The following is a 112,168-nucleotide window of genomic DNA, read 5'->3' on the forward strand; positions in this document are numbered from 1 at the left end:
CGATGCCGAGCGACACCGTCAGGGCCAGGTAGCCCCGGGCGGCACGGGCGTACCGCAGGAGGCGGGGGTCGAGGGGCTTCACGCGGTGGTCAGGTCCCTCAGCGCTGCGTGCCGGCGTTCGACGGCAGGACGTCCGAGAAGGTCAGACCGGCGTGCTCCGGGATGTGCTCCGCGGAGATCCGCTTGCGGAACACCCAGTACGTCCAGCCCTGGTAGAGCAGGACGACCGGCACGAGGATCCCGGCGACCCAGGTCATGATCGTCAGCGTGTAGTCCGTGGACGACGCGTTGCGGATGTCGAGCGAGTTCGCCGGGTCGAACGCGGGCATGACGTCGGGGAACATCGAGCCGAAGATCAGCACGACGGCCGCGACGATGACGACGGCGGACCAGACGAACGCCCAGCCCTCGCGCCGCGCCCGGGTGGTCAGCACCACGAGCACGAGCGCCACCGCGGCGACCGCGACGACGGCCCAGGTCCACGCGACCGAGTAGGCGATCTGGGCCCAGATCGCCCAGGCCGCGGTGACGACCAGGACCACCGGGGCGAGCCGCTCCGCGAGGGCGCCGGACCGCTCGCGCATCTCGCCGCCGGTCTTGAGCGACAGGAAGATCGCGCCGTGCAGCAGGAACAGCCCGAATGTGACGGCGCCGCCGAGCAGCGCGAACGGGTTGAGCAGCGCGAAGAACCCGCCGACGTACTGGTGGTTCGCGTCGAGCTCGACGCCGCGCACCAGGTTGGCGAACGCCACGCCCCAGAGCACCGCCGGCAGGTAGGAGCCGGCCATGATGCCGCGGTCGGTCCAGCGCCGCCAGCGGTCGGTGTTGATCTTGCCGCGCCACTCGATGGAGACCACGCGGAAGATCAGGCCGACCAGGATCAGCAGCAGCGGCAGGTAGAAGCCGGAGAACAGGGTCGCGTACCACTCGGGGAACGCCGCGAAGATCGCCGCGCCGGCGGTGATGAGCCACACCTCGTTGCCGTCCCAGACGGGGCCGATGGTGTTGATCATGACCCGGCGGTCCTTGTCCTCGCGGCCGAGGATCGGCAGCAGCATCCCGACGCCGAAGTCGAAGCCCTCGAGCACGAGGTAGCCGGTCCACAGGACGGCGATCAGCAGGAACCAGATGACGGGGAGGTCCATGACCGGCCTCTCAGTAGGCGAACGACAGCGGGCGGTCGGCCGCGTCGGTGTCGTCCGGGTCGGGCCGGTTGTCGGGGTTGTCGGTGCTGTAGTCCTTCTCGTGGTCGGCGACGCCCTCCACGGCGTACCGCTTCATGAGCTTGAACCAGAACACCGCCAGCACGCCGTAGACGAGCGTGAACGCGACCATCGAGATGATGACCGTGGTCGGGCTGACCACCTCGGAGACGCCGCGCTCGGTCAGCAGCCGGACCCCGTCGACGCCGGTCGGGTTGGGGTAGACCACCCAGGGCTGGCGCCCCATCTCGGTGAAGATCCAGCCGAACGCGGACGCGAGGAACGGCGTCGGGATCGCCCAGATGCCCACCCGGGCGAGCCACTTGTTGCCCGAGACCCGGCCCTTGCGCGTGAACCACAGCGCCATCAGGGCGAGCAGCGCGGAGCCGGCGGCGAGGCCGATCATCAGGCGGAACGCCCAGTAGGTGACCGTGAGGTCGGGGATGTAGTTCGGGCCCTCGCCGTACTTCTGCGAGAACTCCTGCTGGAGGTCGTTCACGCCCTGCAGCGGCGCGTCGAAGTCGTTGAGCGCGAGGAACGACAGCAGGCCCGGGATCTCGAGGTAGTGCTTCACGCCCTCGCAGTTGTTCGTCAGGTCGCCGATCGCCAGCAGCGAGAAGGACGCGCCGTCGGTGCTCTCGCAGAGCGCCTCGGCCGCGGCCATCTTGGTGGGCTGCTGCTCGAACATGAGCTGGCCCTGCGCGTGGCCGGTGATGCCCAGGCCGATGCCGGAGACCAGCATGGTGAACACGCCGAGCAGCACCGCGGGGCGGTAGACCGTGCGGGCCTTGTGCTCGTCGCCCTGGCGGACCAGGCGGACCATCCACCACGCGGCGATGCCGGCGACGAACGTCCCGGCGGTGAGGAACGCGGCGGTCACGGTGTGCGGGAACGCGGCCCACAGGGTGTTGTTGGTGAGGACCGCGACGATGTCGGTCATCTCGGCGCGGCCGGTCTCCGTGTTGAAGACCGTGCCGACCGGGTGCTGCATCCAGGAGTTGGCGGCCAGGATGAAGAAGGCCGAGGCGTTCACCGCGAACGCGACCGCCCAGATGCACGCGAGGTGGATCTTCTTGGGCAGCCTGTCCCAGCCGAAGATCCACAGGCCGAGGAACGTCGACTCGACGAAGAAGGCGACGAGGCCCTCCATCGCGAGCGGGGCGCCGAACACGTCGCCCACGAACCGGGAGTACTCGGACCAGTTCATGCCGAACTGGAACTCCTGGACGATGCCGGTGGCCACGCCGATCGCGAAGTTGATCAGCATGAGCTTGCCGAAGAACTTGGTCAGGCGGAGCCAGTTCTCGTTGCCGGTGCGGACCCAGAAGGTCTGCATGAGCGCGACGAGCGGGGCCAGCCCGATCGTCAGCGGGACGAAGATGAAGTGGTAGACGGTGGTGACACCGAACTGCCACCGTGCCAGGTCGAGGGCTTCCACAGGGGGGTCCGTCCAGGTGCTGGGGCGTGGTGGGGGGCCGTACGGCCCAGGTGGGGGCCGTCGTCCGACGGTATTGCGCCCCGGTTCACAAGCGTAGGACAAAGGTCCCGCGATCTGACACGGTGTCGTCTCATTGTGATCCGGTTCACGAGCGTGACCTGGGGCACGTCGTGCGCGTCCCTGTGTGATACTTGCTCCGGCATCCCGGGACCCACACACCCCGGGCCGCCACCGTGTCGCCGCACCAGCGCATCGCGCTCGCCAGGCGCCGCCGGCCGCAAGGGTCCCTACCCGGGACGCCCCGCCGCCAGGCAGGCGATGGCGCCGAACGCCCGTGCTGCGAACGACACCGACGACTTCCGTCGCCGCGGGGACGCGAGCGACGACCGACCGCCCGAGGGGCGCCGAGCGTGTGGCCGGCGTACCCGGGCTTGCAGGAGCACCCGCGTGACGCTCGACAGCACCCCCGACAGCACCACCCCCGCGACGCAGGAGGGTGGCGAGCCGGCACCCCGCAAGCGCGCCCCCCGCACCCGCGCCCGGGTGACCAAGGCCGCCGGCGACCCGGCACCCACGGAGGCCCCCGCCGCCGAGGCCCCCGCCACGACGCCCGCCCCGGCCGCCGACGAGGCGCCGACCAAGCCGGTGCGGCGCCGCGCGACCCGCAAGGCCGCGACCGCCGCAGAGGTGCCCGCTGCGGACGACGTCGCCGCGGTCCTGGCCGCCGAGTCCGGTGCGGACCCGGCGCCCGCCGCCCCCGCGGACGAGGCTCCCGCCGCCCCGCGCCGTCGCCGCGCGACCCGCTCGACCGCCGCCGCCACGGCCGCCGCCGAGCAGGCCGCCGCCCCCGCCGAGCCCGCCGCGACCCCGGCCGCCACGACCCCGGCCGCCGAGGCGCCGGTCGCCGCGCCCGCCGCCGCGGAGCCCGAGGTCGCGCCCGCCCCGGCGAGCACCACCCCCGTCCGCCGGTCGCGTCGCGTGACGCGCCCCGCGGGTGCCGGCGTGGCCGCCCAGCCCGCCGCCGCCCAGCCCGCCGCCGCCCAGCCCGCCGCGGCGCAGCCCGAGCCGGCCCCCGCGGCCCCGACTGCCGAGCCCGTCATCGAGGAGCCGGAGGACGAGCAGGTCGCCGAGGCGGTCGAGCAGGCCGAGCAGACCTCCGCCGCCGCGCCGGACAGCCGCCTCGACGTGCTCGCCGAGCTCGGGCGCAGCACCACCGACGCCCCGGCGAAGGCGCCGCGCACCCGTGGCGGCCGTGGCCGGTCCAAGGCCGCGCAGACGGAGCAGACCGAGCAGCCGGCGTCGACCGACGCCGCGCGCGCCCCCGAGGCCGCCCCGGCGGCCGCGGCGGCCCGGCCCGAGCGCGCCCCGCAGCGGTCCGCCGCCCCGGCGGGCGAGCAGGAGCGTCCCGCCTCCACGCGGCTCGCGACCACCGCCCTGCTGTTCCAGGCCCCCGAGGCGCCCCGCCGCCGTCGGCGCGCGCAGGCGCCGACCGGAACACCGGAGGTCGTCTCCGCCAGCACCGTCGTCGAGGAGGCGCCCGCCGCCGTGTCCGAGGCCACGGCCCCGGTCCCCGAGGCGCAGGCCCCGGCCGCCGAGGAGCAGGTGCCCGCGCGCCGCCGCGGCCGTCGCGGGCGGTCCCGCACCGCCGAGGTCGTGGAGCCCGCCGAGGTCGTCGAGGACGAGCCGACGTCGGTCGACGAGGACCTGGTCGAGGCCGAGCAGGCCGACGTGGCCCGGGCCGCCGAGCAGGCCGACGCCGACGCCGACGCCGACGAGCGTGACGAGGCCGACCGTGACGAGGCCGAGGGCGACGACTCCGCCCCGCGCCGTCGTCGTCGTCGGGGTGGTCGTGGTCGCCGCTCGCGCGGTGGCGCGGACGCCGACGGGGACGACGCCGCCGACGAGGGCGACCGCCCCGCCGGCGACCGCGCGTCCGACGAGGACGCCGACGCGACCGAGGACGACCAGGACGAGGACGCCGACGAGCAGGGCGACGGCGAGGAGCAGGGCGGCAGCAGCCGTCGGCGCCGTCGTCGTCGCCGCTCGGGCCGTGGAGGCGACGACGCGGCGGCCGAGGCTCCTGCCTCGTCGCGCGGGAGCCGGTCCGGCTCGCGCGGCGGCGACGAGGTGACGGCCCTGCGCGGGTCGACCCGGCTGGAGGCCAAGCGCCAGCGCCGCCGCGAGGGCCGCGACGCGGGCCGCCGCCGCCAGATCATCACCGAGGCCGAGTTCCTGGCCCGCCGCGAGGCGGTCGAGCGCTCGATGGTCGTCCGCGAGTCGGGCGGCCGGACGCAGATCGCCGTGCTCGAGGACGGCGTGCTCGTCGAGCACTACGTGTCCCGGCAGGCGCAGGTCTCGATGGCCGGCAACGTCTACCTCGGTCGCGTGCAGAACGTGCTGCCGAGCATGGAGGCGGCGTTCGTCGACGTGGGCAAGGGCCGCAACGCGGTGCTCTACGCCGGTGAGGTCAACTGGGACGCCGCGGGCCTCGACGGCGGGCAGCCGCGCCGCATCGAGCAGGCGCTGAAGTCCGGCGACCCGGTGCTGGTGCAGGTCACGAAGGACCCGATCGGTCACAAGGGCGCCCGCCTGACGTCGCAGATCACCCTGGCCGGCCGCTACCTGGTGTACGTGCCCGGCGGCGGCATGACCGGCATCAGCCGCAAGCTGCCCGAGCCGGAGCGCGCGCGCCTGAAGAAGATCCTGCGCGAGGTGGTCCCGGACTCGGCGGGCGTCATCGTGCGCACCGCCGCGGAGGGTGCCAGCGAGGACGAGCTGCGCGCCGACATCGCCCGCCTGCAGGCGCAGTGGGAGGCCATCGAGAAGAAGTCGAAGACGGCCTCCGCGCCGGCGCTGCTCCAGGGCGAGCCGGACCTGGCGATCCGCGTCGTCCGCGACATCTTCAACGACGACTTCTCCTCGCTGGTCGTCCAGGGCGACGAGGCGTGGTCGACCATCTCCGGCTACATCGGGGAGCTGGCGCCCGACCTGGCCGAGAAGGTCTCGAGGTGGACCGGCACCGGCGACGTGTTCGCGGCGCACCGGGTCGACGAGCAGCTCGCCAAGGGCATGGACCGCAAGGTCTGGCTGCCGTCCGGCGGCTCGCTGGTCATCGACCGCACCGAGGCGATGACCGTCGTCGACGTCAACACCGGCAAGTTCACCGGCGCGGGCGGCACGCTCGAGGAGACCGTCACCCGGAACAACCTGGAGGCGGCGGAGGAGATCGTCCGCCAGCTCCGGCTCCGGGACATCGGCGGCATCATCGTCATCGACTTCATCGACATGGTGCTCGAGTCCAACCGCGACCTCGTGCTCCGCCGTCTGGTGGAGTGCCTGGGCCGCGACCGGACCAAGCACCAGGTGGCCGAGGTCACCTCGCTCGGCCTGGTGCAGATGACCCGCAAGCGGGTCGGCCAGGGCCTCGTCGAGGCGTTCTCCGAGACGTGCGAGCACTGCCACGGCCGCGGGTTCGTCGTGCACACCGAGCCGGTGGAGAAGGGCGGTCGGCAGGACCCCGCCCCGGCGCAGCCCGCGCCCGAGGTCGCCGACGCGAAGAAGGCGCGGCGCAAGCGCGGGGGAGCGGCGACCAAGGAGCAGGGCGCCCCGGCGGCCACCACCACGGTCCCGGTGCTGCCGGAGGCCCGCGAGGCGGTCAAGGCGACGCTGGCGACCATCGCGGCCGCGGCGGCGCACGCCCACGTGCACGACGACGAGGCGCACGAGCAGCCGCACGACGCGCCCGCCGAGGCGACCGCCCCGGCGACGGACGACGCGGTGCCGGTCTCCGGGAAGACCGCCACGGAGACCGTGGAGGTCTCCACGGTCGAGGTCGTCGCCGAGACGGGGATCGCCGCCGAGGCGGTCGCCGGCGCGGCGCGGACGCACGAGCAGCCCGTCCTGGACGTGCTGGCGGCGTTCGGCACCCGCACGGCGCGCGCACCGGAGCGCTCCGGCGCACCGGTGGACCCGCAGCTCGAGCTGACCCCGGTGGACCCGGGCCTGTTCGAGCTCCCCGAGGCCGGCGCCCGCGAGGGCGACGACGAGTCGTGAGGCGGGCCGCGGTCGGCGTCCCACCAGGGCGCCGACCGCGGTTTGACCCCCGACGCGGGTCTTGCGTATCCTTGAACGTCGGTGCGTTCTGACGATGACCGTGTGGCACGAAGCGTGGCACGCGATCGGACATCATCGGGAAGCACCGTTCGCGCGCAACGCACTGTCAGCGCCGACGTCCCGAAGCTGCTGCCACCGCGGTGGCGCGCCGGGGCCCGGCCGCAGTCGGGGCGCCCCCCTGAACCTGTAGTTCGACGAGCAGAGATGAGCATCAACGTGGTGTACGCGATCGTGAAGGCCGGCGGCCGTCAGGAGAAGGTCGCCGTCGGCGACGTCGTCGTCGTTGACCGCATCGCGGCGGAGGCGGGCGCGACGGTCGAGCTGCCCGCGCTCCTGCTCGTCGACGGCACCGCCGTGACGTCGGACGCGGCCGCCCTGGCCAAGGTCAAGGTCACCGCCGAGGTCGTCCAGGCCGAGAAGGGCCCGAAGATCGACATCCTGCGGTACAAGAACAAGACGGGCTACCGCCGTCGCCAGGGTCACCGCTCGCGCCTGACCCGCCTCAAGGTCACCGGCATCGCGTGACCGCGCGGGCCTCGGCCCGAGCACCCGTCCCCGTAGACAGCACCGCAGGAAAGCGAGCCTGAGATGGCACACAAGAAGGGCGCGAGCTCCTCGCGCAACGGTCGTGACTCGAACGCCCAGCGCCTCGGCGTGAAGCGCTTCGGTGGCCAGGTCGTCAACGCCGGCGAGATCATCGTCCGCCAGCGTGGCACCCACTTCCACCCCGGCGTCAACGTCGGCCGTGGCGGCGACGACACCCTGTTCGCCCTCACCGCCGGTGCGGTGCAGTTCGGCACCCGTCGCGGCCGCAAGGTCATCGACATCGTGGCGGCCGCGGTCTGACCGCACGCACACGTCGGCCGAAGGGGCGTACCGCACGCGCGGTGCGCCCCTTCGCCGTGTCATCGTGGGTCCATCCGTCCGGGTGGCCCACCGCGACGCCCCGGAGCGTCGCACGCGCCACCGTCCGGTGAGCGCAGGACCGTCCCCACGGACGGTGCGGAGGAGGAAAGACTGATGGCCGCGTTCGTCGACCGAGTCGTGCTGCACGCCAGCGGGGGAGACGGTGGGCACGGCTGTGCGTCCATCCACCGCGAGAAGTTCAAGCCGCTCGCCGGCCCCGACGGGGGCAACGGCGGCAACGGCGGCAGCGTGCGCCTGGTCGTCGACCCGCAGGTGACCACCCTGCTCGACTACCACCACGCGCCGCACCGGCACGCGCCGTCGGGCACGCAGGGCATGGGCGACCACCGCCAGGGCTCCACCGGCCAGGACCTCGTCCTGCCGGTCCCGGACGGCACCGTCGTGAAGTCCACCGACGGCGAGGTGCTCGCGGACCTCGTGGGCGCCGGCGCGGAGTACGTCGTCGCCCAGGGCGGCCACGGCGGCCTCGGCAACGCGGCGCTGTCGTCCCCGCGCCGCAAGGCCCCCGGCTTCGCGCTGCTCGGCGAGCCCGGCGACGCGGCCGACGTGGTCCTCGAGCTCAAGACCATCGCCGACGTCGCGCTGGTCGGGTTCCCGAGCGCCGGCAAGTCCAGCCTCGTCGCCGCGATCTCTGCCGCCCGGCCCAAGATCGCCGACTACCCCTTCACGACCCTGATCCCCAACCTCGGCGTCGTGCAGGCCGGTGACGCCCGCTACACCGTCGCCGACGTGCCCGGGCTGATCCCCGGCGCGAGCGAGGGCAAGGGCCTCGGGCTGGAGTTCCTGCGGCACGTCGAGCGCTGCGCCGTCCTGGTGCACGTGCTGGACTGCGCCACGCTGGAGCCCGGCCGCGACCCGCTGACCGACCTCGACGTGATCGAGGCCGAGCTCCAGGCCTACGCCGGCGACCTCGGCATCGAGGGGGGCCGCGTCCCGCTGACCGAGCGCCCCCAGCTCGTGGTGCTGAACAAGATCGACGTCCCCGAGGCCCGCGAGCTCGCCGAGCTGGTCCGTCCCGACCTGGAGGCCCGCGGCCTGCGGGTGTTCGAGGTGTCGACCGCCAGCCACGAGGGCCTGCGCCCGCTGACGTTCGCGCTCGCCGGCCTGGTCGACCAGGCCCGCCGCGAGGCGCCGCAGCCGGAGGCGACCCGCGTCGTGCTGCGGCCCAGGGCCGTCGACGACGCCGGGTTCACCGTCACCCGCCGCATCGACGCCGACCACGAGTACTTCCAGGTCCGCGGCACCAAGCCCGAGCGCTGGGTCCGGCAGACCGACTTCACCAACGACGAGGCCGTCGGCTACCTGGCCGACCGGCTCGCGCGGCTCGGCGTCGAGGAGAAGCTGCTCGCCGCCGGGGCGGTCGCGGGCGCCGAGGTCGTCATCGGCGACGGGCCGAGCGCGGTCGTGTTCGACTGGGAGCCCACGCTGCTGACCGGCTCGGAGCTGCTCGGCGGCCCGCGCGGCAGCGACCAGCGGATCGAGGAGCGCACCCGCCCCACCCGCGGGCAGAAGCGCGAGGAGTACAAGGACCGCATGGACGCGAAGGCCGAGGCCCGCGCGGAGCTGTGGACCGAGCGCGAGGCCGGTCTCTGGCGCGAGGACTGACCCCAGCCGGGTGGATCCACCCGGTCGAGTGGAGCGAAGGGCCCGACACGCACCCGGCGTGTCGGGCCTTCGCGTCCACGGCACCGCGAGGTGGATCCACAGGGGAGGATGGGGGGGTGAGTGCTGCCGCCCTGTCCGACCGTCGTCTGCTGCCCGAGGTCCGCCGCGTGGTGGTCAAGGTCGGCTCGTCCTCGCTGACCGACGAGTCCGGCAAGCTCGACCCCGCCCGGCTGCGGGCGCTCGTCGACGTGCTCGCCGCGCGCGTGAACGGCGGGCACCAGGTGGTGCTGGTGTCCTCGGGCGCCATCGCGACGGGCATGGACCCCCTCGGGCTCGCGCGTCGGCCCCGGGACCTCGCGACCCAGCAGGCCGCCGCGTCCGTGGGGCAGGGGCTGCTGGTCGCGCACTACACGCGCGCGTTCGCCGACCACGGCCTGCGGGTCGGGCAGGTGCTGCTCACCGCGGACGACACGATGCGGCGCACCCAGTACCGCAACGCGCAGCGCGCCCTCGACCGGCTGCTGGACCTCGGCATCGTGCCGATCGTCAACGAGAACGACACCGTCGCGACGGACGAGATCCGGTTCGGCGACAACGACCGGCTCGCGGCGCTCGTGTCGCACCTGGTGCACGCCGACGCGATGGCGCTGCTCACCGACGTGGACGGCCTGTACACCGGCCCGCCGAACCGGCCCGGCTCCCGGCGGATCCCGGAGGTCCGCGGCCCGAAGGACCTGGAGGGCATCGACGTCACGGCCCGGGGCAGCGGCGTGGGCACCGGCGGCATGGTCACCAAGCTCGAGTCCGTGGCGATCGCGACGGCCTCCGGCGTCCCGGTCGTGCTGACCTCGACCGCGCAGGTGGCACCCGCCCTCGACGGCGAGGACGTCGGCACCTGGTTCGCCGCGACGGGCCGGCGCGCGTCGACCCGGCTGCTGTGGCTCGCGTACGCCGCGCGCACCCGGGGTCGGCTGGTGCTCGACGAGGGCGCGGTGCGGGCCGTCGTCGAGCGCGGGAAGTCGCTGCTGCCCGCCGGGGTCACCGCCGTCGAGGGCGAGTTCGAGGCCGGCGACCCGGTCGAGATCGCCGGGCCCGACGGCACCGTGGTCGCGCGCGGCCTCGTCGCGTACTCCGCGCAGGAGGCGCCGACGCTGCTCGGCCGCGGGACCGCGGAGCTCCGCGAGGACCTCGGCGAGGGCTACGACCGGGAGCTCGTCCACCGCGACGACCTCGTGCTGGTGCGCCGCCGCCGCTGACCCGGGTCGGCTCACCCGGACGGGGGTGTCCGTCCCCCGGTCGGCCGCCCCACGTCCGGGGGACCCGGACTAGGCTGGTCCGATGACCACCTCCTTCGACGCCCCGGCCACGGGCGGGGCGTCCGCCGCCCGGCTTCCCGTGCCCTCCGCGCCGGTGGAGGCGCAGCCCCCGGTCGCCCCGGCCGCCGACGGCGCGACCTCAGAAGGCGTGCCGTCCGGCGACGTGACGGCAGCCGTGCTCGCCGTCGCCCGCCGCGCCAAGGACGCCTCGCGCGCCCTCGCCGTCGCGACCCGGGCGACCAAGGACGCCGCGCTGCACGCCCTCGCGGACGCGCTGGTCGCGCAGGCCGACGTGATCGTCGCGGCCAACGCCGACGACCTCGAGCGCGGGCGTGCGAACGGCACCTCGGCGGGCCTGCTCGACCGGCTCGCGCTGACCCCCGAGCGGATCGCCGCGATCGCCGGTGCCCTGCGCGAGGTCGCGGCGCTGCCCGACCCGGTCGGCGAGGTCGTGCGCGGCTCGACGCTGCCGAACGGCCTGCGGATGCGCCAGGTCCGGGTGCCGATGGGCGTCGTCGGGATGATCTACGAGGCGCGGCCGAACGTCACCGTCGACGCCGTGGGCCTCACGCTGAAGAGCGGCAACGCGGTGGTCCTGCGGGGCGGGTCCGCCGCGGCGAGCAGCAACGCGGTGATCGTCGCGGTGCTCCGGCGCGCGCTCGAGGAGCAGGGCCTGCCGGCCGACCTCGTGCAGTCCGTCGACGAGCACGGCCGCGCCGGCGGGGTGGCGCTCATGCACGCGCGCGGGCTGGTGGACGTCCTCGTGCCCCGCGGCGGCGCGGACCTGATCCGCACCGTCGTCCGCGAGGCCACCGTCCCCGTGATCGAGACCGGCGTCGGGAACGTGCACGTCTACGTGGACGCGACGGCGGACCCCGCGGTGGCGCTGCCGATCCTGCTCAACGCCAAGACCCAGCGGGTCGGGGTGTGCAACGCCGCGGAGACGCTGCTCGTGCACCGCGACGCGGCGGCGGGGTTCCTGCCGTCCGCGCTGGTCGCCCTGGACGAGGCCGGCGTGACGGTGCACGGCGACGCCGCGACCGCCGCGCTCGCCCCCGACGGGGTCGCCGTCGTGCCCGCGACCGACGAGGACTGGGCGACGGAGTACCTGTCCCTGGACCTCGCCGTCCGGGTGGTCGACGACCTCGACGCGGCGCTCACGCACATCCGCACCTGGAGCTCCGGCCACACCGAGGCGATCATCACCCGCGACCTGGCCGCCTCGGAGCGGTTCGTCGCCGAGGTCGACTCGGCCGCGGTGATGGTGAACGCCTCGACGCGGTTCACCGACGGCGGTCAGATGGGACTCGGCGCCGAGATCGGCATCTCCACCCAGAAGCTGCACGCCCGCGGGCCGATGGGCCTCGGGGAGCTCACCACGACCAAGTGGGTCGTGCACGGGGACGGGCACGTCCGCCCCTGACCGCGGTCGCCCATGACCCGATCGGCCCCGACCCGGCCGACCGTGCCGCGCCCGACGTGCGACACTGGACACTTACGTCGACCAGTCCCGGGAGGACCACGTGAACGTTGTGCTGCGCGCCGCCGAGGCCGCTGCCGAGCACACGACCGAGCTGCCGTTCAGCCCCGTCGTCTTCGGGCTGGTCGCGTTCGGCGTCCTGCTCGCCCTGCTGCTCGTGACCTTCGCCTTCCGGAGCGTCGGCACGCGCCACCGCTGACCCGGCAGCCAGGGACCCGCATCCGATGACGCAGCGACGAGCCCGGCTCGGTGTGATGGGCGGCACGTTCGACCCCGTGCACCACGGCCACCTCGTCGCCGCCAGCGAGGTCGCGGCGCGGTTCGAGCTCGACGAGGTCGTGTTCGTCCCCACGGGCTCCCCGTCGTTCAAGCAGGACGTGGTGGTCACACCCGCGGAGCACCGCTACCTGATGACCGTGATCGCGACGGCGTCGAACCCCCGGTTCACGGTCAGCCGCGTCGACATCGACCGGCCCGGCCTGACCTACACGGTCGACACCCTGCGGGACCTCGCGCGGGAACGGCCGGACGCCGACCTGTACTTCATCACCGGCGCCGACGCGATCGCCCAGATCCTCAGCTGGAAGGACTCGCCCGAGCTGTTCGAGCTCGCGCAGTTCGTCGCGGTCACGAGGCCGGGTCACCAGCTGGTCGTCGACGGCCTGCCCGCCGACCGGGTCAGCCAGTGGGAGATCCCCGCGCTCGCCATCTCGTCCACCGACGTGCGCGTCCGCGCGCAGGCCGGCAAGCCCGTCTGGTACCTCGTGCCGGACGGCGTCGTCCAGTACATCGCCAAGCACGGTCTGTACCGAGGAAGTCAGTCATGAGCACACCCGGGACCCCGCTGACCCGACGGGAGCTGCGGGAGCGCGAGGCCGCTCGGGTCGCCGCTCAGGAGGCGGCGGCCCAGCAGCCCGCCGCGCCCGCCTCCGGCGCGCCCACGGACCGGGCAGCGACGCCCGGACCGGCTCCGACGACCCCCGCGGCCCGCTCGACCTCCCCGGCCGGCTCGGCGTCGGCGACGTCCGCGACCCGGGCACCTGCGCCCGCGGTCCCCGCCGCTGCTCCCGCGCCCGACCCTGCTCCGACGGCCGGCGCGGCGTCGTCGCGGCGCGCGCTGCGCAACCGGCCGGTCTCCGCGGTCGGGGCGGACGGGTCGTCGTCGGCCCCGTACCAGGCGCCCGGCATGCAGCCCGACGCCCCGGTGCGGACGCGTCGCTCGATCCGGACGACCGCCCCCGAGCCGGCCACCGGCGGCGCGGCGTCGCCGTCGCCCGGCGGACCCGCGCCGGTCCCGGGCTCCGGACGGCCCGCGCCGTCGCCCGCCACGGCTCCCCGGCCGTCGCCGGCCCCGGCCCCTGCGCCGTCGTCCGCCACCGCTCCGGCGGCGCGCCCGGCGACGCCGGTGGGACGGCCCGCCGCGGTGCCCGGCATCGTCCCCGACGAGCGGGACACCCACTCGACGGGGCGGCGGTCCGGTCCCCCGTCTCCCGGCGGTGGCACCACCGAACGCCCCGCGACGCCCGCCGGCGGTCCCGCGCCAGGCGACCGGACGGGCTCCGCGGCACCGTCGCCCACCTCCTCGGCCCTCGCACCCGGGGCCGCCGCGCCCACCGCCGCCGGTCCCGCGCGGACGGCGCCACGCCGGCCGGCCGCGCCCGACGCCCGCCCGGCCTGGTCGCCGGCAGACGACACGGCGCGCACGTCGACCGGCGCCGCCGCGTCGTGGGCGTCGTCCGCTCCCGCGCAGGCCGGTCCCGGCCCCGGGCGGCCCGCCGGTGCCGAGACCGGTGCGTGGGGGTCCGCGGGGTCGTGGGCGCCGAGCGCGCCGGTCACCGCCGCGCAGCAGCCGGCGGCCGCAGCACCCCCGGCGACCACCCGCACCCCCGCCCCGGCACCCGCGGGCGCTCCCGCGACGACGCCCGGAGCGCCGGTCCCCGGTCCCGCTGCCGCGGACGACGAGGAGGTGCCGGTCCCGCAGTGGCAGTCGCTGCTCAAGGCGATGGCCCCCGCTCCGCTGCCCGAGACCCCGGCCGAGCAGACCGACCCGACCGGCACGCTCATGCACGGCGTGGAGGCGGACGAGGAGATCGACACCCTCGAGCAGCCCGAGCGGCTGCGGCGACCGCTGCCGTTCACCTGGCTGCAGTGGATCGTCCTGGCCGTCGTGGCGTTCGTGCTCGGGTTCCTCATCATCTTCGTCGCCAACACGGCGACCGGCGCCGCGGGGCCCGACGTGCCCGCCGTGGCGAGCGCGGCGTCCGACGCCGCTCCCGCACCCTGATCCTGCTCCACCCACCCCCCGAACCCCGAGGAGACCCGTGTCGGCATCCGACCGCGCCGTCGAGCTCACCGTGGCGGCCGCACGCGCCGCCGCCGACCTCAAGGCCCAGGAGATCATCGCCCTGGACGTCAGCGAGCAGCTCGTGCTCACCGACGCCTTCGTCATCGCGTCCGGCACCAACGAGCGGCAGGTCGGCGCGATCGTCGACGCCGTCGAGGAGTCGCTGCACAAGCTCGGCGCCAAGCCGCTGCGCCGGGAGGGCAAGTCCGAGGGCCGCTGGGTCCTCATCGACTTCGGCGAGATCGTCGTGCACGTGCAGCACGCCGAGGACCGCGTGTACTACGCCCTCGAGCGGCTGTGGAAGGACTGCCCGGTCATCGAGCTGCCGGCGGACGTCCACGGCACGCCCGACGAGGCGGGGGAGTGACGGCGGGTCGCGTCGTCCTCTGGCGGCACGGACGCACCGCGCACAACGCGAGCGCGCGCCTGCAGGGCCAGTCGGACATCCCCCTGGACGAGGTCGGCGTCTGGCAGGCCGAGACGGCCGCCGCGGCGCTGGCGAGCCGGTACCGGCCGACGCGCATCGTGGCCTCCGACCTCGGGCGGGCCCGGTCGACGGCCGAGGCCCTGGCCGAGCGCACCGGCCTGCCGCTGGAGACGGACGCGCGGGTGCGGGAGCGCTCGTTCGGCGACTGGGAGGGCATGACGTCGGCGGAGATCGCCGGGCGCTGGCCCGACCAGCACGCGGCCTGGGTCGCGGGGCGCGAGCCCGAGCGCGTCGGCGCCGAGACCCGCGCGGAGGTGCGCGAGCGGATGACGCGCGCGGTCACCGAGCTCGCGGGTGCCCTGGGTGCGGACGACACGCTCGTGGTGGTCTCGCACGGCGCCGCGATCAGCCTCGGGCTCACCGGCCTGCTGGGCCTGCCCGCGGACTGGAAGGGCATCTCCGGCATGTCCAACGCGCACTGGGCGGAGCTCCAGCCCGGTCGTCCCGGCTCGGGTCTGGCGTGGCGTCTGGAGGCGCTGAACGTCGGCCCGGTGCATGCGTCGTCCGACTGGAACGCGGGCCCGGACCGCCCGGCTGCGTCGATGGACGACGAGGTGCGGGACCCGGCCTGACCAGCCGATTCGCACTCTCGGCGAGGATCGACTAATGTTCAGGACGCCCGCTCAGCGGGTGGTGAGACGGCCTGCGGGCCTGATCGCGGGGCTGTGGCGCAGCTGGTAGCGCACCTGCATGGCATGCAGGGGGTCAGGGGTTCGAATCCCCTCAGCTCCACATCGGAAGCGGGCGAGAGCGAGAGCTCTCGCCCGCTTCGTCGTTCCCCGGGGTGGCACGACCAGCGGGCTCGCCGGCTCAGCCGGGCAGCGCGTCCCCGGCGGCGGGGAACGACGGCTGCGCCCCGCGGCCCCGCACCGCTGCGGCGCCCACCCGCACCGCCAGCCGGACCGCCGCGAGCAGGTCGTCCCCGGCGGCCAGCCGCGCGGCGAGCGCGCCGACGAACGCGTCGCCCGCCCCTGTCGTGTCGACCGCATCGACCCGGGGCGCCGGCTCCGGCACCATCCCGTCCGCGGACCCGACCAGCGCGCCGCGTGCGCCGAGCGTGACCACGACCGACGGGACGCCGTGCGCGAGCAGCCGGGCGACGACGGCGGCCTCGTCCGCCCCGGACGCCGGGGCCACGGTGCCCGGACCCCCGTCGAGCGCGGCGAGCACCACGGCGGCCTCGTGCTGGTTCACGACCAGCGGGTCGGCGCGGCGCAGCACCGCGGCGTCGACGTCCACCGCCGGCGCGAGGTTCACCACCAGGCGGCCACGGGTCGCGGCGGCGGCCCGCTCGGTGCCCGTGCGCGGGATCTCGCCCTGGACGACGACGACCGCCGCCGCCGCGACCACCTCCCGGTGCGCGTCGACGTGCGGACCGTCCACGTGCGCGTTGGCTCCCGGGACGACGACGATGCTGTTCTCGCCGGCCGCGTCGACGGTGACCAGCGCCAGGCCCGTCGGTCCGTCGACGACCGCCAGTGCCCCGAGGTCGACCCCGGCCGGCCGCAGCCCGGCGAGCGCGGCCTCCGCGAACGCGTCGGTGCCCACCGCGCCGACCAGGGCGGTGGGCGCGCCCAGCCGCGCCGCGGCGACCGCCTGGTTCGCGCCCTTGCCGCCCGGCAGGACGGCGAGGTCGTGCCCGAGGACGGTCTCGCCGGGGACGGGGTGCCGGTCGACGCGCGTCACGAGGTCGGCGTTGACGGACCCGACGACGACGACGCGGTGCCCGACCGCTGCTGTGCTGGTCACGCGCCCCATCCCACCACCTGCGGGCCCGACGCGGGCGCTGGTGGGCCTGCGCCGATCGGGTGGGCGATTCCCACCGGTCGGTCGGCATCGTGCATCGTTGTCCTGATGCATCAGGAGCACGAGCGCGACCTCAGGGCCGTCGGCGGGTCGCCCCGCGGCGTGTACTGGTGCGTGCTCGTGCTGAGCACGATCGTGTCCGGGTGGCTGCTCGCGCTGCCCACGGGCCTGGTGCCCCCGCCGGGCGCGGGGTCGACGCTCAGCGACGCGGGACGGGTCGGCGCCGGCGTCGCGGGCGTGCTGTGGGCCGTGGTGACGGTGACCTTCTACCGCAACTACCTGCGGGCGCCGTGGAGCGACGACGAGCGGGTGACCGTGGAGACGGTCGACGGCGAGCGGGCCGTCGTCCTGGCGTGGCGGACGACGTTCCACCGGCAGCCGCTGCTCGTGGCCGCCGTCGTCGCGTTCCTGGCGGTGCAGCTCACGGTGGTGTTCGCGGTCAACGGCGAGTCGTTCTGGTGGGTGCCGCTGGTGGTGGTCGCGCCGTTCGTGCTGGCGGTGCCGGACAAGGTGCTCGAGCTCCGACGGCCGCTGCGCCTGGTGCTGTCGCCCCGGGGGATCGGGGTCAGCGGGCTCGCGGGCGACGACTGGCTCGACTGGGCGGACGTCGACCAGCTGGAGATCGACCACGTCGAGCAGTGGGCGGTGGTCCGGGCGCGCGGCTCCGAGCGCGCCGCGTCGTGGCGGCACCGGGGTCGCCGGCGGCTGCTGACCCCGCGCCGCGGGCCCGACCTGTGCGTGGAGGTGCCGGGGCCGGCGTTCCCGGTCGACGCCCGGGCGGTAGTGCTCGCGCTCGAGCACTACCGGTCGGTGCCGCGCGCGCGGGCGGAGCTGGCGGGGGAGGCCGGGCGGCTCCGGCTGCTCGGGCGGCCCCCGCGGCGGACCGAGGGCCCGCCGGGCGCGTCCTGAGGTCGCGCCCGGGTCAGGCGTCGGCGAGGCCGAGCGTCGTCACCAGGTCGTCGTGCAGCTCGGACCACACCGCGTGGCAGGAGTCCACCCCCGCGCCCGTCACCCAGGTCGGGTCCCCGCCGAGCGCCCGGTCGAGGGCGTGGGCGAACCGGTCGGCGTAGCCGTCGAACCGGGGGAGCGTCGCCGTCAGCCACGCGGCCAGCGGGCGCAGCGACCGGCGGATCGACACGAGCTCGACGAGCAGCGTCGCGTCCCACGTCGTGTCGGTGTGGTCGTTCGCCGCGAACGGGTCGGCGCCGGTCGGGCGGAGCTGCCAGTCGGTGCAGGCGTGCCGCAGACGGGCGTCCAGCGGCCGGAGCTCGGCGTACGCGGCCCGCAGGGCGTCGGCGGCGCCCGGGGTCGCGGCGAGCTCGGCGGCCAGCAGGTGGTCGTCGTGCGCGCGGCCGGCGTCGGTGACCGCCCAGCCGTCCGGCGCCGCGCCGACTGTCCCCGCGCCGGCCGTCCCCGCGCCGACCGTCCCCGCGCCGGCCGGGCGGGTGACCCGGCCGAGCGCCTCGTGGTCCAGCAGCTGCTCGCGCACCCCCGCGGCGTCGAGGCCGGTCCGGGCCGCGACCTCCGCCGTCTCGGCGAACCCCAGCAGCCGCACGGTGTGCAGCGTCCGCAGCTCGGCGGCGGGGTCCGGGCTCATCCCGGCCCACGATGCAGCATCGTCCGGGACGCGTCAACGCGTGCGTGCGCCGCGCGCGGTGCAGCGCGCCGCCCCTGTGGACGCCGACCGCCGGGCGGGCGAGGATGGCCCGCATGACCGAGACCGTCGCCGTGACCGGCGCGCTGGGCAAGGTGGGCCGCGCGGTGGTGCAGGACCTCGTCGCGCACGGGTACGGGGTGCACGCGACCGACGCGCAGGGCCCGTTCGGGGAGCGGGCGGGGATCGGCGTCGACGTGATGCGCGCCGACCTGACCGACTACGGGCAGGCCGTCGAGGCGCTCGCGGGCTGCACCGCGGTGGTGCACCTCGCCAACATCCCGCAGCCCGGGATGGAGAACCCCGCGGACACGCTGAACCGCAACCTCGCGGCGAACGACAACGTGTTCCTCGCCGCGCAGCGCCTCGGGCTGCGCAAGGTCGCCTGGGCGTCGAGCGAGACCACCCTGGGGCTGCCGTTCGAGGTCCCGCCCCGGTACGCCCCGGTCGACGAGGCGCACTACCCGCACCCGACGACCACGTACGCGCTGTCCAAGGTGCTCAGCGAGGACGTCGCCGCGCAGGTGTCGGCGTGGTCGGGCATCCCGTTCGTCGGGCTGCGGCTGTCCAACGTGTTCCCGGTCGAGGCCTACGCGCGGGTGCGGTCGTTCCACGGCGACCCCGCGCTGCGCCGGTGGAACCTGTGGGGCTACATCGACGCGCGCGACGCGGCGACGGCGTTCCGGCTGGCCCTCGAGGCCGAGACCACCGGGTCGCAGAACGTCATCATCGCGGCGGCGGACACGATCATGGACACGCCGTCGGCCGAGCTGCTGGCGGCCGAGTTCCCGGGCGTCGAGGTCCGTCGCGAGCTCGGGACCTACGAGACGCTGCTGGCGATCGACGCGGCGCGCGAGCTCCTGGGCTTCGAGCCGCAGCACAGCTGGCGCGACGAGGTCTGACCCCGACGTCGGACCGGTCGGCCGGGCACCCGTACGATCGGGCGCGTGCCCACCCCTGACTTCGTCCTGGACCTGCGCGAGAAGATCGGCCACGAGCTGCTCTGGCTGTCGGGGGTGAGCGCGGTCGTCGTCCGCCCCGGGGCGCACGGCGACGAGGTGCTGCTGGTCCGCCGCGCGGACAACGGGGCGTGGACCCCGGTGACCGGGATCATCGACCCGGGCGAGGAGCCCGCCGTCGCCGGCGCCCGCGAGGTGCTGGAGGAGACCGAGGTCGTGGCCGTGGCGGAGCGCCTGGCGTGGGTGCACACGCTGCCGCCGATGACCTACGCGAACGGCGACCGGTCGCAGTACCTCGACCTGACGTTCCGGTTCCGCTGGGTCTCCGGCGAGCCCGGCCCGGGCGACGGCGAGAACACCGAGGCCCGCTGGTACCCCGTGGGCGCCCTCCCGGAGATGTCCGCCGAGATGCGCGCCCGCGTCGCCGCGGGCCTCGCGCTGGACGGCCCCACCCGGTTCGAGGCCTGACCGGGGTCCGCGGTGCGTAGGGTCGGGGCATGCGGCTGAGAGCGTTCGCCACCTGCGACCTGCCGGGGATGTACCGGGTGTGCCTGCTGACGGGCGACGCCGGGTCCGACGCCACGGGGGTCTACCGCGACCCGGACCTGCTCGGGCACGTGTACGCCGGGCCGTACCCGGTCGCCGACCCCGGGCTGACCTGGGTGGTCACCGACGACGCGGGTGCCGTCGCCGGGTACGTCGTCGGGACGGCCGACTCGCAGGCGTTCGCCCGCTGGCAGGAGGGGTCCTGGTGGCCGGCGCTGCGGGAGCGGCTGCCGCGACCGGACGTCGTCGACGACTCCCGCCGGGACCACGAGCTGCTGCGGATGGTGCACGACGGGGCGACCTACGACCCCGCGGTCACCGACGCGTACCCGGCGCACCTGCACATCGACCTGCTCCCGCACGCGCAGGGCAGGGGGCTGGGCCGGACGCTGATCGCGACGCTCGCGGCGGCCCTGCGCGAGCGCGGCGTCCCGGGGCTGCACCTCGGGGTGTCGGCGGCGAACACCGGGGCGATCGCGTTCTACGACCGGGTCGGGTTCCGGCCGGTGGCGACGCACGACTGGGGGCTCACCCTGGGGATGGACCTGCGGGCGCCCTGAGCCGGCGAGGTCGCGGGCCGGGGTCCCGCGGGGTGCGGGCCGCGTCGCGTACCGTGACGGTGTGCGGCGCGTCCCCGGCGCCGCCGTGACCAGCGCGAGGAAGGGCCCACGGTGAGCGACACCGGGTACGGCGACTTCGAGTTCGAGCGCCGGTTCTTCGTGCGCACGCCGCCGGCCGAGCTGCTGTCCGAGCCCGACCCGGTGCTGATCGTGCAGTCGTACTTCCTCGCCCAGGACGGGTACGCGATGCGGCTGCGCGTCCAGGCGTCGGGCCTGCGGGTCGCGCTCGGGCCGGACGCCGACCCGCTGGCGGTGCTCGACGAGGTCGGCGACGGGTTCGAGTTCTGCGCGGTGACGCTGAAGGGCCCGATGAACGTCGGCACCCGGTACGAGGCCGAGCGGGAGATCGACGTCACGGTGGGGATCGAGATGATCCGCCGCGGCGGTCTGCGGATCGTGAAGAACCGGTACTCGGTGTGGCTGGGCGCCGACGGCTGGGTGGTCGACGTGTTCGGCGGCGCGAACGCCCCGCTGGTGATCGCCGAGTGCGAGCGCTCCGGCCCGGTCACGGACCTGCAGATCCCGGCGTTCTGCGAGACCGAGGTCACCGACGACGCCCGGTTCGCGAACGACGGGCTGGCCCGCGCGCCGTACACCGGCTGGGCGGCGGAGTTCGCGCGCGAGCTCGACATTCGGGGCCCGCGGTTCCTCACCGACTTCGGCCGCAACGACGTGCAGCACCGGGGCTGACCGCACCCGTCCCCACCCGCAGGCCCGCGGTGGTCGACGCACGCCTGGTCAAAGATTGAAGGATCAACTATTGTAGCGATCATGAGCCTCGTGACCCCCGCCCACGCCCAGGACCGCCTCGCCGCCGACACCGCGATGGGTCCGGTGACCCTGCTGGTCGCGGACCTCGACCTCCAGGTCCGGTACTACCGCGACGTGATCGGCCTCGAGGTCGTCGAGCGGCCCGACGAGCGGATCGAGGGCGTCGGCCGCCCCGACGTCGTCGTGCTCGGCCGCGGCACCCTGCCCCTGATGGTGCTGCGCCACACGCCCGACCTGCCGCCCACCAGCCGCGGCCAGGCCGGGCTGTTCCACACCGCGATCCTGTTCGACACCCAGGAGGCGCTCGCGGCCACCCTCGCGTCCGTCGCCTCGCGCGCCCCGCAGACGTTCGTCGGCAGCGCCGACCACCTGGTGTCCGAGGCGTTCTACCTCACCGACCCCGAGGGCAACGGCGTCGAGCTGTACTGGGACCGCGCCCGCGAGCTGTGGGGCTACGACGCCGAGGGGCGCGTGCAGATGGACTCGCTGCGGCTCGACCCGAACGAGTTCATCCGCGGCCACGTCACCGACGCCGCGCTCGCCGCCCCCGCGGGCCGGCCCGTCGTCGGGCACGTGCACCTGCAGGTCGGCGACGTGGCCGGGGCGCGGGCGTTCTACGTCGACGCGCTCGGGTTCGACGTGATGGCCGAGTGGCACGGCGCGCTGTTCGTGTCCGCCGGCGGCTACCACCATCACATGGCGATGAACACCTGGAACTCGGCCGGCGCGGGCCCGCGCGCCTCCAGCCTGGGCCTCGGCGAGGTCACCCTGGTGGTCCCCGGGACCGACGACGTCGGCGCGCTGCGCGAGCGGCTCACGTCGCACGGCGTCGCGGTGCGCGACGACGGCGCGACGGTCACGTTCGACGACCCGTGGCGCAACGTCGTCCGCGTCCGCCCCGCGGCCTGACCCCCACCCCGGTCGCCCCGCCGGCCGAGGTCGAGGGTTTGCCTCGAGGTCGAGGGTTTCAGGGCACCCTCGTGCGCGAAACCCTCGACCTCGAGCTCGTCAGCCCTCCGGGGTGTGGGTCGGGTCGACGCGCTCGGGCTCGCGGGGCGGGGGCGGCGGGGTGCCGTCGCCGAACGGGCGGCCCCCCAGCGCCTCGCGGCCGTGCGGGGTCAGCCAGCCGCGCAGGTCGGGCCCGGCAGGGACGATCTGCGTCGGGTTGATGTCCTCGTGCACCACGTAGTAGTGCCGCTTGATGTGGTCGAAGTCGACCGTGTCGCCGAACCCCGGGGTCTGGAACAGGTCCCGCGCGTACGCCCACAGGACCGGCATCTCGGTCAGCTTGTTCCGGTTGCACTTGAAGTGGCCGTGGTAGACCGCGTCGAACCGCACCAGCGTCGTGAACAGCCGCACGTCGGCCTCGGTGATCGTGTCCCCGACCAGGTACCGCTGGCCGGACAGCCGCTCCTCGAGCCGGTCCAGGCGGGAGAACAGCCGCCGGTACGCCTTCTCGTACGCCTCCTGCGACCCGGCGAACCCGCACCGGTAGACGCCGTTGTTCACGTCGGTGAACACCGCCCGGGCGACCTGGTCGATCTCGTCCCGCAGGTGCTCGGGGTAGAGGTCCGGCGCGCCCGCGCGGTGGTGCGCGGTCCACTCGGTCGACAGGTCCAGCGTCAGCTGCGCGTAGTCGTTGGTGACGACCGCGCCGGTCGGCACGTCGACGATCGCGGGGACCGTGATGCCCTTCGGGTAGTCCGGGAACCGTCGGAGGTAGGCGTCCTGGATGCGCGGGATGCCGAGCACCGGGTCGACGCCGCCGGGGTCCAGGTCGAACGTCCACGAGCGGGCGTCGTGGGTCGGCCCGCACACGCCCAGCGAGATCGCGTCCTCGAGCCCGAGCAGGCGCCGCACGATGATCGCGCGGTTCGCCCACGGGCACGCGCGCGAGACCACGAGGCGGTAGCGGCCCGCCTCGACGGGGTAGCCGTCGCGGCCGTCCGCGGTGATCCGGGTGGTGATGTAGCTCTGGTCGCGGACGAACTCCTCGCCGGACGTCACGTACGCGCCGGCGGTGCTGTGCTCCGAGGTCATGGGGACGATCATCCCGCGTGCGCCGAGGTCGCGCTCCCGCGGGCCGGCCGTGGCCGGCCGAGCGGCGTGTCGGCGCCGGTGCCTAGAGTGGACGCCGACCCCCTGCTCCCGGCCCTGGAGACCCGTGCCCGACGCACCCGCCCCCTCGTCCACGTCCCGCCCCGCACCCGCACGCCGCCGCGCGCGGGGCCTGGCCGCCGTGGTCGCCGTGCTCGGCCTGCTGGTCGCGTGCACCGGCGGCGCGACCGACGACGCGAGCCCGTCGCCGAGCCCGACCCCCACGGTGCTGCGGGCCACGGTGACGCTCCCCGAGGCGCCCGTGACGGTCGTCCCGGACGCGAGCGCGGGCGAGACCGCCGTGGTGGTGAGCGGTGCGCTGTTCGACGAGGCCCCGGTGGCGGTGCTGGTCGCCGGGGAGGACGCGACGCTGCTGGGTCCGGCGGCGACGGCCGCGGTGGGGCTGGGCGCGCCGCTGCTCGTCGCCGGCGCACCGGGCACCGCGGAGGAGGTCGCGCGTCTGGGCAGCACCGAGGCCGTGGTGGTCGGCGACGCGGACCTCGACGGCCTGCCCGCGGACCTGCGGACCCACGCGGTCGACGACGCCGACGCGCTCGCGGACCTCGGCGTGGACGTCGGCGACCGGCAGGACGTGGCGCCGACGGCGCTCACCGCGGCGGTCGCGGCGCTCACCCGGCCCGCGACGCCGCTGCTGGTGTCCGACGACTCGGAGGCACCCGCCCCCGAGGCGTCCGCGCCCGTGACCGACGGCCCGTCCGCCGCCCCGAGCACCACCGGCGGGCTCGGCGCCGAGGGCACCACCGTCGAGCCGCCCGCCGAGGTCGAGCACGCGGCCCTGCTGGTCGACTCGGTCACCGGGTCCGCCGCGGCCACGGTCGCCGCCGCGACGGCGCGGGCCGCCGGGGTGCCGGTCGTGGACGTCCCGGGCGGCGACCCGCGCGCGACGCCCGCCACGGTGCAGGCGCTGACGGGCGTGTCGACCGTCCTCGCGGTCGGGAGCACGTTCGGGGCCGCCGAGCTGCTCGGCCCCCGGGTGGCGTCGGCCGCGACGGGCGTGGAGCTGCCGGGCGGCGGCCAGCTGGTCTTCCCGGTCGCCGGGTCCGCGCCGGGGCTGCACGCGAAGCGGTACATCGCCCTGTACGGCACGCCGGGCACGCCGGCGCTCGGGGTGCTGGGGGAGCAGGACGTCCCCGCGACGATCGCCCGGGCGCAGCAGACCGCGGCGCCCTACGACGCGATGACCGACGACACCGTGGTCCCGACCCTGGAGATCATCGCGACGGTCGCGTCCGCGGCGCCCGAGCCCGACGGCTCGTACTCGCGGGGGCGGTCGGTGGACGAGCTGCGTCCGCTGGTCGAGGCCGCGGCGGAGGCGGGCCAGGCGGTCGTCATCGACCTCCAGCCCGGGCGGACGGACTTCCTCACCCAGGCGCAGCGGTACGCGGACCTGCTCGCGTACCCGCACGTGGGCCTGGCCCTGGACCCGGAGTGGCGGTTGCAGCCCGACCAGGTGCACCTGCGCCAGATCGGCTCCGTGGGGGTCGACGAGGTCAACGCGACCGCGGCGTGGCTCGCCCAGTTCACCCGGGAGCGGCAGCTGCCCCAGAAGATGTTCCTGCTGCACCAGTTCTCGCTGCGGATGATCGCCGAGCGGGAGCGTCTCGACACGAGCCACGACGAGCTGGCGGTGATCATCCACGCCGACGGCCAGGGCTCGCAGCCCGCGAAGGCCGGCACCTGGGCGGCGCTGCGCCAGGGCGCGCCGCCGGTGCACTGGGGCTGGAAGAACTTCTACGACGAGGACACGCCGATGCTCGACCCGGCGCAGACGTGGCAGGTGCAGCCGGTCCCGGACCTGGTCACCTACCAGTAGCACGGGGGGAGTGCCGGGGGTCGTCGGCCTCCGGGCGGCGCAGCGCCGCCGCCACCCCCGCGCGCCAGCCCGGTGCCCGGCCACCCGCCGGCGGGCGGAGCTCGACGACGTCCAGCCCGGCCCGGAGCAGCAGGAACGACACCAGCGAGTTCGACGTCCACATGTCGCCGCAGCGCAGCTCGTCGCGGCCCCACACCAGGTCCGGGACGTCCGCGACGGCGGCCAGCAGCGTCGCCGTGCGCGCCCGCCCGGTCGCGACCCGCCGGACCGCGACGGCGCGCGGCAGGTCGGGGACGGTGCCGTCGTACCAGCGCCGCACCTCGTAGCGGAAGAACCGCGACCGGCCCAGCGGCCGCAGCCCGACGGGACCCTGGCGCACGACACCCCGGTCCGCGGGGTCGCCCGGGCCGTTGCCCCAGACGGGCGTCATCTCGACGGCGAACCGCTCGCCGTCGAGCGACCCGACCAGGGCCGCGTGCACCAGCGGCGCCGCCGGACGGTGCTCCCGCCGGGCATGCAGGTGCTCGTAGGCGCGGCCGCTCAGGCGGACCAGCGGTGACCCGTCGGCCCCGAGCGGGATCCAGGCGAGGTCGACGTGCGACGCGGGGACCATCCCGTCATGGCAGCACCGGGCGACGCCCCGGACGAGGGCACAAGGTCCCGCGGGTCAGGGTCCCGCGGGTCAGGCGACGGCGGCGTCCGCGACGGCGCTGCGCTCGTACAGCCGCTGGTGCCCGGTGATCGCCGCGAGCCGGAACGGGCCCCGGGTCACCTGGTCGACGTGGTGGTCGCCGCCGTCGACGGGGTTCACCGGCGCGACGATGTCCAGGTACTCGGCGTGCGAGACCTCGAGGCGGTCGTCGAGCAGACGGCGGTGCGCCGCGGTGCGCAGGTGGTCGCGGTAGCCGGGCTGGACGACGCCGGTGAAGAACTCGCCGACCGCGCCCGAGCCGTAGCTGAAGAACCCGATCCGCGAACCGGACAGGTCGTCCGCGGCGTGCTCGAGCAGGGAGACCAGGCCGATGTACATCGACGCGGTGTAGGAGTTCCCGATCTCGCGGTTGTAGCGCAGCGAGTCGGCGATCTGGGCGTCCATCACCTCGGCGTCGCGCGGTGCGCCGACCAGGCGGGTCAGGTGCGCGTGCGCCTTGACCGCCATCTTGGTGAACGGCTGGTGGTAGACGAACGCGTCGATGTCGCCGAAGGCGGGGCCGCCCTGCGCCTGGTGGTCGGCCCACGCGCCGCTGAGGGAGTCCGTGTACGCCCGCAGGGACAGCCGACCGTCGACGACGGCGGTGGTGCGGTAGTTGGGTCGCCAGAAGTCCATGACGTCGGTGGTGTGCAGCCCGGACGTCGGCTCGACGGCGACGAGGCGCGGGTTCGCGGTGACGAGCATCGCGACGGCGCCGCAGCCCTGGGTCGGCTCGCCGGAGGAGCCGACGTCGTAGCGGGCGACGTCGGAGCAGATCACGAGGACCTTCTGCTCGGGGTTGCGCGCCACGAGCGCGAGCGCCATCTGCAGCGCGGACGTCCCGGCGTAGCAGGCCTGCTTCAGCTCGACGACGCGGGCGGCGGACGACAGGCCGAGCAGGCGGTGGACGTAGACGGCCGCGGACTTCGACTGGTCGATGCCGGACTCGGTGGCGAGCAGCACCGTGCGGATCGCGGCACGGTCGTCGTCGGAGAGGTGCTCGACCAGCGGCAGCGCGGCGGCGGCGGCCAGCGTCACGACGTCCTCGTCGGGGGCGCACACGCTCATCCGGTCCTGACCCAGGCCGACGGTGTACTTGGCGGCCTCGACGCCGTGCACGGGGGCCAGGTTCGCCAGGTCGAGGTACCGGTCCGCGGTCGCGAAGGCCAGGTCGTCGATGCCGAGCTGCATGTCGGGGTGGATCCTCTCGGGCGGGGCGCCGTCCTGGGTGGTGACCCGGCCGACGGGCCCCGGGGAGGGGGACGCTGCGGCGCGAGCCGGCGCCCACGCGAGGCCCGGACGACTGTAGCCCCGCGCGCGGGCCGCGACCAGCGAGGGTCGGGGCTCTTCACGCGCCTCTCACGGAACGCGCGCCGCGCCCGGTTTCATCCCGTTCGTGAATGTGGTCACATCGGGTGCGTCAGCCCTGCGCGGGCCGGCCCCGCTCCAGGGTGAGGTGCGCGGCCATCAGCTCCCCGGGGTTGGTCTGCGCGGCCATCAGCGACAGCTCGCCGCAGAGCACCGTCGCCGCGCACAGCACCGCCAGGCGGCGGGAGCTCGCGCCGGGCTCGCGGTCCTCGCGGCAGCCCAGCCGCGTGAGGTTCTCCTCGACGAAGTCCAGGCCCTTGCCGTTGCCGACCGTCCCGACGATGAGGTTCGGCAGGGTGCAGGAGAAGTACAGGTCGCCGTCGCGGACCTCGGCGTGGGTGAGGCCCTGCGAGCCCTCGACGATGTTCGCCGCGTCCTGGCCGGTGGCCAGGTAGAACGCCAGGAGCATGTTCGCGTAGTGCGCGTTCGCCGACCGGAGCCCGCCCGCGAGCATCGTGCCGATCAGGTTCTTGCGGATGTTCAGCTGCACGACCGCCTCGGGGGTGGTGTGCAGGAACCGCTCCACGAGGCGGCGGGGGATCACGATCTCGGTGACGACGTTCTTGCCGCGGCCGAGGATGCCGTTGACGGCGGTGGCCTTCTTGTCCGAGCAGTAGTTGCCGGAGATCGAGCCGTACCGCAGCCCGGGCACGGCCGCGAGCACGTGGTCCATCAGCTTCTCGGACGCGTTGGTCACCATGTTGTGGCCCGAGGCGTCACCGGTGGTCAGCTCGAACCGCACGAACAGCAGGTTCCCCGCGATCTGGTGGTGCACGTCGATCAGCCGCGCGAACCGGCTGCTGCCCGCGACCACCGCCTCGAGGTCCGCCCGGTGCGCGGTCAGGTGCTGCACCGCCGCCAGCGCGACCCCCGCGTCGTCGGCCTCGAACAGCACCGACCGCGACATCCGCTCGTCGACCAGCGTCGCCCGGATGCCGCCCTCGACCATCGTCGAGATCCGCGCGCCGCGGCGCACCGACGGCCACAGCGGCGACTCGTACGTCGCGAGCGGCACCTCGGTCTCGCCCTCCATGACGTTGCCGCTCACCCGGACCGGGCCGACCCAGCGCAGGGGGACGGGCGCGGTGGTGTCTGCGGCGGGCATGGGGACCTCCGGGGTCGTGAGCAGGCGCGCGCCGGGCCGGCGCGACCGCCAGCGTAGACGGCACGCGGCGCCGGGCCGGTCGGAGTCGTACCGTGCTGCCATGACGCGACCCCTCCGCATCGGAGTCCAGATCCAGCCCCAGCACGCCGAGTACGCGCAGATCCGGGACGCGGTCCGCCGCGCCGAGGACCTCGGCGTGGACGTGGTCTTCAACTGGGACCACTTCTTCCCGCTGTCCGGCGACCCGGACGGCAAGCACTTCGAGTGCTGGACCATGCTCGGCGCGTGGGCGGAGCAGACCAGCCGGGTCGAGATCGGCGCGCTCGTGACGTGCAACTCGTACCGCAACCCCGAGCTGCTCGCCGACATGGCCCGCACGGTCGACCACATCAGCGGCGGCCGGCTGATCCTCGGCATCGGCGCGGGCTGGTTCGAGAAGGACTACGACCGGTTCGGCTACGAGTTCGGCACCGCCGGCTCGCGGATCGCGGACCTCGCTGCCGCCCTGCCCCGGATCAAGGCCCGGCTCGCGGCGGGCAACCCCGCGCCGACCCGGGAGATCCCCGTGCTGATCGGCGGTGGCGGCGAGAAGAAGACCCTGCGCGTCGTGGCGGAGCACGCGGACGCGTGGCACTCGTTCGGCGACCTGGACACGCTGACCCGCAAGAGCGCGATCCTCGACGAGCACGGCGCCGCGGTCGGCCGCGACACCGCGGCGCTGGTCGAGCGCAGCGTCGCCGTGAGCGCCCCGCCGGAGGAGGTCGCGGCCCCGCTGGTCCAGGCGGGCGTCACCCTCTTCACCGTCGGCGTCAGCGGCCCCGACTACGACCTCTCGCTGGTCGAGCGCTGGACCACCTGGCGCGACGCCCAGCACTGACCCGCTGACCCGCCCGCCCGCTCGGGCGCCGAGGTCGAGGGTTCGTGACGGACGAGGGCGCTGAAACCCTCGACCTCGCGTGAAACCCTCGACCTCGCGCGCGGCGGCGCCGCCCGTCAGCCGACCGAGGCGCCCGGGAGGGTGGGGAGCTCGAGGGTGTCGTCCAGGAGGTGCTGGAGGGACGTCAGCTCCACCGGGGTCCAGCCGGGGGGCTCGGTCACGTCGGACCACGCGCCGACGATCTGGCTCGCGTAGTTGTGGCCGTGGCCGTCGGGGACGCTCACCCCGAAGAACTGGTCGACGGTGACCTGCGCCCACGTCAGCACCGGGAACCAGCGCACGCGCCCCGAGACGTCCGGCCCGCGCGGCTCGGACAGCCAGTCGGGCTGCCGGGTCAGCAGGTCCCACGACCACCAGACCACGGGGTCGGACGCGTGCTGCAGGTAGACGACCCGCGGCACGTCCCAGTCGCCGCCGGCCTGTCCGCCCGGTGCCGCGAGGTCCTCCGCGTCGGAGCCGAACCGCACCGTCTCCCCGCCGTCGACGACCGGCTGCCACTCGGGGCTGCCGTCGTCCCGGCCGTCGGTCACCGTCCGCCACAGCGGCGTGAAGCTCGGAGTGCCGACGTACAGCGCCCCGTCGACGCGCGCGGTCAGGTCGCCGACCGAGCCGAACGGCGCCTGCGCCGCGAACGACCCGAGGCTCAGCCCGTACGAGATCAGCTGCGGCCGGTCGTCCTCGGGCAGCTCGGCCCAGCGGGCGTGCACGGCGTCGAACAGCTCCCGGCCGGCCTCGGTCGCGCGGTCGGCGTCGACCAGGAACGAGATCCAGCTCGGCAGGAACGAGTACTGCATCGTCGCGATCGCGGTGTCGCCGCCCCACAGGTACTCGACGGCGGCCATCTGCTGCGGCTCGGTCCAGCCCGTCCCGGTGGCGCCCGCGACCACGAGCACCGACCGGTCGAACGCCCCGGTCCGCTCCAGCTCCTCGACGACCAGCGCCGCGCGCGCCGAGGCGTCGTCCGCGGAGTCCAGGCCCGCGTAGATCCGGATCGGCTCGACCGCGTCGGACCCGGTGACGTCGGCGATCGCCGCCGCGGACGGCCCGCCGGCCACGAACGTGCGGCCCTGGCGACCCAGCGAGTCCCAGGTGACCACCGAGTCGGGCGACCCCGACCGCAGCGGCGACGTGACCTCCTCGACGCCCGCGTCCGTGCCGGCGTTCGTACCCGCGTACACGGAGTCGGCGACCGTCACGACGACGCGGAACAGCACACCCGCGGCCAGCCAGTAGACCAGCAGCGTCACCAGGACGACGCCGGCCAGCGACGCGGCCGGCGCGGGGATCCACCGGGCGAGCACCCGGGCCACCCGCTGGGACAGCCGCCGCAGCGCCCGCGCGAGCGCGAGCAGCCCGAGGCCGACGGCCAGGGCGATCACCCCGACCACGACCGCCGACGAGGTCCGCCGCGGCTCCCCGACGAGCACCCGCACGTCGTCCTGCCACCGCGCGCCGACCGCCACGACCACGACCGCCAGCACCGGACCCGCCCAGGACAGCACGCGCCAGGCGACCCGGCGCCACGCGGCCGGCGGCAGCGGCACGCCGGTCCGGCGCACGACCCAGGCGGCGAGCACCCCACCCCCGTACCCGAGCACGGTCCCGACGCCGGCGAGCACGCCGAGGTAGAGCGTCGGGCGGGGGAGCAGCGAGGGGGTCATCGCCGCGGCGAGGCCGACGAGCGCGCCGAGCATCCCGGACCAGGACAGCTCCCGGCGGGCGAACCAGCGCGCGACCGGGGCGCCGGCGCGGCGGACGGCGTCGAGGGCGGGGCGCGCGCCGGACGGGTGCGGGCGGGTCGGGTGCGGGTCGGCGGTGCGGGCGGCGGTCACGGGCGTCCTGTCGTCCGGTGGGTGCCGACCGCCGGACCTGCGCGGACGGCTCCCGCGATTCGTACCACACCCCCGCGCAGGCCGGGCGCGTCCGGGCCCGGCCGGTCACGGGCCCTACCCTGGACGCGTGAGCGAGACGAGCGACCTGACGGCCGTCGCCCAGGACTACCTGAAGGTGATCTGGACCGCCCGGGAGTGGTCGACCGCTCCGGTGACCACGAAGATGCTCGCCGAGCGGCTGGGCGTCGGCGCCTCCACGGTCTCCGAGACCGTCCGGCGCCTCGCCGACCAGGGCCTCGTCGAGCACGCGCCGTACGCGGCGATCACCCTCACCGCGGAGGGTGTCCGGCACGCCGTGCAGGTCGTGCGCCGGCACCGGCTCATCGAGACGTTCCTGGTCAGCGAGCTGGGCTACGCGTGGGACGAGGTGCACGACGAGGCCGAGGTGCTCGAGCACGCCGTCTCCGACCTCATGGTCGAGCGGATCGACACCCGCCTCGGGCACCCGACCCGCGACCCGCACGGCGACCCGATACCCGCGCCCGACGGCAGCGTGCCCGCTCCCGCCGCCGACATGCTGTGGGAGCTGGCGTCCGGCACGGGGCGGATCGCGCGGATCTCCGACGCCGACCCCGGGCTGCTGCGGTACCTCGCGTCCGTGGGCGTGGTGCTCGACGCCCGGGTGGAGGTCGTCGAGCGGCGGGACTTCGCCGGGATGACGGCCGTGCGGGTCGCACCGCCGCGCGCGGACGACGGGGCCGGCGCCCGGGCCGGCGACCGGGCCGACGCCGGGGCCGACGACGACGTCCCGGTCGACGACGCCCGCCCCGTGGAGCTCGGCGAGGTCGCGGCCCGGGCGATCTGGGTGCTGCTCGACGCGCGCTGACCGGCCGGTAGGGTTGGCCGGACCGGAGCCGCGCCGTCGCCGCCACCGGGACACCGGCGCCGCACCGGGGTCGTCGACGCGCGTCCGCGTCCCCGCCGCGCGCGCCCGACGAGCCGACGACGCGGGAGCGCACATGGACACCACCCCCCGGGGCAGCAGCCCCGCGGACGCCGACGTCCTGGACCCGCACCTGGTCCGACGCCGCGCGCGGCTGCCGCTGCTCGCGCTCGCGCTCGGCGGGTTCAGCATCGGCACCACCGAGTTCGCGACGATGGGGCTGCTGCCGCTGATCGCGGGCGACCTGGACGTGTCGATCCCGTCGGCGGGCCACGTGATCACCGCGTACGCGCTCGGCGTGGTCGTCGGCGCGCCCCTGCTGATCGCGGCGGCCGCCCGGATGGACCGCCGCCGGCTGCTGCTGGTGCTGATGCTGGCGTTCACCGTCGGCAACGTGCTGTCGGCGCTCGCGCCGTCCGCCGGCTGGCTGGTGGCGGCGCGGTTCGTCGCCGGGCTGCCGCACGGCGCGTTCTTCGGGGTCGGCGCGGTCATGGGCGCGCACGTCGCCGGCCCCGGCCGCCGCGGTCAGGCCGTCGCCACGATGATGGCGGGCCTGACGATCGCGAACATCGTCGGCGTGCCGCTGTCGACGGTGCTCGGTCAGGTGTTCGGCTGGCGCTGGGCGTTCGTCGCCGTGGGCGTGCTCGGCCTGCTGACGCTGGCCGCGCTGCTCCGCTGGATCCCGGGGCTGCCGGTGCGCGACGGCGCCAGCGTGCGGTCCGAGGTCGGAGCCCTGCGCAACGGCCGGCTGTGGGTGGCGTGCGCGGCGGGGTCGATCGGGTTCGGCGGCATGTTCGCGGTCTACTCCTACGTCGCGCCGCTGCTCACCGACGTCACGGGCATCGCGGAGGCGAGCGTGCCGATCGTGCTGGCGCTGTTCGGTGTCGGGATGACGGCGGGGACGCTGCTCGGCGGCCGGCTCGCGGACCGGTCCGTGCCGCGCACGCTGCTGCTGGGGTTCGCGTCGACGATCGTCGTGCTGGTGCTGATCGCGGTGCTCGGGCAGTGGCTCGTCCCGGGCGTGCTCGCGATCGTCGGGCTGGGCGTCGCCTCGCAGGTGCTCGGGCTCGCGCTGCAGGCCTGGCTGATGGACCTGTCGCCCGCCGCGCCCTCGCTCGGGGCGGCGCTGTGCCACTCCGCGCTGAACGCCGGCAACGCCGCGGGCGCGTGGGCCGGCGGCCTCGTCATCGCGGCTGGGCTGGGGTACCTCGCGCCGGCCTGGGTCGGTGCGGGACTGACCGCCGTCGGCCTCGTCATCGCCGCCGTCACCCTCGGCGTCGCGCGCTCGCGGCAGCGGGTCGCGGGCGTCGCCTGACCGCGACGCGCCGACGGCCCCGGTCGTCGTCCCCAGGCAGTCCGGACGGGGTGCCGCACCTCGATAGACTCGCGGGGTGACATCGCCCGCCGCCACCCAGCCCGAGTCCACCCCCGCAGCGCCCGGCACGTCCGCGGCGCCCGGCGGCCAGGACGTGCCGTTCCGCTACACCGCCGAGCTCGCGCAGCAGATCGAGCTCCGGTGGCAGGACGAGTGGGTCGAGCGCGGCACGTTCTTCGCCGCGAACCCGACGGGCGCGCTCACCGACGGCGACGGGGCGACCGCGCGCGAGGGCGCCCGGCCGTTCTTCGTGATGGACATGTTCCCGTACCCCTCGGGCGCGGGCCTGCACGTCGGGCACCCGCTGGGCTACATCGCCACGGACGTCGTGGCCCGGTACCGCCGGATGCAGGGCGACAACGTGCTGCACGCGCTCGGCTACGACGCGTTCGGCCTGCCGGCCGAGCAGTTCGCCGTCCAGACCGGCGCCCACCCGCGCGGCACCACCGAGGCGAACATCGAGATCATGGCGCGCCAGCTGCGCCGTCTGGGCGTCGCGCACGACCCGCGCCGGTCGTTCGCGACGATCGACCCGGACTACGTGCGCTGGACGCAGTGGATCTTCCTGCAGATCTTCGAGTCCTGGTACGACGAGGACGCCGTGCGGCCCGACGGCGGCACGGGCGCGGCCCGGCCGGTGTCGACGCTGGTCGCGGCGTACGAGTCGGGGGCGCGCGCGGTGCCGGACGGGATCGACGGGGTGCCCGAGGGCGTCGCGTGGGCCGACCTGGACGAGGTGCAGCGCCGCCGCGTGGTCGACGCCCAGCGCCTCGCCTACGTCTCCGAGACCCCGGTCAACTGGTGCCCGGGCCTGGGCACGGTCCTGGCCAACGAGGAGGTCACCTCCGAGGGGCGGTCCGAGCGCGGCAACTTCCCGGTGTTCCAGCGGACCCTGCGGCAGTGGAACATGCGGATCACCGCCTACGCCGACCGCCTCGCGGACGACCTCGCGCACATCGACTGGCCCGAGAAGGTCACCGCGATGCAGCGCAACTGGATCGGCCGGTCCGAGGGCGCGCACGTGCACTTCGAGGTCACCGACGCCGACGAGCCGCTGACCGTGTTCACCACCCGCCCCGACACGCTGTTCGGCGCCACCTACGTCGTGCTCGCGCCCGAGCACCCGCTGGTCGACCAGCTGGTCGGCGGCGGCGAGGAGGCCTGGGGCGAGGACGTGCCCGAGGCGTGGCGCGGCGGCGCGGCCACCCCGGCCGAGGCGGTCGCGGCCTACCGGCGCGAGGCGGCCGCGAAGACGGCCGTCGAGCGCCAGGCCGACGCCGGGCGCAAGACGGGCGTGTTCACCGGCGGCTACGCGCTGAACCCGGTGAACGGCGAGTCGCTGCCGGTGTTCATCGCCGACTACGTGCTGATGGGCTACGGCACCGGCGCGATCATGGCCGTTCCCGGCGGGGACAGCCGCGACTTCGCGTTCGCCGAGGCGTTCGGCCTGCCGGTCGTGCGCACCGTCGAGGCGCCCGAGGGCCACGAGGGCGCCTGGACCGGCGACGGCGCGATCATCAACTCCGCGAACGACGAGATCAGCCTCGACGGGCTGTCCGTCGCCGACGCCAAGACCCGGATCATCGAATGGCTGGCCGAGCGCGGCGCCGGCGAGCGCACCGTGACCTACCGGCTGCGCGACTGGCTGTTCAGCCGGCAGCGGTACTGGGGCGAGCCGTTCCCGATCGTCTACGACGAGCACGACCTGCCGATCGCGGTCCCCGAGTCGGCGCTGCCCGTCGACCTGCCCGACGTGCCCGACTACGCGCCGCGGACCTTCGACCCCGACGACGCCGAGTCCTCGCCCGAGGCACCGCTGGGCCGCGACACCGGCTGGGTGAACGTCACGCTCGACCTCGGTGACGGCCCGAAGGTCTACCGCCGCGACACCAACACCATGCCGAACTGGGCCGGGTCGTGCTGGTACTACCTGCACTACCTGGACCCGACCCACGCGTCGGGCCAGGTCGTCGACCCCGCGCTCGAGCAGTACTGGATGGGCCCGGGCCACAACGCGACCGACACCCACGGCGTCGGCGGCGTCGACCTGTACGTCGGTGGCGTCGAGCACGCCGTGCTGCACCTGCTGTACGCCCGGTTCTGGCACAAGGTGCTCTACGACCTGGGCCACGTGGCGAGCCGCGAGCCGTTCTACAAGCTGTTCAACCAGGGCTACATCCAGGCGTACGCGTACACCGACGAGCGCGGCGTGTACGTGCCGTCGGCCGAGGTCGTCGAGGACGACACCGCGTCGACCGGGTTCAGCTGGAACGGCGAGCCCGTGAACCGCGAGTACGGGAAGATCGGCAAGTCCCTGAAGAACGCCGTCTCCCCGGACGAGATGTACGCCGAGTACGGCGCGGACACCCTGCGCGTCTACGAGATGTCGATGGGCCCGCTGGACCTGTCCCGCCCGTGGGAGACCCGGGCCGTCGTCGGGGCGCAGCGGTTCCTGCAGCGCGTGTGGCGCAACGTCGTGTCGGAGGAGACCGGCGAGGTCACCGTCGTCGACACCGAGCCGACGGTCGAGACCCTGCGCGTGCTGCACCGCACCATCGCCGAGGTCGCCGAGGACATGCAGGGGATGCGGATCAACACCGCCATCGCCAAGCTCATCGTCCTGAACAACCACCTGACGTCGCTGCCCGAGGTGCCGCGCACGGTCGCCGAGCAGCTCGTGCTCATGACCGCGCCCGTCGCCCCGCACCTCGCGGAGGAGCTGTGGTCGCGCCTGGGCCACGAGCGCTCCCTCGGCCACGAGCCGTTCCCCGTCCTGGACCCGCAGTACCTGGTCGAGGACACCGTGACCTGCGTGTTCCAGGTGCAGGGCAAGGTCCGCGGGCGCGCCGACGTCCCCGCCGACGCCGACGACGCCACCCTGCGGGAGCTCGCGCTGGCCGACCCCGGCGTGCAGCGCGCGATGGCCGGACGCGACGTGCGGACCGTGATCGTGCGCGCCCCGAAGCTCGTCAACGTGGTGCCGGCCTGACGGTGCCCGCGCAGGGCGTGACCGGCGGCGCGGGTGCGGGAGCGTCTCCGGGCGCCCCGCACCCCGCCGCGCGCGGGTGGCGTGGCCGGGCGGCGGCGTGGCTGGGCGCGCTCGGCCGGGCGGCGGCGTGGCCGGGCGCGCTCGGTCGGGCGTGGCGCCGGGGCCCGGACGGAGTCGTGGGCCGGGTCGTCGGCCGGCTCCTGGGCGACGGGGCACGCCGCGGCGACCCGGGTGCCTCCCCGCAGGACCAGCCGACCGCCGACACCCCGCCCGCGGTCGCCGTCGTCACCGACTCGACGTCCTGCCTGACCCCGGCCGACGCCGCGGCGTGGGGCATCACCGTCGTCCCGCTCGACGTCGCGGTCGACGACACCCGGTACCAGGACGGCGTCGACCTGACCCCCGACGCCCTGGTGGCGCTCCTCGCGTCCGGCCGTCGGGTCACGACCTCGCAGCCCCCGCCCGGGGCGTTCGCCGCCGCCTACGAGGCCGCCGCCGCGCGGGGCGCCCGCGAGGTCGTCTCGGTGCACCTGTCCGGCGATCTGTCCGGCACCGTCCGCGCCGCCGCGCTCGCCGCCCAGATCGCTCCGCTCCCGGTGCACGTCGTCGACTCGCGCAGCGCCGGAGCGGGCCTCGGTTTCGCCGCCCTCGCCGCGGCCGAGGTCGCCGACGGCGCGGCCTGGGGCTCCGCGCCCACGGGCACCGACGTCGCCGCGACCGCCGAGCAGGTCGGACGGTCGACGGCCGCGTGGTTCGTCGTCGACTCCCTCGACCACCTGCGCCGCGGCGGGCGGCTCTCGGGGGCGGCCGCGGCGTTCGGCACCGTGCTCGGGCTGCGCCCGGTCCTCACCCTGCACGACGGCCGGATCGACGTCGCGGAGCGCGTCCGGACCCGACGCGCCGCCCGCGACCGGCTGCACCAGCTCGCCGTCGAGGAGGTGCGCCGGCGCGGTCCCGGGGTGCGGGTCGCCGTCCAGCACCTCGGACGCGCGGAGGCCGCCTCGGAGCTGGCCGACCGCATCCGGGCGACCTCCGGCGTGGACGACGTGCTGGTCCGCGAGGTGGGTGCGGTGCTCGGGGGCCACCTCGGGGTCGGCGTCCTCGCGGTGACGGTGACCGACCGCTGACGCGGGCTCGGTGACGGACCCCGGTCGGGGCGCGGGTGCCGAGCCTTCCCCAGGCACGGTGCCCGCGCGTCGTCCCCAGGGACCGGTGCGCGGGAGCCCGCGCGGGGCGCCGCGCTCCTAACGTCGGGCCATGACCTGGTACGACGGCGACCCGCCCCCCGACCCCGCGCGGCGACGGGACACCGCCGGTGCCCCCGCGCCGGCCGCGCGCACGACCCGCGCGGACCTCCGCGCCGCCGTCGCGCGCCAGGGCGCACCGTGGGACGGCACGGACGCCGAGGTGCAGGACCGTGCACGCCGCAGGGCGCGCGTCGGGTCCGGGCTGCGCTGGCAGGTCCCCGTCCGGACCGCGGCCGTCGCCGTGACCGCGCTCGCCCTCGTCGGCGGCGCGGTGGCGCTGCGGGCCGCGCCCGGTGCGACCGGACCGGCCGTCGACGTGCCCGAGCCGCTGGCCCCCGCGAGCACGGCCGGCGGGCCGGCCCCCTCGCCGTCGTCCCGGCCCGACGTCTGGGTGCACGTCGTCGGCGAGGTCGCGGCGCCCGGGGTCGTCGCGCTGCCCGCCGGGTCACGCGTCGCCGAGGCGGTCGCGGCGGCCGGCGGGGCGCTGCCGGGCGCGGACCTGTCCGCGGTGAACCTCGCCGCCGAGGTGGTCGACGGTGCGCAGGTCCGGGTCCCCGCACCAGGGGAGGTCGCAGACCCCGGTGCAGCGGGCACGGCGGGCGCGGGCGGCGCCCCTGCCGGTGCGGCGGACGGCGCGGTGGACGTGAACCGTGCCGATGCCGCCGGGCTCCAGACGCTGCCCGGCATCGGGCCGGTGCTCGCCGAGCGGATCCTGGCGTGGCGGTCCGAGCACGGCGCGTTCGCGACGCCCGAGGACCTCCTGGACGTCCCCGGCATCGGGCCGGCGCTGCTGGCACGGATCGCCGACCGGGTGCGCGTGTGAGCGCCCACCGGACCCCGCGGGCGCCGGGACCGCGCACCGGCCGGCCAGGGGAGGTCCCCGATGCCCGGTGACGAGCCGGTCGACCTGCGCCTGGTGCCCGCGGCGCTCGCCGTCTGGGCGGCCGCGGTCGTCGGCGTGTGTGCGGGGGAGCAGGCGACCCGGCTCGCGGGCGCGTGCGCCGGGGTCGCGGCCGCAGGGGTGGGTGCTCTGGCCCACGCCGCCCTCGGCGCGCGGCGGCGACCGCCGAGGCACCGGCCACCGCGGGCCACGGGCCCGGCGTGGTCGGCGGGCACTGCGTGGTCGGTAGGCACTGCGTGGTTGGTGGGCACTGCGTGGTCGGCGGGCCAGGCGTGGTCGGCGGGCACTGCGCGGCAGGCGGGCACTGCGGGGCCGGCGGTCCACGCCGGCCGCGTTCGGGCACGCCACGTCCGGTATCCCGCCCGGGGTGGCCAGGCCGCGCTGGTCATCGGCGCGGTCGCGGTGCTGCTGCTCGTGCTGTCGGTCCAGCTCGGCGCGCGCGACGCCGGCGGGCTGCGGGACCTGGCTGCCGACGGCGAGCGGGTGCGCCTGGTCGGAGTCGTGCGGTCGACCCCGCAGCCCCTCAGGACGGGGTCCCGGGCGAGCGCGGGTGCGGGCACGCGCGCGGGGCCGGACGAGGGTTCGAGCGCCGGCACCGTCCGGTTCGTGCTCGCGGCCCGCAGCGTCGGGCAGCTGAGCTCCGACCCCGCACGGACCTCGCCCACGGGAGCGGCCGTCGAGGTCCTGGCGACCGGCTCCGCTGCGTCGCTCGCCTACGGCACGCTGGTGGAGGTCGAGGCGAGGCTGTCACCCGCGCGCGACCCCGCGGGCAGGGTGGTCGTCCGGGCCCGTGCGGCTTCGGACGTCGTCGTGCGCGCGCCGCCGGGCGGGGCGCTGCGGTGGGCGGACCGGCTGCGCGCGGGACTCGTCGGTACCGCCCGGGGCGTCCCCGGGGACGCGGGCGCGTTGCTCCCGGCGATCGCGGTCGGGGACACCCGGGGCGTGGGCGACCTCGACGAGGCGATGCGGGCATCCGGGCTCGCGCACCTGACGGCGGTGTCCGGCGCGCACTTCGCGCTGGTCGGCGGGATGGTGCTGGCGCTCGCGGCGCGCTGCCGGGTTCCGCGCCGGGCGCGCTGGATACCCGCCGGGCTGGCGATGGCGGGCTTCGTCGCACTCGTGCAGCCGGGGGCGAGCGTGGTGCGGGCGGCCGTGATGGGCGCGGTCGGCGTCCTCGGCCTCGTCGCCGGGCGCCCGGCACGCTCGGTCCCGGCCCTCGCGACCGCGGTCCTGGTGCTGCTCGTGGTGGACCCGTGGCTCGCCCGGGAGATCGGGTTCGTGCTGTCCGTCGTCACGACAGCAGGCATCGCGCTGCTCGCGGGTCCGATGGCTCGGCGCTGGGACCGACCCCGCCGGCGCGGGCGGCGGTCCGACGGGTCCCCGGGCGGCGCTCGCGCGGGGCCGTCGCCGCTGGCGACCGCGCTCGCCGTCCCGGTCGCGGCGCAGGCGGTGTGCGCCCCGGTGGTGCTGCTGCTCTCCCCGGACGTCCCGACCTACGCGGTCGTCGCGAACGTCGCGGCGGCGCCGGCCGTGGCGCCCGCGACAGTCGGCGGGCTGGTCGCGGCGTTGGTGGGGCCGTGGTGGGCGGGCGGCGCGACCGCGTGCGCCCAGCTCGCCGGCGCGGCCTGCTGGTGGATCGCCGCGGTCGCGCGGACCGTCGCCGGGCTGCCGGGCGCGCGCGTCGCGTGGGCCGGGGGAGCGTTCGGGATGGTGCTGCTGGCGGCCGCGTGCGCCGCCGCGGTCGCGCTGGTCCTGCGCTGTGGGCGGGACGTGGCACCCTAGGGTCGTGCCGCCCTCCGCCCCCGCCTCCCGCCGTCCCGCGCGTGGCGGCGGCCGCTCGTCGGCCCCCGCGGGCGTGGCCTGGGACGAGGTCGCCCTGGCCCCGGTGGTCCTGGTCACGGGACCCGAGGAGCTGCTGGCGGAGCGCGCCGTCGACCGGCTGGTGGGCCTCGCGCGCGAGCGCGACCCGCAGATCGAGCTCACCCGCGTCGACGCCGCCGCGTACAGCACCGGCGAGCTCATGCTCGCCACCAGCCCGTCGCTGTTCGGCGAGGACAAGGTGGTGGTCGTCGAGTCCGTCGAGAAGGCCACGGACGACCTCGTCCTGGACGCCCTCGCCTATGTCGCCGCGCCGCTGGACGACGTGGTGCTCGTGCTGCGGCACGGCGGCGGGCAGCGCGGCAAGCGGCTGCTGGACGCGGTGCGCGCGGGCGGCCACCCGGTCGCGGTCTGCGAGACGATCAAGCGCGACGCCGACAAGGCTGCGTTCGTCACCCAGGAGGTGCGCCGGGCCGGTCGCCGGATGGAGGCCCGCGCGGTCCGGTCGCTCGTCGACGCGGTCGGCAGCGACCTGCGGGAGCTCGCGGCGGCGTGCAGCCAGCTCGTGGCCGACACGACCGGGGTGATCGGCGTCGAGGTGGTCGAGCGCTACTACGGCGGCCGGATCGAGGCGACCGGGTTCCGGGTCGCCGACGCCGCCGTCGAGGGGTCCGCGGGCGAGGCGGTCGCGCTGCTGCGGCACGCGTTCGCGACCGGGGTCGACCCGGTGCCGCTCGTCGCGGCGCTGGCGGCGCGGCTGCGGGTCCTGGCCAAGGTGTCCGCGGCACGGGGTCGCGGGCCGGGTGCCGAGCGCGACCTCGGCCTCGCGCCCTGGCAGGTCGACCGCTCGCGCAAGGAGCTCGCCCGGTGGACCCCGGAGGGCCTGGCGCACGCGATCACCGCGGTCGCGCAGGCCGACGCCGAGGTCAAGGGCGCGAGCCGCGACCCGAAGTTCGCCGTCGAACGGGCCGTGCTCCGCATCGCGGGCTCCGTCCGCCGCTGACCCCGGAGCACCACACACGCGCTGCCCCCACGCCGAGCGCCCTGCCCCCCCCCACGCCGAGCGCCCTGCCTCCCACGCCGAGATCGGACCTGCGCGTCGAGACAGGGCGGCCGGGCGACCTGACTCGACGCTGCGGTCCTGTCTCGGCGAGCGGTGGGTGGGCGCGGCGGCGTGCGTGCGGTGGGTGGGCGCGGCGGCGTGTGCCCGGGGTCAGAGGTTGCGCTGGCCGGAGCGGTCCTGGACCGGGGGTAGCAGCGGGGCGGACGTGCGGTCGAGCAGCAGGCTGCGCTCCAGGAGGTTGCCCTGGTAGAGGTCGAACCCGAGGCGGCGTCCGGCCTTGAGCTCCGTGCTGGTCTCCACGAACTCCGCGACCAGCAGCGCGCCGTGCGACCGGGCGAGGTCGACGACCGGCTCGCCCTCGAGGTCGAGGTCGCGGGCGTCGATCTTCACGAAGTCGGCCTGGGGGAGCAGCATCCGCTGGTCGGACCGGGACACGAACCCGGCCATCGCCACGCGGAAGCCCTGCTCGCGCAGCCGGCGGACGCCGCGCAGGACGTCGCCGTCGATGCGGGTCGTGCCGGCGATCTCGACGACGAGGCGGTCGGGCCGGGCGGGGAGCTGGAGCTCGCCGGTCAGGTAGGTGCGGGGGCAGCGGACGAACAGCCACCGGCCGTGGCCGACCTCGTCGACCTCGGCGCGCCCGAACGTGGCGCGCAGGACAGCGGCCGTGGCGCGCTCGTGCTGCAGGTCGCTCCACGTGGTGGCGTCGGCGCGGGTCGCCCCGGGTGTGCGGAACGCGAGCTCGTAACCGAACGGGTGCAGGCGCGGGGAGAAGATCCCCTGCCGCCCGACCACGACCTGCTCGCGGGCGAGATGGCGGTCCCACTCGCGGCGCAGCTCGTGCGGGATCGCGGAGTCGATCGCGGTCGCGAGCTGCTGCTCGACGTCGCCCTGTCCCCTGGTCATGCGTTCCATGACACCACAGCAATCCGGCGATGACACGACCGCGACGGGGTGACCGGTGACGACACCGCATGTTCGTGCGGCACGACGGCCAGTTTTTCACCCGTTCGGACGGACATCCAGCGGGAATGCGGATTCACTGGTGCGAAGCGCTCCGCGTGAGTCATGCTCTTCGTGACAGAGAGTCAACAGTTTGTGACAGGAGACGACCATGCGCACCTCGTTCAAGGCCCTCGCGACCGCCGCCCTCGCCCTCACCCTCACGCTCGGCGCCTCCGGTGCCGCTTCCGCCGCCGGCCTCGTCACGATCCAGAGCGGTGCGACCGGCTGCTGCCGGACCGCGGTCTGAACGCCTTCGGTGCCGCCGGGCTCGCTCTGATGGCTCTCGGTGATCAGAGCGAGCCCCGGTACTCCGGTCCGTGGATCGGCGGACGGGTGACGTACTCGCAGTCAGGGGACGTCATAGGTACAGTGACACCCATGACGACCATTGCTGACCGCGTCCGCGAGGCGCGGTTGGTCGCTGGGCTCTCCCAGACGGCCCTCGCCGGCGACGCGCTGTCGCCCAGCTACATCTCGCTGATCGAGTCCGGTCGGCGCGAGCCGACCGATGCCGCCCTGGCGGTGCTCGCCGAGCGCCTCGGGTCCACGGTCGAGTACCTCAAGCACGGCGACGAGGGCCCCGCGGAGGCGCGCGCCCGGCTCGCGCTGGACTACGCGCGGCTGGACCTCGTCTCCGGCGAGCCGGCGTCCGCCCGCGACCGCATCCTCGCGCTCGAGCTCGACTCCGTGACGCGGCAGGTCCGGGTCGACTCCCAGCTCGCGCTCGCGCAGGCGCACGAGATGCTCGGCGACCTGGAGTCCGCCGTCGGCGTCCTCGAGCCGCTGCTCGCGCACGCCCGCGCCGAGTCGCACCACCTCGACGCCGCCGCCGCGGCCACCGCCCTCGTCGCCTCGTACGTCGAGGCCGGCGACCTGGGTCGCGCGATCGAGCTCGGTGACCGCCAGCTCGCGGAGCTCGAGGAGTCCGGCCTGACCGGCACCGACGAGCACCTGCGGCTGGGGTCGACCACGCTCTGGGCCTACGTGGAGCGCGGCGACCTGCTGTACGCGACGCACCGGGCGGCGGAGCTGATCCGCCAGGCGGAGTCGCTCGGCACTCCGCGCGGTCGCGGCTCGGTGTACTGGAACGCGGCTCTCGTCGCGGAGCAGCGGCACGACTACGGCCTGGCCAAGCGGTACACGGAGCGCGCGCTCGCCCTGCTGGGCGAGGGCGAGGTCAGCCGTGACATCCCCCGCCTGCGCCTGAACTACGCGTGGCTGCTGCTGCGCAGCGACCCGGCCGAGCCGGTGACGGCGCTCGAGCAGCTCGACCGCGCGGCGCCCGAGCTCGCGGTGTCCGGCTCCGAGGTGGAGATGGCGCGGCTCGACGTCGAGCGCTCGCGCGCGCACCTCATGCTGGGCGACCCGGTCGCGGCCGAGGCGTACGCACGCGGTGCGCTGGACCGGCTCGGCGACGCCCCGCGGCTGGACGGCGCGGCCGCTCAGCTCGCGATCGGCGACGCGCTGCACGCCCGCGGCGAGGTCGAGCAGGCCTCCCGCGCGTACCGGTGGGCCGCGGACATGCTCGGCATGATGTCCGCCTCGCGGCAGTCCGCCGCGGTGTGGCGCGAGCTCGGCGACCGGTTCCTCGGTCACGGCGACGTCACCGGGGCGGCGCAGGCATTCGACCGCGCGCTGCGGGAGGCGGGCTTCCGGCCCGCGGTCCCCGCGGTGCTGTGGGAGGCGTGGAGCGCGGTGGCTCAGGACTGAGTCGCCGACGTTCCCCGGGACGGCCCACGGGTCGTCACCGCGTCGAGGGCGTCACCCCGCAGGGGGGGTGACGCCCTTCGTCGTACCCCGGGTGGGAGGGGCGGCCCGGCCGGTGCCCGACCCGCCCCCGGGCGCGTGCGGGAACGACGGAGGGCGCCACCCGCAGCGGGTGACGCCCTCCGTGAGGACCAGCGAACGCGTCAGAGCGCGTTGACCGCCTTGGCCAGGGCCGACTTCTTGTTGGCAGCCTGGTTGGCGTGGATGACGCCCTTCGAGACGGCCTTGTCGAGCTTCTTCGACGCGACGGTGAGCGCGGCGGCGGCCGCGTCCTTGTCGCCGCCGGCGACGGCCTCGCGCACGCGGCGCACGAACGTCTTCAGCTCCGACTTCACGGCCTTGTTGCGCAGGCGCGCGATCTCGTTGGTGCGGATCCGCTTGATCTGGGACTTGATGTTGGCCACGGTGTGGACTCTCTTCGTGTGCTCGCCCAGGGGCGATAGGAACAAGGTCGTAGAGGGCGCGTCCGGCGCCGGGACTGGGGCGTGGGGACACCCGCGGAGAGGAACCGGACTAGTGCCCGCCGACCCGGGCGGACACGCGACTGACAAGACTACCAGGCGCCGGTGCCCCCCGGAGACCGTCCGCGCGGGCACGTCGCCCGGCCCCCGACCCGCCCCCGACCAGCCCCCGACCGGCGGGAACACCCGCCCTCGGGCAGGATCGGCGGCAGCGGCGTGTGACCCCGCCGTTCCCGGCCGGACACACGGCCGTGACACGGGAGGGCGAGGATCACCGGATGGCGGACCTGTTCGACGCGTACCCCAGCGGCGCGGCCTGGGACGAGATGATCGACGCGGTCGACGGCCCGCGGCCGAGCTACCGGCACGTGCACGCCGCGCTCGCGCAGCAGACCACGGCCGACCTGCGCACCCGCGCGGACGCGCTCGCGCGCTCGTACCTGGCGCAGGGCGTGACGTTCGACTTCGCGGGCGAGGAGCGGCCGTTCCCCCTGGACGTGGTGCCGCGGGTGATCGCGGGGCACGAGTGGGACCACGTCGCGCCGGGCGTCGCGCAGCGGGTGCGGGCCCTGGAGGCGTTCCTCGCGGACGTGTACGGGCCGCAGAAGGCGGTCGCCGACGGCGTGGTTCCGCGGGGCCTGATCGTGTCGTCCACCCACTTCCACCGGGCGGCCCGCGGGATCCAGCCGCCGAACGGCGTCCGGGTGCACGTGTCCGGCATCGACCTGGTGCGGGACGCGGCCGGGGAGTTCCGGGTGCTGGAGGACAACGTGCGGGTGCCCAGCGGGGTGTCGTACGTGCTGTCCAACCGGCGGGCGATGGCGCAGACGTTCCCGGAGCTGTTCGCGACGCTGCGGATCCGGCCGGTGCAGGACTACCCGCGCCGGCTGCTGGCCGCGCTGACCGCGGCGGCCCCGGCGGGCGTCGACGACCCGACCGTGGTGGTGCTGACCCCGGGCGTCTACAACTCCGCCTACTTCGAGCACGCGCTGCTGGCCCGGACGATGGGCGTGGAGCTCGTCGAGGGCCGGGACCTGTTCTGCGCCGGGGGCCGGGTGTGGATGCGGACCACCCAGGGCCGGCGCCGGGTCGACGTGATCTACCGGCGGGTCGACGACGACTACCTGGACCCGGTGGCGTTCCGGTCGGACTCGGCGCTGGGCAGCCCCGGGATCATGACGTGCGCGCGGGCGGGGAACGTGACGATCGCGAACGCGGTGGGCAACGGCGTCGCGGACGACAAGCTCGTCTACACGTACGTGCCGGACCTGATCCGGTACTACCTCGGCGAGGAGCCGGTGATCCCGAACGTCGACACCTGGCGCCTGGAGGAGCCCGACGCGCTGGCGGAGGTGCTGGACCGGCTGGACGAGCTGGTGGTGAAGCCGGTCGACGGGTCGGGCGGCAAGGGCCTGGTGGTCGGCCCGGCGGCGTCCCGGGCGGAGCTCGCGGAGCTGCGCGACCGGCTGCGCGCCGACCCGCGCGGCTGGATCGCGCAGCCGGTGGTGCAGCTGTCGACGGTGCCGACGCTGGTCGAGGACGGGCTGCGGCCGCGGCACGTGGACCTGCGGCCGTTCGCGGTGAACGACGGCGACCAGGTGTGGGTGCTCCCCGGCGGGCTGACCCGGGTGGCGCTGCCGGAGGGCCAGCTGGTCGTGAACTCCTCGCAGGGCGGCGGCTCGAAGGACACCTGGGTGCTCGGCGCCAGCACGCCGCACCGGGCGACCCGGTCCGACGCGCCGGTGGGCCCGCGCGCCGTCCCGGTGGACCAGGCGGTGCCGATCGACGCGAACCCCAACGACGCCGCACCCCAGGCGGAGCAGCAGCAGCAGATGGCCGCCACGGACGACGGAGGTGCACGGTGCTGAGCCGGATCGCGGAGTCGCTGTTCTGGATCGGCCGCTACGTCGAGCGCGCGGACGACACCGCGCGGCTGCTCGACGTGCACGTGCAGGGCCTGCTCGAGGACCCGTGGGCGGCCGAGGACCTGGCGTGCCGGTCGCTGCTGTCGGTGATGGACCGTCCCGCGCCGCCGCCCGAGGCGCAGATCGGCCGGCAGCAGGTGCTGGAGCTGCTCGCGTACGACCGGGTGTCCCCGTCCTCGATCGCCGGCTCGCTGATCGCGGCGCGGGAGAACGCCCGCCGGGCGCGGGAGATCGTGTCGACCGAGCTGTGGGAGTGCCTGAACACGGCGTGGAACCAGCTGCCCGCGCAGATGCGCCCGACCCGGCCGCACGACTACTTCACGTGGGTGCGCGAGCGCGCGGCCATCGTCGCCGGGCTCACGGACTCGGCGACGTCGCGGGACGACACCTGGCGGTTCATGGTGCTGGGCCGGTCCATCGAGCGGGCCGACATGACCGCCCGCCTCATCACCACCCGGGCGCTCGCGGGCGCCGGCGGGCCGGGGTGGGCGACGCTGCTGCGGTCCTGCGGCGCCCACGAGGCGTACCTGCGGACCTACCGGGGCATGGCCTCGGACGAGCGCGCGGCGGGGTTCCTGCTGCTGGACCGGTCGTTCCCGCGGTCGATCGTGTACGCCCTCGGGCAGGCGGAGGAGTGCCTGACGGCGCTGGAGCCCGCCCGGATGAGCGGCGTCGACGAGGCGATCCGCCACCTCGGGCACGCCCGCACCAGCCTGGAGTACCGCCCGCTGCCGGAGGTCCTGGACGCCCTCCCCGCGGAGATGGAGCGGGTGCAGCGTGCGTGCGCGGCCGCGAGCGACGCGATCCGCCGCCGGTACTTCCCGTCCGGCAGCGTCACCACCTGGGTCGGGGAGGCCGTCTGATGGGCACCAGCCGCCTGCACGTGGTGCACACCACCGCGTTCCGCTACACCCGCCCGGTCACGGTGTCCTACAACGAGGCGCGGATGACGCCGCTCGCGCAGCCCGGTCAGGTGGTGCTGGACGCGCGCCTGGACGTGCAGCCGCACACCTGGTCGCACGAGTACCGCGACTACTGGGGCACGGCCGTCACCGCGTTCGAGGTGCTGGCGCCGCACGAGCAGCTGGTGCTCACCGCGGAGAGCCGCGTCGAGGTCACCGCCCGGCCCGGCCCGCGCACGGCCGGCGACTGGGAGACCCTGCGCAGCCCCGCGCTGCGGGACTCGCTCGCCGAGTTCCTGTCGGACACCCCGACCACGGCGGCGCCCGACGAGGTGGCGGCGCTGGCCGCCGAGGCCGCCGCCGGCGCCGACCCGGCGGACGCGGCGCTCGCGGTCTGCCTCGCCGTGCGGGACCGGATGGACTACGTCCCCGGCGTCACCGCGGTGCACACGCCCGCGACGGACGCGTGGGCGGCGGGCAAGGGCGTCTGCCAGGACATGGCGCACCTCGCGGCCGGCGCGCTGCGCAGCGTCGGCATCCCGGCGCGGTACGTGTCCGGCTACCTGCACCCGCTGCGCGACGGCGAGGTGGGGCGCACCGTCACGGGCGAGTCGCACGCGTGGGTCGAGTGGTGGGCGGGGGAGTGGACCGCGTACGACCCGACGAACCGCGTGCCGGTGGGGGAGAACCACGTCGTCCTGGGCCGGGGCCGGTGCTACGACGACGTGCCGCCGCTGCGCGGGATCTTCGCCGGGGCGGGCACGCAGTCGCTCGACGTCGAGGTGCGGATCACCCGCGAGGCGTGAGGCGGCTCGGGGTTCGGGCCCGGGCATGGGACGATGGGGGTTGATCCCGACCCAGCGAAACCGAGGGAGCACGTGTCCCCGATCCCGAGCGCCGCCCAGTCCCAGCGCATCGCCCCTGCGGCGACCCCGCCGGAGCTCCTGCGCAACTTCTGCATCATCGCGCACATCGACCACGGCAAGTCGACGCTCGCCGACCGGATGCTGCAGCTCACCGGCGTCGTCGACTCGCGGGCGATGCGCGCCCAGTACCTCGACCGGATGGACATCGAGCGCGAGCGCGGGATCACCATCAAGTCCCAGGCGGTGCGCATGCCGTGGGCGCTCGGGGACACGCCGTACGCGCTCAACATGATCGACACCCCGGGCCACGTGGACTTCACGTACGAGGTGTCCCGGTCGCTGGCGGCGTGCGAGGGCGCGGTGCTGCTGGTCGACGCGGCGCAGGGCATCGAGGCGCAGACGCTCGCGAACCTGTACCTGGCGATGGAGAACGACCTCCAGATCATCCCGGTGCTGAACAAGATCGACCTGCCCGCCGCGCAGCCCGAGAAGTACGCCGAGGAGCTCGCGGGCCTCATCGGCGGCGACCCGGACGACTGCCTGCGGGTGTCGGGCAAGACGGGCGCGGGCGTCGAGGAGCTGCTCGACCGGATCGTGCAGCTGGTCCCGGCGCCGTCCGGCGACCCGGACGCCCCGGCGCGCGCCATGATCTTCGACTCCGTCTACGACACGTACCGCGGCGTGGTCACGTACGTCCGGGTCAAGGACGGCAGCCTGAACCCGCGCGAGCGGATCGCGATGATGTCGACCAAGGCCACGCACGAGCTGCTCGAGATCGGCGTGATCTCCCCGGAGCCGGTGCCCACCAAGGGCCTGGGTGTCGGCGAGGTCGGCTACCTCATCACGGGCGTGAAGGACGTGCGCCAGTCCAAGGTCGGCGACACCGTCACCAACATGTCGAAGCCCGCGTCCGAGGCGCTCGGCGGCTACTCCGACCCGAAGCCGATGGTGTTCTCGGGCCTGTACCCGATCGACGGCTCCGACTACCCGGTGCTGCGCGACGCGCTCGACAAGCTCAAGCTCAACGACGCCGCGCTGAACTACGAGCCGGAGACCTCGGTCGCCCTCGGCTTCGGGTTCCGCGTCGGGTTCCTCGGGCTGCTGCACCTCGAGATCATCCGCGAGCGGCTCGAGCGGGAGTTCGACCTCGACCTCATCTCGACCGCCCCGAACGTGGTCTACGAGGTGACGATGGAGGACCGTCAGGTCGTCACCGTCACCAACCCGAGCGAGTTCCCGGGCGGCAAGATCCGCGAGGTGCGCGAGCCGGTCGTCAAGGCCACGGTCCTCGCGCCCAGCGAGTTCATCGGCGCGATCATGGAGCTCTGCCAGGGCAAGCGCGGCGACCTCCAGGGCATGGACTACCTGTCCGAGGACCGCGTCGAGATGCGCTACACGCTGCCGCTCGCGGAGATCGTGTTCGACTTCTTCGACCAGCTGAAGTCCCGCACCCGCGGGTACGCCAGCCTCGACTACGAGCCCATCGGCGACCAGGTCGCGGACCTCGTCAAGGTCGACATCCTGCTGCAGGGCGAGCAGGTCGACGCGTTCAGCTCGATCGTGCACAAGGACAAGGCCTACGCGTACGGCGTCATGATGGCGTCCAAGCTCAAGGACCTGATCCCGCGCCAGCAGTTCGAGGTGCCGATCCAGGCCGCGGTCGGCTCGCGCGTCATCGCCCGCGAGACCATCCGCGCGATCCGCAAGGACGTCCTCGCCAAGTGCTACGGCGGCGACATCTCCCGCAAGCGCAAGCTCCTGGAGAAGCAGAAGGAGGGCAAGAAGCGCATGAAGACGATCGGCCGGGTCGACGTGCCGCAGGAGGCCTTCATCGCCGCGCTCACCTCCGAGGCCGCGGGCAGCTCCAAGGACGCCAAGGACGCGAAGAAGAAGTGAGCCCGGCGCTGCCGGACGGCGACGCCGCCCCGGACGACGGCGCGCTGCCGGACTCGGTCCGCGCGGGCGCCGGCGACCGCGGGTTCGGCGTGTACCTGCACGTGCCGTTCTGCACGGTGCGCTGCGGGTACTGCGACTTCAACACGTACACGGCGACCGAGCTCGGCGGCGGCGCCAGCCAGGTCGCCTACGCGGACACCGCCCTCGCGGAGATCGCGCTGGGCGGCCGCGTGCTGCGCGACGCCGGTCTGCCGGCGCGCCCCGCGTCGACGGTGTTCGTCGGCGGCGGCACCCCCACCGTCCTGCCCCCGTCGGACCTGGTGCGGATGCTCGGCGGGGTCCGGGACGCCTGGGGCCTCACCGCGGACGCCGAGGTCACCACCGAGGCCAACCCCGACTCGGTGACCCCGGAGTCGCTGGCCGAGCTGGCGCGCGGGGGGTTCACGCGGGTGTCGTTCGGCATGCAGTCCGCGGTCCCGCACGTGCTGGCGACCCTCGACCGCACCCACGACCCGCGCCGCATCCCGGACGTGGTCCGGTGGGCCCGCGACGCGGGGCTCGCGGTGTCGCTCGACCTGATCTACGGCACGCCGGGGGAGTCGCTCGACGACTGGCGCGCGTCGCTGGAGACCGCGCTCGCCACCGGCGTCGACCACGTGTCGGCGTACGCGCTGGTGGTCGAGCAGGGCACGCGGATGGCCGTGCAGGTCAAGCGCGGCCTGCTGACCCTCCCCGACGAGGACGACCAGGCCGCGAAGTACGAGCTCGCCGACGACCTGCTGACCGAGGCCGGCCTGCACTGGTACGAGGTGAGCAACTGGGCGCGCACGCCGGAGCAGGCGTGCCGGCACAACCTCGCCTACTGGCGCGGCGACGACTGGTGGGGCGTGGGCCCCGGCGCGCACAGCCACGTCGGCGGGGTGCGGTGGTGGAACGTCAAGCACCCGCGCACCTACGCGGCGCGGCTCGCCGAGGGGCTGAGCCCGGCCGCCGGGCGCGAGACCGTCGCGGGCGACGCGGCGCGGCTCGAGCAGGTCATGCTCGGGGTCCGGCTCGACGAGGGCCTGCCGCTGGCCGCGCTGGACCCGGCCGCACGGACGGCGGTCGCGGGCCTGGTGGCCGACGGCCTCGTCGACCCGCGCGCCGCGCTCGGCTCGGACGCCCCCGCGCGGGTCCGGCTCACCCGCCGCGGCCGGCTGCTGGCCGACACGGTCGTCCGCACGCTCACGGCCTGACCCCGGCGACGCCACGAGCAGGGGGACGTGCCGCCCGGCGCACCGGGCAGCACGTCCCCCTCGTCCGGGGTCAGGCTCGGGTCACTTCACCAGACGCAGGGTGACCGGGTACCGGTACCACTCGCCCTTGTTCACGGCGACGGCGGCGAGGATCGCGAACACGATGCCGGCGCCCCACACCACGAACAGCAGCGGCGACGCGAAGCCGAAGGTGACCGCGGTGAGGATCGACGCCGCGACGTAGGCGATCGTCAGGGCGATCTGGAAGTTCAGGGCCTCCTTGGCCTGGTCCTCCAGGAACTGGCCGCGGCCCTTGAACACGAGCCAGACGACCAGGCTGGGGACGAACCCGAACAGGATGCCGCCCAGGTGGGACAGCAGCGCCCAGGTGCGCTCCTCGTCGGGTCGCAGCGGGGGCTGACCGGCGACGGGAGGCTGCGGGGGGTAGGACATGGGTCTCCTCGGGCGTGTCGTGACTACGGCGGACGAAGCGTAGCGGCACGACCGGGTCTTTTGTCCCCTTTTCCACCGGGCGAGCGGTCCTTGACACGCGGACGGCCGTCCCGGTTCGCTGGCCGGACGGGCGATGGTCGTCCGCACCCAGGAGGCCCCGCGATGACCGAGAACCACGGCAACCCGCCGCGCGACGAGGAGCCGGTCCCGCCCGCCGGCGCCACGCCGCCGCCCTCCGGTGCCTACCCGCCCCCCGCCGGCGCGTACCCCCCGCCCGGCGCCTACCCGCCCCCGTCCGGCTACGGCCCGCCGCCCGGCGCCCCGGGGTCCGCCCAGCCCGGCGGTGCCTCCACCGGCGTCGGTGACGCGTTCACCTGGGCCTGGGCGAAGTTCACGCAGAACGCCGTGGCGATCGTGCTCGGCGTGCTGGCGTACGCCGCGGTCGTCGTCGTGGTCACCGTCATCGCGTTCTCGGTGCTGGTCGGCGGTGCGGTCGCGAGCACCGACGAGTACGGCAACATCAGCAACGGGGCGGGGGCCGCGCTGACGTTCGGGTACCTGCTCACGCTCGCGATCCTCGTGCTGCTGACGACGTTCCTGCAGGCCGGCGTCATCCGGGCGTCGCTCGCGGTCGCGGACGGGCAGCGGATCACCGTCGGGACGTTCTTCCGGTTCGAGCGGCTCGGCCCCGTGGTGCTGACGGTGCTGCTCGTCGGCGTGGGCACCGGGATCGGCTCGCTGCTGTTCGTCGTCCCGGGCCTGGTGTTCGCGTTCCTCGCGCAGTTCGCCCTGTTCTTCGTCCTGGACCGCGGGCTGTCCCCGGTCGACTCGATCAAGGCGAGCTTCCGGCTGGTGACCCAGCACTTCCAGGTGGTGCTCCTGCTGTTCCTCGGGGTCTACGCGGCGAACCTCGTCGGCAACGCCCTGTGCGGCATCGGGTACCTGGTGTCCGCGCCGGTCGGCCTGCTCGCGACCACCTACGTGTACCGCCGCCTCCAGCAGGAGCCGGTCGCGCCGTGACGCGTCGTCACCGCCCCCGCGGTCAGGGGGCGGTGACGAAGTCGATCAGCTCCTCGACCCGGCCGAGCAGCGACGGCTCCAGGTCGGCGTAGCTCCGGACGCTGCGTAGGATCCGCTGCCAGGCGCGCGCCACGTCGGCCTGCTCGTCCGCGGGCCAGCCGAGCTCGCGCAGGATGCCGCGCTTCCACTCGGTGCCGCGCTCGATGGTCGGCCAGGTGGTCAGCCCGATCCGCTCGGGCCGCACGGCCTGCCACACGTCGACGTAGGGGTGGCCGAGCACCAGCACGGTGTCGCGGGGGACGCCGCGCAGCGCCTCGTCGGCGATCCGCTGCTCCTTGGACCCGGGCACCAGGTGGTCGACCAGCACGCCGACCCGCCGGCCCCGCTCGGGCCGGAACTCGTGCAGGGCGTCGACCAGGTTGTCGACGCCGTCCAGCAGCTCGACGACGACCCCCTCGGCGCGCAGGTCGTCGCCCCAGACCTTCTCGACCAGCTCGGCGTCGTGCTTGCCCTCGACCCAGATGCGGCTGCCGCGGGCGACGCGGGCGCGCTGGTCGGGGGCGGCGAGCGACCCGGACGCGGTCCGCTTCGGGCCGGTGGGCGCGGCGGCCTTCGGGGCGGTGAGCTCGACGGGCTTGCCGTCGACCCAGAACCCCGGCCCGAGCCGGAACGTGCGGGTCTTCCCGCGCCGGTCCTCGAGGACGACGACGTGCTCGCCGCCGGACTTCTCGACGCGGACGACGGCCCCGACCCAGCCGGTGGTGACCTCCTCGACGACGAGCCCGCGGTCCGCGGCCACCGGCTGGGAGGTGGGGCGGCGGTGCGTCCGGGCGGAGGCGGCGGACAGGACGTCGGGTCCGTAGCGGTCGGTCACCCGCGGCAGCCTAGGTGCCGGTGCGGCGCGGGCGTGGTACGACACGTCGGTGACATCCACCCCCGCCGGGCAGCCGGCCACCGACCAGCCCGCTCCCGACCCGCACCGCTGGCGCGCCCTCGGGGTCTGCCTGGCGATCGGCTTCATCACGATGCTCGACGTCTCCATCGTGAACGTCGCGCTGCCGTCCATCGAGCGCAGCCTCGACGCCGGCGCCAGCCAGCTCCAGCTGATCGTCGCGGGGTACACGCTCGCGTTCGGCCTGGTGCTGGTGCCCGCGGGCCGGCTCGGCGACGCCCGGGGCCGGCGCGGGATCTTCCTGGTCGGCCTGTCCGGGTTCGCCCTGACCAGCCTCGGCGCGGGCCTCGCGCAGACCGACGAGGTGCTGGCGGTGATGCGGCTGCTCCAGGGCGTCAGCGCCGGCCTGCTGAACCCGCAGGTGGTCGGGACGATCCAGCAGCTGTTCTCCGGGTACGAGCGCGGCAAGGCGTTCGGCTACTTCGGGGCGACCATCGGGGTGTCGACGGCGATCGGCCCGGCGCTGGGCGGCCTCATCATCCAGGTGGCCGGCGCGGAGCACGGCTGGCGGTGGGTGTTCTTCGTGAACGTGCCGGTGATCGCCGTGGTGCTGCCGCTCGCGGTGAAGTTCCTGCCGCGCCGGGCCGCCGGGGCGATGTCGGGGATCGTCGGGCCGAGCGGTCGGCCGCGGCTCGACGTGCCGGGGCTGGTGCTCGTCGCGCTGACCACGGCCGCGGTGATGGTGCCGTTCGTCACCACGACCGGGGCGGGCGGAGACGACCCGACCCGGTGGTGGTGGCTCGCGGTGGCCGCGGTCCTCGCCGTCGCGACGGTGCTGTGGGAGCGGGCGTACCAGCGGCGCACCGGCGCGGCGGTGCTCGACCCGCGGGTGCTGCGCGAGCCCGCGTTCCGCAACGGCGCCCTGCTGGGCATGGCGTACTTCGCGGGGTTCACCGCGGTGTTCCTCGTGGTGACGCTGTACCTGCAGCAGATCGCCGGGTACACGCCGCTGCAGGCCGGGCTGGTCGGGATGCCGTTCGCCATCGCGTCGGCGGTCGCGGCGCAGCAGTCCGGCCGGCTGGTCGCCGAGCGCGGGCGGGGCGTCGTGGTCGTCGGCCTGGTGCTGGTGCTGCTCGGCCTGATCGGCTCGGACCTGGTGATCCGGCTGGTCGACCCGCCCGCGGTGGCGTTCGCGCTCGCGGCGACCCAGATGGTCGCCGGGGCCGGCAGCGGGCTCGTCATCGCGCCGAACCAGACGCTCACGCTCGCCCGGGTGCCGGTCGACCGGGCCGGAGTCGCCGGGAGCATGCTCCAGGTCGGGCAGCGGGTCGGGTCGGCGCTCGGCGTCGCGGTCGCGCTGTCCACCTACTACGCCGCGCTGGCCGCGGGCGTCGAGGGCGGGGTGGCCGCCGGGCGCGCCCTGCTGCTGACGGTCGCGCTGGTGGCGGTCGCGCTCGTCGTGGGCGTCGTGGACCTCCGGGCGCGGCACCGGGACGTGACGCACGACGCCGTGCCCGCGGCCGGGCAGGGCTGAGCACCCGCCCGCGCGGACGCGTAGAATTGGCACTCGTGCCGGGCGAGTGCTACCGGTGTCGTGCGAGGCTGGGGAGGTGACCGTGAGCGAGGACCGCAGGCTGGACGTGCTGCGCGCCATCGTCGAGGACTACGTCGCCACGCGGGAGCCCGTGGGCTCCCGGGCGCTGGTGGAGCGGCACTCCCTCGGGGTGTCGCCCGCGACCATCCGCAACGACATGGCCGCGCTCGAGGAGTCCGGCTACATCGTGCAGCCGCACACCTCCGCGGGCCGGGTGCCGACGGACAAGGGCTACCGGCTGTTCGTCGACCGGCTCGCGACCGTCAAGCCCCTGTCCGCCCCCGAGCGCCGCGCCATCGAGACGTTCATGGAGGACGCGGTCGACCTGGACGACGTGGTCGACCGCTCCGTGCGGCTCATCGCGCAGCTCACCCACCAGGTCGCCGTCGTGCAGTACCCGTCGCTGCGCCGCACCGCGCTGCGGCACGTGGAGCTCGTCCCCGTCGGTGCGCAGCACCTGCTCGTGGTCATCATCACCGACCACGGGCGCGTCGAGCAGCGCACCCTCGAGCTCGCGACCCCGCTGGACCTCGAGGTGGTCGCCCGGCTGCGGACGCGCCTGAACGTCGCGGCGGCCGGCCGGCGGCTCGCCGAGCTCGGCACCGCGCTGCGCGACCTCGCGGACGACTTCCCGCCCGCCGAGGGCGCGCTGGTGCACGCCGTCGTCGGCGTCGTCGAGGACACGCTGGCCCGGGAGAGCGAGGAGCGCGTCGTGCTCGCGGGCACCGCGAACCTGGTGCGCGGCGGCGGTCCCGAGTTCGCGCGGCACGTCAGCCCCGTGCTCGAGGCGCTGGAGGAGCAGGTCGTCCTGCTCCGGCTGCTGACCGAGATGGCGGAGGACGAGGCGACGGTCTCGGTCCGCATCGGGCGCGAGACCCAGCACGAGGGCCTGGTGGAGACGAGCTTCGTCACCACCGGCTACGGCGGGGACGAGGGCGGCGCGGGCACGGCGGTCGCCCGGATCGGGTCCGTCGGCCCGCTGCGGATGGACTACCCCGGGACGATCGCGACGGTCCGCGCCGTCGCCCGGTACCTGTCCCGGATCCTCGCCGGGTGAGCGCCCGGCCCCTCGCCGCGCCCGTGGCGCCGGCACCCCCGATGACCCGCGTCGACGCGCGCGACCGACCCGTACAGGAAGTGTGACGAGTGAGCGACTACTACGAGGTCCTCGGCGTGGACCGCGAGGCCACGCCCGAGCAGATCAAGAAGGCGTACCGCCGGCTGGCCCGCGAGCTGCACCCGGACGTCGCGGGCGCCGAGGCGGGCTCGGAGGACAGGTTCAAGGACGTGTCCCGCGCGTACGAGGTGCTGTCCAACCCCGAGAAGCGCCGGATGTACGACATGGGCGCCGACCCGTCGTCGCCGAACGGCGGCGGGATGGGCGGTGGCTTCGGCTTCCAGGACATCTTCGAGACGTTCTTCGGCGCCGCGGCCGGCGCGGGCGCCCAGCGCGGCCCGATCCCGCGCGCCCGGCGCGGCCAGGACGCCCTGGTCCGGCTCGACATCGACCTGGCGGAGGCGACCTTCGGCACGCACCGCGAGGTCCCCGTCGAGACCGCCGTGGTCTGCCCGACCTGCGACGGCTCCTGCTGCCGCCCCGGCACGTCGCCCCGCACCTGCGACGTCTGCGGCGGGCGCGGCTCCGTGCAGCGCGTCGCCCGGTCGTTCCTCGGCCAGGTCATGACGTCCCAGCCCTGCGCGGCGTGCCACGGGTTCGGCACCGTCATCCCCGAGCCCTGCACCGAGTGCGCCGGCGAGGGCCGCGTCCGCTCGCGCCGCGTGCTCGAGGTCGACGTCCCCGCGGGCGTGGACACCGGCACCCGGATCAAGCTCACCGCGCAGGGCGAGGTCGGCCCCGCCGGCGGCCCCGCGGGCGACATCTACCTCGAGGTCCGGGAGCGCAAGCACGACACGTTCCTGCGCGAGGGCGACGACCTGCACTGCACGCTGCACGTCCCGATGACGGCCGCCGCGCTCGGCACGGTGCTGACGCTGGACACCCTCGACGGCCCGCAGGAGGTCGACCTGCGCCCCGGCACCCAGCCGGCCCAGGTCGTCACGCTGCGGGGCCTCGGCGTCGGGCACCTGCACGCGGGCGGCCGCGGCGACCTGCACGTGCACGTCGACGTCCAGGTGCCCACGGGGCTGGACGAGCAGCAGGTCGACCTGCTGCGCCAGCTGGCCGTGCTGCGCGACGAGGAGCGCCCCGACGCGCGCCTGTCGGCATCGGGCGGCGGCGTCTTCGCGAAGCTGCGCGACAAGCTCGCCGGGCGCTGACGCGTGACGGCACCGGTGTTCCTGGCCGAGCCGGGCGCCCTCGACGGGCTCGCGGCCGGCGGGACCTACCTGCTGGACGGCACCGAGGGCCGGCACGCGGGCGTCGTCCAGCGGCGCGCCCCGGGGGAGCGGGTCGACGTCGTGGACTGCGCCGGCACCCGGCTGGTCGGCGAGGTCGAGCACGTGGCGCCCGAGGGCGTGCACCTGCGGGTGCGCGAGGTCGTCGTCGAGCCCGCGAGCACCCCGCGGCTGCTGCTGGTCCAGGCGCTCGCCAAGGGCGACCGGGACGAGATGGCGATCGAGGCGGGCACCGAGGTCGGCGCGGACGGCGTCGTGCCCTGGCAGGCGGAGCGGTCGATCGTCGTGTGGCGCGGCGACCGGGCCGCGAAGAGCCGCGCCCGTTGGCTCGCGACCGTGCGCACCGCCGCGAAGCAGGCCCGTCGGGCGCACGTGCCCGAGGTCGAGCTGTCGGTCGACACCACCGCGCTCGCGCGCCGCACCCGCGAGGTCGTCGCGGCCGGGGGCGCGGTGCTGGTGCTGCACGAGGAGGCGACGGTGCCGCTCGCGGAGGCGGCCGTCCCCACCGAGGGGACCGCCGCCGAGGTGCTGGTGGTCGTCGGACCCGAGGGCGGCATCTCCGCGAAGGAGGTCGACGCGCTGGTCGAGGCCGGCGCCGTCACGGTGCGGCTCGGCCCGCACGTGCTGCGGACGTCGACGGCGGGGCCGGTCGCGGTCGCGCTGCTCGCGCAGCGGCTCGGGCGCTGGTCCTGACCGCCGCCGGGCCGTTCGTCCCGGCGCCTCGCCCCGACCCCCGGGGATCGGTGCCGCCGCGCGCCCGGGCGGGCCGTGGCCGGGACCGACGTCCCGGGCCGTAGGTCACCCCCGGCCCGGCGCGTGCGGTCCTAGCGTCGAGAGTGGCAGCGAAGGCGCTCTCACCAGGGAACCCACCGTGAACGACGACGTCCGGACCGGAACCACCTCCTCCTCGACCCGCGGCGCGGTGCGTCCGCCGGGGGCCGTCGGCCGTCGACGGCGGGTCGGTGCGGCCGCCGCCGCGGCCCTGCTCCCGGCCCTCGCGGGGTGCGCCTCGGCCTCCGCCTCCGCCGGCGACGCGGGCGCGCACGGCGGCGAGGCCGCGCTGGTGCTCCCCGACCTCGGCGCCGTGACCGTGCTCGGCGGCGTGCCGGGCCGGCTGCTGCTCGGCATCGGGATGCTCGTGTGCGTGCTCGGCCTGGGCTTCGGGGTCGTGACCGCCGCGCGGCTCCGGCGCCTGCCCGTGCACCGGTCGATGCGCGAGGTCTCCGAGCTGATCTACGCCACGTGCCGGACCTACCTCGTCCAGCAGGGCCGGTTCCTGCTGCTGCTCTGGGTGTTCATCGCCGCGGTGATCGTCGTGTACTACCGGGTGCTCGTCGGGTTCGGCTGGGGCCGGGTCGCGACGATCATCGGGTTCAGCCTGCTCGGCATGGCCGGCTCGTACGCCGTCGCGTGGTTCGGCATCCGGGTCAACACGTTCGCGAACTCCCGCACGGCGTTCGCGTCGCTGCGCGGCCGGCCGCTGCCCGTGCACCGGATCCCGCTGCAGTCCGGGATGTCGATCGGCATGGTGCTCATCAGCCTCGAGCTGCTGCTCATGCTCGTCATCCTCCTGCTGCTGCCCGCCGACGTGGCGGGTGCGTGCTTCATCGGGTTCGCGGTGGGCGAGTCGCTGGGCGCGTCGGCGCTGCGGATCGCCGGCGGCATCTTCACCAAGATCGCGGACATCGGGTCGGACCTGATGAAGATCGTGTTCAAGATCAAGGAGGACGACGCCCGCAACCCCGGCGTCATCGCGGACTGCACGGGCGACAACGCCGGCGACTCCGTGGGGCCGAGCGCCGACGGGTTCGAGACCTACGGGGTCACCGGGGTCGCGCTGGTCACGTTCGTGCTGCTGGCCGTCGACGACCCCCTGACCCAGGCCACGCTGCTGGTCTGGCTGTTCGTGCTGCGGGCGGTCATGGTCATCGCGTCCGGGGTGTCGTACGTCGCGAACGACGCGTGGACCCGCGCCCGGTACGCCGCCGCCGACCGGATGGACTTCGAGCGGCCGCTCACGACGCTGGTGTGGCTGACGTCGCTGGTCAGCATCGGGTTCACCTACCTCACGACCTGGGCTGTCCTCGGCCGGCTGGACCCGGCCGGCGGGCTGTGGTGGAAGGTCGCGTCGATCGTCAGCTGCGGCACCCTGGCGGGCGCGGTGATCCCCGAGGTGGTCAAGGTGTTCACCTCGACGAGCAGCCGGCACGTCCGGGAGGTCGTCGCGTCCTCGCGCGAGGGCGGCGCCTCGCTCAACATCCTGTCCGGGCTGGTCGCGGGGAACTTCTCCGCGTACTGGCTCGGGATGACCGTCGTCGGCCTGATGGGCGGCGCGTACCTCATCTCCGAGCAGGGGCTCGACCAGGTGATGCTCGCGCCCGCGGTGTTCGCGTTCGGGCTGGTGGCGTTCGGGTTCCTCGGCATGGGACCGGTGACGATCGCGGTCGACTCCTACGGGCCCGTCACGGACAACGCCCAGAGCGTGTACGAGCTGTCGCTGCTCGAGCAGGAGCCCGGCGCCGCGGACGAGCTCCGTCGCGAGCACGGCGTCGACCCGCAGTGGGAGCCCGCCAAGCGGATGCTCGAGGAGAACGACGGCGCGGGCAACACGTTCAAGGCCACCGCCAAGCCGGTGCTGATCGGCACCGCGGTCGTCGGGGCCACCACGATGATCTTCTCGATCATCATGAGCCTCACCGACGGCCTGACGACCGGGCTGGCGAACCTGTCCCTGCTGCACCCGCCGTTCCTGCTCGGCCTGGTCACCGGCGGTGCGGTCGTCTACTGGTTCACCGGCGCGTCGATCCAGGCGGTCACCACGGGCGCGTACCGCGCGGTGGAGTTCATCCGGGGCACGATCCGCCTGGACGGGAGCACGCGCGCGAGCGAGGCCGACTCCCGGCGGGTCGTGGAGATCTGCACGCAGTACGCCCAGCGCGGGATGCTGACGATCTTCCTGGCGATCTTCTTCGCGACGCTGGCGTTCGCGTTCGTGGAGCCGTTCTTCTTCATCGGCTACCTGGTCTCGATCGCCGTCGTCGGGCTGTACCAGGCGATCTTCATGGCGAACGCCGGCGGGGCCTGGGACAACGCCAAGAAGATCGTCGAGGTCGACCTCGCCGCGAAGGGCACGCCGCTGCACGACGCCACGATCGTCGGCGACACCGTGGGCGACCCGTACAAGGACACCTCGTCGGTCGCGCTGAACCCGGTCATCAAGTTCACGACGCTGTTCGGGCTGCTGGCCGTCGAGCTGGCCGTCAGCCTCACCGCGCAGGGCCACGGGACGCTGGTGCACGTGCTCGCGGCGGTGTTCTTCGTGGTGTCCGCGGCGTTCGTGCACCGGTCGTTCGCCGGCATGCGGATCGGGTCGGGGGTGCCGGTCGCGGCACCCGACCCGGACGGCCCGGACGACTCGGCCGTCCCGCACCCGGCGAGCGGCGACCACGACGCGCTCGACGACGAGGTCCCGGTGGGCGCCGGGAGCTGACGCCGCCGACGGCGACGGGCCCCGGACGACGCGTGGTCGTCCGGGGCCCGTCGTCGGTGCCAGGGCGCTCAGGCCTCGGTGCGCAGCTCCAGGTACCGGGCGATCAGCGACCGCGTCGACGGGTCCTGCCCGGCGAGCGCGTCGGTGTCGCCCTCGACCGCCGGGGCGATCTCGAGCGCGAGCTTCTTGCCGAGCTCCACGCCCCACTGGTCGAACGAGTCGATGCCCCACACGACGCCCTGCACGAACGTGATGTGCTCGTACAGCGCGATGAGCTGGCCCAGCACCGCCGGGGTCAGCGACGGCGCGAGGACGGACGTCGTCGGCCGGTTCCCGGAGAACACGCGGGCCGGGACGATCTCCTCCGCGGTGCCCTCGGCGCGGACCTCCTCGGCGGTCTTGCCGAACGCCAGCGCCTTGGTCTGCGCGAAGAAGTTCGCGAGGAACAGCGCGTGCACGTCGGTGCCGCCGTCCTTGAGCGGGTGCGCCGGGTTGGCGACCGCGATGAAGTCCGCCGGGATCAGCCGGGTGCCCTGGTGGATCAGCTGGTAGAACGCGTGCTGGCCGTTGGTGCCGGGCTCGCCCCAGAACACCTCGCCGGTCTGCGTGGTGACGGGGGTGCCGTCCCAGCGGACCGACTTGCCGTTCGACTCCATCGTCAGCTGCTGCAGGTACGCAGGGAACCGGTGCAGGTACTGCGCGTAGGGCAGGACGGCGTGCGTGTGCGCGTCCATGAAGTTGACGTACCAGACGTTCAGCAGGCCCATCAGCACCGGCACGTTCTGCTCGAACGGCGTGGTGCGGACGTGCTCGTCGACGGTGTGGAAGCCCTCGAGCAGCTCGCCGAACGCGTCCGGGCCGATCGCGATCGCCAGCGAGGTGCCGATCGCGGAGTCCACCGAGTAGCGGCCGCCGACCCAGTCCCAGAACCCGAACGCGTTCTCGGGGTCGATGCCGAACGCCGCGACCTTGTCCAGGGCGGTCGACACGGCGACGAAGTGCTGCGCGACGGCGCCGGTGCGGGCCTCGTCGGTGTCCTCGATCGCGCGCGACGCGATCAGGCCCTGCCACAGCCAGTCGCGGGCGAGCCGCGCGTTGGTCAGGGTCTCCAGCGTGCCGAACGTCTTCGACGCGACGATGAACAGCGTCGTCGCCGGGTCGAGGTCCTTGACCTTCTCCGCCAGGTCGGTCGGGTCGATGTTCGACACGAACCGGACCTCGAGTCCGTCCTGCACGTACGGCTTCAGCGCCTCGTACGCCATCACCGGGCCCAGGTCCGAGCCGCCGATGCCGATGTTCACGACGGTGTCGACGCGCTCGCCGGTCACGCCGGTCCACTCGCCGGAGCGCACCTTCTCCGCGAAGGCGCCGACCTTCGCCAGCACCTCCTGCACGTCCGCGTCGACGTCCTGGCCGTCCACGACGAGCGGCGGCTCGGCGTCCGCGGGCCGGCGCAGCGCGGTGTGCAGGACGGCGCGGTCCTCGGTGACGTTGATGTGCTCACCGGCGAACATCGCGGCCAGGCGGCCCGACAGGTCCACCTCGTCCGCGAGCCGGGTCAGCAGCGCCAGCGTCTCGTCGGTGACGAGGTTCTTGGACAGGTCGACGGTCAGGTCGCCCACCTGCCGGGTCAGGCGCTCGGCGCGCTCCGGGTCGGCGGCGAACCAGCCCCGCAGGTCCGGGGTCAGGTCGGCGCGGTGCGCGGTCAGCGCGGTCCAGGCGGATGTGGTGGTGGCGTCCACGGGAGTGCTCACGGGTGTCCCTCTCGAGATCTCAGGTCTTCCACCGCACACCGTATCCGCGTCCGGTGCGGTCGCGGGCAGGACGTCGGGCCCGGCGGACCCGGACCCGGACCCGGTGGCGGCAGGATGGTCGGGTGCGCCCCCCGATGCTGGTCTGCTGCGGACTCGTGACCCTCGACGTGGTCCAGACGGTCGACGCCGTGCCGGGCCCGGACCAGAAGGTGGTCGCCGACGGCCTGGACGTGCGGTTCGGCGGACCGGCGGCGAACGCCGCGGCCACGGCGGTCGCCCTCGGCGTCCCGACGCGGCTCGTCACGGCCGTCGGCTCCGGGCCGGTCGCGGACCTCGTGCGCGCCGGGCTGCGGGACGCCGGCGTCGAGGTGGTCGACCTGGCCCGCGGGACCGGCGCGACGCCGCCGGTGTCCACGGTGCTGGTGACCCGTGCGACGGGGGAGCGGTCCGTGGTGTCGGTCAACGGCACCGGGACGCCCCACCTCGGCGCGGCGGCCCGGGCGGCGCTCGCGGACGGGGCGCTCGACGGTGCGACGGCGCTGCTCGTCGACGGGCACCACCGGGGCGCGGCCGTGCCGGTCGCGGCCGCCGCGCGGGCCGCGGGTGTCCCCGTCGCGCTGGACGGGGGCTCGTGGAAGCCCGGGCTCGGGGACCTGCTGGCCCACGTGGACCACGCGGTGCTGTCCGCCGACTTCCGGCTGCCGGACGGCGGGGACGACGGGGCGTCGGCCGACGGGCTCGGCGGCGGTGCGGACCTGCTCGCGGACGTGCTCGACCGGTGGCCGGTGGCGTCGGCGGCCCGCTCCGCCGGCGGGGGCCCGCTGCGGTACGTCGAGCGCGGCGGGACCCCGGCGGAGGTCGACGTCGCCCCGGTCCCCGCGCCGGAGGTGGTGGACACCCTCGGCGCCGGCGACGTCCTGCACGGCGCCCTCGCGGCCGCGCTGGCCCGCGGCGAGCCCCTCCCGGCGGCCCTGACCGAGGCGACGCGCGTCGCCACGCTCTCCGTCCGCCACCCCGGCGCCCTCGGCTGGGCCGCGGGCCGGTCCCGCCCCGTCCCGCCCCGGTGAGGTCGAGGGTTCCTGACCCGGAGCCCCGCTGAAACCCTCGACCTCGCGTGAAACCCTCGACCTCGACCTCGACCTCGACCGCCGCCCGGCCGGTCAGGGCTCGCGGCGACGGCGCGCGCGGAGGTGGACCACCCCGGCGATGGTGAACGGGACGGCGAGCAGCGCCGCGGGCGCCAGCACCACGAGCGCGAACGTGGCGAGCGGCGTCGGGGAGAAGAGCGCGGCGACCCCGCCGCCCAGCACCAGGGTGCTGCCCACGGCGACGATCGCCCGCACGGGGTGCCGCATGGCGAGCCTCCTCGTGACGGTGCTCGGCGTCGGTGCCGGGCGTCGGTGCTCCCACGCTGCATCCCGGGCGCTGCACCCCGGACACCACCTACGGCGGTCGAGGTGGTGATCGCCGCCGCGGTGCGTGGTGCGCGTCGCCGATGAGGTGGCGATCGACCGCGGGTCAGGTGGCCAGCGCCGCGCGGACCAGCGGGGCGACGCGGGTGCCCAGGAGCTCGATCGCCCGCAGGCTCTCGCGCTGGGGGACGCCGCTGAGGTCCATCTGGAAGATCTGCCGGTCGTGGCCGAGCACCTCGTGCAGGGCCACGATGCGCTCCGCGACCTCCTCGGGGTGGCCCACGAAGTACGCCCCGCCGCGCGCGGCCTGGGACTCGAAGGCGATGCGGTTCGGGATCGCGAACCCGCGCTCGGCGGCGATCCGGCGCATCGAGTCGAGCCAGTAGGGGAAGAAGAAGTCGCGCGCGCCCTTGGCGTCGTCGGCGACGAACCCCATGCCGGCGACCTCGACGCGGGCGGTCGCGGGGTCGTGGCCCGCCTCGGCGTGCGTGCGCCGGTAGAGCCGCACCAACCCGGCGAAGTCGGCGGGCCGGCCGCCGATGATCGCGTACGAGACGGGCAGCCCGAGGCGGCCGGCGCGCTCGGAGGACGCCGGGTTGCCGCCGGTCGCGACGGCGATCCGCAGGTGGTCGCCGGTGGGGCGGGGCAGGATCTCGGCGGCGTGCAGCGGGCTGCGGAACCGGCCGGACCAGGTGACGGGGTTGCCGCGGTCGATCCGGAGCAGCAGCGCGATCTTCTCCTCGAACAGCGCGTCGTAGTCGTCGAGGGAGGCGCCGAACAGCGGGTACGACTCGATGAACGAGCCCCGCCCGGCCAGCAGCTCGACGCGGCCCCCGGACAGCAGGTCCATCGTCGCGAACTGCTGGTAGACGCGGACCGGGTCCTCGGTGGACAGCACGGTCACCGCGGAGCCGACGCTGATCCGCTCGGTCTGCGCGAGCGCGGCGGCGATGACCGTCGCGGGGGAGGAGATCGCGTAGTCGGGCCGGTGGTGCTCGCCGATGCCGACGTGGTCGAGGCCGACCTCCTCGGCGAGCCGCACCCGCTCCAGGACGTCGCGCAGCCGCTGCGCGGGGGACGTGCGCGCGCCGCTGACCGGGTCGGGGTGGATGTCGCCGAACGTGTACAGACCGAGCTCCATGCCGGTGCAAGCGTCGCTGGTCGGACGCGCATTCCCGGCCTCGTGTCGCCGCGGTGAACGCGCGGTCACGATGTGGTCACGGTCACACGAACCCCTTGACCGGCATTAGTAAGGAAGGTCTACTAACAAACATGACCACGACGACGCGGTCCGGCCCCCTCCGGGGTGCGGGACGCACGCTGCGCCCCACCACCAAGGTGCTCCCCGAGCACGCCCGGGCCCACAACCGCGCGATGGTCCTCCAGCACCTGTTCCACCAGGGCCCGTCGTCGCGGGCGGACCTCGCCCGCAGCACCGGCCTCACCCGCGTCACCGTCTCCGACCTCGTGTCCGTCCTCATCGCCGAGGGCCTGGCCGAGGAGCTGGGCGTCCGGTCCGAGGGACGGGTCGGCAAGCCCGCGACCCTCGTCGGGATGCGCACCGAGGAGTTCCACGTCGTCGCCGTCGACCTCGCCGACGACGCGAGCCTGCGCGGCGCGGTCATGACGCTCACCGGCACCGTCGCCGCGCGGCGCACCGTGTCGCTCGACGGCCGCACGGGGGAGGACGCCGTCGCCGTGCTCGAGGACCTGTGCCGCGAGCTGCTGGCCGCCGCCGACCGGCCCGTGGTCGGCGTCGGCATCGGCTCGCCCGGCGTCATCGACTCCGCCGGCGTCGTCGTCGCCGCCCCCAACCGCGGCTGGTACGACCTCCCGCTCGCCGCCCGGCTCACCGAGCGGCTCGGCGTGCCCGTGCACGTCGCCAACGACGCCAACACCCACGCGCTCGGCGAGTACACCTACGGCGGCGCGACCGGCTCCGGGCTCATGGTCATCACCGTCGGCCAGGGCGTCGGCGCGGGCATCGTCCTGGACGGCGCGCTCGTCCGGGGTCGCGCGCACGCCGCCGGCGAGATCGGTCACGTCACCGTGGTCGACGACCGCGACGTCCGGGCCGGCGACCCGCTGCCGCGCGACTGCGCGTGCGGGCGCACCGGCTGCCTGGAGACCCTGCTGTCGCTGCCCGCCCTGCGCCGCGCCACCGCCGGCCGCACCCCCGAGGAGTCCGACGCGGTCCTCGCGTCGGTCGGACGGAAGCTGGGCCTCGCGCTCGCGCCCGTCGTCAGTGCGCTCAACCTCGCCGAGGTCCTGCTCTCCGGCCCCCCGGAGCTGCTCGACGGACCCCTGCGGGACGCCGCGCTCGCCACCGTCCAGGCCCGGACCATGCCCCTGCTGGGGGAGGACCTGGTGCTGCGGATGGGTGCGCTCGACGAGGACGGGGCGCTCTCGGGCGCCGCGGCCCTCGTGCTGTCCGGTCAGCTCGGGGTCACGTGACGACCCCGAGCCGACCGCCTGCAGTGCTGGTACTCACCACCCCCGGCGACGCCGACCGGCCTCGCCTCGCATCAGGGAGGAACACCAACGTGAAGATCGTACGGATGGCAGCCGCCGGTGTGGCGGCGGCGCTCGCGCTGACCGCCTGCTCGGCAGGCGGCGACGACCCCGCGACCGGCTCGGACGGCACCCCCGAGGGCGCCGAGATCACGCTCTGGCTCAACGGCGCGGACACGCCGGACGAGCTGCGCGAGTACCTCACGACCACGTTCGCCGAGGAGAACCCCGGCTCGACCCTCGTCATCGAGGAGCAGGACTGGGCGGACGTCGTCACCAAGCTCACGACGGCCCTGCCCGACGCGGCGAACACCCCGGACGTCGTCGAGATCGGCAACACCCAGTCGCCGACGTTCACGACGATCGGCGCGTTCCGCGACCTCACGCCCCTGTACGACGAGCTCGGCGGCGACGACCTGCTGCCCTCGTTCGTCGAGGTCGGCCAGGCGGACGGCAAGAACTACGCGCTGCCGTACTACTTCGGCTCGCGCTACATGTTCTACCGCGCCGACCTCTGGTCCGCGGCCGGGCTGGAGAAGCCGACGACCCTCGCCGAGTTCCAGGACGCGGCCACCGCGCTGACGTCCGGCACCCAGTCGGGCTTCGCCATCGGCGGCCAGGACTGGCGCAACGGCATCTCCTGGGTGTTCGCCAACGGCGGCGAGCTCGCCACCGAGGACGGCGGCGAGTGGACGTCCACCCTGTCCGACCCGAAGACCATCACCGGGCTCGAGCAGTGGCAGGCCGTCTACCAGGGCTCGTCGAAGGTGCCGGCCACCGAGCGGGACGTCGCCTACTGGGACTTCCTGAACGACGGCACCGACGGCGCCGCACCGGCCGCCGCCACGATCATGGCGCCGGGCTGGGCCCGCTGGTCCATCGGCGACCTCACGACGAACGACGACGGCGAGGAGGTCCGCGACGGCATGGCGGACACCGCCAAGTTCGGCATCTTCGCCCTCCCGGGCGTCGACGGCGGCATCGCCCCGGTGTTCGCCGGCGGCTCGAACATCGCGATCTCGGCGAAGTCCGAGCACCCCGAGCTGTCCGAGAACCTGCTGCGGATCATCTTCTCGCCCGAGTACCAGCAGATGCTCGGCGAGAACGGGCTCGGCCCGGCCAACTCCCAGTACGTCGACTCGCTCGGCGACGACGAGTTCGCCACCACGATGATCGAGACCGCGAAGGCGTCCAAGCTCACCCCGGCCGCGCCCGGCTGGGCGGCGGTCGAGGCCGCGTTCGTCTACGAGGAGCTGTTCCAGGCGATCGCCGAGGGCGGAGACGTGACCGCGCTGGCCGCCGAGTACGACGAGCGCATCACGCCGATGCTCAACGGCCAGTGACGCGACCCGGCCGCGGGGCACCCCGCCCCGCGGCCGGGACCGTCCCGCCCGTCGTCCCTGAGGAGAACCGCATGACCGCGCCCTCCGTGGAGCGCACCGCGCCGCCGCCGGCCGCCCCGGCCGTCCGCCGCCGACGCCCCCGCCTCACCCCGTACCTGCTGCTCGTGCCCGCCGTCGCGGTGCTCGTCGCCGGCCTCGGCTACCCCGTGTTCTGGCAGGTCGTGACGTCGCTGCAGGAGTTCGGGCTCGCCCAGCAGTTCGGCCAGCCGCCGACGTTCGTCGGCCTCGACAACTACGCGCGGATCTTCACCGACGACCGCCTCTGGGCCGTCGTCGCCCGGTCCATCCTGTTCTGCCTGGTCAACGCGTTCGTCACGGTCGGCATCGGGGTGCTGCTCGCACTGCTGATGAAGGCCGTGCACCCCGCGGTCCGCGTCGTGCTGCAGGTGGCGCTGCTGCTGGCCTGGGCGATGCCGATGGTCGCGGCCGTCACGGTGTGGAAGTGGCTGTTCGACTGGCGCACCGGCGTCGTGAACTGGCTGCTCGTCCAGCTCGGGTTCGACCAGTACGCCGGGCACGCGTGGCTCGCCCAGCCGCTGTCGTTCTTCTTCGTCGCGACCGTCATCATCGTGTGGATGTCGGTGCCGTTCGTGGCGCTGTCCGTCTACGCCGCGCTCACCCAGGTGTCCGAGGAGGTGCTGGAGGCCGCCCGCATCGACGGCGCCGGCCCGGTCCGGATCCTGCGGAGCATCACGCTGCCGCTGATCCGCCCCGTGCTGTCCATCGTGCTGCTGCTGCAGATCATCTGGGACCTGCGGGTGTTCGCCCAGATCCGGCTGCTCCAGGACAGCGGCGCGCCCGTGAGCGAGACCAACCTGCTGGGCAACTTCATCTTCGAGCTCGGCATCGGCCGGCAGGACTTCGCCGGCGCCGCCGCGGTGTCGATCTTCGTCCTCGCGCTGACCGTGCTGCTGAGCTGGCCCTACGTCCGGAACCTGCTGAAGGAGGACGCGTGAGCGCCACCACCTCGTCGCGCGGGCCGCTCGCCGCGCAGCCGGCCCGCGCCGGCACCCCCGCCGGCCCCGTGGCGCCCGCCCCGCGCGGCGCCGCCGGCGGCCGCACCGCCCGCCGGGTCCGGCGCGTGCTGCTCGGCGTGCTCGCGGTCGGCGTCGCTGTCGTCTGGGCGTTCCCCGTCTACTGGATGGTGCTGTCCTCGCTGCTGCCCGCCGCCCGGCTCCGCTCGGCCACGCCCACGTTCCTGCCCACGGGCGCGACGCTCGGCAACTACCGGTCGGTGCTCGACGGGTCGGGATTCACCGGGGCGCTGCAGATGAGCCTCGCGATCACCGCCGTGACGGTCGTCGCCGTGCTGGCGTTCGCGTTCCTCGGGGCGCTCGCGATCAGCCGGTTCCGGTTCCGCGGGCGGCTGACGTTCGTCGTCGCGGTGCTGTTCGTGCAGATGCTGCCCGCCGAGGGCCTGTTCATCGCCCAGTACAAGATGCTGTCGTCGGTCAACCTGCTCAACAGCGTCGTCGGGGTCTCGATCCTCTACACCGCGGCCGTGGTGCCGTTCACGATCTGGATGCTGCGGGGCTTCGTCGCCGGTGTGCCGATCGAGCTCGAGGAGGCCGCGATGGTCGACGGGCTCAGCCGGACCAAGGCGTTCCTGCGCATCACGTTCCCGCTGCTCGCCCCCGGCCTGGTCGCCTCCGGCGTGTACGCGTTCCTGCAGGCGTGGAACGAGTTCACCGTCGCGCTCATCGCCCTGCAGTCCGAGTCCTCGCGCACCCTGCCGCTGTGGCTGCGCTCGTTCCTCGCGTCGTCCGCGAACCGCGGTGTCGACTGGGGCGAGGTGATGGCCGCGTCCACGCTGATCGCCGTCCCCGTGATCGTGTTCTTCCTGCTCGTGCAGGGCAGGATGACGTCGGGACTGGTGTCCGGAGCGGTGAAGGGCTGACGTGGACGAGCTGATGACCTGGCCGCGCTCCGGCGCGCACCCGGGGACCGACGACGCGCGGCCGTCCGCGGGCTGGTCCGTCGGGCTGGACGTCGGCGGGACCAAGACGCTCGGCGTGCTGGTCGCGCCGGACGGCACGGCCGGACCGGGGCTGCGGCTGCCGACGCCGCGCGGCGCCGAGGGGGTCGCCGCCGTCGCCGCCGAGGCGGTGCGCCGGCTGCTCGCCGACGCGGGCCTGGTGCCGGACGACCTGGTCGGCGTCGGGCTCGGGCTGCCGGGCATCGTCGACCCCGTCGCGGGCCGCGTCGAGCACGCCGTCAACCTCGGCATCGACGCCGGCGTGCCGCTCGCGGACGTGGTGTCCCGCGCCGTCGGCGGCGTGCCCGTCGTCCTCGAGAACGACCTCAACGCCGCCGCCCTCGGTGCCGCGCACCTGCTGCCCGGCACCCCGGACCTCGCGTTCCTCGCCCTCGGCACCGGGCTGGCCGCGGGGCTGGTGCTCGACGGCCGGCTGCGCCGCGGGGCCGGGGGAGCGGCGGGGGAGATCGGCCACCTCGTGCACGTGCCCGGCGGGCTGCCCTGCCCCTGCGGGCAGCGCGGGTGCCTCGAGCAGTACGCCTCCGGCGGCGCCCTGTCCGCCGCGTGGCCCGGACCGGACGACCGTCCCGCGCCGGTGGCCCTGTTCGCGGCGGCCGAGGCCGGGGATGCTGAGGCGGTGGGGGTGCGCGACCGGTTCGCCGACGCCGTGGCCTCCGCCGTGCGCGTGCTGCTCCTGACCACCGACGTCGCCCACGTGGTGATCGGCGGCGGGGTCCGGGAGCTCGGCGAGCCGCTGCTGGCGGTCGTGCGCGCGTCGTTGGACCGCTCGGCCCGGGACTCGGCGTTCCTGGCCGCGATGCACATGGCGCAGCGGGTCACGCTCGCGCCCGACGGAGTGCCGGTGGGTGCCGTGGGTGCCGCGCTGGCCGGACGGAAGGAGTCCTGATGGAGGTCGTCATCGCACCCGGGCCGGAGCTCGCGCGGCTCGCCGCCGACGCCGTGGAGCGCGCGCTGCGGGCCCGCGCCGCCGAGGGGCGGCACGCGGTCCTCGGGATCGCGACCGGGTCCAGCCCGCTCGCCGTCTACGACGAGCTGGCCCGCCGGCACGCGCAGGAGGGGCTGTCGTTCGCCGGGGTGCGCGCGTTCATGCTCGACGAGTACGTCGGGCTGCCGGTCGAGCACCCCGAGCGGTACCGCAACGTCATCGAGAAGGAGTTCGCGTCCCGGGTCGACATCGCGGCGGCCGACGTGCACGGCCCCGACGGCCTTGCCGAGGACCTGCCCGCGGCCTGCGCGGCGTACGAGGCGGCCATCGCCGACGCCGGCGGCGTGGACGTGCAGCTGCTCGGGGTCGGCACCGACGGCCACATCGCGTTCAACGAGCCCGGCTCGTCGCTCGCGTCCCGCACCCGGATCAAGACCCTCACCCGGCAGACCCGCGAGGACAACGCCCGGTTCTTCGACGGCGACGTCAGCCGCGTCCCGACCCACTGCCTGACCCAGGGCCTGGCGACGGTCATGTCGGCGCGGCACGTCGTGCTGCTCGCGTCCGGCAAGCAGAAGGCGGAGGCGATCCACCACCTCGTCGAGGGCCCGGTCACGGCGATGTGGCCCGGCACGATCCTCCAGCACCACCCGCACGCGACGATCCTGGTCGACGAGGCCGCCGCCAGCCGCCTCCAGCTGGCCGCGTACTACCGCGAGACCTACGCCCTCAAGCCCGCCTGGCAGACCATCTGAGTCAGGTCGCCGGCCGAGGTCGAGGGTTTCACGCGAGGTCGAGGGTTTCAGCCCCCGGATCCGTGCGAAACCCTCGACCTCGGCCGACGCCTGTCCACAGGTGCGGGCGCGGGGGTGGGCTGGGCGGGGGTGGTGGGGGAGAGTGCCCAGATGGTGGTGGAGCCGGGGACAGCCGACGCAGCGGCGCGGGACGTCGCGGAGGGGGCGGCGGTCGTGCTCGCGCGGCGCGCGGGAGCGGCGGTCGTCGCGCGGGGCCGGGCCCGGGGCCAGCTCGAGCGGGTGCGGTGGGGCGCCTACCTGCCGACCGTCCCGTCCCAGGGGCGGGCGCGGGACACCCGGCGTCGTGCGCTGGCCCGCATCGAGGCGGTCCACGCGCAGCTGTCCGTGCCGCACTGGTTCAGCCACGAGTCGGCGGCGCTGCTGTGGGGCTGCGCGACCGTCGGTCTGTCCGAGCAGGTCCACATCACGCAGCCCACCCGGCCGACCGGCGCGCGGCAGGCGCTGGTACGGCACCACGGCGAGCTCCCGGCGGCCCAGCGGGCGCAGGCGCGCGGCTTCCCGGTGACCGCGCTGGAGCGCACGGTCGTCGACTGCGCGGCGACGCTGAGCGCGGACCGCGCGCTGGTCGTCGCGGACTCGGCGCTGCGGCTCGGGGCCGACCGGCTGGCGGTCGCGGACCTGGTGCGCGGTCGCGCCGGCGGCCGGGGCGTCGTCGCAGCCCGTGCCGTCCTCGCGCGGGCCGACGGTCGGTCCGAGTCGCCCGGCGAGACGCTCGTGCGGTACCACCTGCACGACCAGGGCCTGCCGGAGCCCGACCTCCAGGTCGAGGTCCGCACCCGGCTCGGCCGCGCGTTCCTCGACCTCGGCTGGGTGGCGCACCGGGTGGGGGTCGAGTTCGACGGGTTCGTGAAGTACTCCGGGGAGCTCGGCAGCACGGCGCCGGAGGCGGTGTTCGCGGAGAAGCGCCGCCAGGACGCCGTCGAGGACGAGGGCTGGCGTGTGCTCCGCGTCACCTGGGACGACCTCCGCGCCCCGCGCGCGCTGGCCGCCCGCGTCGCCCGCGCCCTCGCGCGCGGCCCGCGATTCCGCCCGTGAGGTCGAGGGTTTCGCGCGAGGTCGAGGGTTTCAGCCCCCCGTCCGGTCATGAACCCTCGACCTCGCCTGGCGACGTCGGGGAGGTGGGGGCGTCAGGGGGGCGTCGTACGATGGGCAGCATGAGTGAGCCCCTGTCGCCGAGTCCCGAGCCGGACCGCTTGTCGGACCCCGGGACCGCCGGGTCGACCGGGCTGCTGGAGCGGCCGGAGGAGCAGCTCGCCGAGCCGGGCGACCACGAGCGCTTCGCGCACTACGTGCGCAAGGAGAAGATCATGGAGTCGGCGATGTCCGGCAAGCCCGTGGTCGCGCTCTGCGGGAAGGTCTGGGTGCCGGGCCGCGACCCGAACAAGTTCCCGGTCTGCCCGGTGTGCAAGGAGATCTTCGAGGGGCTGCGTGAGCCGCAGGACGGCGGCGACGGCGACTCGGGGAAGGGCTCCGGCGGTCGTCGCTGGGGCTTCGGCCGCGGCAAGGGGTCCGGCGACTCCTCCGGCGGCCAGTGAGCGCCGCGGAGCGCCCCTCGTCCACTCCCGCCACGCACGCGTCCACGTCGGCCGCGTCGCAGCTGCCTCCGGCGTTCCCGGGGCGCGCGCCGTGGGGCACGGCGGGGAAGCTGCGCGCCTGGCAGGCGGCGGCGCTGGAGCAGTACCTGGCGACCTCGCCGCGGGACTTCCTCGCGGTCGCGACGCCGGGCGCCGGCAAGACGACGTTCGCGCTGCGGATCGCGACCGAGATGCTGCAGGCCGGGATCGTGCGCCGGGTCACGGTGGTCGCGCCGACCGAGCACCTCAAGCACCAGTGGGCCGACGCCGCCGCGCGGGTCGGCATCAAGCTCGACCCGAACTTCAAGAACGCCCAGGGCAGGCACGGCCACGGGTTCGACGGCGTCGCCCTGACCTACGCGGGCGTGGCGTCCAAGCCCGCGCTGCACGCCGCCCGGACGACGGCCGCGCCGACGCTGGTGATCCTCGACGAGGTGCACCACGGCGGTGACGCGCTGTCCTGGGGCGACGCGGTGCACGAGGCGTTCGAGGGCGCGACCCGCCGGCTGTCCCTGACCGGCACGCCGTTCCGGTCGGACACCGCGCAGATCCCGTTCGTGCAGTACGAGCGCGGCCCGGACGGCATCCGCCGCAGCAAGGCCGACTACACCTACGGCTACTCCGAGGCGCTGCGGGACCACGTCGTCCGCCCGGTGCTGTTCCTCACGTACTCCGGTGCGATGCGCTGGCGCACGAAGGCCGGCGACGAGGTCAGCGCCCGCCTCGGCGAGCCGCTGACCAAGGACATGACGGCCCAGGCGTGGCGGACGGCGCTGAACCCCGACGGCGAGTGGATCCCCTCGGTGCTGGCCGCGGCCGACCGCCGGCTCACCGAGGTCCGCCGCACCGTGCCGGACGCCGGCGCGATGGTGATCGCCACCGACCAGACCGACGCCCGCGCGTACGCCGGGCACCTGGCGCGCCTGACCGGGCAGTCGCCGACGGTCGTGCTGTCCGACGACGACGGCGCGAGCGCCCGGATCGACGAGTTCTCCGACTCCGACTCCCGCTGGCTGGTCGCGGTCCGCATGGTGTCCGAGGGCGTCGACGTGCCGCGGCTCGCGGTCGGCGTGTACGCCACGAGCACGTCGACCCCGCTGTTCTTCGCGCAGGCCGTCGGCCGGTTCGTCCGCGCCCGCCGCCGTGGGGAGACCGCCTCGGTGTTCCTGCCGAGCGTCGCGCCGCTGCTCGCGCTCGCGAACACGATGGAGGTCGAGCGGGACCACGCGCTGGACCGGCCGCTGACCGCGGAGGAGCAGGGCGAGGGCTACAACCCCGAGGACGCCCTGGTCGCGCAGGCCAACCGGGCCGAGAAGGGCTCCGACGCGCTCCAGGGCACGTTCGAGGCGCTGGAGGCGCAGGCGTCGTTCGACCGCGTCCTGTTCGACGGCGGCGAGTTCGGCACCGGCGCGGACGTGGGCTCGGACGAGGAGCTCGACTTCCTCGGGCTGCCCGGCCTGCTCGACCCGGACCAGGTGACGACCCTGCTCCGGCAGCGCCAGGCGAGCCAGCAGACCGCGAAGCGCACCCGGTCGCAGCCCGCCGAGGACCGCGCCGAGATGGACCACCGCAAGCAGGCCGAGCTGCGCAAGGAGCTCGCCCAGCTGGTCGGGGCGTGGGCCCGCAAGAGCGGGCAGCCGCACGGCGCCGTGCACACCGAGCTGCGGCGCCGCTGCGGGGGCCCGGAGGTCGCGCTCGCGGACCCGGGGCAGCTCGAGGCGCGGGTGGCGATGCTCCGCGGCTGGTTCGTCGGCAAGCGCTGACCCGCCCGGCCCCGCACGACGGACCGGGTGTCTGCGCAGGTCAGCGAGCTGCGATACCAGGCGCTCGGGTTCGCGCAACCGGAGCGTTCGACGTGCGGGCCGGGTGATTCGCTGCCAGTGTCATTCCCGTGAACAGGGAGTTCACCGGAATCCCGGTGCGCTCCGACGTGCAGGGGGACGAAGGGAGCCGTCAGATGCCCACGTGGCTGATCCTCATCATCATCGGTGTCGTGCTGCTGGTCCTCGGTGTGGCCGTGGAAGCAGCGAAGTTCCTCCTCTGGATCGGCATCGCCGTTCTGGTCGTGAGCCTGATCCTGGGCCTGCTGCGCCGCGGGAAGAACAGCGTGTAACCACGCACCGCGACATGACGACGGCGCCCGCGCACCCCTCGGGGAGCGCGGGCGCCGTCGTGCGTGGAGGGCGTGCGGGGCGGCGTCAGACCGTCACGTGCTCGGTGGGCAGCGCGGCCTCGTCGGCGGACAGCCGTCGGGCCCCGCGGGGCAGCTCGTCGCGGGAGGCGGCGTGCCGGGCGGTAGCGCGGGCCACGCCCTCGGCGCCGGTCCAGCCCGGCTGCACCGTGCCGTCGACGACGAGCGGGACGGTCAGCGCGCGCAGCCCCGCGTCGGCCGGGGCCCAGGCGCGTACGGCCTCGTCGGTGCCGGAGACGACGACCTCCGCGACGGCGCGCCCGTCGGCGTCGAGGCGGCGGGCGGCGGTCTTGCGGCCACCGGTCGACTGCTTGTGGGTCGACGCCTTCGCGACCGGCGCGAGCGTCCCGTCGGACCCCTCGCGGGCGACCAGCTTGTAGACCATGCCGCAGGTCGGGGCGCCGGAGCCCGTGACGAGCGACGTGCCGACCCCGTAGGAGTCGACGGGGGCCACGGCGAGCGCCGCGATGGCGTACTCGTCCAGGTCGGAGGTGACGACGATCTTCGTGCCCTGTGCGCCGAGGCCGTCGAGCTGGGCGCGGACCTCCTGGGCGAGCACGCCGAGGTCGCCGGAGTCGAGCCGCACCGCGCCGAGCCCCGTGCCGGCTGCCGCGACCGCCCGCTCGACCCCGCGCCGCACGTCGTAGGTGTCGACCAGCAGCGTCGTCCCGGGCCCGGCGGAGGCGACCTGCGCGGCGAACGCGGTCTCCTCGTCGTCGTGCAGCAGCGTGAACGCGTGCGCGGCGGTGCCGATGGTGGCGAGCCCGTAGCGCCGGCCCGCCTCGAGGTTCGACGTGCCGGCGAACCCGGCGACCGCGGCGGCCCGCGCGGCGGCGACGGCGGCCTGCTCGTGCGCGCGCCGTGCGCCCATCTCCAGGCAGGGCCGGCCGATGGCGGCGCTGGTCATCCGGGACGCCGCCGAGGCGATCGCCGAGTCGTAGTTCAGCACCGACAGGACGAGGGTCTCGAGCAGCACCGCCTCGGCGAACGTGCCCTCGACGGTGAGCACGGGGGAGTGCGGGAAGAACATCTCGCCCTCCGCGTACCCGTGCACCGACCCGGTGAACCGGTAGTCCGCGAGGTAGGCGAGCGTCCGGTCGTCCACGACGCCCTCGCGGCCCAGCCAGTCGAGCTCGGCCTCGCCGAACCGGAAGTCCGCCAGGGCCTCCAGCACCCGGCCGGTGCCCGCGAGCACCCCGTACCGGCGGCCGTGCGGGAGCCGGCGCGTGAACACCTCGAACACGCAGTGCCGGTCGGCGGTGCCGTCGGCCAGGGCGGCCTGGAGCATCGTGAGCTCGTAGCGGTCGGTCAGCAGGGCGGTGCTCGACGTCATGCGCTCACCGTAAGCGGCGGCGTGCCCCGCGCGCGGCGCCGCACCTACAGTGGTCGGGTGCCCGTGCAGACCGCGACCGACGAGACGACCCGCACGGACGGGGCGCTCGCCGACGCGTGGGTCACCCTCGTCTGGAACGACCCCGTGAACCTCATGTCCTACGTGACCTACGTGTTCCGGTCGTACTTCGGCTACCCGCAGGCGAAGGCCGAGAAGCTGATGCGCGAGGTGCACGAGCAGGGCCGGTCGGCGGTGTCGACGGGCAACCGGGAGCAGATGGAGGTCGACGTGCAGGCCATGCACTCGTTCGGGCTGTGGGCCACGCTGCAGCGGAGCGACGCGTAGGTGCGCGCGTTCCGGCGCGAGGGCGACGAGCTGGTCGCGGAGGTCGACGCGGGGGAGCGCGAGGTGCTGGCGACGGTGGTCGCCGACGTCGCGGAGCTGCTGGGCGGCGGTCGCCTCGAGGACCGCGCGGCTCCCGAGCCCGACGCGGACCGCGGGCCCGCGCTGCGCCTGCGGCTGGAGGCGCTGCCGACGCCCGACGACCCCGCGGTGCACCGGCTGCTGCCGGACGCCTCCCGGGACGACCCGGCGGTGTCCGCGGAGTTCCGCCGGCTGACGGAGGACGACCTGCGCCGGCAGAAGACCGACCGGCTGGCGGAGCTGTTCGCGCTGCTGGTCGCCGACACCGCGGACGACTCGGCTCCGGGCGCGGTGACGCTCCGGGTCCCGGCGGCCCGCGGCGGCGCGCTCGCGGCGACGCTCACCGGCATCCGGCTGGTCCTGGGCGACCGGCTGGGGATCACGGACGAGGAGGCGGCCGAGCGGCTGGAGCACGAGCTCGCCCGGGACCCCGCCCCGGACGACCACGCGGGCCAGGCGCGGCAGTACCTGGGGTCGGTGTACCTCGCGCTGGGCTGGTGGCAGGAGACGCTGGTCGCCGGGCTGGTGGCCGGCCTGCGGGAGGGCGGCGGTCGGTCCCGTCCGGCGACGGACTAGGCTCGGTGCCGTGAACGACGCTCCCATCGGGATCTTCGACTCCGGCGTGGGTGGGCTCACCAACGCGCGGTCGATCATCGACCAGCTGCCGCACGAGCAGGTGCTCTACATCGGCGACACCCTGAACACCCCGTACGGCCCCAAGCCGCTCGCGGCGGTGCGCGCCCACGCCCTCGAGGTGATGGACGACCTCGTCGACGCCGGGGTGAAGGTGCTGGTCATCGCCTGCAACACGGCGTCGTCCGCGGTGCTCCGCGACGCCCGTGAGCGGTACACGCTGCGCAAGGGCATCCCGGTGGTCGAGGTGATCCTGCCCGCCGCGCGCCGGGCGGTCGCCGCGACCCGCACCGGGCACATCGGCGTGATCGGCACCAAGGCGACCGTCGAGTCCCGGGCCTACGACGACGCGTTCGCCGTCGCGCCGGGCGTGCACCTGACGACGCAGGCGTGCCCGCGGTTCGTGGAGTTCGTCGAGGCGGGCGTCACGTCCGGCCCGGAGCTGCTGAGCGTCGCCGACGCGTACCTGCGCCCCGTCAAGGAGGCGGGCGTCGACACCCTGGTGCTGGGCTGCACGCACTACCCGCTGCTGACCGGGGTCATCTCCTACGTGATGGGCGAGGACGTGACCCTGGTGTCCAGCGCCGAGGAGACCGCCAAGGACGTCTACCGGACGCTGGTCGCGCACGACCTGGAGCGCGACCCCGCCGCCGGGCCGCCGCAGCACCGGTTCCTCGCGACCGGCGACCCCGAGCCGTTCGCGGCCCTCGCCCGCCGCTTCCTGGGCCCCGAGGTCCGCCACGTCGAGGAGCGCGGCGCCCTCCGCTGACCCCCGCGCCCGCACCCGCACCCCCCGCACCGCCCCCCGCACCGCCCCCCACCCGCCCGGGGTGGATCCACCCGGGGCGCCACGCCGCGGCGTGTCGACGGGGTGGATCCACCCGGGTCCCGTGACGAGCGCCACGTCACCCGGGCCGGATCGACCGCCCGCCGCCGCCCCGCGCACGGCATCATGGGCGACGGGCCGCCGGCGGACGACGGGTCACGGCCCGTCACTGGGGAGTGGTGCCGATGAGGCTGGTGGTCGTGGGCAGTGCCGGGTCGTTCCCGGGCCCGGACTCGGCGGCGTCCTGCTACCTGCTCCAGGCGGACGGTCCGGACGGCGCGGGCGGCACCCGCACCTGGAACCTGCTGCTCGACCTCGGCAACGGCGCGCTCGGCCCGCTGCAGCGCCACGTCGCCCCGGCGTCGCTCGACGCGGTCGCCGTCAGCCACCTGCACGCGGACCACGTCGCCGACGTCGTGGTGCTCGGCGTGATGCTCCGGTACGACCCGCGCGGGCTGCGCGCCGAGCCCCTGCCGCTGCACGGCCCCGAGGGCGTCGCCGAGCGGCTCGCGCAGCTGTCGGGCCGCGACCCCGCGACCGCGACGACCGACCACCTGGCCCTGGGCACCTGGCAGGCGGGCCGGCCGGTGCGCGTCGGCCCGTTCACGATCGAGCCCGTGCCGGTGGAGCACCCGGTGCCCGCGTTCGGCTTCCGGGTCACCGGGCCGTCCTCGGTCGACCCCGGGCGCACCGTCACGCTGTCGTACACCGGGGACACGGACGAGTGCGCGGGGCTCGACGAGCTCGCGCGCGACGCCGACCTGCTGCTGGCGGAGGCCGCCTACCTGGAGACGACGCCGGGTGCCCCGCGCGGCGTGCACCTCACCGGGCTGCGTGCCGGGCGGGCCGCGCGCCGGGGCCGCTCGCGCCGGCTGCTGCTGACCCACCTCGTGGCGTGGAACGACCCGTCGGCGAGCCTCGCGGAGGCCGCGGGGGAGTTTGACGGGCCGCTGGACCTCGCCCGCCCGGGGATGGTCGTCGACCTCTGAGGCGGGTCCGGCGCGGGCCCACCGCGGGCTCTCCGCGGGCCCACCGCGGGCCGGCCGCGGTGCCGTCGCGTCAGGGTGGCGGGCTACCCTCGGGGGCATGACCTCCGACGCCTCCACCAGCCCCGCCGCGCCCGCGACCGGCACCCGCGCCGACGGCCGGACCGCCGACGCGCTGCGCCCGATCGCCATCACCCGCAACTACCTGGACGCGGGCGAGGGCAGCGTGCTGGTCGAGTTCGGGGGCACGAAGGTGCTGTGCGTCGCCTCGTTCACCGCGGGCGTCCCGCGCTGGCGCAAGGGCTCGGGCCAGGGCTGGGTCACCGCCGAGTACGCGATGCTGCCGCGCTCCACCACCACCCGGTCGGACCGCGAGTCGGTGCGCGGCAAGATCGGCGGCCGCACGCACGAGATCTCCCGCCTGATCGGTCGCTCGCTGCGCGCGGTCATCGACGTGGCGGCGCTCGGCGAGAACACGATCGTCCTCGACTGCGACGTGCTGCAGGCCGACGGCGGCACCCGCACGGCCTCGGTGACCGGGGCGTACGTGGCGCTCGCGGACGCCGTGGCGTGGGGCATCGCGCAGGGCTCGGTGGACGGTCGCAAGCCGGTCCTGACGGACTCGGTGTCCGCGGTGAGCGTCGGCATCGTCGACGGCCTGCCCGTGCTGGACCTGCCGTACGTCGAGGACGTCCGCGCCGAGACCGACATGAACGTCGTCGTCACCGGCGGCGGGGACTTCGTCGAGGTGCAGGGCACCGCCGAGCACGCGCCGTTCAACCGCCGGGAGCTCGACTCCCTGCTCGACCTGGCGCTGGTCGGCACCACCGAGCTCGCCCGCGTGCAGGCCGAGGTGCTCGCGCTCCCGCTCGGCGACGCCCCCGTGACGGTGCGCGGCGGCTCGGCCGCGGCGGTGCGCGCGTGACGGGCCCCGCCCGGCTGGTGCTCGCGACCCACAACGCGCACAAGCTCGGCGAGCTGCGGGCGATCCTCGTCCCCGCCCTGCCCGGTCTCGACCCGGCGTCCGTCGTCGGTGCCCGGGACGTCGGCGCGCCCGAGCCGGTCGAGGACGGCGTCACGTTCGCGGAGAACGCGCTCATCAAGGCCCGGGCGCTCGCCCGGCACACCGGCCTGCCCGCGGTCGCGGACGACTCCGGGCTGTCGGTCGACGTGCTCGGCGGCGCCCCCGGCATCTTCTCGGCCCGCTGGGCCGGGCGGCACGGCGACGACCGCGCGAACCTCGACCTGCTGCTCGCGCAGCTGGCCGACATCGCCCCGGCGCACCGGGCGGCGCGGTTCACCTGCGCTGCCGCGCTGGTCACCCCGGACGGGCAGGAGCACGTCGAGCTGGGCCACCTGGTCGGGACGCTCGCCCGGGAGCCGCGCGGGGAGCACGGCTTCGGGTACGACCCGGTGCTGGTCCCCGAGGGCGGCACCCGGACGTGCGCGGAGCTCGCCCCGGAGGAGAAGAACCGCATCTCGCACCGCGGGCAGGCGTTCCGGGCGCTCGTGCCGGTCGTCGTCGCCGCGCTGCGCGGCTGAGGCGCGCGGGTCACCCGTGGCGGACGTGCACCTCGTCGCCGACGGCCTGACGTTCGGCTACCCGGGACGCCCGGTGCTGAACGCCGTCGGCGTGTCCGCGTCCGCGGGCGACCGGGTCGGCGTCGTGGGGGAGAACGGCGCCGGCAAGACGACGCTGCTGCGGCTGCTCGCGGGGGACCTGGTGCCGACCGCGGGCGAGGTCCGCCGGTCCGGGACGGTGTCGGTCGTGCACCAGCAGCTCGACGTGCCGCCCGGTGCGACGGTGGGCGACCTGGTGCGCCGCACCGCGGGGCACGTGCGCGCGGCGGCGGCGCGCCTCGACGAGGTCGTCGACGGGTTCGACCACGAGCGGGGGGACCTGGCCGCGCTGACCGAGGCGATCGCCGCCGTCGAGCGCCTGGCCGCCTGGGACGTGGACCGGCGCGTCGACGAGGCGCTGACCCGGTTCGGCGCGCCCCGCGACCACGACCGGCGCCTCGACACGCTCAGCGTCGGCGAAGGGTACCGCGCGCGCCTGGCGTGCCACGTCGCCGAGCGCGCGGACCTGCTGCTGCTGGACGAGCCGACCAACCACCTCGACGCCGGCGGCATCGACTACCTGACCGCGCAGCTGCAGCAGTGGGCGGGCGTCGTCGTCATCGTCACGCACGACCGGCGGCTGCTGGACGACGTGATGACCGCGATCCTCGACCTGGACCCGTCGATGGACGGCCGGCCGGTGCTGTACGGCGCGACCCGGTACGCGACCTACCGGTTCGCCAAGGACCAGGCGCTGCGCCGCTGGCGGGCCCGGTACGCCCAGGAGCGCAAGCGCGCGGAGAAGCTGGCCCAGCGCCTGGACGAGTCCTACGAGGGGCTGTCCGACGAGTGGCGGCCCGCGAAGGGGTCGCAGAAGCACCGCCGGGCGACCCGGGCGCGCATCCACGTCAAGGCCGCCGACCGGCTGGTGCAGCGGCTGGAGGCCGAGGCCGTCGAGGTCCCGGTGCCGCCGCCGTCGCTGGCGTTCCCCGACCTGCCGAGCATCCCCACCGGGTACTCCGGCGGCCCGCTGCTGGACGTGCGGGCGCCGCGCGTCGCCGGGCGGCTGGACCTCGCGGGCGTCCGGGTGGAGCTGCCGCCCGCCGGCCGGCTGCTGGTGACCGGGCCGAACGGGTCGGGCAAGTCGACGCTGCTGGCCGCGCTGACCGGGCGGGTCGACCTGGACCGCGGGCACCTCGCGGTGGCCCACGGGGTGCGCCTCGGGGTGCTGACCCAGGACGACGACGACCCTACGCGGCTGCGGATGACGGGGTTCGAGGCCGCGGCCCGGCGCGCGCTGGACCTGCTCGAGGCCGGCGCGCTCGACCCCGCGCACGTGCTGCCGGTGGCGGCCCTCGGGCTGGTCGAGGAGGAGGACCTGGACCGGCCGCTCGGCGAGCTGTCCACGGGGCAGCGGCGCCGGTTCGAGCTCGCCGCGGCCCTGGTCGCGGCGCCGCACGTGCTGGTGCTGGACGAGCCCACCAACCACCTGTCGATCGCGCTGGTGGACGAGCTCACGGAGGCGCTGCGGATGACGTCGGCCGCGGTCGTCGTCGCGACGCACGACCGGGCGATGCGCGCCGACCTCGCGGACTGGCCGTCGATCGAGCTCTAGGCGCGTGGGCGCGGCTCCGCGGGAGTCGCCGGCAGCACCCGCTCGAGCAGCCGGACCAGCGCCGCGAGCACGAGGAACGCGACCGCCACGAGCGCGGTGTTCCGGGCGGCGGTCGCGAGCCCCAGCGCGCCCGCGTCGAGGAACGGGTACGGGTACCAGCCCGTCACGGCCCCGCGCACGAACGTGTACGCGATCCACACCAGCGGGTAGCCCACGGACCACAGCACGGTCGCGCCCGCGAACCGCGGCCGCGGGCCGACCAGCAGCCACACGACCCACGCCCCGACGGGTGCGACGGTGTGCAGCAGGAAGTTCGCGAGGTCCCCGCTGGGCGTGAGCGCCGCGCCGTCCTCGGCGAGCACGGCGTGGTACACCACCCCGGTCACGCCGATGCAGAGCAGCGCGTCGAGGTGCAGCACGGAGCGCACCCGCCCGGTGCGCAGCGGCTGGGCGGCGATCAGCCCCGACGCGGCCGCCACCAGCAGGTTCGACTGGATCGTGAAGTACGAGAACAGCCGGACCAGCCGCTCGGTCATCGTGCCCGCGTCGCCGGGACCGTCCTGCAGGGCCCGGGTCAGCTCGAGCGCGACGCCCGCGAGCGAGGCCAGCGCCAGCAGGGCGTGCAGGACCCGCGTCGCGACCAGCGCGGGCGGGCGCTCGGCGGCGGTCACCGGCTCAGGGCATCCGGCCGACGTGCGCCATCGCCTGGCGCAGCAGCAGCCCCTGGCCGCCGTTCATCTCCACCTGCACCTGCTCGCTGCACGCCTCCTCGGGCGTGAGCCACGCGAGGTCCAGGGCGTCCTGCTGCGGACGGCAGTCGCCGTTCACCGGCACGACGTAGGCGAGCGACACCGCGTGCTGGCGGGGGTCGTGGTACGGCGTGACGCCGGGCGTCGGGAAGTACTCGGCGACGGTGAACGGCTGCGGCGTCGGCGGGACCTGCGGCAGCGCGACCGGGCCGAGGTCCTTCTCGATGTGCCGCAGCAGGGCGTCGCGCACCCGCTCGTGGTACATGACGCGGCCGGAGACCAGCGCGCGGGACATCACGCCCTCGGGGGTGACCCGCAGCAGCAGACCCACCGCGACCACGTCGCCCGAGTCGTCCACCCGCACCGGGACCGCGTCCACGTAGAGCAGGGGGAGCGAGCGCCGGGCCGCCGCGATGCCCTCGGGACTCAGCCACCCGGAGGGGCGCTCGGGCTCGCGGGGCAGGTCAGCCGTGTCGGTCACCTCGCAGTTGTACCCCGCACGGGCCCCGGCGCACATCCCGACGCGCGGCGCTCCGCCCCGGTCTCCGGAATACTCGGGGTGCCCGGGTGCTTGAACTGGCGTCCGACGACAACAGGAGGCGACTGATGGCCACGACCGAGCTGACGGCCAGCACCATCCAGAAGACGATCACCGAGAACGACATCGTCCTGGTGGACTTCTGGGCTGACTGGTGCGGTCCGTGCAAGCGCTTCGGCCCGATCTTCGAGGACTCCTCGGAGCAGCACCCCGACATCGTGCACGCGAAGGTGGACACGGAGGCGGAGCAGCAGCTCGCCGCCGAGCTCCAGATCACCTCGATCCCGACGCTGATGGCGTTCCGCGAGGGCGTGCTCGTGTTCAACCAGGCGGGCGCCCTGCCGGCGCCGGCGCTCGAGCAGGTCGTCGACGCCGTGAAGGCGCTGGACATGGACGACGTCCGTGCCCAGATCGCCGCGGCCGGCGCGACGAACCAGGGCTGACGCACCCGACGCACCGACGAGGCCCCGCACGCAGCGCGTGCGGGGCCTCGTCGTGTCCGGCGGGGGTCGTCGTGTCCCGGTGGGTCGACCGGACCCGACGACCGCCGGTCAGTGCCGCAGGTGCGCCACCCGCGCGCGCAGCCCCTCGGCCTCCCGGGCCAGGTCGGCGATCGCCGTGCCCATCTGCCCGAGCACCTCGGTGCTCCCCGCCGCCGCGGCCGCGACCCCGGTGATCGTCCCGGCGATCTCCCCGGACCCGCTCGCGGCGTCGGCGACGGACCGGGACATCTCGCTCGTGGTCGCGGTCTGCTCCTCCACGGCCGAGGCGATCGTCGTCTGGTAGTCGTCGATCTGCGCGATGACGTGGCCGATCTCGGCGATCGCCGCGACCGCGCCCTCGGTGTCGGCCTGGATGGCCTCGACGCGGCGGGCGATGTCGTCGGTGGCCTTGGCGGTCTCCTGCGCGAGCTCCTTGACCTCGCCGGCGACGACGGCGAAGCCCTTGCCGGCCTCGCCCGCGCGAGCGGCCTCGATGGTCGCGTTGAGGGCCAGCAGGTTGGTCTGCTCGGCGATCGACGTGATGACCTTGACCACGTTGCCGATCTCCGCGGAGGACGCGCCGAGGCGGGCCACCTGGTCGTTGGTCTCCGCCGCGGCGGCGGTGGCCCGGCCCGCGACCTGCGCGGCCTCGGCGGCGTTGCGGGCGATCTCCCGGATCGAGGCGCCCATCTGCTCGGCCCCGGCCGCGACCGTGTGCACGTCCCGGTTGACCTGCTCCGCCGCGCCCGCGACGACGTCGGCCTGCGCGGACGTGCGGTCCGCGCCCTGCACGACCTGCTGCGCGGACTCGTCGAGGCGTGCCGCCGCGTCCGCGACGGTGCGCGCGGTCCCGACGATGCCGGTGACGGTCTCCCGCAGGGCGGCGGTCGCGGTGTCGAGCGCCGCCGCGGTCCGGCCGATCTCGTCCGAGCCGGTCACCTCGCTGCGCACGGTCAGGTCGCCGCCCGCCAGGGCCTGCGCCGCGCGCTCGACCCGGTCCAGGCGGCTGCTCAGCCGCCGGGCGACGACGACGCCGACCGCGGTCGGCAGCACCGCCGCGACCCCGAGGGCCACGAGCAGCACCACGATGCTGCGCCCGCCCGACGTCGACGCCGCGCGCTCGGCGTCGCGGGCCAGACCCGCCTGGATGGCGATCAGGTCGTCCAGGCGCTCGGAGGTGGCGCTGGCGGCGGTGCTGGCGTTCGCGGCCGAGCCGACCAGGCCCTGGTAGGTGGTCAGGGACTGCTGGATCGCCGCGGCGAGCTCCTGCTGCTCGGCGGTCAGGTCGGGCAGGGCCAGGAACTCGGCGTGCTTCGCCAGCGCGACCTGGACGGCCTCGTCCCGGTCCTCGCCCAGGCCCTCGGCCTTGAACGGGTCCTGGTTCTCCTCCGCGGCCCGCATCTGGTCGCCGAGGTCCTGCGCGTTCGCCAGCTCGGTGCGCACCGCGCTGGCGATCGTCATGCCGGTGACGTGCTCGTCGTACATCTCCTGCGTGGTGGCGGTGGCCGACCGCAGCGCGAGCACGGCCACGACGCCGAGCACCACGGTCATCACCAGGCCGGTCGAGACGGTCAGCAGGATCTTCCCGGTGAACCCGAGGCCGCGGCGCGTCGAGTTGGACGCCACCGGCGCCTCCTCGGGCGCGGACCGGGGCCGGGGCACCGTCGGCAGGAGCTGCGTGCGGACGGGCTGACGGATCGCGTCGGTGGGGGCGGTCATCGCCTGGACCTCTCGGAGTGCTGCCGCAGCCGCCGTCGCCCGCGCGGGACGCGTCACGTCCCACGGTCCCCGTCGAGCGGGTGGGGCGTTGCCTGAGCGAACTGCCACGGCGTCACCCGGTTGCGTCACGTATCGGGGGGCATCCGGGTGACGGGCGGGCCCGTGGGGGTGAGGCGGTGCGGGAGACGGGAGTCGAACCCGCACGCCCTCTCGGGCACCAGGACCTAAACCTGGCGTGGCTGCCGTTACACCACTCCCGCTCGACGTCGCCGACCGTGCTGGACGGTCGGCGCGGTCGGGTCGTCAGTCGATGCCGAGGTCGCGGCGCAGCTTGGCGACGTGCCCGGTGGCCTTGACGTTGTACTGCGCGAGCTCGACGGTGCCGTCGGGCGCGACGACCACCGTGGACCGGATCACGCCGGTGACCGTGCGGCCGTAGCTCGACTTCTCGCCCCAGGCGCCCCACGCCTCCAGCACGCCCTTGTCGGTGTCGGAGGCGAGCGGGAACGTCAGCTCCTCGGCGCGCGCGAACGCCGCGAGCTTGTCGACGCCGTCCGGGGACACCCCGACGACCCGGTAGCCGTGGCCCTGCAGCGAGGCGAGGGAGTCGCGGAAGTCGCAGGCCTGCTTGGTGCAGCCCGGCGTGCCGGCCGCGGGGTAGAAGTACACGACCACGTGCTCGCCCCGCAGGTCCGAGAGCGTCACCGAGCCGCCGTCGGCGGTCGGGAGCGTGAAGTCGGGAGCGGTGTCGCCGACGGCGAGACGGGGCATGCGGGTCTCCTGCGGGTGCGGGACGGAGGCGGGCGGACGAGCGCGGTCAGCGTACGACGCGCGGCCGGTGCGTGTCCGCCCGCGACCGGTAGCGTCCGGTGGTGTGAGCAGCCCCGAGACCCCCAGCCGCGCCGACCGCGCCGACCGACCCGAGCTCCCGATCCGGATGCTCAACGACCGCCTCCTCGTCGAGCTCGACGGGGACGCCGCCGAGCGCCGGTCGAGCGCGGGCATCGTCATCCCGGCGACCGCGGCCGTCGGCAAGCGCCTGACCTGGGGCACCGTCGTCGCGGCGGGGCAGCACGTGCGGCAGGTGGCGCTCGGCGACCGGGTGCTGTTCGACCCCGACGAGCGCGCGGAGGTCGAGCTGGAGGCCCGCACCTACCTGCTGCTCCGGGAGAAGGACGTGCACGCGGTCGCGGCTCCGCGTGAGGGCAGCCAGGGGACCGGTCTGTACCTCTGAGGGCGCCGCGTTCGCCCTCGGCGTGCTCTGTTGCGCCCGCTCCGGACGGGTGGTCTGCTGGTCGGCAGGAACGATCCGGGGAGGCCGTGATGGGCGACGAGACGACGACGGCCGACGACGAGGGCCGGGTGCCGGGGCGCGAGGACGCCGCGGCCGTGATGGGGCTGCTGGCCGAGCACGTGCCGCTCACGCTGCTGGCCGACCTGGCCGTGGCGGAGCCGCGCTCGGAGGCGATCCTGCAGGCCGAGGGGCTGCCGGACGACGCCTGGTGGGAGGGTGACGACGCGGCGGCCCCGGGGGAGCAGGGCGCACGACGTGACGCCGCCGGCGGGGACGTCGTGGCCGAGGACGACGCGCCCGCCGACCCGGACGCGACGGACGACCCGCACGGCGCCTGACGGGCGGTGTGACCTGCGCCACCGCCCGCTCGGTGTGAGGACGCCCACGTCGCCGCGGATTCGCCTCCGGCGGCCCGGCGGTGCTAGCGTTCTCAACCGCGCGCCATTAGCTCAATTGGCAGAGCAGCTGACTCTTAATCAGCGGGTTCGGGGTTCGAGTCCCTGATGGCGCACCAGCACGCAGGCCCTCGACCGGTTCACGCCGGCGGGGGCCTGCGTCGTCCCCTGGCCCCGCGTCGTCCTCGGGGCCGCCGCACGCCGCCGGGCCGACCGACGTCGCGAGCACCCCTCCGACGGTGCTAACGTTCTGCGTCGCGCGCCATTAGCTCAATTGGCAGAGCAGCTGACTCTTAATCAGCGGGTTCGGGGTTCGAGTCCCTGATGGCGCACCAGCACGCAGGCCCCCGACCGGTTCCGCCCGGCGGGGGCCTGCGTCGTCCGGGTCTGGGTCATCCGGGCACCGCCGTCGCGGTCACCGCAGCGACGACAGCACGCCGTCCTCGGTGCGGCCGAGCAGCGGCCCGCCCGGCACCCAGGGTGCGACCCACAGGTCGCGGACGCCACCGGGCAGCGGTGTCGCCCACGCCCGGGTGCCGTCCGCCAGGTCGTAGCCGACGAGCCGCACCCCCTCGCCGTCCGGGTCCAGCTCGGACCGCAGCAGGCGGACGCCGTCGGTCATCAGCGTGGACACCGGCGCCGACCCCGTGGGCGTGCGCCAGCGCTCGGCGCCGGTGCGCGCGTCGCGGGCCCAGACCGCGTCGCCGTCGTCGCCGTAGAGCACCCCGTCCAGCAGGACGAGGAACAGCGCGGACGGGTGCGGGCCCGGGTGCTCCCACAACACCGCGCCGGTCGTGGCGTCCACCCCACGGAGCAGACCCCGGGGCGTCCCGTCCCGGCGGATCAGGAGCTCGACGTCGGGGGCGCTGCCGTCGTCGGGGTGGACGACCAGCGGCGTGCCCTCCGCCTGCGCGGTGCCGCCACCGTCGGAGCCCAGCAGCCCGGTGCCGCTGCTGCCCCGCACGTCCAGGAGCCGGCCGCCCCGACCCTGCTCCAGGGACTGGCCCTCGGCCTCGACCCGACCGTCCTCGGGGTCCAGCACCCACTCCCGCCCCAGGTCCCGCAGCAGCAGGCGGTCGCCCACCCGGGTCAGCGACCGGCCGGCCGTCGCGGCCGTGGGGTCGGAGGGGGTGAGGCGCCGGGTCCAGGCCGGGCCGTCCGCGGTCGTCGCGGGGTCGTCCGAGGTCCGCTCCGCGTCGGACGGGGTCAACGGTGTCGCGACGAGGTCCACGACCCCCGGGACGGAGACGGCCGTGACGAGCAGGTCGCCGGCCACCGTCGCCACCGCGCCCGAGGGCACCGTGCGCCGGGCGACCACCGCGCCGGTGCCGACGTCCAGCCCGATCAGGGTCGTGGTCGGTGGCGCGGGCGCATCGCCGTCCGTGGTGGTGCACCACACGCGCCGCGCCGGCTCGGCGTCCACCTCGCACGAGACGGCCTCGCCGCCGCTCCCGGCCGGGGCCGGCAGGGTGGTGCGCCAGTGCTCGGACCCGGTCGCCACGTCGAGGAGCACGACGGTCCGCAGGGCGCCGCCCGCGTCGGCGGTGACGCCGACGACGCGGTCCTCGCCCACGGGGACGCCGGCGCGGAGCAGCAGCGAGACACCCGGGTCGCCCCACGCGGTCGCGTCGAGCGGCGGGGTCACGGTGGTGCCGACGACGCCCGGGACCGTGCGGTGCCGCTCGGCGACCGCGCGCTCGCGGGCCCCCGCCACGAGCTGCCAGCCGATCAGACCGACCAGCACGACGGCGACGGCGGGGCCCCAGCGGCGCAGGACGCGCCCGACGGCGGCCCGGCGGGCGGCGGTCGCGTCCCCGGACCCGGCGACGTGCCGGTCCCTGCCGGCGCTGCCGGCGTCGGGGCCGTCCGCCGGGGCGTCGTCGAGCTCGACGTCCGTCATGTCCCGCGCCATACCGGCAACCTAGGCGCGCGCGGCCCGTTCCGCGGCCCGTCCAGCGCGCCGGTTGAGGTCATACCTTTCACCCGGTCGGTTTCTCACCGGTGCGGGCGCGCGGCCGATTCCACGGTGGGCGGCACGGACGCGCCCGCACCCCACCCCACACGGACGGAGTTCCCCCATGCCCGCACCCGGTGCCACCCCGGCGCCCCGTGGCCGCCGGATCATCTCGGACCTGCCCATCGGCGCACGCATCGGCGCGGTGCTCGGCGTCCTGGTCCTGGTGGTCGTCGCCGTCGCGTCCCTCGGGATCGCCCGGCTGAGCGGGCTGCAGACGTCCATCGACACGCTCGGCCGCGAGGCCATCGAGCCGCAGACCTATCTGGTGAACACGCAGCGCTGGTTCCAGGCGAGCCGCGCGCGGGTGCTCGAGTACGGGATGGTCGACGCCGCCGACCGCGCGGAGATCGACGAGCAGCGCTCCGGGTTCGACGCGGACGCGCTGGAGAACATCACCGCCTACGGCCCCTACGTGCTGGACGACGACGCCTACGCGGCGCTCCAGGACGCCTACGGCCGCTACCAGGCGGCGGCGTCCGACATCCAGCCGCTCGCCGACCAGGGCGCGACGGCGTACCACACGGCCTACGCCGACGAGGTGCGCGGCATCACCACGGAGATCGGCGACGCGATGCAGGCGCTGACCGACTCGGTCTCCGCCAACGCGCAGGACGGGGTGGCGGACGCGTCCGCCGGTGCGTCGGCCGCCAGCATGCAGATGATCGGGATCGGCGTGGTCGGCGCCGTGCTGGCCGCCGTGCTCGGGATCGTCCTGGTCCGCCGGATCGTCCGCGACCTCGGTCGGGTCCAGCAGACGGTCGAGGCGATGGGGGACGGCGACCTGACGGTCGCGGTGGACCTGCAGTCGCGCGACGAGCTGGGCCGGATGGCCGGCTCGCTCAACGACGCCCAGGCCTCGCTGCGGGCGCTGATGAGCGGGGTCGTCGAGACCTCGCAGACCGTCGCCGCAGCGGCTGAGGAGCTGTCGGCCGCCTCCCACCAGGTGGTCGCGGGCTCGGACGAGACCTCCGCCCAGGCCGGTGTCGTGGCCGCCGCCGCGGAGCAGGTGTCCCGCAACGTGCAGACCGTCGCGGCCGGCGCGGAGGAGATGGGCGCGTCGATCCGGGAGATCGCGCAGAACGCCTCCCAGGCCGCGAAGGTCGCCGGTCAGGCCACCGACGTCGCCGCCGCGACCAACGACCAGGTGACCCGCCTGGGCGAGTCGTCGCAGGAGATCGGCAACGTGGTCAAGGCGATCACGTCCATCGCGGAGCAGACGAACCTGCTGGCGCTGAACGCCACGATCGAGGCCGCCCGCGCCGGGGAGGCGGGCAAGGGCTTCGCCGTCGTCGCGGGCGAGGTCAAGGAGCTGGCCCAGGAGACGGCGAAGGCGACGGAGGACATCGTCCGCCGCGTCGAGGCGATCCAGGCCGACACCGGGGCCGCTGTCGTCGCGATCGGCGAGATCAGCCACATCATCGCGAGCATCAACGACTACCAGCTGACGATCGCCTCGGCGGTCGAGGAGCAGACCGCGACCACCACGGAGATGTCGCGGTCCGTGGCGGAGGCCGCGACCGGGTCCGGGGAGATCGCCACGAACATCACCGGCGTGGCGTCGGCAGCCGCGGAGTCGTCCCAGACCCTCAACCAGATGGGCAGCGCCGTCGCGGAGCTCGCCCGGATGTCCGAGGACCTGCGGGGCCAGGTGACGCGGTTCCGCTACTGAGCGGTCACGCCGAGACAGGGCCTCCGCGCCGAGACAGGACCTTCAGGTGCCCTGTCTCGGGGCGGAGGCCCTGTCTCGAGGTCGGCGGCGGGAGCCGGCAGCGCGGGAGCCGGGAGCCGGGAGCCGGGAGCCGGTCAGTCCGCGTCGAGCGTGCGCCGGGACGCCGCCGCGCGGGCGCGGACCTCGTCGGCGATCTGCTGCGCCTGCGCGCTGACGAGCCGGCGCAGGTCCTCGTACCGGCGGTCGACCTCGGCGTCGGTGGCGTCGCCGTCGCGGGCGGCGGTCCACGCGCGCTTCGCGAGGCGGATGTCGGCGTCCGTGACGTCGACGCGCCAGAGGTCGGTGTTCATAGGACCCAAGGTCCCACCCGTTTCCGGCCCTCAGCACCCGGAACGTCCGTTTTCACCCGGGTCGAGGGCCGCAGAACGCCTCAATTCACCTGAAAGCCTGCCGACGACGCAGCCTTCAAGTCCCGGTGGAGTGACGGCGCCGGTCCTCGCGTCGACCTGCCGCGTGCGCTGCGGGGGGTCACGATGGTGCCACCGCCCACCGCGGCCCACCGACGAACGGAGCGAGGACATGACCGAGCGCACCCAGCACAGCGGCGGCGAGGAGACGGTGACGTACGACGTCGTCGTGATCGGCGCGGGGGCCGTGGGGGAGAACGCCGCGGACCGCGCGGGCCGCCTCGGGCTGTCGGTCGCGGTCGTCGAGCACGAGCTCGTCGGCGGTGAGTGCTCCTACTGGGCCTGCATGCCCTCCAAGGCGCTCCTGCGTCCCGGGGCCGTGCTCGCGGCGGCGCGGGCGGTGCCGGGTGCGGCCGAGCTCGTCCAGGGCACCCTGGACCCCGCAGCGGTGCTCGCCCGGCGCGACGTGTTCACCTCGCACTGGGACGACCACGGCCAGGTCGCGTGGCTCGACTCCGCGGGCATCGCCCTGGTCCGCGGCTCGGCGCGGTTCACCGGGCCCAAGGAGCTGCTGGTCACCTCGGACGCCGGCGCGACACGGGTGATCGCCCGGCACGCCGTGGTCGTGGCGACCGGCAGCGAGCCGGTGGTCCCGCCCGTCGACGGCCTCGCCGAGGCGCAGCCGTGGACGTCGCGGGAGGCCACCGCGGTCGAGGAGGTGCCGGCCCGGCTGGCGGTCCTCGGCGGCGGGGTCGTCGGGGTGGAGATGGCGGTCGCGTACCGGGACCTCGGCGCCGAGGTGACGCTGCTGGTGCGCGGGGACCGGCTGCTGACCCAGGCGGAGCCGTTCGCCGCGGAGGAGGTCGCCGCGGGGCTGCGGGAGCTCGGCGTGGACGTGCGGTTCGGGACCTCCGCGACGCGGGTGGTGCGGGACGCCGACGGGGTGCACCTGACGGTCGACGGGCCGCAGGGCCCCGGCGAGGTGCACGCCGACGAGGTGCTGGTCGCGACGGGCCGCCGGCCGCGGACGGCGGACCTCGGGCTGGACGTGCTCGGGCTCGAGGCCGGCGCGCCGCTGGAGGTCGACGACGCGCTCCAGGTCACCGGCGCCGACGGGGACTGGCTGTTCGCCGTCGGGGACGTCACCGGACGCACGGCGACGACCCACCAGGGCAAGTACGACGCCCGCGTGGTGGGCGACGTCGTGGCCGCGCGGTTCTCCGACCCGGAGGCCGAGGGCGCCGCCGGGGCAGCGGCGGCCGAGCGGGACGCGGCCGACTGGACCCGCTACCGCGCCACCGCCGACCACGCCGCGGTCCCGCAGGTCGTGTTCTCCCGGCCCGAGGTCGCGTGGGTCGGCCGGACCGAGCAGGAGGCGCGCGACGCCGGGCTGCCGGTGCGCACGGTGTCGTACGCGATCGGCGACGTCGCGGGCGCGTCCGTCGCGGCCGACGGGTACGCGGGCACCGCGCAGGTCGTGCTGGACGAGGACCGCGGCGTCGTCGTGGGCGCGACGTTCACCGGGCCCGACGCCGCCGAGCTGCTGCAGGCCGCGACGTTCGCGGTCGTCGGGGAGGTCCCGCTGGACCGGCTGTGGCACGCGGTGCCGGCCTACCCGACGGTGAGCGAGGTCTGGCTGCGCCTCCTGGAGACCGCGGGCCTCTAGCCGTGGGGACGACGAAGGGGGCCGGTCCGCGCGGACCGGCCCCCTTCGTCGTGCCGGGTGTCAGCTGGCGAGCGAGCCGTCGCTCGACAGGACGAGGCCGATGGACGCCTCGCCCGAGCGGACCGCGTCACCGATCAGGCCGAAGTCGTAGGACGCGAACTCCGAGACCGTGATGCCGTAGGTCTCCTCGAGGCCGATCTGGCAGAACGGGCGCTCGGGGCACTCGGCCGGGCCGGCCAGGACGACGCCGCCGTCGCACGCGGTCGCGAGGTCGGACAGGGTGCTGACGTCGTGCTCCTCGGCGAAGGCCGAGGTGACCGCGAAGGCGTTCTGGTCCTGCGCCGCGGAGACCGCGCCGAAGGTCAGGTCCGCGTCGGCGCCCAGCGTGGTGAGCGCCGCGACGGTGGCGTCGGGGTCACCGCTGGCGACCGGCTCGGCGTCCGGGCCGTTCGCCTGGGTGTTGAGGAACTCGGCCAGCGTGGCCGCGTACTCCGGGGTCAGCGTGATCTGGCCGGACTGGAGGGCCGGCAGGTAGGTCTCGCGGTTGCCGATGGTCTGGACCTCGGCGGTGTAGCCGGCGGAGCGCAGCACGGCCGCGTAGATCTCGCTGAGCGTGGCGCTCTCGGAGAAGTTGGCGGCGCCGATCACGACGCTCTTGCCGGCGCCGACGGAGGCGTCGTCGGCGGCGAGCGACTCGTCGGCCACGAACTGCTCGGCGGCCTCGGTGGACGTCTGCCGGTCGATGTCGACCGCCTTGTTCAGCTGGATGAGCTTGTCCGTGTCGAGCGCGGCGGACACGCCGTCGAGCAGCGGCACCAGGGCCGGGTCGGCGGCCGCGGCGGCGGCGTTCACGGCGGGGATGATGTTGTCGGCGTTCTGCAGGCCCTGGTCGTCGTCGAGGACGACCAGCTGGTCGCCGGCGACGGGCTCGCAGACGGTGCCCCCGCCGGCGTCGGCGGCGGTCGGGTCGGCGCTGCCTCCGCCGGATCCCGGGTCGCCGCACGCGGCCAGCACGAGCAGGAGCCCCGCCGCGGCGGCGGGGACGGTCAGACGGCGGGTGCTGCGCATGGGTTCAGGTCCTTCGGGTCGACGGCGGGGCCGGGTCGGGGTCAGGTGCGGGTCGGGGGTGGGGCCGCTGCGGTGCGGTGCGGGCACGTGCGCGGGCGGGCGCGGCGCGCCGTCGGGTCGAGCGGTCGCGCGGAACATTCGACCGGCGTCGCCCCCGGTCGGCAACCGGTACGGGCCCGTGCGCGGGTCACGATCGGGTCACGACGGGTCATGAGGGCTCACGACGGGTCATGAGGGCGCGGCGACCGGCTCGTCGGACGCGCGGCGGGCAGCGCGGGCGCGCCGACGGTCCGCGTGGGCCCGCATCGGGGCCGGGGTGAGCAGGTGCTGCACGCCGGCCAGCACGCCCTCGACGACGAGGCAGAGCGCGGCGACCAGCACCGCCCCCGCGACGACCTGCCCGTAGCGCTGCAGCGCCATGCCCTGCACGATCACCGAGCCGAGGCTGGTCCCGCCCACGAGCGCGGCCAGCGGCACGGTCGCCAGCACCTGGGTCGTGGCGGTGCGCAGGCCCGCGCCGATCAGCGGCAGCGCGAGCGGGAGCTCGACCAGCGCGAGCGACCGGCCGCCGGACATGCCGACCCCGCGGGCGGCGTCGCGGACGTCGGCGTCGACCTCCATCAGCCCCGTGAACGTGTTGGTGAGGATCGGCGGCACCGCGAACACGGCGACGGCGAGCACGGTGGCCGTCGCCCCGAACAGACCCGTCGAGGCGAAGATCGTCAGCACCGCGAACGTCGGCAGCGCGCGCGAGGTGTTCGCGAGCACGACCGTGACGACGCCGCCGCGCCGCCGGTGGCCTAGCCAGGTGCCCAGGGGCAGGGCGACCGCGGCCGCGAGCAGCACGGCCAGCGCGCTCAGCCGCAGGTGCTCGACGCTGAGGGCGATCACACCGCGCCGCCCCGTCCAGTTCAGCGGGTCGTTGAGCCAGGTGAGGGCCTCGGTCAGGACGTCCACGTCTCAGGCCTCCCGTCCGCGGCGGGCCCACGGCGTGACCGCGCGCCCGACGAGCCACAGCAGCAGGTCGAGCACCAGCGCGAGCGCCAGGCACAGCAGCGTCGCCGTGAGGATCTCCGCGTGGTACTTGTTGTTCCGGAACCCGCGGAACATCAGGTTGCCGAGCCCGCCGTAGCCGACGACGACGCCGACCGTGACGAGCGCCACGGTGGTCACGGTGGCCAGGCGGATCCCGGCGACGATCGCGGGGACGGCGTTCGGCAGCTCGACCGTCAGGAGCAGCCGCAGCCGGCCGTAGCCGAGCCCCCGTGCCGCGTCCCGCACGCTCTCGTCCACGCCGCCGAGGCCGACCAGCACGTTCCGCACCAGCACCAGCAGGGCGTAGACCACCAGGCCGACGAGCACCGGCGTGCGGCCGATGCCCGTCCACGGCACGAGCACGGTGAACAGCGCCAGCGAGGGCACCGTGTAGAGCACCCCGGTGGTGCCGACGATCGGCGCGGCGAGCCGGGGTCGCAGGTGCGCGAGCATCCCCAGCGGGATCGCGATCAGGCAGGCGATCAGCACCGCCTGCACCGTCAGCGTCGCGTGCTGCTCGAGCGCGCGGGAGATGTCGGCCCAGTTGCGCTGGACGTAGTCCCAGGACAGCCAGGGGTTGGCGGCCGGGTCGCCGACGCTCGCGGGGCTCATCACCGCACGGACGCTACCGCCGACCTCCGACAGCCGCAGGCCGTCCGGTGCGCGGGCGGGTGTCGGACCGCTTGGGTACGGTCGTCGGATGGCGACGGCGATCAGGTTCGACCACGTGCGCAAGGCGTACGCCGACGGGACGGTGGCCGTCGGCGACCTGTCGCTCGACGTGCGGGAGCACGAGCTGCTCGCGCTCGTCGGCCCCTCGGGGTGCGGCAAGTCCACGACGCTGCGGATGGCGAACCGGCTGGTCGAGCCCACGTCGGGCCGCATCTTCCTCGACGGCGACGACGTGACCGACGTCGACGCGGTGGGCCTGCGCCGCCGGATCGGCTACGTCATCCAGAACGTGGGCCTGTTCCCGCACCGCACGGTCGAGCAGAACGTCGCCACCGTGCCGCGGCTGCTCGGCTGGGACCGCGCCCGCACCCGGTCGCGGGTCGGCGAGCTGCTGGAGCTCGTCGGGCTCGAGCCCGGGCGGTACGCCCGCCGCTACCCGCACGAGCTGTCCGGCGGCGAGCGCCAGCGCGTGGGCGTCGCCCGTGCGCTGGCGACCAACCCGCCCGTGCTGCTCATGGACGAGCCGTTCGGCGCGGTCGACCCGGTGGGCCGGCGCCGCCTGCAGACCGAGTTCGCCCGGATCCAGCGCGAGCTCGGCACCACCGTGATGCTCGTCACCCACGACGTCGACGAGGCCGTCCGGCTCGGGGACCGGGTGGCGGTGTTCAGCCGCGGCGGGCGGCTCGAGCAGCTGTCCGACCCGGTGCGGCTTCTCGCGGACCCCGCGAGCCCGGCCGTGGCGGACCTGGTCGGGCACGGCGCGGCCGTGCGGCTGCTCGCGCTCGGCACCGTGGACCGGCGGGACCTGCGGGCCCCGGGCTCGGCAGCCCCGGCGGGCGAGCGGGCGCAGGCGGGCGAGCGGGCGCAGGTGGGCGAGCCGGTGCAGCCCGGCGCACCGTTGCAGGTCGGCGACCCGCTCGACGCCGCGTTCGCCGCCCTCGCCGCCGAGCCGTCGGGGCGCGTGCCGGTGCACGCGGACGGCCAGGTCGTCGGCGAGCTCGACTCCGCGGGCCTGCTCGCGGCGCTGCACCGGCTCGTGGACGCCGCGCAGCAGACCGGGCCCGAGGCCGACGCGCCCCCCGCGGACCGTGCTCCCGAGCCCGCCGCCGAGGTGCGTGGGTAGTCTGCCGAGGGTGACCACTCGCCTCGCCCTCGCCACCTGCGCCGCCCTGCCGGACCTCGACCCCGACGACGCCCCGCTCGTCGCGGCGCTCCAGGCCCGCGGGATCGAGGTCGAGACCCCGGTGTGGAACGCCCCCGACGTCGACTGGTCGTCGTACGACGCCGTCGTCGTCCGCTCCACCTGGGACTACACCGAGCGGCCCCGCGACTTCCGCTGGTGGGCGCAGCGCGTCAGCCAGTCCTCCCGGCTCATCAACCCCGCGCAGGTCCTCACCTGGAACATCGACAAGACGTACCAGCGCGCGATGGAGGCCGTCGGCCTGCCGATCGTCCCGACGATCTGGATGGACCCCGCGCGCAACTTCAACGCCCGCGCGATCCACACCCGCTTCCCCGCGTTCGGCGACTTCGTCATCAAGCCGACGGTCAGCGCCGGCTCCCGCGACACCGGCCGGTACGACGCGGGCCAGACCCCGTCGCGCGCGCTCGCGATCACCCACGTGAAGCACCTGCTCGAGGAGAACCGCCACGTCATGGTGCAGCGGTACCTCAAGCAGGTCGACACGGTGGGGGAGACCGCGCTGGTCTACTTCGACGGGCAGCTCAGCCACACCGTGCGCAAGGCCCCGCTGCTCGAGGGCCCCTACCGCGAGGGCGACTCCGAGGGCGTGCTCTACAAGGAGGAGGTCATGACGTCGCGTGAGGCCTCCGAGGCCGAGCTCGCCGTCGGGCAGCGGGTCGTCGACGCGCTGCCGGAGCTCATCCAGGGCGTCGAGCAGCCGCTGGCCTACACCCGGGTCGACCTGATCCCGGACGACGCGGGCAACCCGGTGGTCCTCGAGCTCGAGCTCATCGAGCCGTCGTTCTTCTTCGCGCAGGCCCCCGAGGCCGTCGACCGGTTCGCGGACGCGATCACCCGCCGCCTCTGACCCCACGGTCCTGTTCAGTCCCCGGGGCGATCTGCCGATGCCCCGGGGGCGACCCGCGCGGTCGCACCCACCGCACCGACAGCCGCGGGCGCAGTCGTGCCCGGGCACCAGGAGGAGACCAGCAGTGAGAACGCCACGACGGCTCGGCACGACGATCGCGACCGGGGCGGTGGTCCTCGCGCTCGCTGCGTGCGGCGCCGGCTCCTCGTCCGCCGGGAGCACCGTCGAGAAGCCCCGCCCCACGTCCGCGGCGAGCACCCGGCCCTCGGCCACGCCCACGACGCCGGCCCCGGAGCCCGAGGTCGCGGCGGCGGGCACCCAGCAGGACCCGCTCGGTGTCGGCGAGTCCGCACCGATCTCGACGCAGTCGGCGTTCACCGTGCGGCTCGACGGCACGGACCCGGACGCCGCCGCGGCGATCACGGCGGCCAAGCCGGGGCTCCCCGGGCCGCAGCCGGGGGAGGCGTTCATCGTCGGGACGTTCACCATCACGGTCAGCGGCGAGCGGCTCGCCGGGCAGGGCATCGACATCGCGACGGACGGCGCGGACCCGGGGCTGTCCGTGATCCTCGAGTACCTCGGCGCGGACGGGGTGGTCTACACCGCGGCGTCGGGGACGGGCTGCGTGTCCGAGAACGAGATGTGGATGTCCGGCCCGGTGTTCGAGGACGGCGGCTCCGTGACGGCGGCGACCTGCCTGTCCGTGCCGGCCGACCAGGTGCCCGGCGGTCTGTGGATCGCGTCCAACACGGCGAACGAGAGCATCTACTTCACGGGCGCCTGACCCCACGACGAGAGCAGGCGCCGTACCCGAGGGGTACGGCGCCTGCTCTGCTGGGGTGGCTAACGGGACTTGAACCCGCGACCTCCTGGACCACAACCAGGCGCTCTACCACCTGAGCTATAGCCACCACGACCCTGAAACCTCCGGGGCCGTCGACAAGCATACCGGCTCCGCGGGGGTCCTCAGGACGCGGGCGTCCCGGACCGGTGCGCGGCGGCCACGGAGGTCGCGACGACCTGCTCCGCGACGGCCTTCGCGGCCTTGCTGTCGGGGCCGGGCTGGGGCACCAGCAGGGCCGCCCGGTAGTACCGGAGCTCGTCGATGCTCTCGAGGATGTCGGCGAGCGCACGGTGCCCGCCGTCCTTCTTCGGCGACGCGAAGTACACTCGCGGGTACCAGCGACGCGCGAGCTCCTTGATGGAGGACACGTCGATGATCCGGTAGTGCAGGTGCTCGACCAGCTCGGGCATGTCGCGGTCGAGGAACACCTTGTCGGTGCCCACCGAGTTGCCGGCGAGCGGCGCCTTGCCCGCGTCCGGCACCCACGCGCGGATGTACGCGAGCACCTGGGCCTGCGCGTCCTCCAGGGTGGTGCCCGCGGCCAGCTCGTCGAGCAGGCCCGAGGTGGTGTGCATCGTGCGGACGAAGTCGCCCATCTGCTCCAGCGCCTCGGCGGGGGGCGCGATGATGACGTCGACGCCCTCGCCGAGCACGTTCAGCTCGGAGTCGGTGACGACGGCGGCGACCTCCACGAGGGCGTCGGCCTCGCGGTCGAGGCCGGTCATCTCGCAGTCGATCCAGACGATGCGGTCGCTGCCGGGGGTCCCGGGGTTCACAGTGCTCACCGGCCCAGGGTACGGCTGCGCCCGCCGGACGCGGGTCCGGCGGGCGCAGGGGCCGGCGGTCGTGCTGCCGGCCGGGGTCGTGCGGTGCCGCTCGTCGCGGCGGGTCACCGGATGGCGCCGACCGCGGAGGCCGCCACCAGCAGGAGCCGGGGGCGGGGCCGCGGGACGCGTTCCGGGGGTCGACCACGGGTCTCGGGCACCGGTCTGGCCGCGGCGCGCCGGGCGGCGTGCCGGGACAGCAGGCGAGCGGTCTCGATGCGGTCGCGGTGGTCGGCCTGGATCAGGTCGAACGTGAGCGTGGGGTGCATGGTGGGTGGTCCGTTCCGTGCTGCTGGGGAGGGACCTGGCCGGGCCCCGGGACTCACCGCGGTGGATCCGAATCTCCCACCCCCCACACCCCCCGGTCACGCGAATACTCCCCTCCCCGGGGGATGGCGGCAGCCGAGGTCGAGGGTTTCGGTCCGGGGCGGGGGCCGAGACCCTCGACCTCGGCTGAAACCCTCGACCTCGGGAGCGCGACCGACGCGGGTCAGCGCAGGGTGCGGGTGAGGAAGGACGCGACGTGCGCCAGCTCCGGCGGGATGATCGCGTGGCCGAGGGCCGGGTAGACGTGGTGCTCCAGGACGGTGTGCGCGGCGAGCCACGTGGCCGTGCGGGCGGTGGCGTCGGCGGGGATCACGGGGTCGGCGTCGCCGTGGCCCAGCAGGACCGGGACCGCGCGGGCGGCCAGGTCCGCGTCGCCGGGCTCGTCGGTGTCGAGGGCGAACCCGGACAGCACCACGCCGGCGGCGAACCGCTCGGGCCGGGTCCGGAGCAGCTGCGTCACCATCAGCCCGCCCTGGGAGAACCCGAGGAGCCCGACGGGCGTGCCCGCGGGGACGGTCGCGTCGAGCCACGTGAGCAGCGCGTCCGCGGCGTCCCGCACGGCGGCGGGGTCGGGCCGGCCGGGCACGGTGACCGGCGCCCAGGCGAACCCGGGCCCGCCGGTGAGCGGCCCGCGCGGCGCGACCAGCCGCAGGTCGGCGGGCAGGTGCGGGGCGAGCCCGAGCAGGTCGCCCTCGTGGGAGCCGTACCCGTGCAGCAGCACGAGCACGGGCGACCCCGCGGTGGTGCTGCCGGCGTGCCGGACCACCGCGGGGTCGATCGTCAGCGTCATCGTCACCGCTCCAGCGCGAACCCGGTGGTCCAGGACGTCTTCTCCCCGGCGGCGAGCGTGAGCTGGAGGAACCCGAGGGCCTCGAGCTCGTGCGCCCGCTTCAGCGAGCCGGCGTCGACCGCGCGCAGGCCCCCGCCCTCGACGACGCCGGCCAGCGCGGCCTTGGCGTCGGCGTCGTCGCCCGAGATCAGCACGGTGGTCGGGGTGGTGCCGACGGTGCCGGTGGCGAGGGTCGCGGCGAAGTTCGTGTTGAACGCCTTGAGGACGCGGGCCTGCGGCAGGGCGGCGGCGATCTCGGCGGCGGCGGACGAGCCGGCCGGGACGACGAGGGAGTCGAAGGTGGCGAAGTCGAGCGGGTTGGTCACGTCGACGACGACGCGCCCGGCGAGCCCGTCGGGGTACTGCGCGAGGACCTCGCTCACCGCGGGGTAGGGGAGGGCGAGCACGACGACGTCGCCGGTGACGGCGTCGCCGATGGTGCCGGCGGTGACGGCGGGGTCGACGGCGGCGGCCTTCGCGGCGTCGCGGGTGAGCACCTGCACGGCGGCGCCGGCCTTGAGGGCGAGGCGCGCGACCGCGCCGCCGATGTTGCCCGCTCCGATGATCGTGATGCTGGTCATGTCCTGCTCCTCGACTGGGATGACGCGGCAGAAGTTGTCGCTACAACTGAACATAGCCGGTCTAGGTTGAAGCGTCAACCAACGCTACGATGGTCCCCATGACCGACGACCCCCGCTGGCTGTCCGCGCGCGAGCTCCAGGCCTGGATGCGCCTGGAGGCCGTGGCCGAGCTGCTGCCCGCCGCGCTCGACCAGCAGCTGCAGCGCGACGCGGACCTCTCGCACTACGAGTACCTCGTGCTCGCCAAGCTGTCCGAGGCCCCGGACCGCACCCTGCGGATGAGCGGGCTCGCGTCCAGCACCAACGCCACCCTGCCGCGGCTGTCGCACGTCGCCGCGCGCCTCGAGGCCCGCGGCCTGCTCACCCGCACCCGCTCGACCGACGACCGGCGCGCGACGCTCGCGCAGCTGACCGACGCGGGCTGGGCGAAGGTGGTCGCGACGGCCCCGACCCACGTGGCCGAGGTCCGCCGCCTGGTGGTCGACCGGCTGACGCCGGAGCAGGTCGAGCAGCTGGACGCCATCGCGCTCGCGGTCCTGGGCGCGCTCGACCCGGAGAACCGGCTCGAGGCGCAGAACCCGGTCGTCGACCCCGCCGAGGCCTGCGGCAACGAGGCCGGCGCCGCCTGAGTCAGGCGGCGGCGTCGCGGCGACGGGCCCGCGCGGCGCGGCGCTCGCGGAACGCGTGCCAGTACCGCAGCACCATCGCCTTGAGCCGGTGGTTGAAGCGCTGGATCACCGCGAACTCGGTCCCGAGGATGCCGAGCCCGAGGAAGATCGCGAGCCACCCGGGCCCGGGCAGCACCAGCATCGCGATGCCCGCGAGCACCACAGTCGAGCCGACGACCGTCACCACGACCTTGTAGGTCAGCCGCAGCCAGGGCCGGCTGTCCAGCCGCTCCCGCAGACGGGCGAGGAACCGGTGCGCGCCGGTGTCGGTGCGCTCGCCCGCGGCGATCTCGGCGGCGAGGTCGTCGGTGCCGGCGTCGGCCGGCGCGGGGCCGGTGCCGTCGGAGGGCGTCGGTGCGGTCATGCCTCAACGACGTCCGGGAGGGCCGCGTTGTTCCCGACCCGGCGGGCGACGTCAGCCGGTGGCGTCGCCGAGCGCGGAGGGCGCGGGGTCGATCACGGCTCTGACCAGGGCGTCGATGGCGAACGCGCTCGCCTCGGCGAGCTCGACGTCGTCGGGTGCCAGCAGCCACTGGACCTGCAGGCCGTCCATCACGGCGAGGATGCCGGCCGCCGCGCGGTCGACCGTCTCCGGGACCGTCATGCCCCGCTCGGCGCAGACCCGGGTGAAGGCGTCGCGGATCTCGCGGCGCAGGGTGCGGTACCGGTCCTCGAAGTAGGGGCGGCCGGGGTGGTCGTCGGTCACGGACTCGGCGGACAGCACGGCGTAGGCCTGGACGATCCCGGAGCGGTGCTCGTTCGCGAACGCGGTCCGCACCAGGTGCCGGAACAGCTCGATGCCGTCCGGGATCCGCTGGTTCGCGAGCCCGGCGACGTCGGTCTCGTCGCGGTAGCGCAGCACCTCCAGCAGCAGCTGGTCCTTGGACCCGAAGTGGTGCAGGATCCCGGCGTGCGTCATGCCGACCTGGTCGGCGATCTCGGTGAGCGGGCCCCGGTTGTACCCCTTCGCGCCGAAGGTGGCCGTGGCGGCGCGCAGGATCTCGGTGCGCTTGGCCAGGGTCTCCGGCCGGGCCCGTGGCACGCGCCTCTCCGTGCTCATCCGTTCCTCGCATCCTCGTTCCGCGCGCCCCTCGGCGTGCGGCCACCCTAGCGGCGCCGACGGCGGCCGAGGCCGCCGGGGTCACGACTTCATCACGGCTTCGCCCGGGGGCTGGATTTCACTTACTGACAGTGTAGTAACCTCACGCCAGCGCGATCGCGACGATGCGGCGCGACCTCAGAGGTGACCGTGCGGGCGCCTCGTTTCAAAGGAGAAACCATGAGGGTGAAGTTCCCGGCGATCGCGCTCGGCGTGGCCGCCGCGCTGGCGCTGACGGCATGCTCCGGAGCCTCGGGCGGGGGAGGGAGCACCTCGTCCGGCGGGGGCGGTGCCGCCCTGACCATCGCCAAGCCGGACGGTGCGATCACCACCGAGTCGAACAACCCGTTCCTGGGCGACAGCTCGGCCAGCATGTACGGCTACCGCTACGCGATGTTCGAGACGATGGCGCTGGTCAACACCGCCGACCCGACCGTGGTCACGCCCCGTCTGGCGTCGAGCGTGGAGTGGAACGCGGACTACACCGAGCTCACGGTCACCGCCCGGGACGGGGTGACCTGGCAGGACGGCGAGCCGTTCACCATCGACGACATCGTCGGCACCTTCGACATGTACCTCGACGGCCGGCTCACCGACACCGCCGCGCTCGACTACCTGGGCGCCGACGTCGACGGCGACTCCGCGACGCTGAAGTTCGGCAACTCCAAGTTCGTCAAGCGCAGCACGGTGCTGCACGTCCCGATCGTCCCGATGCACATCTGGGACGGCATCGACGACCCCTCGACCGCCGCGCTCACCGGCGAGGGCGAGGCGATCGGCACCGGCCCGTACGTCCTGTCCAGCTGGTCGACGGAGTCGGTGACGCTCACCGCCAACCCGGACTACTGGGACGGCGAGCTCGCGGTCCCGGAGCTGCACTACGTCTCCTACGGCGACAACTCCGCCCTGGCGACCGCGCTGGCGACCGGCGAGGCGGACTGGGCGCAGGCGTTCCTGCCGCAGGTCCAGGAGACCTTCCTCGACAAGGACCCGGCCAACCGCTACCTGGTCACCCCGACCGCCGGTGCCGGGACGCTGTTCCTCAACCTCAACCGCAAGCCGTTCGACGACGTCGCGCTGCGCGAGGCGCTCGCCTGGACCGTCGACCGCGACGCCTACGTCGAGATCGCGCGGGAGGGCGCCTCGGCCGTCGTGGACTCGGTGACCGGCCTCGGCCCGTCGCTGGAGCAGGACGTCGTCGACGAGCTCGCGGGGCAGACCTACGAGGTCGACCTCGACAAGGCGACGGCCATCCTCACGGACGCCGGCTACACGGGTGTCGGCGACGCGCTCGTGGACCCGGACGGCGAGCCGGTCACCTTCGCGATCTCGGTCCCCGCCGGGTGGACCGACTGGAACACCGAGCAGGCGCTGCTCTCGGAGCAGATGAAGGAGCTCGGCATCGAGGTCACGATCGAGCAGCCCGACTGGGGCGGCTGGGACGAGGCCCGCAAGACCGGCGACTTCGACGCGATCATCCACTGGCTCGACGGCGAGGGCGCCTGGGGCGTCTACGACTCCATCATGGGCACCCGCTGGATCACGCCGGACCCCGAGACCGGCGAGGAGCGGGCCGACTTCAACTTCGGGCGGTACAGCAACCCGGAGGTCGACGCCGCGCTGAACACGTATGCGAGCACCGACAACGACGCCGACCGTGCAGCCGCGATGACGACCCTGCAGGAGGCGTTCGTCCGGGACGTCCCGGCGATCCCGCTCGGCTCGCACCCGCTGCTGGGCCTGTTCAACGAGCGCAGCTACACCGGCTGGCCCACCGAGCAGGACGCCTACGCCTCGGCCGACCCGACCCAGGCCGAGGTCGCCCTCGTCCTGAGCACCCTCGAGCCCGTCGAGTGACCCCGTGCCGGGGGCGGCGCCCGCCGCCCCCGGCACCCCTCGTGCAAGGAGATACCCAGATGAGCGACCCCCTCCTGTCGGTGAGGGACTTCTCGGTCCGGTACGAGACCGCCGCACCCGTGGACGCGGTCAGGGACGTGTCCCTCACCGTCCACCGGGGCGAGGTCCTCGGGCTCGCCGGCGAGTCCGGCTGCGGCAAGACCACCCTCGCCTACGGCGTCCAGCGCCTGCTCAAGCCCCCGGCCGTCATCCCCGGCGGGTCCGTCACCTGGCACGACGCCGACGGCAGCGACCTCGACCTCCTCGCCCTGGACGCCGACGCGATGCGCGCGTTCCGGTGGGACAAGATCTCGATGGTGTTCCAGGGGGCGATGAGCGCCCTGAACCCGGTGGCGACGGTCGGCGCCCAGCTCGCCGACGTCTTCGAGGTGCACCGGCCCGCGATGTCCCGGGCCGCACGCACCGCCGCGGTCGTCGAGCTGCTCGAGATCGTCAAGGTCGGGGCGGCGCGCATCAAGAGCTACCCCCACGAGCTGTCCGGCGGGATGCGCCAGCGCATCATGATCGCGATGGCGCTCGCCCTGCGCCCGCAGCTCGTGGTCATGGACGAGCCGACGACGGCGCTGGACGTCCTGGTGCAGCGCGAGATCCTGCGGGAGATCACCGGCCTGCGGGAGGCGTTCGGGTTCTCGGTCGTGTTCATCACCCACGACCTGCCGCTGCTGCTGGAGATCTCCGACCGCATCGCGGTCATGCGCGCCGGGAGGATCGTCGAGATCGACACCGCGGAGCACATCTGGTTCCGGCCGCAGCACGAGTACACCCGGACCCTGCTGTCGTCCTTCCCCCGCCTGACGGCCGAGCGGGGGGCGGCCTCGTGACTGCGATCGAGCTCCGCGGCGTCTCCAAGACCTACCGCGTCCGCGGCGCCGGGTCGGTCGACGCCCTGGCGGACGTGTCGTTCGCGCTCACGAGCGGGCAGACCATCGGCATGGTGGGCCAGTCCGGCTCCGGCAAGTCGACGGTCGCCAAGATCCTCACCCAGATGGAGCGGCCCACCAGCGGGCAGGTGCTCCTCGACGGCCGTCCGGTCCCGACCCGGGGCGCGGCGCTGCGCGCCTACCGCCAGCAGCTGCGCATGGTCTTCCAGGACCCGTTCGCGTCGCTGAACCCGTACCACTCGATCCGCCACCACATCGAGCGCCCGCTCGCGCTCTCCGGGGTCGTGCCGCCCGAGCAGGTCGACGCCGAGGTGCACCGCCTGCTGGCCAGGGTGCAGCTCGACGCCGACGCCGTCGTCGACCGCCGGCCCCACGAGCTGTCCGGCGGCCAGCGCCAGCGGGTCGCCATCGCCCGGGCCCTGGCCCCGCGCCCGGCCCTGCTCGTCGCGGACGAGCCGGTCTCGATGCTCGACGTGTCGCTGCGGATGGGCGTGCTCGCCCTGCTGTCCGACATCCAGGCGCAGGACGGGCTCGGGGTGCTCTACATCACCCACGACCTCGCCACCGCCCGGTACTTCTCGGACGAGATCATCGTGCTCAACCAGGGACGGATCGTCGAGCACGGCTCCGCCGACGACGTCATCCTGCGCCCGCGGCACCCGTACACCCGCGCGCTCCGCGAGGCGTCCCCGGACCCCGAGCGCTTCTTCGCCGACAGCGCCGGAGGTGCGCGATGACCACGACCAGCAGCCCCCCGGCCGACGTGGTCGCCGACGGGACCACCGCGACCCGGACCACGCCGGCCCGCGCGCGAGCCCCGTGGCGGTTCATCGGCCGGCGCGTCGCGTTCTACCTGTTCACGCTGTGGGCCGCGATCACCCTGAACTTCTTCGTGCCCCGCCTGATGAAGGGCGACGCCGTCGACAGCTACCTCGCCCGCAACCGCGGGATGTCCCCGGAGGCGGCCGACGCGCTGCGTGCCCTGCTCGGCCTGGACTCCGACCGGACGCTGGGGCAGCAGTACGTGGACTACCTGGCGATGCTGGCCCGCGGCGACCTCGGCGTCGCCATCACGCACGGACTGCAGCCGGTCGGCCAGGTCATCGCGAACGCGCTGCCGTGGACCGTCGGCCTGATCGGGATGGCGACCGTGTGCTCGTTCCTGATCGGCACCGTCGGGGGCGCGGTCGTCGGCTGGCGGCGCGGGTCCCGGCTCGACGCCCTCATCCCGATCACCACGTTCCTGTCGACCGTCCCGTACTTCTGGATCGGGTTGATGGCGATCTCGGTGTTCGCCGTCACGCTCGGCTGGTTCCCGATCGGCAAGGCCTACGGGATCGGCACCACGCCCGGCCTGACGGCGGAGTTCCTCGGGCAGGTGGTCCGGCACGGCGCGCTGCCGCTCGCCACGATCGTCGTCGCCTCGCTGGGCGGCTGGATGCTCGGGATGCGCAACATGATGCTCACCGTCCTCGACGAGGACTACGTCACCGTGGCGCAGGCCAAGGGCCTGCCGAACCGGCGCGTGCTGTGGCGCTACGCCGCACGCAACGCCGTCCTGCCGCAGATCCAGTCGTTCGCCCTGTCCATCGGCTTCATCGTCGGCGGCGCGATCATCGTCGAGCAGGTCTTCTCCTACCCCGGCGTCGGCAAGATGCTGCTCGACGCCACGAACGCCAAGGACTACGCGCTGATGCAGGGCGGGTTCCTGGTGATCGTGCTGGCCGTCCTGATCGCCAACATCCTGGCGGACGTCGCCTACGCGGTCCTCGATCCCCGTACCCGCCAGTCGGAGGCATGAGCGATGACCACCACACAGCCGACCCCCCTGGGGCGTGGCGCCCGGCTCGGCGCGGCCTTCGCGATGTTCCGCAACGGCAAGTCGGTCGCCGGCCTGTCGATCCTCGCGGTGTTCGTGGTCGTCGCGGTGTTCGCCGAGCAGCTCGCCCCGTTCTCCCCGACGCAGATCGACGCGACCGCCCGGCTCCAGCCGCCCAGCGCCGCGCACTGGTTCGGCACGACCCACCTCGGCGAGGACGTCCTCAGCCAGGTCATCTACGGCACCCGCGGCGTGGTCGTCGTCGGCGCGCTCACCTCGCTGATCTCGATGGCGATCGCCATCGTCGTCGGCGTCCTGGCCGGCTACCTGCCGGGATGGCGGTCCGAGGCCCTGTCGGCTCTGGCGAACGTCTTCCTCGTCATCCCCGGCATCCCGATCCTCATCATCATCGCGTCGCGGTTCACCAACCCGCCGCTGTGGGTGGTCGCCGCGATCCTCGGGATCCTCGGCTGGGGGTGGGGTGCCCGGGTGCTGCGGGCGCAGACGATGTCGCTGCGCAATCGCGACTTCGTCCAGGCCGCGAAGCTCAACGGCGAACCGCTGCGCCGCATCATCGGCGTCGAGATGCTGCCCAACCTCACCGCCCTGATCGCGTCGTCGTTCGTCGGCTCGGTCACCGCGGCGATCCTCGGCCTGACGACGCTGTCCTACATCGGCGTCATCCCCGTCAACGCCTACAACTGGGGCACCATCCTGAACTGGGCCTCGGCCCAGGGCGCCTTCACCCAGAACCAGTGGTGGTGGTTCCTGCCGCCCGGGCTGTGCATCGCCGCGATCGGCGTCGCCCTGGCACTGTTGAACTTCGGCATCGACGAGTACATCAACCCCCGGCTGCGTTCGGCGGGCGAGCTCGCTCGTGCCATGCGCCGCAGGGGCCTCGACACCACCGCCGGCGTCACCGCCGTCACCTCGACCACCACGACCACCACGCAAGGACCGACCACCTGATGAACCCCCGCTATCTCGATGCCAGCCTCCCCGTCGCCGACCGCGTCCAGGACCTGCTCGCCCGGATGACCGCCGAGGAGAAGGTCGGGCAGATGCTCCAGCTCGACGCGCGCGGCGACCTGGAGGACCACGTGCTGCGCACGGGCGTCGGGTCGATCCTGCACACCTCGCCGGACCGCCTGGTGACGGCCCACGAGCTGACCGACCGCACCCGGCTGCGCATCCCGCTGCTGGTCGGCGAGGACTGCATCCACGGGCACTCGTTCTTCGTCGGCGCGACGATCTACCCGACCCAGATCGGCATGGCCGCGACCTGGGACCCCGCGCTGGTCGAGCAGGTGGCGCGGGCGACGGCGCTCGAGGCGGCCACCACCGGGGTGCACTGGACGTTCAGCCCGGTGCTCTGCATCGCCCGCGACCTGCGCTGGGGCCGCATCGACGAGACCTTCGGCGAGGACCCGTACCTGATCGGGGAGCTCGCGTCCGCGATGGTCCGCGGCTACCAGGGTGACGGCCTGGCCGACCCGACCGCGATCCTCGCCACGGCCAAGCACTTCGCCGGGTACTCCGAGACCCAGGGCGGGCGGGACGCGTCCGAGGCCGACATCTCGCGGCGCAAGCTCCGGTCGTGGTTCCTGCCGCCGTTCGAGCGGGTCGCCCGCGAGGGGTGCGCGACGTTCATGCTCGGCTACCAGTCGATGGACGGCGTGCCGATCACGGTCAACGACTGGCTGCTGAACGACGTGCTCCGCGGCGAGTGGGACTACCCGGGCATGCTCATCACCGACTGGGACAACGTCGGCCGGATGGTCTGGGAGCAGCAGGTCCAGCCCGACTACGCCCACGCCGCCGCCGCGGCGGTCAAGGCCGGCAACGACATGGTGATGACCACCCCCGGCTTCTACCAGGGCGCCCTCGACGCCATCGCCCAGGGGCTGCTCGCCGAGCACGACCTCGACGCCGCCGTCAGCCGCATCCTCACGCTGAAGTTCCGGCTCGGGCTGTTCGAGGACCCGCGCCGCCCCGACCTCGCCGCGCAGGCCGCGGTCGTCGGCTCCCCGGCGCACGCCGACCTCAACCTCGAGGTAGCACGGCGCTCGCTGGTGCTGCTCCGCAACGACGGCGTCCTCCCGCTGGCCGGGGGCTTCACGCCCGGCGGACCGGCCGCGATCCCGGTCGACGGCGGCGTCCCCGCGCCCGCCGCCGTCCGCGCGGGCGCCGGCGACCCGACCCCGCGCCGCGTCGCGGTCGTCGGCCCGCTCGCCGACGACGCCCAGGTCCAGCTCGGCGACTGGGCCGGCAGCTCCGGCCAGGCCGACTGGCTGCCCGACGGCCACCCGCGCGACATGATCGTCACGGTCCTCGACGGCCTGCGGACCGCGGTGCCCGACGGCTGGACCGTCACCCACGCCCGCGGCGCCGACATCGTGTCGCTCGAGCCGGACCCCGCCGGGCCGTTCTACCCCGACGGCCAGCCGCGCCCGCCGATCGGCGTGCCCGTCCCGCCCGACGCCGACCGGATCGCCGAGGCCGTCGCCGCCGCCCGGGACGCCGACTACGTGGTCGCCGTCGTCGGCGACTGCATCGAGCTCGTCGGGGAGGGGCGCTCCACGGCCACCCTCGAGCTGGTCGGCGGGCAGGTCGCGCTGCTCGACGCCCTCGCCGCGACCGGGACGCCGCTCGTCGTGGTGCTGCTCGCGTCCAAGCCGCTGGTGCTGCCCGACTCCGCGCTGGACGCCGCCGCGGTGGTCTGGGCCGCGAGCCCCGGGATGCAGGGCGGGCAGGCGCTCGCGGAGCTGCTGCTCGGCCTCGTCGAGCCCGCCGGCCGGCTGCCGATCTCGTTCGCGCGCCACGCCGGCCAGCAGCCGACCTACTACAACCAGATCCGCGGCCAGCACGGCGACCGGTACGCCGACCTCACGCAGCGCCCGGCGTTCGCGTTCGGCCAGGGCCTGTCGTACACGACCGTCGACTACGCCGACCTGCGGCTCGACCGGGCCACGGCAGCGGTCGGGGACACGGTCCGCGCGACCGTGACGCTGACCAACACCGGCACGCGGCCGGCGCGGGAGACCGTGCAGCTCTACGTGTCCGACACGATCACCTCGGTGTCCTGGGCCGACCAGGAGCTCACGGCCTACCGGCAGGTCGACGTCCCGCCGGGGGAGTCCGTCGACGTGACCGTCGACCTCGCGGTCGCGGACTGCACGATCGTGGACGCCGCCGGGGTGCGGGTCGTGGAGCCGGGGGCGTTCGAGGTGCGCGTCGGGCGGTCGTCGCGCCGGGAGGACCTGCTGGTCGCGGTGTTCGAGGTGGTGTGACGCGGCGGGGGCGCCCGCCCGCCGGGTGCGGTGCCCCCAGC

At 75.0% G+C, this 112,168-nt stretch carries 106 protein-coding genes and 6 tRNA genes (2 of these 112 running past the window's edge); 75 read left to right on the forward strand and 37 right to left on the reverse strand.

From position 1 onward, the window contains the following. The 3 genes in view from cydD to ACFVXN_RS16975 are tightly spaced (at most 16 nt apart) and all read right to left on the reverse strand, a layout consistent with a single transcriptional unit that may run on beyond the window. Positions 1-82: the 5' portion of a thiol reductant ABC exporter subunit CydD gene (gene cydD, locus ACFVXN_RS16965; RefSeq protein ID WP_389235152.1), read on the reverse strand. 1,628 nt of this gene lie to the left of the window's left edge; the window shows 82 of its 1,710 coding nt (coding positions 1-82); its start codon is at positions 80-82; the stop codon falls past the left edge of the window. 16 nt (positions 83-98) lie between these two features. Then, a complete protein-coding gene (gene cydB, locus ACFVXN_RS16970; protein WP_389235155.1) occupies positions 99-1,145 on the reverse strand; it encodes a cytochrome d ubiquinol oxidase subunit II in 1,047 nt (348 codons plus the stop codon). A 10-nt stretch (positions 1,146-1,155) separates the two neighbouring features. Further along, positions 1,156-2,640 carry a cytochrome ubiquinol oxidase subunit I gene (locus ACFVXN_RS16975; RefSeq protein ID WP_389235158.1) on the reverse strand — a complete coding sequence of 495 codons (1,485 nt, stop codon included), beginning with the start codon at positions 2,638-2,640 and terminating at the stop codon, positions 1,156-1,158. A 447-nt stretch (positions 2,641-3,087) separates the two neighbouring features. Here ACFVXN_RS16975 and ACFVXN_RS16980 point away from each other — a divergent pair, with 447 nt between their 5' ends. The 8 genes from ACFVXN_RS16980 to nadD all read left to right on the forward strand — a co-directional run bounded on the left by ACFVXN_RS16980 (position 3,088) and on the right by nadD (position 12,908). Beyond that, positions 3,088-6,693, forward strand: a complete 3,606-nt coding sequence (locus ACFVXN_RS16980) for a ribonuclease E/G (protein ID WP_389235161.1) — start codon at positions 3,088-3,090, stop codon at positions 6,691-6,693. A gap of 276 nt (positions 6,694-6,969) precedes the next feature. Next, the gene (rplU, locus tag ACFVXN_RS16985; protein ID WP_389235515.1) at positions 6,970-7,278 is read left to right on the forward strand and encodes a 50S ribosomal protein L21; all 309 of its coding nucleotides are present in this window, start codon (positions 6,970-6,972) and stop codon (positions 7,276-7,278) included. A gap of 63 nt (positions 7,279-7,341) precedes the next feature. After that, positions 7,342-7,599: a 50S ribosomal protein L27 gene (rpmA, locus tag ACFVXN_RS16990; protein ID WP_389235164.1), complete on the forward strand. Its 258-nt coding sequence runs from the start codon at positions 7,342-7,344 to the stop codon at positions 7,597-7,599. Between the two features lie 174 nt (positions 7,600-7,773). Next, positions 7,774-9,285, forward strand: coding sequence for a GTPase ObgE (gene obgE, locus ACFVXN_RS16995; protein WP_389235167.1), 1,512 nt, complete (start codon positions 7,774-7,776; stop codon positions 9,283-9,285). A 116-nt stretch (positions 9,286-9,401) separates the two neighbouring features. Next, positions 9,402-10,541, forward strand: a complete 1,140-nt coding sequence (proB, locus tag ACFVXN_RS17000; protein WP_389235170.1) for a glutamate 5-kinase — start codon at positions 9,402-9,404, stop codon at positions 10,539-10,541. Between the two features lie 82 nt (positions 10,542-10,623). Beyond that, positions 10,624-12,024 (forward strand): glutamate-5-semialdehyde dehydrogenase, encoded by a 1,401-nt coding sequence (locus tag ACFVXN_RS17005; RefSeq protein ID WP_389235173.1) that lies wholly within the window; start codon positions 10,624-10,626, stop codon positions 12,022-12,024. A 100-nt stretch (positions 12,025-12,124) separates the two neighbouring features. Further along, positions 12,125-12,280, forward strand: a complete 156-nt coding sequence (locus ACFVXN_RS17010; protein WP_389235176.1) for a hypothetical protein — start codon at positions 12,125-12,127, stop codon at positions 12,278-12,280. A 25-nt stretch (positions 12,281-12,305) separates the two neighbouring features. Beyond that, positions 12,306-12,908: a nicotinate-nucleotide adenylyltransferase gene (gene nadD, locus ACFVXN_RS17015; protein ID WP_389235179.1), complete on the forward strand. Its 603-nt coding sequence runs from the start codon at positions 12,306-12,308 to the stop codon at positions 12,906-12,908. A 64-nt stretch (positions 12,909-12,972) separates the two neighbouring features. Here nadD and ACFVXN_RS17020 read toward each other — a convergent pair whose 3' ends face one another. Beyond that, the gene (locus ACFVXN_RS17020) at positions 12,973-13,536 is read right to left on the reverse strand and encodes a hypothetical protein (RefSeq protein ID WP_389235182.1); all 564 of its coding nucleotides are present in this window, start codon (positions 13,534-13,536) and stop codon (positions 12,973-12,975) included. A gap of 511 nt (positions 13,537-14,047) precedes the next feature. On the opposite strand from ACFVXN_RS17020, the gene ACFVXN_RS17025 reads away from it, so the two are divergent. The 4 genes from ACFVXN_RS17025 (at position 14,048) to ACFVXN_RS17040 (ending at position 15,644) form a co-directional block, all read left to right on the forward strand. Beyond that, the gene (locus ACFVXN_RS17025; RefSeq protein WP_389235185.1) at positions 14,048-14,365 is read left to right on the forward strand and encodes a hypothetical protein; all 318 of its coding nucleotides are present in this window, start codon (positions 14,048-14,050) and stop codon (positions 14,363-14,365) included. Positions 14,366-14,402: 37 nt separating this feature from the next. After that, positions 14,403-14,792 carry a ribosome silencing factor gene (gene rsfS, locus ACFVXN_RS17030; RefSeq protein WP_389235188.1) on the forward strand — a complete coding sequence of 130 codons (390 nt, stop codon included), beginning with the start codon at positions 14,403-14,405 and terminating at the stop codon, positions 14,790-14,792. Beyond that, on the forward strand, positions 14,789-15,484 hold the full coding sequence (locus ACFVXN_RS17035; RefSeq protein ID WP_389235191.1) for a histidine phosphatase family protein: 696 nt from the start codon (positions 14,789-14,791) through the stop codon (positions 15,482-15,484). Before rsfS ends, ACFVXN_RS17035 begins: the two co-directional genes overlap by 4 nt. 87 nt (positions 15,485-15,571) lie before the next feature. Next, positions 15,572-15,644: transfer RNA gene (locus tag ACFVXN_RS17040), tRNA-Ala, on the forward strand. Positions 15,645-15,722: 78 nt separating this feature from the next. Here the strand turns inward: ACFVXN_RS17040 and ACFVXN_RS17045 are convergent. Further along, positions 15,723-16,661, reverse strand: coding sequence for a ribokinase (locus ACFVXN_RS17045; RefSeq protein WP_389235194.1), 939 nt, complete (start codon positions 16,659-16,661; stop codon positions 15,723-15,725). A 105-nt stretch (positions 16,662-16,766) separates the two neighbouring features. Here ACFVXN_RS17045 and ACFVXN_RS17050 point away from each other — a divergent pair, with 105 nt between their 5' ends. Then, a complete protein-coding gene (locus tag ACFVXN_RS17050) occupies positions 16,767-17,627 on the forward strand; it encodes a hypothetical protein (protein WP_389235197.1) in 861 nt (286 codons plus the stop codon). A gap of 13 nt (positions 17,628-17,640) precedes the next feature. Here the strand turns inward: ACFVXN_RS17050 and ACFVXN_RS17055 are convergent, their stop codons facing one another. Then, positions 17,641-18,315, reverse strand: a complete 675-nt coding sequence (locus tag ACFVXN_RS17055; RefSeq protein WP_389235200.1) for a transcriptional regulator — start codon at positions 18,313-18,315, stop codon at positions 17,641-17,643. A gap of 113 nt (positions 18,316-18,428) precedes the next feature. Between ACFVXN_RS17055 and ACFVXN_RS17060 the strand changes: the two genes are divergently transcribed. The 5 genes from ACFVXN_RS17060 to ACFVXN_RS17080 all read left to right on the forward strand — a co-directional run bounded on the left by ACFVXN_RS17060 (position 18,429) and on the right by ACFVXN_RS17080 (position 22,177). Next, positions 18,429-19,274 carry an NAD-dependent epimerase/dehydratase family protein gene (locus ACFVXN_RS17060; protein ID WP_389235202.1) on the forward strand — a complete coding sequence of 282 codons (846 nt, stop codon included), beginning with the start codon at positions 18,429-18,431 and terminating at the stop codon, positions 19,272-19,274. Between the two features lie 45 nt (positions 19,275-19,319). After that, positions 19,320-19,799 (forward strand): NUDIX domain-containing protein, encoded by a 480-nt coding sequence (locus tag ACFVXN_RS17065; protein WP_389235205.1) that lies wholly within the window; start codon positions 19,320-19,322, stop codon positions 19,797-19,799. 29 nt (positions 19,800-19,828) lie between these two features. Then, the gene (locus ACFVXN_RS17070; RefSeq protein WP_389235208.1) at positions 19,829-20,437 is read left to right on the forward strand and encodes a GNAT family N-acetyltransferase; all 609 of its coding nucleotides are present in this window, start codon (positions 19,829-19,831) and stop codon (positions 20,435-20,437) included. 111 nt (positions 20,438-20,548) lie between these two features. Next, entirely contained in the window at positions 20,549-21,187 is a 639-nt protein-coding gene (locus ACFVXN_RS17075) for a hypothetical protein (protein WP_389235212.1), read from the forward strand. An 81-nt stretch (positions 21,188-21,268) separates the two neighbouring features. After that, positions 21,269-22,177, forward strand: a complete 909-nt coding sequence (locus tag ACFVXN_RS17080) for a VOC family protein (RefSeq protein ID WP_389235215.1) — start codon at positions 21,269-21,271, stop codon at positions 22,175-22,177. A gap of 99 nt (positions 22,178-22,276) precedes the next feature. On the opposite strand, the gene ACFVXN_RS17085 is transcribed toward ACFVXN_RS17080, so the two are convergent. Next, positions 22,277-23,308 (reverse strand): glutathione S-transferase family protein, encoded by a 1,032-nt coding sequence (locus tag ACFVXN_RS17085; protein ID WP_389235218.1) that lies wholly within the window; start codon positions 23,306-23,308, stop codon positions 22,277-22,279. A gap of 124 nt (positions 23,309-23,432) precedes the next feature. Between ACFVXN_RS17085 and ACFVXN_RS17090 the strand changes: the two genes are divergently transcribed. Further along, complete coding sequence (locus tag ACFVXN_RS17090; RefSeq protein WP_389235221.1) at positions 23,433-25,199, forward strand: hypothetical protein; 1,767 nt, start codon at positions 23,433-23,435, stop codon at positions 25,197-25,199. Here ACFVXN_RS17090 and ACFVXN_RS17095 read toward each other — a convergent pair. From ACFVXN_RS17095 to ACFVXN_RS17105, 3 genes are all read right to left on the reverse strand, one after another. After that, positions 25,186-25,812, reverse strand: coding sequence for a hypothetical protein (locus tag ACFVXN_RS17095; protein WP_389235224.1), 627 nt, complete (start codon positions 25,810-25,812; stop codon positions 25,186-25,188). The two genes, ACFVXN_RS17090 and ACFVXN_RS17095, sit on opposite strands and share 14 nt — an antisense overlap. A 69-nt stretch (positions 25,813-25,881) precedes the next feature. After that, on the reverse strand, positions 25,882-27,081 hold the full coding sequence (locus tag ACFVXN_RS17100; protein ID WP_389235227.1) for a hydroxymethylglutaryl-CoA synthase: 1,200 nt from the start codon (positions 27,079-27,081) through the stop codon (positions 25,882-25,884). A 229-nt stretch (positions 27,082-27,310) separates the two neighbouring features. Then, positions 27,311-28,465, reverse strand: coding sequence for a hydroxymethylglutaryl-CoA reductase (locus tag ACFVXN_RS17105; protein WP_389235230.1), 1,155 nt, complete (start codon positions 28,463-28,465; stop codon positions 27,311-27,313). Here ACFVXN_RS17105 and ACFVXN_RS17110 point away from each other — a divergent pair. Further along, positions 28,464-29,240: an LLM class F420-dependent oxidoreductase gene (locus ACFVXN_RS17110; protein ID WP_389235232.1), complete on the forward strand. Its 777-nt coding sequence runs from the start codon at positions 28,464-28,466 to the stop codon at positions 29,238-29,240. The two genes, ACFVXN_RS17105 and ACFVXN_RS17110, sit on opposite strands and share 2 nt — an antisense overlap. Positions 29,241-29,356: 116 nt before the next feature. Here ACFVXN_RS17110 and ACFVXN_RS17115 read toward each other — a convergent pair whose 3' ends face one another. Beyond that, positions 29,357-31,132: an alpha/beta hydrolase gene (locus ACFVXN_RS17115; RefSeq protein WP_389235235.1), complete on the reverse strand. Its 1,776-nt coding sequence runs from the start codon at positions 31,130-31,132 to the stop codon at positions 29,357-29,359. 127 nt (positions 31,133-31,259) lie between these two features. On the opposite strand from ACFVXN_RS17115, the gene ACFVXN_RS17120 reads away from it, so the two are divergent. The 7 genes from ACFVXN_RS17120 (at position 31,260) to holA (ending at position 41,408) form a co-directional block, all read left to right on the forward strand. Then, entirely contained in the window at positions 31,260-32,018 is a 759-nt protein-coding gene (locus ACFVXN_RS17120; RefSeq protein WP_389235238.1) for a metal-dependent transcriptional regulator, read from the forward strand. A 133-nt stretch (positions 32,019-32,151) separates the two neighbouring features. Continuing rightward, positions 32,152-33,390 carry an MFS transporter gene (locus ACFVXN_RS17125; RefSeq protein WP_389235241.1) on the forward strand — a complete coding sequence of 413 codons (1,239 nt, stop codon included), beginning with the start codon at positions 32,152-32,154 and terminating at the stop codon, positions 33,388-33,390. A gap of 154 nt (positions 33,391-33,544) precedes the next feature. Beyond that, positions 33,545-36,439, forward strand: coding sequence for a leucine--tRNA ligase (gene leuS, locus ACFVXN_RS17130; RefSeq protein WP_389235518.1), 2,895 nt, complete (start codon positions 33,545-33,547; stop codon positions 36,437-36,439). 2 nt (positions 36,440-36,441) lie between these two features. Continuing rightward, positions 36,442-37,566 (forward strand): DegV family protein, encoded by a 1,125-nt coding sequence (locus tag ACFVXN_RS17135; protein ID WP_389235244.1) that lies wholly within the window; start codon positions 36,442-36,444, stop codon positions 37,564-37,566. Positions 37,567-37,696: 130 nt separating this feature from the next. After that, positions 37,697-38,509 carry a ComEA family DNA-binding protein gene (locus ACFVXN_RS17140; RefSeq protein WP_389235247.1) on the forward strand — a complete coding sequence of 271 codons (813 nt, stop codon included), beginning with the start codon at positions 37,697-37,699 and terminating at the stop codon, positions 38,507-38,509. A gap of 480 nt (positions 38,510-38,989) precedes the next feature. Further along, positions 38,990-40,369, forward strand: a complete 1,380-nt coding sequence (locus tag ACFVXN_RS17145; RefSeq protein ID WP_389235250.1) for a ComEC/Rec2 family competence protein — start codon at positions 38,990-38,992, stop codon at positions 40,367-40,369. Positions 40,370-40,442: 73 nt separating this feature from the next. Beyond that, positions 40,443-41,408, forward strand: coding sequence for a DNA polymerase III subunit delta (holA, locus tag ACFVXN_RS17150; RefSeq protein ID WP_389235521.1), 966 nt, complete (start codon positions 40,443-40,445; stop codon positions 41,406-41,408). 210 nt (positions 41,409-41,618) lie between these two features. Here holA and ACFVXN_RS17155 read toward each other — a convergent pair whose 3' ends face one another. Next, positions 41,619-42,374 (reverse strand): EAL domain-containing protein, encoded by a 756-nt coding sequence (locus ACFVXN_RS17155; RefSeq protein WP_389235252.1) that lies wholly within the window; start codon positions 42,372-42,374, stop codon positions 41,619-41,621. A gap of 208 nt (positions 42,375-42,582) precedes the next feature. Here ACFVXN_RS17155 and ACFVXN_RS17160 point away from each other — a divergent pair, with 208 nt between their 5' ends. Beyond that, the gene (locus ACFVXN_RS17160) at positions 42,583-42,720 is read left to right on the forward strand and encodes a hypothetical protein (RefSeq protein ID WP_389235255.1); all 138 of its coding nucleotides are present in this window, start codon (positions 42,583-42,585) and stop codon (positions 42,718-42,720) included. A gap of 131 nt (positions 42,721-42,851) precedes the next feature. After that, a complete protein-coding gene (locus ACFVXN_RS17165) occupies positions 42,852-44,183 on the forward strand; it encodes a helix-turn-helix domain-containing protein (RefSeq protein WP_389235258.1) in 1,332 nt (443 codons plus the stop codon). 200 nt (positions 44,184-44,383) lie between these two features. On the opposite strand, the gene rpsT is transcribed toward ACFVXN_RS17165, so the two are convergent. Further along, entirely contained in the window at positions 44,384-44,644 is a 261-nt protein-coding gene (gene rpsT / locus ACFVXN_RS17170) for a 30S ribosomal protein S20 (RefSeq protein ID WP_389235261.1), read from the reverse strand. A gap of 335 nt (positions 44,645-44,979) precedes the next feature. Here rpsT and ACFVXN_RS17175 point away from each other — a divergent pair, with 335 nt between their 5' ends. The 5 genes from ACFVXN_RS17175 (at position 44,980) to hemW (ending at position 51,525) form a co-directional block, all read left to right on the forward strand. After that, positions 44,980-46,569: a circularly permuted type 2 ATP-grasp protein gene (locus ACFVXN_RS17175; RefSeq protein ID WP_389235264.1), complete on the forward strand. Its 1,590-nt coding sequence runs from the start codon at positions 44,980-44,982 to the stop codon at positions 46,567-46,569. Then, entirely contained in the window at positions 46,563-47,489 is a 927-nt protein-coding gene (locus tag ACFVXN_RS17180; protein WP_389235267.1) for an alpha-E domain-containing protein, read from the forward strand. Before ACFVXN_RS17175 ends, ACFVXN_RS17180 begins: the two co-directional genes overlap by 7 nt. Continuing rightward, positions 47,489-48,334, forward strand: coding sequence for a transglutaminase N-terminal domain-containing protein (locus ACFVXN_RS17185; protein ID WP_389235270.1), 846 nt, complete (start codon positions 47,489-47,491; stop codon positions 48,332-48,334). Before ACFVXN_RS17180 ends, ACFVXN_RS17185 begins: the two co-directional genes overlap by 1 nt. A gap of 72 nt (positions 48,335-48,406) precedes the next feature. Continuing rightward, positions 48,407-50,290, forward strand: coding sequence for a translation elongation factor 4 (lepA, locus tag ACFVXN_RS17190; protein WP_389235273.1), 1,884 nt, complete (start codon positions 48,407-48,409; stop codon positions 50,288-50,290). Continuing rightward, positions 50,287-51,525, forward strand: coding sequence for a radical SAM family heme chaperone HemW (gene hemW / locus ACFVXN_RS17195; protein WP_389235276.1), 1,239 nt, complete (start codon positions 50,287-50,289; stop codon positions 51,523-51,525). The genes lepA and hemW overlap by 4 nt, the downstream gene beginning before the upstream one ends. A gap of 81 nt (positions 51,526-51,606) precedes the next feature. Here hemW and ACFVXN_RS17200 read toward each other — a convergent pair whose 3' ends face one another. Then, positions 51,607-51,978, reverse strand: a complete 372-nt coding sequence (locus ACFVXN_RS17200; RefSeq protein WP_389235279.1) for a DUF4870 domain-containing protein — start codon at positions 51,976-51,978, stop codon at positions 51,607-51,609. 162 nt (positions 51,979-52,140) lie between these two features. On the opposite strand from ACFVXN_RS17200, the gene ACFVXN_RS17205 reads away from it, so the two are divergent. Further along, positions 52,141-52,998 (forward strand): hypothetical protein, encoded by an 858-nt coding sequence (locus tag ACFVXN_RS17205; RefSeq protein ID WP_389235282.1) that lies wholly within the window; start codon positions 52,141-52,143, stop codon positions 52,996-52,998. Between the two features lie 22 nt (positions 52,999-53,020). On the opposite strand, the gene ACFVXN_RS17210 is transcribed toward ACFVXN_RS17205, so the two are convergent. After that, entirely contained in the window at positions 53,021-53,872 is an 852-nt protein-coding gene (locus ACFVXN_RS17210) for a DUF3097 domain-containing protein (RefSeq protein ID WP_389235285.1), read from the reverse strand. Positions 53,873-53,921: 49 nt separating this feature from the next. Here ACFVXN_RS17210 and ACFVXN_RS17215 point away from each other — a divergent pair, with 49 nt between their 5' ends. From ACFVXN_RS17215 to ACFVXN_RS17235, 5 genes are all read left to right on the forward strand, one after another. Next, positions 53,922-55,424: an MFS transporter gene (locus ACFVXN_RS17215; protein WP_389235288.1), complete on the forward strand. Its 1,503-nt coding sequence runs from the start codon at positions 53,922-53,924 to the stop codon at positions 55,422-55,424. An 82-nt stretch (positions 55,425-55,506) separates the two neighbouring features. After that, positions 55,507-56,541: a heat-inducible transcriptional repressor HrcA gene (hrcA, locus tag ACFVXN_RS17220; protein ID WP_389235524.1), complete on the forward strand. Its 1,035-nt coding sequence runs from the start codon at positions 55,507-55,509 to the stop codon at positions 56,539-56,541. An 89-nt stretch (positions 56,542-56,630) separates the two neighbouring features. Then, positions 56,631-57,761, forward strand: a complete 1,131-nt coding sequence (dnaJ, locus tag ACFVXN_RS17225; RefSeq protein ID WP_389235291.1) for a molecular chaperone DnaJ — start codon at positions 56,631-56,633, stop codon at positions 57,759-57,761. A gap of 3 nt (positions 57,762-57,764) precedes the next feature. Continuing rightward, the gene (locus tag ACFVXN_RS17230) at positions 57,765-58,532 is read left to right on the forward strand and encodes a 16S rRNA (uracil(1498)-N(3))-methyltransferase (RefSeq protein WP_389235294.1); all 768 of its coding nucleotides are present in this window, start codon (positions 57,765-57,767) and stop codon (positions 58,530-58,532) included. A gap of 178 nt (positions 58,533-58,710) precedes the next feature. Continuing rightward, positions 58,711-61,329, forward strand: a complete 2,619-nt coding sequence (locus ACFVXN_RS17235) for a sodium-translocating pyrophosphatase (RefSeq protein ID WP_389235297.1) — start codon at positions 58,711-58,713, stop codon at positions 61,327-61,329. A 68-nt stretch (positions 61,330-61,397) separates the two neighbouring features. Here ACFVXN_RS17235 and pgi read toward each other — a convergent pair whose 3' ends face one another. After that, entirely contained in the window at positions 61,398-63,083 is a 1,686-nt protein-coding gene (pgi, locus tag ACFVXN_RS17240; protein WP_389235300.1) for a glucose-6-phosphate isomerase, read from the reverse strand. Between the two features lie 122 nt (positions 63,084-63,205). On the opposite strand from pgi, the gene ACFVXN_RS17245 reads away from it, so the two are divergent. Continuing rightward, complete coding sequence (locus tag ACFVXN_RS17245; protein WP_389235303.1) at positions 63,206-64,150, forward strand: PfkB family carbohydrate kinase; 945 nt, start codon at positions 63,206-63,208, stop codon at positions 64,148-64,150. A gap of 93 nt (positions 64,151-64,243) precedes the next feature. On the opposite strand, the gene ACFVXN_RS17250 is transcribed toward ACFVXN_RS17245, so the two are convergent. Next, entirely contained in the window at positions 64,244-64,438 is a 195-nt protein-coding gene (locus ACFVXN_RS17250) for a hypothetical protein (protein WP_389235305.1), read from the reverse strand. Between the two features lie 163 nt (positions 64,439-64,601). Further along, entirely contained in the window at positions 64,602-65,636 is a 1,035-nt protein-coding gene (locus ACFVXN_RS17255) for an LLM class flavin-dependent oxidoreductase (protein ID WP_389235308.1), read from the reverse strand. A 131-nt stretch (positions 65,637-65,767) separates the two neighbouring features. Here ACFVXN_RS17255 and ACFVXN_RS17260 point away from each other — a divergent pair, with 131 nt between their 5' ends. The 10 genes from ACFVXN_RS17260 to ACFVXN_RS17305 all read left to right on the forward strand — a co-directional run bounded on the left by ACFVXN_RS17260 (position 65,768) and on the right by ACFVXN_RS17305 (position 75,832). Beyond that, a complete protein-coding gene (locus ACFVXN_RS17260) occupies positions 65,768-66,949 on the forward strand; it encodes an ROK family protein (protein WP_389235311.1) in 1,182 nt (393 codons plus the stop codon). Positions 66,950-67,053: 104 nt separating this feature from the next. Further along, positions 67,054-68,349 carry an extracellular solute-binding protein gene (locus tag ACFVXN_RS17265; protein WP_389235314.1) on the forward strand — a complete coding sequence of 432 codons (1,296 nt, stop codon included), beginning with the start codon at positions 67,054-67,056 and terminating at the stop codon, positions 68,347-68,349. Between the two features lie 71 nt (positions 68,350-68,420). After that, positions 68,421-69,365: a carbohydrate ABC transporter permease gene (locus tag ACFVXN_RS17270; RefSeq protein WP_389235317.1), complete on the forward strand. Its 945-nt coding sequence runs from the start codon at positions 68,421-68,423 to the stop codon at positions 69,363-69,365. Positions 69,366-69,433: 68 nt separating this feature from the next. Next, positions 69,434-70,306, forward strand: coding sequence for a carbohydrate ABC transporter permease (locus ACFVXN_RS17275; RefSeq protein WP_389235527.1), 873 nt, complete (start codon positions 69,434-69,436; stop codon positions 70,304-70,306). 1 nt (position 70,307) lies between these two features. Beyond that, positions 70,308-71,291 (forward strand): ROK family protein, encoded by a 984-nt coding sequence (locus ACFVXN_RS17280; RefSeq protein WP_389235320.1) that lies wholly within the window; start codon positions 70,308-70,310, stop codon positions 71,289-71,291. Further along, on the forward strand, positions 71,291-72,085 hold the full coding sequence (gene nagB, locus ACFVXN_RS17285; RefSeq protein WP_389235323.1) for a glucosamine-6-phosphate deaminase: 795 nt from the start codon (positions 71,291-71,293) through the stop codon (positions 72,083-72,085). Before ACFVXN_RS17280 ends, nagB begins: the two co-directional genes overlap by 1 nt. 150 nt (positions 72,086-72,235) lie before the next feature. Further along, the gene (locus tag ACFVXN_RS17290; protein ID WP_389235326.1) at positions 72,236-73,180 is read left to right on the forward strand and encodes a hypothetical protein; all 945 of its coding nucleotides are present in this window, start codon (positions 72,236-72,238) and stop codon (positions 73,178-73,180) included. 119 nt (positions 73,181-73,299) lie between these two features. Then, the gene (locus tag ACFVXN_RS17295) at positions 73,300-73,680 is read left to right on the forward strand and encodes a DUF3039 domain-containing protein (RefSeq protein ID WP_389235329.1); all 381 of its coding nucleotides are present in this window, start codon (positions 73,300-73,302) and stop codon (positions 73,678-73,680) included. Next, on the forward strand, positions 73,677-75,482 hold the full coding sequence (locus tag ACFVXN_RS17300; protein WP_389235332.1) for a DEAD/DEAH box helicase: 1,806 nt from the start codon (positions 73,677-73,679) through the stop codon (positions 75,480-75,482). The genes ACFVXN_RS17295 and ACFVXN_RS17300 overlap by 4 nt, the downstream gene beginning before the upstream one ends. Before the next feature lie 194 nt (positions 75,483-75,676). Beyond that, positions 75,677-75,832: a hypothetical protein gene (locus ACFVXN_RS17305; RefSeq protein WP_389235335.1), complete on the forward strand. Its 156-nt coding sequence runs from the start codon at positions 75,677-75,679 to the stop codon at positions 75,830-75,832. A gap of 85 nt (positions 75,833-75,917) precedes the next feature. On the opposite strand, the gene ACFVXN_RS17310 is transcribed toward ACFVXN_RS17305, so the two are convergent. After that, positions 75,918-77,243, reverse strand: a complete 1,326-nt coding sequence (locus tag ACFVXN_RS17310) for a nicotinate phosphoribosyltransferase (RefSeq protein WP_389235338.1) — start codon at positions 77,241-77,243, stop codon at positions 75,918-75,920. A gap of 57 nt (positions 77,244-77,300) precedes the next feature. Here ACFVXN_RS17310 and clpS point away from each other — a divergent pair, with 57 nt between their 5' ends. The 7 genes from clpS (at position 77,301) to ACFVXN_RS17345 (ending at position 83,286) form a co-directional block, all read left to right on the forward strand. Next, the gene (gene clpS / locus ACFVXN_RS17315) at positions 77,301-77,588 is read left to right on the forward strand and encodes an ATP-dependent Clp protease adapter ClpS (protein WP_389235341.1); all 288 of its coding nucleotides are present in this window, start codon (positions 77,301-77,303) and stop codon (positions 77,586-77,588) included. Further along, positions 77,589-78,242: a DUF2017 family protein gene (locus ACFVXN_RS17320; RefSeq protein ID WP_389235344.1), complete on the forward strand. Its 654-nt coding sequence runs from the start codon at positions 77,589-77,591 to the stop codon at positions 78,240-78,242. Between the two features lie 10 nt (positions 78,243-78,252). Further along, positions 78,253-79,068: a glutamate racemase gene (gene murI / locus ACFVXN_RS17325; protein WP_389235347.1), complete on the forward strand. Its 816-nt coding sequence runs from the start codon at positions 78,253-78,255 to the stop codon at positions 79,066-79,068. A 242-nt stretch (positions 79,069-79,310) separates the two neighbouring features. Continuing rightward, entirely contained in the window at positions 79,311-80,114 is an 804-nt protein-coding gene (locus tag ACFVXN_RS17330) for an MBL fold metallo-hydrolase (RefSeq protein WP_389235350.1), read from the forward strand. 97 nt (positions 80,115-80,211) lie between these two features. Then, positions 80,212-81,036, forward strand: a complete 825-nt coding sequence (rph, locus tag ACFVXN_RS17335; RefSeq protein WP_389235353.1) for a ribonuclease PH — start codon at positions 80,212-80,214, stop codon at positions 81,034-81,036. Next, positions 81,033-81,653: an RdgB/HAM1 family non-canonical purine NTP pyrophosphatase gene (gene rdgB, locus ACFVXN_RS17340; RefSeq protein WP_389235356.1), complete on the forward strand. Its 621-nt coding sequence runs from the start codon at positions 81,033-81,035 to the stop codon at positions 81,651-81,653. The genes rph and rdgB overlap by 4 nt, the downstream gene beginning before the upstream one ends. A gap of 25 nt (positions 81,654-81,678) precedes the next feature. Beyond that, positions 81,679-83,286 carry an ABC-F family ATP-binding cassette domain-containing protein gene (locus ACFVXN_RS17345; RefSeq protein ID WP_389235530.1) on the forward strand — a complete coding sequence of 536 codons (1,608 nt, stop codon included), beginning with the start codon at positions 81,679-81,681 and terminating at the stop codon, positions 83,284-83,286. Here the strand turns inward: ACFVXN_RS17345 and ACFVXN_RS17350 are convergent. Together ACFVXN_RS17350 and ACFVXN_RS17355 are read right to left on the reverse strand one after the other, a co-directional pair. Beyond that, positions 83,283-83,957: a Pr6Pr family membrane protein gene (locus tag ACFVXN_RS17350; RefSeq protein WP_389235359.1), complete on the reverse strand. Its 675-nt coding sequence runs from the start codon at positions 83,955-83,957 to the stop codon at positions 83,283-83,285. The two genes, ACFVXN_RS17345 and ACFVXN_RS17350, sit on opposite strands and share 4 nt — an antisense overlap. A gap of 4 nt (positions 83,958-83,961) precedes the next feature. Further along, positions 83,962-84,516 (reverse strand): NUDIX hydrolase family protein, encoded by a 555-nt coding sequence (locus tag ACFVXN_RS17355; RefSeq protein WP_389235362.1) that lies wholly within the window; start codon positions 84,514-84,516, stop codon positions 83,962-83,964. Positions 84,517-84,611: 95 nt separating this feature from the next. Here ACFVXN_RS17355 and trxA point away from each other — a divergent pair, with 95 nt between their 5' ends. Next, entirely contained in the window at positions 84,612-85,016 is a 405-nt protein-coding gene (gene trxA / locus ACFVXN_RS17360) for a thioredoxin (protein WP_389235533.1), read from the forward strand. Positions 85,017-85,124: 108 nt separating this feature from the next. On the opposite strand, the gene ACFVXN_RS17365 is transcribed toward trxA, so the two are convergent. From ACFVXN_RS17365 to bcp, 3 genes are all read right to left on the reverse strand, one after another. Then, the gene (locus ACFVXN_RS17365) at positions 85,125-86,774 is read right to left on the reverse strand and encodes a methyl-accepting chemotaxis protein (protein WP_389235365.1); all 1,650 of its coding nucleotides are present in this window, start codon (positions 86,772-86,774) and stop codon (positions 85,125-85,127) included. A gap of 177 nt (positions 86,775-86,951) precedes the next feature. After that, positions 86,952-87,034 (reverse strand) — tRNA-Leu (locus ACFVXN_RS17370). Positions 87,035-87,077: 43 nt separating this feature from the next. Beyond that, complete coding sequence (gene bcp, locus ACFVXN_RS17375) at positions 87,078-87,545, reverse strand: thioredoxin-dependent thiol peroxidase (RefSeq protein ID WP_389235368.1); 468 nt, start codon at positions 87,543-87,545, stop codon at positions 87,078-87,080. A gap of 166 nt (positions 87,546-87,711) precedes the next feature. Here bcp and ACFVXN_RS17380 point away from each other — a divergent pair, with 166 nt between their 5' ends. The 4 genes from ACFVXN_RS17380 (at position 87,712) to ACFVXN_RS17395 (ending at position 88,798) form a co-directional block, all read left to right on the forward strand. Beyond that, complete coding sequence (locus ACFVXN_RS17380) at positions 87,712-88,008, forward strand: GroES family chaperonin (protein WP_389235536.1); 297 nt, start codon at positions 87,712-87,714, stop codon at positions 88,006-88,008. Between the two features lie 89 nt (positions 88,009-88,097). Further along, the gene (locus ACFVXN_RS17385; RefSeq protein ID WP_389235371.1) at positions 88,098-88,406 is read left to right on the forward strand and encodes a hypothetical protein; all 309 of its coding nucleotides are present in this window, start codon (positions 88,098-88,100) and stop codon (positions 88,404-88,406) included. A gap of 100 nt (positions 88,407-88,506) precedes the next feature. Beyond that, positions 88,507-88,582, forward strand: a tRNA-Lys gene (locus tag ACFVXN_RS17390). A gap of 140 nt (positions 88,583-88,722) precedes the next feature. Then, a tRNA-Lys gene (locus tag ACFVXN_RS17395) sits at positions 88,723-88,798 on the forward strand. A gap of 80 nt (positions 88,799-88,878) precedes the next feature. On the opposite strand, the gene ACFVXN_RS17400 is transcribed toward ACFVXN_RS17395, so the two are convergent. Beyond that, entirely contained in the window at positions 88,879-90,363 is a 1,485-nt protein-coding gene (locus tag ACFVXN_RS17400; RefSeq protein WP_389235374.1) for a PQQ-binding-like beta-propeller repeat protein, read from the reverse strand. A 178-nt stretch (positions 90,364-90,541) separates the two neighbouring features. Between ACFVXN_RS17400 and ACFVXN_RS17405 the strand changes: the two genes are divergently transcribed. Beyond that, positions 90,542-92,149: a methyl-accepting chemotaxis protein gene (locus ACFVXN_RS17405; protein WP_389235377.1), complete on the forward strand. Its 1,608-nt coding sequence runs from the start codon at positions 90,542-90,544 to the stop codon at positions 92,147-92,149. A 134-nt stretch (positions 92,150-92,283) separates the two neighbouring features. Here ACFVXN_RS17405 and ACFVXN_RS17410 read toward each other — a convergent pair whose 3' ends face one another. Continuing rightward, the gene (locus ACFVXN_RS17410; RefSeq protein WP_389235380.1) at positions 92,284-92,499 is read right to left on the reverse strand and encodes a hypothetical protein; all 216 of its coding nucleotides are present in this window, start codon (positions 92,497-92,499) and stop codon (positions 92,284-92,286) included. 229 nt (positions 92,500-92,728) lie between these two features. On the opposite strand from ACFVXN_RS17410, the gene ACFVXN_RS17415 reads away from it, so the two are divergent. Continuing rightward, positions 92,729-94,222, forward strand: coding sequence for a dihydrolipoyl dehydrogenase family protein (locus tag ACFVXN_RS17415; protein ID WP_389235383.1), 1,494 nt, complete (start codon positions 92,729-92,731; stop codon positions 94,220-94,222). A 60-nt stretch (positions 94,223-94,282) separates the two neighbouring features. On the opposite strand, the gene ACFVXN_RS17420 is transcribed toward ACFVXN_RS17415, so the two are convergent. The 3 genes from ACFVXN_RS17420 to ACFVXN_RS17430 all read right to left on the reverse strand — a co-directional run bounded on the left by ACFVXN_RS17420 (position 94,283) and on the right by ACFVXN_RS17430 (position 96,937). Further along, positions 94,283-95,290, reverse strand: a complete 1,008-nt coding sequence (locus tag ACFVXN_RS17420) for a glycine betaine ABC transporter substrate-binding protein (protein WP_389235386.1) — start codon at positions 95,288-95,290, stop codon at positions 94,283-94,285. 228 nt (positions 95,291-95,518) lie between these two features. Then, complete coding sequence (locus ACFVXN_RS17425) at positions 95,519-96,247, reverse strand: ABC transporter permease (protein WP_389235389.1); 729 nt, start codon at positions 96,245-96,247, stop codon at positions 95,519-95,521. A 3-nt stretch (positions 96,248-96,250) separates the two neighbouring features. Beyond that, a complete protein-coding gene (locus ACFVXN_RS17430; protein WP_389235392.1) occupies positions 96,251-96,937 on the reverse strand; it encodes an ABC transporter permease in 687 nt (228 codons plus the stop codon). An 88-nt stretch (positions 96,938-97,025) separates the two neighbouring features. Here ACFVXN_RS17430 and ACFVXN_RS17435 point away from each other — a divergent pair, with 88 nt between their 5' ends. The 3 genes from ACFVXN_RS17435 (at position 97,026) to ACFVXN_RS17445 (ending at position 99,832) form a co-directional block, all read left to right on the forward strand. Further along, positions 97,026-98,120, forward strand: coding sequence for an ABC transporter ATP-binding protein (locus ACFVXN_RS17435; RefSeq protein WP_389235395.1), 1,095 nt, complete (start codon positions 97,026-97,028; stop codon positions 98,118-98,120). Positions 98,121-98,130: 10 nt separating this feature from the next. Continuing rightward, a complete protein-coding gene (locus tag ACFVXN_RS17440; protein ID WP_389235398.1) occupies positions 98,131-99,048 on the forward strand; it encodes a RimK family alpha-L-glutamate ligase in 918 nt (305 codons plus the stop codon). A gap of 124 nt (positions 99,049-99,172) precedes the next feature. Beyond that, positions 99,173-99,832: a hypothetical protein gene (locus tag ACFVXN_RS17445; protein WP_389235401.1), complete on the forward strand. Its 660-nt coding sequence runs from the start codon at positions 99,173-99,175 to the stop codon at positions 99,830-99,832. 51 nt (positions 99,833-99,883) lie between these two features. Here ACFVXN_RS17445 and ACFVXN_RS17450 read toward each other — a convergent pair. The 5 genes from ACFVXN_RS17450 to ACFVXN_RS17470 form a co-directional block, all read right to left on the reverse strand. Continuing rightward, positions 99,884-99,959 (reverse strand) — tRNA-His (locus ACFVXN_RS17450). A gap of 55 nt (positions 99,960-100,014) precedes the next feature. Next, on the reverse strand, positions 100,015-100,677 hold the full coding sequence (gene orn / locus ACFVXN_RS17455; RefSeq protein ID WP_389235404.1) for an oligoribonuclease: 663 nt from the start codon (positions 100,675-100,677) through the stop codon (positions 100,015-100,017). 104 nt (positions 100,678-100,781) lie between these two features. Next, entirely contained in the window at positions 100,782-100,985 is a 204-nt protein-coding gene (locus ACFVXN_RS17460; protein ID WP_389235407.1) for a hypothetical protein, read from the reverse strand. A gap of 221 nt (positions 100,986-101,206) precedes the next feature. Then, a complete protein-coding gene (locus ACFVXN_RS17465) occupies positions 101,207-101,833 on the reverse strand; it encodes an alpha/beta hydrolase (protein ID WP_389235410.1) in 627 nt (208 codons plus the stop codon). Positions 101,834-101,835: 2 nt separating this feature from the next. Next, positions 101,836-102,453 (reverse strand): NADPH-dependent F420 reductase, encoded by a 618-nt coding sequence (locus ACFVXN_RS17470; protein WP_389235413.1) that lies wholly within the window; start codon positions 102,451-102,453, stop codon positions 101,836-101,838. Positions 102,454-102,551: 98 nt separating this feature from the next. Here ACFVXN_RS17470 and ACFVXN_RS17475 point away from each other — a divergent pair, with 98 nt between their 5' ends. Further along, a complete protein-coding gene (locus ACFVXN_RS17475) occupies positions 102,552-103,082 on the forward strand; it encodes a MarR family winged helix-turn-helix transcriptional regulator (protein WP_389235416.1) in 531 nt (176 codons plus the stop codon). Between the two features lies 1 nt (position 103,083). Here ACFVXN_RS17475 and ACFVXN_RS17480 read toward each other — a convergent pair whose 3' ends face one another. Together ACFVXN_RS17480 and ACFVXN_RS17485 are read right to left on the reverse strand one after the other, a co-directional pair. Beyond that, a complete protein-coding gene (locus ACFVXN_RS17480) occupies positions 103,084-103,485 on the reverse strand; it encodes a PGPGW domain-containing protein (RefSeq protein WP_389235419.1) in 402 nt (133 codons plus the stop codon). 51 nt (positions 103,486-103,536) lie between these two features. After that, positions 103,537-104,181 carry a TetR/AcrR family transcriptional regulator gene (locus ACFVXN_RS17485; protein WP_389235422.1) on the reverse strand — a complete coding sequence of 215 codons (645 nt, stop codon included), beginning with the start codon at positions 104,179-104,181 and terminating at the stop codon, positions 103,537-103,539. A 219-nt stretch (positions 104,182-104,400) separates the two neighbouring features. On the opposite strand from ACFVXN_RS17485, the gene ACFVXN_RS17490 reads away from it, so the two are divergent. From ACFVXN_RS17490 to ACFVXN_RS17515, 6 genes are read left to right on the forward strand one after another with little or no spacing between them, the layout of a single operon-like run. Further along, complete coding sequence (locus ACFVXN_RS17490) at positions 104,401-106,077, forward strand: ABC transporter substrate-binding protein (protein ID WP_389235425.1); 1,677 nt, start codon at positions 104,401-104,403, stop codon at positions 106,075-106,077. Positions 106,078-106,136: 59 nt separating this feature from the next. Next, positions 106,137-106,958, forward strand: coding sequence for an ABC transporter ATP-binding protein (locus tag ACFVXN_RS17495; RefSeq protein ID WP_389235428.1), 822 nt, complete (start codon positions 106,137-106,139; stop codon positions 106,956-106,958). Further along, on the forward strand, positions 106,955-107,755 hold the full coding sequence (locus tag ACFVXN_RS17500; protein WP_389235431.1) for an ABC transporter ATP-binding protein: 801 nt from the start codon (positions 106,955-106,957) through the stop codon (positions 107,753-107,755). Before ACFVXN_RS17495 ends, ACFVXN_RS17500 begins: the two co-directional genes overlap by 4 nt. Next, on the forward strand, positions 107,752-108,819 hold the full coding sequence (locus ACFVXN_RS17505) for an ABC transporter permease (RefSeq protein ID WP_389235434.1): 1,068 nt from the start codon (positions 107,752-107,754) through the stop codon (positions 108,817-108,819). Before ACFVXN_RS17500 ends, ACFVXN_RS17505 begins: the two co-directional genes overlap by 4 nt. Positions 108,820-108,822: 3 nt before the next feature. Next, positions 108,823-109,806: an ABC transporter permease gene (locus ACFVXN_RS17510; protein WP_389235437.1), complete on the forward strand. Its 984-nt coding sequence runs from the start codon at positions 108,823-108,825 to the stop codon at positions 109,804-109,806. Continuing rightward, on the forward strand, positions 109,806-112,127 hold the full coding sequence (locus tag ACFVXN_RS17515) for a glycoside hydrolase family 3 N-terminal domain-containing protein (protein WP_389235440.1): 2,322 nt from the start codon (positions 109,806-109,808) through the stop codon (positions 112,125-112,127). Before ACFVXN_RS17510 ends, ACFVXN_RS17515 begins: the two co-directional genes overlap by 1 nt. Before the next feature lie 31 nt (positions 112,128-112,158). Here ACFVXN_RS17515 and ACFVXN_RS17520 read toward each other — a convergent pair. After that, a tRNA-Arg gene (locus ACFVXN_RS17520) sits at positions 112,159-112,168 on the reverse strand; it runs 63 nt beyond the window's last position.

The sequence above is a fragment of the Cellulomonas sp. NPDC058312 genome (assembly GCF_042880135.1).
GTDB lineage: Bacteria > Actinomycetota > Actinomycetes > Actinomycetales > Cellulomonadaceae > Cellulomonas.

What these genes read in the sequence shown, in the direction of transcription:
- ACFVXN_RS17155 (WP_389235252.1), bottom strand. Translation starts at nt 42,374, where the DNA reads ATGACCAGGGGACAGGGCGACGTCGAGCAGCAGCTCGCGACCGCGATC.
- ACFVXN_RS17095 (WP_389235224.1), bottom strand. Translation starts at nt 25,812, where the DNA reads ATGGTCCCCGCGTCGCACGTCGACCTCGCCTGGATCCCGCTCGGGGCC.
- ACFVXN_RS17330 (WP_389235350.1), top strand. Translation starts at nt 79,311, where the DNA reads ATGAGGCTGGTGGTCGTGGGCAGTGCCGGGTCGTTCCCGGGCCCGGAC.
- ACFVXN_RS17295 (WP_389235329.1), top strand. Translation starts at nt 73,300, where the DNA reads ATGAGTGAGCCCCTGTCGCCGAGTCCCGAGCCGGACCGCTTGTCGGAC.
- ACFVXN_RS17050 (WP_389235197.1), top strand. Translation starts at nt 16,767, where the DNA reads ATGCATCAGGAGCACGAGCGCGACCTCAGGGCCGTCGGCGGGTCGCCC.
- bcp (WP_389235368.1), bottom strand. Translation starts at nt 87,545, where the DNA reads ATGCCCCGTCTCGCCGTCGGCGACACCGCTCCCGACTTCACGCTCCCG.
- ACFVXN_RS17265 (WP_389235314.1), top strand. Translation starts at nt 67,054, where the DNA reads ATGGCAGCCGCCGGTGTGGCGGCGGCGCTCGCGCTGACCGCCTGCTCG.
- ACFVXN_RS17310 (WP_389235338.1), bottom strand. Translation starts at nt 77,243, where the DNA reads ATGACGTCGAGCACCGCCCTGCTGACCGACCGCTACGAGCTCACGATG.
- ACFVXN_RS17165 (WP_389235258.1), top strand. Translation starts at nt 42,852, where the DNA reads ATGACGACCATTGCTGACCGCGTCCGCGAGGCGCGGTTGGTCGCTGGG.
- ACFVXN_RS17460 (WP_389235407.1), bottom strand. Translation starts at nt 100,985, where the DNA reads ATGCACCCCACGCTCACGTTCGACCTGATCCAGGCCGACCACCGCGAC.
- ACFVXN_RS17140 (WP_389235247.1), top strand. Translation starts at nt 37,697, where the DNA reads ATGACCTGGTACGACGGCGACCCGCCCCCCGACCCCGCGCGGCGACGG.
- ACFVXN_RS17005 (WP_389235173.1), top strand. Translation starts at nt 10,624, where the DNA reads ATGACCACCTCCTTCGACGCCCCGGCCACGGGCGGGGCGTCCGCCGCC.
- ACFVXN_RS17255 (WP_389235308.1), bottom strand. Translation starts at nt 65,636, where the DNA reads ATGGAGCTCGGTCTGTACACGTTCGGCGACATCCACCCCGACCCGGTC.
- ACFVXN_RS17060 (WP_389235202.1), top strand. Translation starts at nt 18,429, where the DNA reads ATGACCGAGACCGTCGCCGTGACCGGCGCGCTGGGCAAGGTGGGCCGC.
- ACFVXN_RS17415 (WP_389235383.1), top strand. Translation starts at nt 92,729, where the DNA reads ATGACCGAGCGCACCCAGCACAGCGGCGGCGAGGAGACGGTGACGTAC.
- ACFVXN_RS17510 (WP_389235437.1), top strand. Translation starts at nt 108,823, where the DNA reads ATGACCACCACACAGCCGACCCCCCTGGGGCGTGGCGCCCGGCTCGGC.
- ACFVXN_RS17465 (WP_389235410.1), bottom strand. Translation starts at nt 101,833, where the DNA reads ATGACGCTGACGATCGACCCCGCGGTGGTCCGGCACGCCGGCAGCACC.
- ACFVXN_RS17085 (WP_389235218.1), bottom strand. Translation starts at nt 23,308, where the DNA reads ATGACCTCGGAGCACAGCACCGCCGGCGCGTACGTGACGTCCGGCGAG.
- ACFVXN_RS17080 (WP_389235215.1), top strand. Translation starts at nt 21,269, where the DNA reads ATGAGCCTCGTGACCCCCGCCCACGCCCAGGACCGCCTCGCCGCCGAC.
- ACFVXN_RS17200 (WP_389235279.1), bottom strand. Translation starts at nt 51,978, where the DNA reads ATGTCCTACCCCCCGCAGCCTCCCGTCGCCGGTCAGCCCCCGCTGCGA.
- ACFVXN_RS17055 (WP_389235200.1), bottom strand. Translation starts at nt 18,315, where the DNA reads ATGAGCCCGGACCCCGCCGCCGAGCTGCGGACGCTGCACACCGTGCGG.
- ACFVXN_RS17100 (WP_389235227.1), bottom strand. Translation starts at nt 27,081, where the DNA reads ATGCAGCTCGGCATCGACGACCTGGCCTTCGCGACCGCGGACCGGTAC.
- ACFVXN_RS17305 (WP_389235335.1), top strand. Translation starts at nt 75,677, where the DNA reads ATGCCCACGTGGCTGATCCTCATCATCATCGGTGTCGTGCTGCTGGTC.
- nagB (WP_389235323.1), top strand. Translation starts at nt 71,291, where the DNA reads ATGGAGGTCGTCATCGCACCCGGGCCGGAGCTCGCGCGGCTCGCCGCC.
- ACFVXN_RS17515 (WP_389235440.1), top strand. Translation starts at nt 109,806, where the DNA reads ATGAACCCCCGCTATCTCGATGCCAGCCTCCCCGTCGCCGACCGCGTC.
- rpmA (WP_389235164.1), top strand. Translation starts at nt 7,342, where the DNA reads ATGGCACACAAGAAGGGCGCGAGCTCCTCGCGCAACGGTCGTGACTCG.
- ACFVXN_RS17105 (WP_389235230.1), bottom strand. Translation starts at nt 28,465, where the DNA reads ATGGCAGCACGGTACGACTCCGACCGGCCCGGCGCCGCGTGCCGTCTA.
- ACFVXN_RS17410 (WP_389235380.1), bottom strand. Translation starts at nt 92,499, where the DNA reads ATGAACACCGACCTCTGGCGCGTCGACGTCACGGACGCCGACATCCGC.
- ACFVXN_RS17175 (WP_389235264.1), top strand. Translation starts at nt 44,980, where the DNA reads ATGGCGGACCTGTTCGACGCGTACCCCAGCGGCGCGGCCTGGGACGAG.
- ACFVXN_RS17435 (WP_389235395.1), top strand. Translation starts at nt 97,026, where the DNA reads ATGGCGACGGCGATCAGGTTCGACCACGTGCGCAAGGCGTACGCCGAC.
- ACFVXN_RS17070 (WP_389235208.1), top strand. Translation starts at nt 19,829, where the DNA reads ATGCGGCTGAGAGCGTTCGCCACCTGCGACCTGCCGGGGATGTACCGG.
- ACFVXN_RS17420 (WP_389235386.1), bottom strand. Translation starts at nt 95,290, where the DNA reads ATGCGCAGCACCCGCCGTCTGACCGTCCCCGCCGCCGCGGCGGGGCTC.
- ACFVXN_RS17430 (WP_389235392.1), bottom strand. Translation starts at nt 96,937, where the DNA reads ATGAGCCCCGCGAGCGTCGGCGACCCGGCCGCCAACCCCTGGCTGTCC.
- ACFVXN_RS17270 (WP_389235317.1), top strand. Translation starts at nt 68,421, where the DNA reads ATGACCGCGCCCTCCGTGGAGCGCACCGCGCCGCCGCCGGCCGCCCCG.
- ACFVXN_RS17480 (WP_389235419.1), bottom strand. Translation starts at nt 103,485, where the DNA reads ATGACCGCACCGACGCCCTCCGACGGCACCGGCCCCGCGCCGGCCGAC.
- ACFVXN_RS17260 (WP_389235311.1), top strand. Translation starts at nt 65,768, where the DNA reads ATGACCACGACGACGCGGTCCGGCCCCCTCCGGGGTGCGGGACGCACG.
- ACFVXN_RS17365 (WP_389235365.1), bottom strand. Translation starts at nt 86,774, where the DNA reads ATGACCGCCCCCACCGACGCGATCCGTCAGCCCGTCCGCACGCAGCTC.
- rph (WP_389235353.1), top strand. Translation starts at nt 80,212, where the DNA reads ATGACCTCCGACGCCTCCACCAGCCCCGCCGCGCCCGCGACCGGCACC.
- ACFVXN_RS17475 (WP_389235416.1), top strand. Translation starts at nt 102,552, where the DNA reads ATGACCGACGACCCCCGCTGGCTGTCCGCGCGCGAGCTCCAGGCCTGG.
- ACFVXN_RS17470 (WP_389235413.1), bottom strand. Translation starts at nt 102,453, where the DNA reads ATGACCAGCATCACGATCATCGGAGCGGGCAACATCGGCGGCGCGGTC.
- cydB (WP_389235155.1), bottom strand. Translation starts at nt 1,145, where the DNA reads ATGGACCTCCCCGTCATCTGGTTCCTGCTGATCGCCGTCCTGTGGACC.
- ACFVXN_RS17485 (WP_389235422.1), bottom strand. Translation starts at nt 104,181, where the DNA reads ATGAGCACGGAGAGGCGCGTGCCACGGGCCCGGCCGGAGACCCTGGCC.
- ACFVXN_RS17505 (WP_389235434.1), top strand. Translation starts at nt 107,752, where the DNA reads ATGACCACGACCAGCAGCCCCCCGGCCGACGTGGTCGCCGACGGGACC.
- obgE (WP_389235167.1), top strand. Translation starts at nt 7,774, where the DNA reads ATGGCCGCGTTCGTCGACCGAGTCGTGCTGCACGCCAGCGGGGGAGAC.
- ACFVXN_RS17380 (WP_389235536.1), top strand. Translation starts at nt 87,712, where the DNA reads ATGCTCAACGACCGCCTCCTCGTCGAGCTCGACGGGGACGCCGCCGAG.
- ACFVXN_RS17495 (WP_389235428.1), top strand. Translation starts at nt 106,137, where the DNA reads ATGAGCGACCCCCTCCTGTCGGTGAGGGACTTCTCGGTCCGGTACGAG.
- ACFVXN_RS17125 (WP_389235241.1), top strand. Translation starts at nt 32,152, where the DNA reads ATGGACACCACCCCCCGGGGCAGCAGCCCCGCGGACGCCGACGTCCTG.
- ACFVXN_RS17490 (WP_389235425.1), top strand. Translation starts at nt 104,401, where the DNA reads ATGAGGGTGAAGTTCCCGGCGATCGCGCTCGGCGTGGCCGCCGCGCTG.
- nadD (WP_389235179.1), top strand. Translation starts at nt 12,306, where the DNA reads ATGACGCAGCGACGAGCCCGGCTCGGTGTGATGGGCGGCACGTTCGAC.
- ACFVXN_RS17185 (WP_389235270.1), top strand. Translation starts at nt 47,489, where the DNA reads ATGGGCACCAGCCGCCTGCACGTGGTGCACACCACCGCGTTCCGCTAC.
- ACFVXN_RS17405 (WP_389235377.1), top strand. Translation starts at nt 90,542, where the DNA reads ATGCCCGCACCCGGTGCCACCCCGGCGCCCCGTGGCCGCCGGATCATC.
- ACFVXN_RS17160 (WP_389235255.1), top strand. Translation starts at nt 42,583, where the DNA reads ATGCGCACCTCGTTCAAGGCCCTCGCGACCGCCGCCCTCGCCCTCACC.
- ACFVXN_RS17250 (WP_389235305.1), bottom strand. Translation starts at nt 64,438, where the DNA reads ATGCGGCACCCCGTGCGGGCGATCGTCGCCGTGGGCAGCACCCTGGTG.
- ACFVXN_RS17400 (WP_389235374.1), bottom strand. Translation starts at nt 90,363, where the DNA reads ATGACGGACGTCGAGCTCGACGACGCCCCGGCGGACGGCCCCGACGCC.
- ACFVXN_RS17385 (WP_389235371.1), top strand. Translation starts at nt 88,098, where the DNA reads ATGGGCGACGAGACGACGACGGCCGACGACGAGGGCCGGGTGCCGGGG.
- ACFVXN_RS17205 (WP_389235282.1), top strand. Translation starts at nt 52,141, where the DNA reads ATGACCGAGAACCACGGCAACCCGCCGCGCGACGAGGAGCCGGTCCCG.
- ACFVXN_RS17290 (WP_389235326.1), top strand. Translation starts at nt 72,236, where the DNA reads ATGGTGGTGGAGCCGGGGACAGCCGACGCAGCGGCGCGGGACGTCGCG.
- ACFVXN_RS17110 (WP_389235232.1), top strand. Translation starts at nt 28,464, where the DNA reads ATGACGCGACCCCTCCGCATCGGAGTCCAGATCCAGCCCCAGCACGCC.